This is a genomic window from Streptomyces sp. NPDC025784 (assembly GCF_055558435.1).
In genome coordinates this window covers 53547-168889 of the sequence record NZ_JBVHMN010000020.1, presented here as the reverse complement: position 1 = coordinate 168889, position 115343 = coordinate 53547, and the positions used below count along the sequence as shown (strand labels likewise).

The window sequence follows — 115343 nt, the reverse complement described above, 5'->3', positions numbered from 1 at the left end:
TGGACGTGTCGGCGCGAGGCTAGGTGGAGGCTCCCGGACCGTCAAGGGAGCCTGATGAACGGGCCGGTGACCCCCTCCGGCCGGTAATCTCCGTGCCCCACGATGAGAAGCTGTGCCCGAACCGGCGTACTGAAGGTCGAGGGGCAGCGAGCCACCGAGCCCTTCCCTACCGGAGGTACCTCACCCGTGACCATCACGAAGGCAGCCCCGCCCCCGGTCGACCGCGGCGACGCGGACGACCGACAGGGCCCGCGTGGCTGGCAGTTCAACTCCCCCCTCGTCCTGACGATGGTCCTGCTCCTCGTGGTGGCTGCGCAGGGACCGGTGCGGCAGGCGTTGTCCGCGCCGGTGATGCAGAGCTGGATGACCGTGTTCGTCGCGGTGGTGGTCCAGGCGCTGCCCTTCCTCGTGCTCGGCGTACTGCTCTCGGCGGTGATCGCGGTGTTCGTGCCGCCGACGTTCTTCGCCCGCGCGCTGCCGAAGCGACCCGCCCTCGCGGTGCCCGTCGCGGGGATGGCCGGTGCCGTGCTGCCCGGCTGCGAGTGCGCCTCCGTGCCGGTGGCCGGGGCGCTGGTGCGACGCGGTGTCACTCCGGCGGCGGCGCTGGCGTTCCTGCTGTCCGCTCCCGCGATCAACCCGATCGTGCTGACCGCGACCGCGGTGGCCTTTCCCGACGACCCGCGGATGGTGCTCGCCCGGTTCGTGGCGAGTCTGCTCGTGGCGTGCGCGATGGGCTGGCTGTGGCAGCGGCTCGGCCGCACCGACTGGCTGCGCCCGCCGTCCCGTCCCGCGCACGAAGGCCTCGGCAAAGGGGCAGCGTTCTGGGGTTCGGTGCGGCACGACGTCATGCACGCCGGAGGCTTCCTGGTGGTCGGCGCGATGGCGGCGGCCACGCTCAAGGCCGTCGTCCCGGCGAGCTGGCTGCACGCGGCGGCCGGCAACCCCGTGGTGTCCGTCCTCGCCCTCGCGGTCCTCGCCGTGCTGCTGTCGATCTGTTCCGAGGCCGACGCGTTCGTGGTCGCGTCGCTGTCGCAGTTCTCGCTCACCGCGCGGCTGGCGTTCCTGGTCGTCGGGCCGATGATCGACCTCAAGCTGTTCGCCATGCAGGTCGGCACGTTCGGCCGCGGATTCGCCCTGCGGTTCGCCCCGGCCACGTTCGCCCTGGCGATCACCGTGTCGGTCCTGGTCGGGGCGGTGCTGCTGTGAACCGTCAGGCACAGGCGGCGGTCCTCTTCCTCGTCGGCGCGGCGGTCCTCCACGCGGGCGCGACCGACCTCTATCTCCGGTACGTGAAGGCCGGGTTGCGCCCCATGCTGCTGGGGGCCGGCGTCGTGCTCATCGCGGCTGCCGTCGCCACCGTCTGGTACGAGATGCGCGGTCGGGGCGCCCCGTGGCGGAGGGGCGCGCGGGCCGCCCACGAGGCGGGGCACGCCGACGGGAACCGGCACGAGCGCACCGCCACCGCCGACGCGGACGGGAGTCGGCACGAGCGCACCGCCGCCGATGCCGACGGGCACCGGCACGGGCAGGCAGTCGAGGACGCGAACGACGCGGACGGCCACGGCCATTCCCACCGCGAGCCGCTCGTCTCCTGGCTCCTCGTCCTCCCCCTGCTCGCCCTGATCCTGGTCGCCCCGCCCGCCCTGGGCTCCTACAGCGCCCTGCGCACCGGTACGGCACTGCAGAAGCCGCTCGCCTATCCGCCGCTGGGCGATCGCGACCCGCTCCCGATGAGCCTGGTCGACTACGCGGGCCGCGCCGCCTACGACCACGGCCATACGCTCGTCGGCCGGCACATCAGGATCACGGGCTTCGTCGCCCTGGACCACGCCGGAACGCCGTACCTGGTGCGCATGGCTCTCAACTGCTGCGCCGCAGACGCCCAGCCGGTCAAGGTCGGTCTGAGCGGCCGGATCCCGCCGGTGCTGCGGCCGGACGGCTGGCTCGAAGTGACCGGCACGTACACCGACAGGCGGAGCAAGGACCCCGTCAACGGCGGCGTCATCCCGTTCCTGGACGTCAGCAGTGCGAAGCCGGTCCAGTCGCCGCGGGACCCGTACGACGAGAGCTGGAACAACTGAGCCCGGCTCACTACAGCCCCGGGTGTGTCGACCTCACTCCCGACCAGGCACAAGGGGCCCGGTACCCGAACCATCGCGCGGGCATATGCTGCCGCAGATCATGTGCGGTGAGCCTGAGGGGGCGTGTCATGGGTGCGGAAAGAGCGACGAGCGGTCGAGCCGTTTCGGACGGGGTGGACGAGGCCTGGTACCTGGACGACGTGGACGATACGGAGCACGGCGGCTCCGTATGGCGGCGGCGGCTGTCCTGCCTGGTGGTCGCGGTGGCGGTCCTGGCCCTGATGGCGGGCGGCCTGGTCTGGCTGTTCCGGGGCGAGTTGTTCCATCCGTTCGGGGACGACCGCGCCTGTGCGGGCAGCGACATGCAGCTGCCCGGTGTGATCCGGGCCGGGGGTGCACCGATTCCCACCGGTGCCTCCGACGTCCACTACTTCACCAGGAACGGCAGCGCTGCGGTCACCTTCGAGAGCAACCAGATACCGGACTACCTCCGCCGCGCGGGCATCCTCCCGGAAGGCAAGCCCCTGTTCGACGAGAAGTACGGCGCCAAGGGGGTCGCCGATGACGAGATCGAGCTCCCCGAGGGTCTGTGCGGGTCTCCCCTGCGGGGCCCGGTCTGGATCTACGACTCCACGAGCGCCACCGGTTCGCGCGTCAGCGTCACGGTCGAGGTCTCTCCCACGCTCCGCGACGACTTCCGCTTCCCGGCCCGTGCTGTGATCACCTACACCCTCGCGTGACGCGCAATCGGAGCGATCTCCTCGTACGCGTCTGTGGATCGAGTCATCGCGAGCTCACTCGCGCGCCCTGTTGCCGCCTCACCTTCGCCGAGCCCGCCGTCGCGCGCCGCTGACGGCGCAGAAGCAGCACCATCACCGTGCAGACCACCACCGGCACGGTCACGAGCACGGTCCACCACGGGATGCCGAGCCACACCGATGCGGCCCCCACGCCCACGCCGACGCAGATGTCGCTGAAGGCCAGCCACCTGCCGTACGGCTCCCAGACGAAGGGCGCGTAGGCGGTCGGTCTGGCCAGGCGGACCGTGCCGAACACCAGCGCCTGGGCCGCGAGGAGGACGAGGAGGACGGCCAGGGCGGCGTTCCCCTGACGCTCGTCGCGGGGTGCGTCGGAGGTGTTCTGGCGGACGCCGTCCTTGCTGAGCACGACGATGTCGCGGCGCCATCCGGTCGCGGTGACCTCGTCGCCCCGGTGCAGCTTGTCGAAGAGCGGTCCGGAGTCGCTGAATCGCACGACCCTCTGCCAGGAGTCGTCGCCCTTGTCCTCGAGGGTCGCCTTGTAGGCCGTGACCTTTCCTGTGAACGTGGACTCAGCCTTCGTGACGGTGAAGTGCCAGGTGGTGAGGCAGTCCTTCGCAGCCACCTCCTGCGGGGTCGCCCGCGTCGGGCACGGCTCGGCTGCCCGGTAGTGCTCGTAGCGGTCCTGTTGGCCCGGCACCCACACCGCGAACGCCAGGTAGCTCAGCACCGCCCCCATCAGAGACAGCACGATCAGTGCCATGCCCGTGAGCCGCGCCCGGCCCGCCGCCTTCGGGTCGGGATTGTCCCTCTTGCCCGTCGTGGCCCACGCCCGCTGTCCCATTGCCGCCCCCTCCACCCGTTCTTCATAAGCTGAAGCAGGCATAGCACGGGGTGGACGGCAGTCGGTGGGTGGGGCACGCATTCCACCTCGTGACGGGATGCAACCCCTCGCACGCGCGCCGCACTCGTCGGCCACTCGCGAACGGCGCCCCGGCCGGAGCGCCCCTGCCGGGTCGACTCGACAACGCCTTCACCCGTATGAGGTCTCGTGCCGTCACACGCATCCCGCTACATTCGAACGCATGACCGAATGGCGTGATGTGGAAGAGGCTGCCCTCCCAGTGCCGGACCAGGTGCCGGACTGGAGGGACACCGAATTCGCCCGAACGGGACTCACGCTCACGCTCCAGAGGGCCGGCCGACGACAGAAGACGCAGGTACTGGCCTACCGCGACCAGCCCGACGGCCGTCGCGCCCTGCTCGTCATTCTCGACTGGCCCCGGCCCACCATCCGCATGACCTGGGTTCTCTGGGACCCCCACCGCATGAGCCTGCTGTACGCCGAACACCATGTCCCCGCGGCGGCCGAGGCCGCCCAGCAGAACGGCGACGCGGCGATCGCGGGCGACGACATGCTCGACTGCTTCGACGACAGACCCGTCTCCTACTGGCCGCACCGCGCGGTCGAGGTGCGCGTGGGCGGCCGCTGGCACGAGGGCGGACTACGGGCTCACTTCCACGGTCCGGGCCATCGGTCCGTCGCCTGGGTACAACCACGGTTCTACGAACCCGAGTGGCAAGGCCTCATCTCCTTCAGTCGGTACTACGTCTGGGATCCGGCGACCATCAGATTCCGCGACGCTGCCGATTCCTGAAGGCATGACGCTTCGGCCGCCGCCCCCACGCGTCCCGTTGATCACTGAACTGGGGCACCGCGGAGGGGCCCTGCCGGTGAGCACACGGGCTCCCCGACGTGGGTGCGATTTCGGGGAACGAACAGTGACGGGCCGTCAGTGACGAGGCGGATTGCCGCGGGGCGAGAGGACGCCGTTCGGCAGGGCGGGAGCGGGCAGTCGGAACCCGCCGTGTCCTTCGACGGCGCCGAAGCGGTCCGAGGCCGCCTCCCACTCCTCGCGCGCCCGGACGATGTCGTCGTGGCTGCGGCCGATGAAGTTCCACCACATGACGATCTCCTCCTCGAACGGCGTTCCGCCGAGCAGGACTGCGCGGGCCGTGCCGTCCGACCCGTTCGTCAGCGTGAGGGTGTCCGCTCCGGTGCGGACGTAGCCCAGTTCCGCGGGTCGCAGCAGGGTGTCGGCCATACGGACGTCCCCCTGGTCGACGAGCAGGCCGTGCTCGAAGCCGGGGTCCACGGCGAGCGTGACCGTCGCCCGGGGTTCGAGGAGGATCTCGGCGCCGAGCAGCGGCGTGAAGGTCCGCACCGGGGAGTCGTCCCCGGCGAGGGAACCGAGGAAGACCCTGATCTCCGCTCCGGCGATGCGTACGGGGGCGGGCGCATGGTGCTGGAAGTCCCGCTCGGCGTCGCGGTGCTCGGCGGGCAGCGCCACCCAGAGCTGGACACCGTGCAGGACGGCGGTCCGCGCGGTGGAGACCTCGGAGTGGCTGATCCCGTGTCCGCCGGTCATCAGGTTCAGTTCGCCGGGGCGCACGAAGGCGTGGCTGCCGAGGCTGTCACGGTGCTCGATCTCGCCGCTGAACAGCCAGCTCACCGTCTGCAGCCCGGTGTGCGGGTGAGGCGGCACGTCCATGCCGCCGGTCGCGGACACGTCGTCGGGGCCGTAATGGTCGGCGAAGCACCATGCTCCGATCAGCGTCCTGGCGCGCTGCGGCAGCGTCCTGCGCACGGTCATCGCCCGCGGGCCGCCCAGTGGCACGTCGCGCGGTGCCAGTACGTCGACCCGCGGCGAATCCGCCGGCCGGGCGCCGTCCGCCGACGTCCCACAGCGCACTTCCACCGGTCTGGCCTCGACGTTGCTCATCGTGGACCGCCTTTCACCCACATGATGATTTCATGTTCAACAATTATGCCTGGATCATAGAACCACGACACCTTCGCCCACACGACCGACAAGGGAGCCGGGGAGCGGCCCCGAAGGAGCGCCACCTTGACCAGCCCCACGACGGACTCCGCGACCCGGCGGATCTTCATCGACAAGCAGAGCCCCAAGGCGTACCACGCCATGGTCCAGACGTCCGAGGCGGTGCGCGCGGTCGCCGCCGACGCGGGACTCGACCGCACGCTCGTGGAGCTGGTCAACCTCCGCGTGTCGCAGATCAACGGCTGCGCCTACTGCCTCGACACGCACACCAAGGCAGCCCTGCGCCTGGGCGAGTCGACTCAGCGGCTGGGCGTGCTGGCGGCCTGGCGGGACACCGAACTCTTCACGCCCGAGGAGCGCGCCGCTCTCGCCGTCGCCGAAGCCACCACCGATCCCACGGACGCGGCCGCGCAGGAATCCGCCCTCGACGAAGCCCACCGGGCGCTCACCGACGACCAGGTCTCCGCGGTGATCTGGGTGGCGATCACCATCAACGCCTTCAACCGCGTCTCGATCATGAGCAAGCATCCCGTGCGCAGGATCGAGGGCCCTCGGACGCACAGCTGACGGGCAGGACCCGGGAGCTCAGGCGGTCGGCCGCCGGGACAACCCCCGCGTGAAGGGCGTCGACGGCCGCGCGAGGCGTTCACCGTCCACGACGATGTCGACCACCTCGTTGTAGAACGCCAGGAGTCCCCTGACGGCACCCACCGCGGGCAGCGGCTCCGGGTAGCTCCAGACGACGTCCGGCGGCACGTCGGCCGCGCCGCGCCACGACCAGTACTCGGCGGTCCCCTTGTAGGGGCAGCCGCTGCTGTGGTCCGTGGGCGTGAGCAGTTCGAGACGGACGTCCTCGCGGGGGATGTAGTAGCGGGTCGGCAGACCGGTCTCGAAGAGCAGGACCGGGCGCCGGGTGTCGGCGACGAGGGTGCCGTCGATCTCGACCTGGACGTGGCGGCTACTGGGCAGGGCGTCCACCCGTTTGTGCGGGTCACGGGGATGGATGAAGATCTCTTCGTCCTCCTCGTACCAGTGGTCCAGCCCGCGGCCCGTGCGCCGGGACCACTCGAAGGCGATGTGACCGGCCAGGTCGTCGGCGGGGAAGGTCCAGGCGGCGTTCTCCAGCAGGGCGCCGTCGGTCTGAAGGTCGTAGAAGATCCGCGATCCGGTGTGGGTGCCGGTCCGCGGGTTCCGGGCCGGGCGGAGCAGGTCCTCGCGGACCTCCGCGCGCGGGAAGGCGTACAGCGGTACGGGCACTCCTGGTTCCCAGACGAGGACGGGGTGGCGGCTGTCGACGACGGTGACGTCGCCCGTGCGGCCGCGCACCCAGCGTTCGCTGGGCTCCCAGAGCAGGCCCTGCGGGGTGGTGCGGACGGACTCGGCGGTGCGCGGTGCGGTCATGGCTCCTTCTCCTGGAGACATCGCGCCGGAAGGACGGTGCCGCGACCTGCGGGACGGGGGTGTCCGGGCCGGCCCGCGGGCCGGCCCGGACACCCGGTGCCGTCAGACCAGGTCGAACCGGTCGAGGTCCATGACCTTCGCCCACGCGGCGACGAAGTCGTTCACGAACTTCTCCTTCGCGTCGTCACTCGCGTAGACCTCGGCGAGCGCGCGCAGCTCGGAGTTCGAGCCGAACACGAGGTCGGCACGGGTGCCGGTCCACTTGACCGCGCCGGAGGCGTCACGGCCCTCGAACGTGGTCTGGTCCTCGGAGGTCGACTTCCACGTCGTACCCAGGTCGAGCAGGTTGACGAAGAAGTCGTTGGTCAGCACGCCCGGCGTCTCGGTGAGGACACCGTGCTTCGACTGCTGGTGGTTGGCACCCAGCACACGCAGGCCACCGACCAGGACCGTCAGCTCCGGGGCGCTGAGGGTGAGCAGGTTCGCGCGGTCCAGCAGCAGGTACTCGGCGGGCAGGCGGTTGCCCTTGCCGAGGTAGTTGCGGAACCCGTCGGAGGTCGGCTCCAGCGCGGCGAAGGACTCCGCGTCGGTGTGCTCATCGGTCGCGTCGACACGGCCCGCCGCGAACGGGACCTCGACGACGATGCCGGCGTCCTTGGCGGCCTTCTCCACGGCGGCGGAGCCGCCGAGCACGATCAGGTCGGCCAGGGAGACCTTCTTGGCGCCGGAGTTGAACTCGCGCTGGATGCCCTCCAGGGTGCGCAGCACCGAGGCGAGCTGGTCGGGGTCGTTGGCCTCCCAGCCGCGCTGCGGCTCCAGGCGGATGCGCGCGCCGTTGGCGCCGCCGCGCTTGTCGCTGCCGCGGAAGGTGGAGGCCGACGCCCACGCGGTCGAGACCAGCTGCGAGACGGTCAGGCCCGAGTCGAGGAGCTTGGCCTTCAGGGCCGCGATGTCGGCGGCGTCGATGGCCTCGCCCTCGGCCTGCGGCAGCGGGTCCTGCCACAGCAGGGTCTCCTCCGGGACCTCCGGGCCGAGGTACAGCGACTTCGGGCCCATGTCACGGTGGGTCAGCTTGTACCAGGCGCGGGCGAAGGCGTCCGCGAACTCCTCCGGGTTCTCGTAGAACCGGCGCGAGATCGGCTCGTAGATCGGGTCGAAGCGCAGCGACAGGTCGGTGGTGAGCATCGTCGGGAGGTGCTTCTTCGACGAGTCGTGCGCGTCGGGGATGATCTCCGCGGCGTCCTTCGCCACCCACTGGTGGGCACCGGCCGGGCTCTGGCTGAGCTCGTACTCGTACTCGAACAGGTTCTTGAAGAACCCGTTGCTCCACTGGGTCGGCGTGGTGGTCCAGGTGACCTCCAGGCCGGACGTGATCGCGTCGCCGCCCTTGCCGGTGCCGTAGGTGCTGGCCCAGCCGAGGCCCTGCGCCTCGATCGGGGCGGCCTCGGGGTCGGCGCCGACGTTGTCCGCCGGGCCGGCGCCGTGGGTCTTGCCGAAGGTGTGACCGCCGGCGATGAGGGCGACGGTCTCCTCGTCGTTCATCGCCATCCGGCGGAACGTCTCACGGATGTCGCGCGCCGCGGCGATCGGGTCCGGGTTGCCGTTCGGGCCCTCCGGATTGACGTAGATCAGGCCCATCTGGACCGCGCCGAGCGGGTTCTCCAGCTCGCGGTCGCCGGTGTAGCGCCGGTCGTCGAGCCAGGTGGTCTCGGGACCCCAGTAGACGTCCTCCTCGGCCTCCCACACGTCGGCACGGCCGCCGCCGAAGCCGAAGGTCTCGAAGCCCATCGTCTCCAGCGCGACATTGCCGGTGAGGACCATCAGGTCGGCCCACGACAGGCTCTTGCCGTACTTCTTCTTCACCGGCCACAGCAGGCGGCGGGCCTTGTCCAGGTTGCCGTTGTCCGGCCAGCTGTTGAGCGGGGCGAAGCGCTGCTGGCCGGCGCCGGCGCCGCCGCGGCCGTCGCTGATGCGGTAGGTGCCCGCGCTGTGCCAGGCCATACGGATCATCAGCGGGCCGTAGTTGCCGAAGTCGGCGGGCCACCAGTCCTGGGAATCGGTGAGGACCTCGGCGATGTCCCGCTTCACGGCGGCGAGGTCGAGACCGTTGAACGCCTCGGCGTAGTCGAACTCCTCGCCGAGCGGGTTGGCCACGGCGGGGTTCTTGGCAAGAATCTTCAGGTTGAGGCGATCCGGCCACCACTGGCGGTTCCCGCCGCCCTGGGTCGGGTGCGCGGCACGGCCGTGCGCGACCGGGCAGCCGCCCTCGCCCTCCGATTTCGCGTCAGTGACGATTGCGTCATGGTTCTCAGACATGGGAATCCTTCCGGGCTGGGCGGATCACGTTGTTCAGGAACTAAGCGTTACTAGGCAGCGGCAGAGCAGGCGGAGCACAGGCCCCAGTAGATGACCTCGGCCTCGTCGATCGCGAAGCCGTGGTCCTCGGACGCGGTGAGGCACGGAGCCTCACGGACCGCGCAGTCGACGTCGGCGACCGCACCGCACGAGCGGCACACGACGTGGTGGTGGTTGTCCCCGACACGCCCCTCGAAGCGGGCCGGGCTCCCGGCCGGCTCGATGCGGCGTATGAGTCCCGCCGCGGTGAGTGCGTGGAGGGCGTCGTACACGGCTTGAAGTGATATGTGGCCCACGCGGTCGCGCACGCCGGAGGCGATCGCCTCGACACCGAGGTGGTCACCGTCGCGGACGGTCTCCAGCAGTGCCACACGGGCCGCCGTCACCCGCAGGCCGGCACCGCGCAGCTCCTGGGCGGTGGACGGATTCCGGGATGCGGTCATGGCACCGAACCTACCCCCTTAAACACGAACGATTCAAGAAAACGAACCGTGCCAGTCTGGTGTCGTGCACCTGCCCGGCCGAGTCCTGGCCGTCGCGGCGACCGGGAGGTGCCGGGGTCCCTCCCGGGAGCCTGCCGGAGCCGCCCTCCACTCCGGTCACGGACGGGACACCACTGAGCGAAGCTGCCTTCGAGAGCTGACCCCGAGCTTCGCGAAAACGTTGCCGAGGTGCCATTCCACCGTGCGCGGGCTGATGAACAGCTGGGCGGCGATCTCCTGGTTGGTGTGTCCGTCCCTGGCCAGCCTGGCGATCTGGGCTTCCTGGCCGGTGAGCTCGGCGTCCGTGCCGTTCGTCCGCTTGCGTGCGGTCTCCCCGGTCGCCAAGAGCTCCTTGCGGGCACGCTCGGCGAAGCCGTCGGCCCCGAACCGATTGAACGCCTCGTAGGCGGAACGCAGCTGAACACGGCTCTCCTGGCGGCGGTTACGACGACGCAGCCACTCGCCGTACAGCAGTCGGGCACGGGCCAGATGAATGGCGATGCGGCAGCCTCCGAGATGCTCGATCGCCTCCTGGTAGAACGCCTCGGCAGCCTGGTCGTCGGCCACCAGGGCACGCGCGCAGGCCCCTACCCCCAGGGCCCACCGGGTTCCGCTCGCGCGGGTGCGCTCGGTGAGGTCGTCCAGTGCCGCCACCGCGATGTCCGGCTGCCCGTTGCGGACGGCCGCCTCGACGAGTTCGGACAGTGCCCACCCGAAGAAGGCCAGGTCCTCGTACTGGCACGCGCGCGTCGCCGCTGCCAGCGCGGCGTCGTAGCGGCCGAGGCCGTTGTACAGAACCGCGGTTGCGTACTCGGCGAGGCCCAGACTGCGCCCCTCACCCCTGGCCCGCACTTCTTCGACGGTGGCCTCGATGAGATGCCTCGCCCGGTCCTCCTGGCCCCGCAAGGCGCCGAGGACGAGTGACGTGTACATCATGGGTACGCCGCCCACGGCGTCCGAGATCGTCGTGGCCTCGTCGATCAGAGCCGCCGCGGTGTCGAATTCGCCGGCGTGGACGTGGGTGAACGCCTGGTAGGTCAGTGCCATCGGGAGCACGGTGAGCGCCCCCTCTTCGCGGGCGATGCGGACGGCGCCGATCGCCAGTCGGTACCACGCGTCGTCGTCCCACAGTTCGGACGCGAGAGGCTCGGGTATCAGACGGAAGGCGAGCCACAGCCAGCGCCGGTCCGTATCCGTCGCGCCGGACGCCTGCTCCTGCTGGACGACGTGCAGTGCGTGTCGGAGAGGGGCGACGCCGGCGGCGTAGCCGTCGATGATCCGGCCGACCACGCTGTCCAGAAGAATGTCGACCGTCCGCGGTGGCGTCGGCGGCGACGGTCCGGCGCGGGCCGCCTCGGCCACCTCCCGCAGTCCGGGGCCCTCGCTCAGGCGGCCGGCGAAGATCGCCGCGCCGACCGCTTCCAGGAGGGTGTCCCGGGCGTGGGCGGCATGCAGAGGCGCCAGCCGGTGTGCCGCGTCGAGCAGGAGCCGGGGCGCGTCGCCCCCTCGCACTTGGGAGAACACCAGTCGGGCTCGCAGCCGCTCGATTCGAGCGCGTCCCAGGTCGTCCAGAGGGCCGGCCTCCGCTGCCGCCAGCATCGTGCAGGCCTGGTCGGCCGCGCCGGCGTCGATCGCGGCCTGGGCGGCGGCCAGTGCACGGGTGACACGGCGTACGGGATCGGGCGTCAGTTCCGCCGCCCGTCGCAGGAACGAGGCTGCCGCGGCGTTCCCTCCCCTGCCTCGCGCCCGGCCGGCCGAGCGCTCCAGGTCGAAGGCGACGCTCTCCTCCGGCTGGGTGGCGGCGTGAGCGTGGTGCCACGCCCTGCGATCGGGATCAAGGTGGGGATCGGTGGCCTCCGCCAGTGCCCGGTGTGCCGCACGGCGATCCGGCGCAGGCGCCCGCCGATAGATGGCCGAGCGCACCAGGGGGTGGTGGAACCGCACCACGGTGTCGTATTCGACGAGCCCCGCGGCCTCGGCCGGCGCTGCGGCGTCCTGCGGTATCTCCTGCAGGCGGGCCGCGCGCCACAGCAGGCGCGCGTCGCCGGTCGGTTCCGCCGCGGCGGTCAGCAGGAGTCGCCGGCCGTCCTGCGGAAGTGATCGGAACTCCTGGTAGAAGGCGTCCTCGATGCGGCCCGCCAAGGGGCGCCCGCCGGGAAGCCGGAATCCGCCCGCCAGCTCCGCGGGGGCTTGCGGCAGCTGCAGCAGCAGGGCCATCGGGTTGCCGTGGGCCTCGGCGACGATCCGGTCCCGCACCAGCGGGTCGAGGGGCACCGGGAGAGCCGAAGCCAGCAGGCTCCGTGCGTCGCGCTCGCTCAGGCCGTCGAGGATCAGTTCCGGCAGGCCGGTCAGCTCACGATGGTCGTCGGACTCTCGCAGGGCGAAGACCAACGCTATCGGTTCGGCCATCAACCGCCTGGCGACGAACACCAGCGTTTCCATCGACTCCCCGTCCAGCCATTGCGCATCGTCGATGAGGCAGGCCAGTGGCTGGGCCTCGGCGACGCCGGCGAGCAGATCGAGCGCGGCCAGGCCCACCAGGTACCGATTCGGCGGCTCGCCCTCCCGCAGTCCGAACGCCACGGACAACGCATCGTGCTGCGGCCCCGGCAGCTCGTGAAGCCGGCCCAGCGCGCGGGTGAACGTGCACAACTGCTGAAGGCCCGCGAAGGGAAGTCTCATCTCCGACTCGACGCCCGCGATGGCGGCGGTACGGAACCCGACGGCCCGGCCGGCCGCGTAGTCCAGCAAGGCGGTCTTGCCGATCCCCGCCTCGCCGCGAAGGACCAGGACCGCGCTGCTGCCCGCCCGCGCCGTGGCCAGTACCCGCTCGAGCGCGCCCAGCTCCCGGTCCCGCCCCAGCAGTCCGGCCTGAGCATCGATGCCGGGCACGCCCATAGTCGATCTCCTGACCCCGCTGCCTGGTGTGTCTGCCCGCGGCCGGCCGAAGCGACCGGTCAGCTCGGCATGACCCCTTCGGACATCACCATTGTCACCGTAGTACATTGCGGACATTTTCAGCCGATATGAGACTGACGCCCATATGAGACTGCGGCTCCCTGATCAGCAGGCAGCGACTGTCGGTACCCCTGCGTGATCCACGGGTGCGTCGCCTCCGCCGCGAGTGCTGCCCCCGGGTTCAGCCACGGGACCAACCCCGGGGGTTTCCCGGGGGCGATGCAGGCCCGACCTCGGAAATGGTGGACGAGCCGGCGGCACGGGGTCGCCGGCGACAGCAAGGAGATTCACATGTCCGCCACTCCCGGCATTCCCGAGATCCGGCCGTTCACGTTCGAGTTCCCCCAGGCGGAACTCGATGATCTGCGTGCGCGCATCGAGGCGGCGCGGTGGCCCGAGAAGGAGACCGTCGCGGACCAGTCGCAGGGCACGCAGCTGGAGACGATGAAGGAGCTCGCGCGCTACTGGGCGTCGGAGTACGACTGGCGCAAGGTCGAGGCGAAGCTGAAGGCCCTGCCGCACTTCATCACCGAGATCGACGGCCTGGACATCCACTTCATCCACGTCCGTTCCAAGCACGAGGACGCCCTGCCGCTGATCGTCACACACGGCTGGCCGGGCTCGATCGTCGAGCAGCTGAAGATCATCGAGCCGCTGGTCGACCCCACCGCCCATGGCGGGAGCGCGTCGGACGCCTTCCACGTGATCATCCCGTCGATGCCCGGCTACGGCTTCTCGGGCAAGCCCACCTCGACCGGCTGGGGTCCCGAGCGCATCGCACGCGCCTGGGGCGAGCTGATGAAGCGCCTGGGCTACACGAAGTACGCGGCCCAGGGCGGCGACTGGGGTGCGATCATCGCCGACCACATGGGGGTCCAGGCACCCGAGGGCCTGATCGGCATCCACACCAACATGGCCGGCGTCGTACCGCCCGCCATCGATGCCGCGCTCATCGCGGGCAATCCGCTGCCCGCGGGCCTGTCGCTCTCCGACGAGGAGAAGGCGGCGGTGGAGCAGCTGGACTTCGTGTACCGCCACGTGTACTTCGCCTACCTGATGGCGTCGCGCCCGCAGACGCTGACCGGGCTGGTGGACTCCCCCGTCGGCCTGGCGGCCTTCCTGCTCGACCACGACGCGGCCAGCCTGGCCATGATCTCCCGGTCCTTCGCCGGCGTGAAGGAGGGCCTGACCCGGGACGACGTCCTCGACAACATCACGCTCTTCTGGCTGACCAACACGGCGGTCTCCGCGGCTCGCCTCTACGCGGAGAACAAGACCTCCTTCTTCGGGGTCAAGGGCGTCTCTCTCCCGGTCGCCGTGAGCGTCTTCCCCGACGAGATGTACCTGGCCCCCAAGAGCTGGGCGGAGCAGGCCTACCCGAACCTCGTCCACTACAACAGGCTCCCCAAGGGCGGCCACTTCGCCGCCTGGGAGCAGCCGGAGCTCCTCGTGAACGAGATCCGCACGGGCCTGCGAAGCCTGCGGTGACCGATCACGCCTGACGCCTGCGCAGGCACCGGCCCCGCGAGGCGGCCGAGCGACCCGACTCCGGGTCCGTCCGGCCGCCCCGCGGGGCGTTCGTGGAGGTCGACAGGGCCACCACGGGCTCCGAACGCCCTGCCTGTCGGCACCCGGTGCACCGGCACGCTGTTCGTTCCAGGTCATGTAACGCCTCGCAGACGGCAGTTGGGGTACCGAACGCGAGCCCCTCACTAACTATTAATTTAGGAATTATTATTGACGTGCGCCGGTGACCGCTGCAAGATCCTGGCAACCAACCCGTAGGCGAGCGGGCGTTGACTGGTCCTAGGAACGACCGCCGCACCTTCCGCCGGGCAGCGGTGCCTCAGACTCACGACCGGGACGGTTCGGCACGCCTGATCGGACAGCGAAGGATCCGATGTGAAACGACATCTCACCGTCCTCCTGGCTCTCCTGACCGGCTTGCTGGTCGTGCAGGCACCCGCCCACGCCGTCCCCCGGGCCGGCAGTGACGCCGTCACGGCGCCGGCGTCTCAGCAGGTGCTGAGCCCGACGCCCTACATGGGCTGGAACACCTACTACGCACTGGGTGGCGACCCGACCGAGGCGGAAGTCAAGTCGATTGCCGACTTCCTGGTCAGCAGCGGACTGCGCGACGCCGGCTACCAGTACGTCTGGATCGACGGCAACTGGGCGGCACCGACCCCGCGCAACTCGGCCGGCGACCTGGTGGCCAACCCCGACCAGTTCCCGAACGGGCTGAAGCCGCTGGTCGACTACATCCACGCCAAGGGCCTGAAGGCGGGCATCTACACCGACGCCGGCCCCTACATTCCAGGCAAGTGCGGACTCGGCAGCCACGGCCACTACCAGCACGACGCGGACCAGTTCGCCGCCTGGGAGTTCGACGCGGTCAAGGCCGACTACCTCTGCGGGATCGCCGCGGACCTCGACCCGAAGACCGTCTACACCGAGTTCGCGCAGGCGCTGCGGAACAACGCCGGCAAGCGCCCCATGATCTTCAACCTCTGCAACCCGGTGACCTCCCCGGACTGGGGCAACTACCCCGAAGAGCAGCAGTCGACGTACTCCTGGTCCTACGCGCCGGCGATCGCGCAGTCCTGGCGGACGTACACGGATGTCGGTTTCGTCGGCGAGATCAAGTACAAGGACGTGCTGCGGAACTACGACGCGAACGCGCGGCACCCCGAGGCCGCCGGGCCGGGGCACTTCAACGACCCGGACTACCTCGGACCCGAACTGGGGATGACCGACGAGGAGTTCCGTACCCAGATGACGCTCTGGTCGGCGGCGGCCGCGCCGCTGATGATCGGCAGCGACGTCCGCAAGCTCAGCAAGACCTCGCTCGGGATTCTATCGGACCGCGACGTCATCGCGATCGACCAGGACCCCGCCGGTGTCCAGGCCGTCCGCGTGGGCCCGGCGGGCACGACGGAGACCTGGGTGAAGCGGCTGGCGAACGGTGACCGCGCCGTGGTGCTGCTGAACCGGGGCGACAGCCCCGCGACCCTGACCACGAAGGCGTCGTCGGTCGGGCTGACCGGGGATCGGTTCACCCTGAAGAACGCCTGGACCGACCAGGTCACCGAGAGCGCCGGCACCATCAGTGCCGCCGTCCCGGCCCATGGTGCGGCCCTGTTCCGGGTCGCCCGGGCAACGGGCAAGCCCGGCGTTCCGCACGTCGTCGCCGGCCTGCCGCAGGTGACGGAGGTCGATGGCGACGCGGTGCCGGCCGGGGTCGCCCCGGTGGTCGCCGGCGGCGACCAGGCCCGGGTCGAGGTCACCGTCCGCAACGACGGTGCGCGACCGGTCTTCACGCCGCGGGTCGAGCTGGCGGCGCCCGCCGGGTGGACCGCCCGCCCGCTCGGCAGAGCGCCGAAGCTGCTGCCGTCCGACCGCTCCGTGACGCTGGCCTTCACGGTGACCCTGCCGGCCACCGCCGCGCCCGGCAGCGCCGCGCTGACCGCCACCACCTCCTACGAGGTGACCGGCAAGGGGCGGTTGCGGCAGGAGACGGCCACGTCGCTGGTCGTGGCACCGGCGGCGCCGGACGGCGACGTCGCCCTGTCGCACCACGACTGGATCAGCGCCACCAGCGGATGGATGAGCCCGACGGTCGACCGGAGCGTCGGCGGCTGGACGCCGATCAGCATGCTCGGACAGGTACATCCGACCGGTATCGGGGTCGCCTCACCTTCCACGGTCCGCTACTACCTCGGCGACCGGTGCACCCGGCTGACCACGACCGTCGGCATCGACGACGCGGTGCGCAACGTCGGCCCGGAGGGCGGCACGTCGACCTTCCAGGTCATCGGTGACGGCCGGGTGCTGTTCGACAGCGGGGTGCTGAGCCGCGACGACGTCCGCCAGGCCGACATCGACCTGACCGGTGTCCGGGTGCTCGACCTGGTGGTCGGCGACGCCGGAGACGGCGGCTACAACGACCGTGCCGACTGGGCCGGTTTGAATGCCACCTGCTGATTCGGCTCTCACGGGGCTGCGCGCCCTCGGCTCTCCGGCCACGGCCGTACCGACGCCCTTGACGTGAACCGTCCCGAGAACGGCCCCCGAACGGGTTACCTGGTCGGGGGCCGTTCATCTGCGGTGGGTGTGGGACTTGAACTCACGGTGACCTCGCTGCCACGACGGTTCTCAAGTCCATCCCGGGCCGACGCTGCCTGACGGCGACGCCAACATGCTTCCGTGTGAGCAGGGATGTGTCACTGGGCGGCGACATCAGCCGTACTCGGGCCTGGGTCGGCACCGGCGCGGTCGATCGTGCCCCGAGCGGGCACCGGAGGCTGGTCCGGCCAGGCGAACGCGTACCGGGGATCGCCCCCGCGGTTCAGCCGTACGAAGCGCAGGAGTTCGCGGACGACGCCCGCGTTGCCCATGGCCCAGCCCGTGCACGGTTCGAGGTCGCTCGGGGTGCCCCGGTGGTCGAAGTTGGACCAGCGGGCGCCGTCGGCGTCCCGGATCGCGCGGGCGGCCAGGTCCGCGACGAGGACGTCGGCGAAGTCGTACGGGTCCTGCTGTTCTACGATCCGGTCGCAGGCCAGGGCGAGAACGCCCGCGGTGCCGCAGCAGCGGCCGTTGTTGTCCCAGAAGCCGGGACGCAGCCGCTGGGGCAGGCCGGACCGGGTGACCGTGTGCCAGCAGCGGTCGGCCAGGGCGGGCCAGACGGGGTCCGCCGTGACGTCCCGCAACAGCCGGAAGACCTGGGCGTCGCCGGCCGGGCCGTGGCACCAGCCGTAGCTGACGGGCTCGATCACATCGGGGCGGTACTGCGGAGTGGAGTGCAGCACCAGAAAGCCCTCCGGCCCCGCTTCGTCACGCGCCACGACATCCGCGGCACCGGCCAGGGCCAGCTCGACCAGGTCCGTACGGCCGGTGGCCCGGCCGACCCGGGCAAGTGCCAGGACGATGCCGAGCGTGCCGTGCGAGATGTGGTGCAGACGGGAGTCGATGCCCGTGCGATGAGCCCACTGAACGCCCGCCGCGGTCTGCTCCGCCGTCCGCAGATACGGCTCCACGGCGAGGACGGCCAGGTCGGCGTCGCCGGCCACGAGCGCGCCGAGGCCGATCCCCGCGTTGCCGCCCATCAGCTCGAACAGCTCGCCCCAGCGCGTCCCGTCGAAGCGTGACCGCACGAGTTCCAGCGCGCGGTCCGCGGCGGCGCCGGCGGCCGTGTCGCCGAGTTCGTCGTGAACGGCCCGCAGGGCGAGGGCCATTCCGGTGCGACCGAAGTAGAGGGAGTCGTCGTCGATGCCGTCGACGGAGTCCGCGAGGCTGCGGGCCGCGCGCAGGGCGGTGGCAGCGTAGGAGTCGTCGCCGAAGTGTCGCCACGCCTCCAGGAGCACGGGGACGATCCCGGCCGTACCGGAGTAGAGCGTCGGGTTGCGCTCGTCGTCCGAGGGCCTGGTCGTCCAGGCGAGGCCTCCGCCGGCGGTTTCCCGTGCCTCCTCGGTCAGCCACCGCAGGCCCTCCACCGCGAGTCCCTCGACCTCGTCGACCGCCACAACCGTGGACTCTGGTGCTGTCATGCGCCCACTCTCGCATGGTCTTCCGGACCCGCCCGGCGGGAGGTGGCACTCCGCAAGGTGACACGAAACAGCGGCGCTGTCCCGAGCGCAGCCCATCCACGAAGCAGCGCTCTTGCTACTCTCTGGAGCCGTGAGCCAGAGCGGAGCCCAAGCAGCCGCCTTCTTCCGGGACGTCGCGCTGGAGCGGACGGTTTGGTTCGTACGCGACGATGCCGGCAGCCCTGCCCCGATGGACTCCAGCGGACGGCGATCAGCTCCGTTCTGGTCCACGGCCGCACGCGCGAGACGAGCAGTCGAGCTCTGGGGCGGAAACCTTCGAGTCGAGTCTCGGACGTTGGACCACTGGCGCAATGCCGAGCTACCCGACCTGGCCGAAGGACAGTTTCTCGTCGGGATCAATTGGTCGGGCCCGCGGTTGGTCGGATGGAGCTTCACCGTCCCCGAGGTGATCAATCGCCTTACCCACGCGCTCGGCGAGTCTTCCCTCGGGCCGGCACAGGTCTCCGATTGAGCGAGCGATCCGCGTGTGCCCCATCCGTGCCCGATCGACGTGACGCAGCACGTACCCCAGGTCGTGCCACTCTCGTGCCAGAACGGACGGGGACTCACGGGGAACCCGGGTGCGCAGGACGACTTCGGCCTCTGCCCATGACAGAGAAGCAGCGGGGCGCCCGGCCTCACTCCTGAGCCGGTGATGGCTGGACCCACCGCTGCAGGCGGGCGCAGGCCACCAGTGCGCTGCCGTCTTCGGTGAAGTAGCACAGGAAGGTCCAATTCTGATCGACGGAATCGATCATCCCTCCGCTCACCGGCCGGGCATGCTCGCGGAGGAGCTCCACCATTCGTTCCAGCCCAAGAGGTTCGACTCCGCGCAGCCGCATGCGCCGAAGTCGGCGTGCGAAGACCCCGGCATGCCGCTCTGCGGGATGCGTCGTATCCCACACGCTGTAGGTGGCGCCGCCGCGGAGGGCGGCCAGAGCAGCCGCGGACACCTCGTCGTCACCGGCCAACAGCTCTTCCAGCACATGCCGTTCCATGGTCACCCCCACCGGGATCCTGCGGTACGGCGACCTTGCTGCCCATGGTTCGTATACAAGGGCCCAGGGCGGTCGGCGACCTGACTCGGTCATTGAGACCCCACCGACGTTACTGCCTGGCTGCCGGAGATGGTGCAGGGCCGGAGCTCTACGATGCCGCCGTGAGCTACGACATCCACTTCCTCGACCGGAGCCCGGGCCAGTCTTGGGATGAGGCTCTCGAAGCGCTGGAGGCCCATGACGACGTCGAGGGACTGGTACTGCCCGGGCTCATCGAAGCGTGGGAACGCATCGTGCCCCAGGCCCGCAACCTGCTCGGCGAGATCGATCTCTTCGAGAACGGCGAGACGTGCGAGCTGACGCACCACGCCACCGGGATCCAGGCGTCGGTCTTCATCGACGAGGTAGCGATCACGGTGCCGTACTGGCACACAGGCGAGGAGGCGGAACGCATCCTGGACCTCGTGTACGCACTGGCGGCGATCATCGAACGCGAGACCGGCTTGGAGGGCTACGACCCACAGGGCGAACGCCCGGTCTCCGAGCTGTCTCCGGACCAGGGGGCACCGTGATGTCTGCGATCACAAGCGACCTCCGGAAGCGCGGCTGCTGAAACCCTCTGGGCCGGCCCCGCCACCAGCAGGACTTGCCTGGGCCATTGAGACTCCGCCGACCTCACGTTGCAGGACGCCCCGCACGGAGGAAGTCGAGGTACTCGTCTCCGGCCATGCCTGCATTCACCCAGCGATGACGGACCGCTCCGGTTCGACGCTCAGCCTCAGCCATCGCGCCTGCCGCATCATCGGTAACAGCCGGCGTCCGACCGAACTCGTCATCGGGGTCCAGCGGCGGGAACCCCAGGAGATCGCAGAAGGTCTCCCTGCCCACGTCCTCTACGACGTGCAGCGTCACCTCATACCCGCGCTTGGTGGACTCTTCTTCCGGGAGCACCTGGCCGCCGAGAGCGACCGGAGCCGACCGAAGCTCCCCGAGGCGTCGGCCCGCGCCTGGCGGCACCCTGATCCTGCGGTCACCGACCGGACGGCTCCCCCGGCACCCCGGGTCACTCCGTCGGTACCGCCTCGGGCAGGCCGAGCGCGGTGGACACATGGCGCCAGACGGCGGCGAGCACCATGTCCAGCGTGAGGGTCGGGTCGCGCAGCATGAGGCGGATGCCGTAACCGTCGCACAGGGACAGGACGAGCGTGCTGAGGCCGTCCACGTCGGTGGGCGTGAACTCGCCGGTCGCGATGCCGCGCCGTACCGCGTCGGACACCCAGGCGTGCAGCTGGGCGTACAGGTCGACGGCGAAGACCCGCGTGGTCTCGTCGCGCAGCGCCCTCACCCACAGTTCCTGCCACAGCTTCCAGTCCTGGTGCAGCTGGGGATCGCTGGGCAGCAGATTGCGCACGATGCGGGCCAGGATGACCGCCGCCGGGGCCGACTCGGCGTCGCGTTCGACGTCGACGGCGGTGTTGGCGAAGGAGTGCGTCATCGCCTCGGTGAACAGCTTCTCGCGCGTGTCGAAGTGGTAGTGCAGCAGCGCCGTCGACACTCCGGCCCGCTCGGCGACCATGCGCATGCGGATCTTCTCGAAGCCGATGTCGGCGATGACCTCGCACGCCGCGGTCAGGATGCGCTCGCGCGTGTCTGCCGTGCGCACCTTCGTGGACACCCTGCGGCTCCCCTCGTTCGGTGGTCGTACGCCAAGACCATTTTCCCTCAACTCGGCCCCGCCGCGGTCGCCCCCTCCCGATGCCGTTCGTCGTAGGTGTGGAAACCCCTCCCCGACTTCCGCCCCAGCAGGCCGGCCTCCACCATCCGGGACAGCAGTGGGGGCGGCGAGTACTGGGGTTCGCGGAACTCGGCGTACAGAGACTCGGCGATGGCTCGCGTGGTGTCCAGACCGATGAGGTCGGTCAGGGCCAGCGGGCCGAGCGGGTGGGCGCAGCCGAGGACCATGCCCCGGTCGACGTCCTCGACGGTCGCGCTGCCCGACTCCACCATGCGGACGGCGGCGAGGAGATACGGCACCAGCAGCGCGTTCACGACGAATCCGGCCTTGTCCCGGGTGCGTACGACCTCCTTGCCGAGGGTCGTGGTCACGAAGGCCTCGGCCCGTGCCGCGGTGGTGGGCGAGGTGAGCAGTGACGGGACGAGTTCGACGAGCCGCAGCACCGGTACGGGGTTGAAGAAGTGCACGCCGACGACTCGGTCGGGGCGGCCGGTCGCGGCGGCGAGCCGGATGACCGGGATGGAGGAGGTGTTCGTGGCGAGGATGGTGCGGTCGCCGGTGATCACGGAGTCGAGGCGGGCGAAGACGTCGAGCTTGAGGGCCTCGTCCTCCGCGACCGCCTCGACGACCAGGTCGTGGTCGGTCAGGGCCTCGATCTCGTCGGTCACGGTGATCAGGCCCGTGGCGGCGTCACGCTCCTGCGTGGTGAGCCTGCCGTGCGCGGTGGCCCGGTCGAGCGAGCGGGTGATGCGCAGCAGCCCCGCACGGGCCGCCTCCGCGTCGCGTTCCACGACCGTGACCGGCACGCCGGCGCGTGCGCAGACCTCGGCGATGCCGGCGCCCATCAGGCCGCCGCCGACGACCCCCACGCGCTCGATGTCGGTCATCCGTCTTCCTCTCCGAAGTGTGGCGAACTGTGCCGGTGCCGTCCGGCCGGGTGGGGCCGCCGGCGGCCCGGGACGCGGCAGCCCCCGGACAGGGGCTGCCCGGGGCCGGGGCACGACGCGGCCCCGGCCCCGGGCGCGTCATGCGACGGGCAGGTCCAGGACGTCGGTGCCGCGCTTGACGAGTTCGTTGGCGATGATGAGGCGCTGGATCTCGGAGGTGCCCTCCCAGATCCGGTCGACGCGCAGCTCTCGGTAGAGCCGCTCGACGGCGTACGTACGGTCGTAGCCGCGGCCGCCGTGGATCTGGAGGCAGCGGTCGATCACACGGCCCGAGGCCTCGCTGGCGGAGAGTTTGGCGATGGCCGCCTTGGCGTGCAGTGTCTTGCGGTCCTCGGCCGAGGCCTGGTCGATCTCCCAGGCGACCTGGTGGGTGTAGGCCCGGTTGACGGCGATGTCGACGGCGCAGTCGGCGAGCATGCCCTGGATCAGCTGGTACGAGGCGATCGGGGCGCCGAACTGCTCGCGCTCCACCGCCCAGTCCCGGGACAGCTCCAGTGCCCGCTCGGCCGCGCCGGTGGTGCGGGCCGCGATCATCAGACGCTCCTCGGTGAACCAGGAGCGGGTGATGTCGTACCCCTCGCCGATGCCGCCGAGCACGGCGTCCTCGCCGACCTGCACGTCGGTGAAGGTGAACTCGGGGTGTTCGTAGACGAAGGTGTGCATGAAGCGCGGCACGCGGGTCATCTCGATGCCGGGGGTGTCCTTGTCGACGAGGAACAGCGTGGGGGCGCGCTCCGGGCCCGCCGCGGCGAGGACGATCATGAAGTCGGCGTGGTCGCCGACGGTCACGAACCACTTCTCGCCGTTCAGCACCCAGCCGTGGTCGTTCCTGGTGGCGGTGGTGGCGAGGTTCTGCGGGTCCGAGCCCGCGCCGGGCTCGGTGACGGCGTAGCAGTCGCGCCGCTCGCCCTTGATCACCGGGACGAGGAAGCGCTCACGCTGCTCCGGGGTGCAGAAGCGGAGCGCGTTGGCGGGCCGCCACACCATGTCCCACAGGGCGCCGGTGAGCCGGCCGAGCTCCTCCTGCACGGTGACCTGCTCGGCGATGGTGAGTCCGGCGCCGCCCCACTCGGCCGGCATGTTGACGGCCTGGAGGCCGGCGTCGAGGACCGCGTCGCGGATCTTGGCGTGGGCACTCGCGGGCAGGCCGTTGTCCTCCTCGCACTGGATCTCGTAGTCGGCGATGAAGTCGGTGAGGGCGCGCGCGTCGGCCTTGAGCTGCGCCTGGCGCGGGGTGAGGCGGAAGTCCATGGATGTCCTCGCTGTGTGGTGACGGGTGTACGGGGGCGCGGGGCGAGCGGTTTCAGTGCGTGGGCAGGGCCAGGGCGCGGGTGCCGCGCTTGATCAGCTCGTTGGCGATGATGAGGCGCTGGATCTCGGAGGTGCCCTCCCAGATCCGGTCGACGCGCAGCTCGCGGTACATGCGCTCGACGGGGTAGGTGCGGTCGTAGCCGCGGCCGCCGAAGATCTGCAGGCAGCGGTCGGCGACCCGGCCGGCGGCCTCGCTGGCGGCGAGCTTGGCGGTGGAGGCCTTGGCGTGCAGCGTCTTGCGGTCGGTGTGCGGCTGGTCGGCCTCCCAGGCGACCTGGTGGGTGTAGGCGCGGTTGACGGCGATGTCGACGGCGCAGTCGGCGAGCATGCCCTGGATCAGCTGGTACGAGGCGATCGGGGCGCCGAACTGCTGGCGCTCCACGGCCCAGTCCCGGGCGAGTTGCAGGGCGCGTTCGGCCGCGCCGACGGTGCGGGCCGCGATCATCAGGCGTTCGTCGGTGAACCATTCCTTGGTCAGTGCGTAGCCGTTGCCGACACCGCCGAGCACGTCCTCGTCGGCCACGAAGACGTCGGTGAAGGTGAATTCGGGGTGCCCGTTGACCGCGGAGTGCATGAAGTGCGGGACGCGGGTCATCTCCACGCCCGGCGCGGCCCGGTCCACGAAGAAGAGCGTGGGCAGCCGATCGGGACCCGCGTCGGCCTGCACCAGCAGGAAGTCGGCGATGTCGCCGCAGGTGACGAACCACTTCTCCCCGTTGAGCAGCCAGCCGCCGTCGGTGCGGGTGGCCGTGGAGGTGCCCGAGGACGGGTCCGAGCCCGCGCCCGGCTCGGTGACGGCGAACGCGTCGAACTTCTCCGCGCGGATCACCGGCAGCAGGTACTTCTCGCGCTGTCGCTCGTCGCCGTACGCCAGGACGTTGGCGGGCCGCCAGGGGATGTCCCACAGGCAGTTGGTGACCTTGCCGAACTCCTCCTCCACCACGACCTGGTCGAGGAGGCTGAGTCCTGCGCCGCCCCACTCGGCCGGCATGTTGATGGCGTAGACGCCCGCGTCCATGGCGGCGCGGGTCAGTTCGGTGACGAGTGCCTGCGGCAGCGGGCCGCCGGCCTGTTCGGACTGGTCCTCGTACCGCATGAGCAGCCGTGCGTAGTCGGCGGCGCGGCGCTTCAGGTCGGCCTGTTCGGGGGTGTAGCGCATGTCCATGGGGGCCTCTTGGGTCGGGGGACGGCGGGCGGGGCTCGGGGCAGGGCTTCGGCGGTGGTCAGCCGAGGACGGCCCGGGAGTCGAGGGCGAGGGCACCGTGCGGGCTCACGAGGAGCGGGTTGACCTCGATCTCGGCGATCTCGGGGTGGGCGGCGGCGAACGCGGTGATCGCCTCGACGGCCGCCGCCACCGCGGCGACGTCGACGGGCGGGCGGCCGCGTACGCCGTCGAGCAGGGCGGCGGTGCGCAGTCCGCGCAGCAGACTCAGGGCACGGCCGGCGGAGACGGGGGCCAGCGTGAAGGCGACGTCGTGCAGTGCCTCGGCCAGCACTCCGCCGAGGCCCACCATGGCGACCGGGCCGAAACGCGGGTCCCGGTTGACGCCGACGATCAGTTCGATGCCGTCGGTGAGGTCCGCCATGGCCTCCACGGAGTAGGCGGGGGCGCCGAGCCGGGCGTGCATCTCCCGGAAGGCGGCGAGCAGTTCGTCGGGGCCGGCGAGCCCCAGTGCCACTCCGCCCGCGTCGGACTTGTGGAGCAGATGGAGGGCTTTGAGGACGTAGGGTCCGGGGAAGTCCGCGGCCGCGGCGAGCAGTTCGGTCTCGTCGTGGATCTCGCGCGCGGCCGGGAAGGCGAGTCCGGCTTCCTCGAGTGCTCTTCGGGTGCCCATGTAGCCGCTGTCGCGCAAGGGGGCCGCGGCCGGGGGGAGCGGCGTGACGCCGGTACGCGGGGGGCCGGGCGCCGTGGCGGCGAGGGCGCGCGCGGCGTCCTCGGTGGCGGCGAAGACCGGGATGCCGGCCGTGGCGAGGGTGCGGCAGCTGGGCGAGTCCGGGTACATCGACTGCACCACCAGCGGTTTCGCGGTGGCGCTGTGATGGTCGGCGATGAGACGGGCGGCCTCCCGCTCCCCCTCCGCGAGCACGAGGCCGCCTCCGCCGAGTCCGCCGTCGGCGGCCGCGTACCCGCCGAAGTAGCCGGTCATCAGGACGGCGTCGACCTCCTCGGCGGCCAGCAGCGCGGCGACGGTCCGCGCGTACGAGCCCGGGTCCTGCTCGCCCATCCCGGCGAGGTCGACCGGGTTGGCGACGGCCGACTGTTCCCACAGGGCCTCGCGCAGGTGTCGCCGTGTCGGCCCGGTGAGTTCGGGCACGGTGAGGCCGGCCGCCTCGACGGCGTCGGCGGCGACGACACCGTGGCCGCCGCCGTCGGTGAGCACGGCGACCCGGCGGCCGGCCGGCCGGCGGACGCCGGTCAGTGCGGCCAGGGCGACGGTGAGTTCACGAGGAGTGGCGACCAGTTCGACACCGGCGTCGCGGCATGCGGCGGTCACCACGTCGGCGGAGGTGGTGAGTGCCCCGGTGTGCGACTGGGCGCTGCGGGCGGAGGCGTCCCCGCGTCCCGCGGTGAGCAGCACCACGGGTTTTCCCGCGGCTGCGGCGGCCTCGGCGAAGGCGCGTCCGTCGGCGAAGTCCTCGGCGTAGACGGCGATGGCGCGGGTGCCCTCGTGCCGGGAGCAGTCGGCGAGCAGGTCGACGAGGGTGACGTCGGCCTGGTTGCCCAGCGAGACGAACCGGGAGAAGCCGAGGCCGTGCGGGCGGAAGCGGAGCTGGAGTTCGAGGGCGAGGTTGCCGCTCTGGCTGAGGAGGGCGACGCCGCCGGGCGTGAAGGTGTCGGAGGCGAGGAACAGGTCGGTGGTGTTGTCGGCGATTCCCAGGCAGTTGGGGCCGACCATCACGGCTCCCGCGGCGCGGACCCGCTCGGCGACGGCGAGCTGCCTGGTCCGCCCGGCCTCTCCGGTCTCGGCGAAGCCTGCGGTGATCGCGACGATCGCCCGGGCCCCGCAACGCAGGGCCTCGTCGACGGCGTCCTCGAAGCCGGCGGCGGGCACCGAGACCACCGCCAGGTCGACGGGTTCGCCGATCGCGCTCAGGCTGGGTGCGGCGCTGCGGCCGAGCACGGTGCCGCCGCGGCGGTTCACCAGGTGGACGGGGCGGCGGCCGTTCGCGCGGATGGCCTGGGCGGCGATGGCATGACCGTACTTGGCCGGGTCGTCGCTGGCTCCGACGACGGCGACGGAGACGGGGTCGAAGAGGGCCGACAGGTCACGTCCCATGTCACTTCACCAGCCGCAGCGCGGAGTTGGGGCAGGCGGCGACCGCGGCCACGGCGGCTTCCTCGTCGCCGGGCGGGACCTCGCCGACGCGGAGCTGCGCATAGCCCCACTCGTCGAGGTCGATCAGCTCGGGCGCGGGTTCCTGACAGAGGCCGTAGCCCTGGCAGCGGGTGGAGTCCAGCAGGAGTTTCATGGTGCGGTCCTTTCGGTGCGCCGGGTTCGGGCGGATGGCGGGGTGGGGTGTGGTGGCCGGGGCAGGTCAGGGCACCGGGACCGTGAACCGGTGTCCCCCGCCGTTCGGCGTCGCCCGGCACGGCGGGCAGACCGTCCCCCGGTGGGCGTCGACGCGGTCGGGGAAGTGGGTGAGGAGGGTGCCGGCGATGCGTGCGGCGGCGTCGAGCAGACCGCAGGCGCCACGCCCGGGCAGTTGCTCCGACCAGCGGCGCAGCCTGGCGGTGGTGTCGTCGTCCGCCTCGCCCCGGGCGACGGTCGCGAGGGCGCCGGCCAGCGCACCGGTGCCGGAGACGCAGACCCCGCACTGGCGGGCGCTCTGGGCCGCGAGGTGGGCGGCGGCCTCGCTGGCGGCGGCGACCGGGCAGTCCTCGGGGTGCAGGAAGTGCAGGGCTCCGCAGCCGAGCGCTCCCCCGGCGGCCCGGAGCCGGTCGTGGTCGAGCGGAAGGTCCGTCCAGCCCGCGCCGTGCAGCCCTCCGAACAGACCGCCCAGCAGCACCGCTTCGGCCCTGCCGTGGCCGCACAGGTCGGCGAGGACCTTCAGGTGCGTACCGGCGGGCACCTCGACGAGTGCGGCCGCGTCGTCGGCGCCCGTACGGCTTCGGGTGCCGGAGAGGGTCACCAGATAGGTCCCGGCGACGGTGTCCGCGGACTCGGGGCGTGCGTGCATCAGCGCGACGCGGGCCAGCGTCTCGACGTTGGCGACGAGGGTGGGCGCCCCGCCGACACCGCTCTCGAACGGGCGCGGGGGTTTGGCCGTGGGCAGGGCCGGGCCGCCGTCGATGCGCCGGACGACCGCGGTCTCCTCGCCCGCGACGTAGGTGTGCTCGGCGCGTACGACGTCGACGGGCGGGTCGAAGGGGCGCTCGGCCAGTGCGCGGCGCACGGCCTGCTCGGCGCCGGCGTCGGAGAGGTACACGCAGCCGCGTCCGGCACCGGTCATGGCGGCGGCCAGTCCGAGGCCGTCCAGGACCAGGTGCGGGCGGTGTCGCAGCAGCCAGCGGTCCTTGACCGACCCCGGCTCGCCCTCCTCGCCGTTGGCGACGACGACGGGACGGCCCGGTCCGTCGCGTACGGCACGGAGCTTGACGGCTGCGGGGAACCCGGCTCCGCCCCGGCCGCGGAGTCCCGCGGCGGCGATCCGGTCGAGGAGCAGGCCGGGCACCGGCAGCGGCGCGTATCCGCCCTCGGCGAGATACCGGGCGAGGTCCTCACCGCCGGAGGGGGCGAGGGCCTCGGACGGCTCCCCGACACCGGGGCGCCCGGCACCGGGCAGCGGCGCGCCGAGGAGGCCGTGCCGTCCTTCGGGGAGGAGGGAGAGGACGCCGGTCATGCGGTGCTCCTGGGCTCGGGGTGTTCGAGGGCCTCGTCCAGCCGACGGGAAAGGCCTGCGGGACCCGTGAGGTCCGGCGGACCGAAGTGCTCGTCCAGGTGCCCTGAGGGGCTTGGGCCCGCGGAGGGGTCCGTGCCGTGTCGGGACCTGAGCCGCGCCAGCGCCTCTTCCAGGTCCCGCCGTTGCGGGGCGGTTCGGGCATAGCCGGCGCCGGGCAGGCCGATCAGCATGCGGTGGTGGTCGAGGACGACCTCGCCGGCCACCAGCGCCGGCCGTGGGTCGGCGCCTGCGTGTTCCGTCGCCGCCTCGACGACCAGGTCGGTGACCTCTCCGAGGTAGCGCAGCCAGCCGCGCTGTGTGCCGCGCAGCACCAGCCGCTCGACGCGCCGCCGCTCGGCGGCGACCAGGGCCGACCGCGGGCGACCGTCCGCCGGGGCGCGCAGGGCGGCCACCGCGGCGGGCAGCTCCTGCTCGGGTTCCGGCGTGAGGCCGAGCCAGACGAGACTTCGGCGAGCGCTCATGGGGGCCTCCGGGGTCGCGCCGTTTCCGGGTGGTCCGGAGACGGGTGGCGCGGCGATGGCGTGTACGGGGGTGCTCCGGCGCCGTGACGAAAGGGGCGGGGAGCGGTGCGGGGTGCCTGGCCGGGGCCGGGCACGGCGTGGACCGGGGGTGTCGGGACCGGTGCGAGCCGCACGGCCGGACCGGGGCGGCGCGCGGCCCGAGCCGTGCGTCGTGCGGGGACCGGGGTGTCCGATGCGGACGCCCGGTGTGGTGCGGACGGTGGTCCGCGGGCTGGCGGAATGTGCCCGGGGAGCCGTCTGCGGGCCTGGGGCATCCGCCTGCCACGACACTAACTAACTAATTAGTCAGCCCACAAGTCTTGACTTCGCTCCGCGGCGGTCCCACTCTGACTAACCAATTAGTCAGCCGGATCGCGGCAGGTCCGGAGGCTTCCAGGACGAGCGCGTCCGGATCTTCACCTGCCGCCTCTTCCGGGCACGGCCTCACCGCCCATCGCCGCCGTCGCGGCGCGGAGGAGGACTTCATGCACCCCTCGACCACACGGGCAGTCACCCTCTCCCCTGCCCCCGCGGAGCCGCCCCCCGAGCATCCCGGGGAAGCGCTGTCCGCGCGTTATTACACCGACCCGGCCGTCGCCGAGGCCGAGACCGAGCACATCTTCGCCAGGTCCTGGCAGCTCGTCTGCCACGAGTCCGACCTCCCCGGCCCCGGCGCACGTCTGGCCGCCACGGCCGCGGGCCGGGAGGTACTGGTCGTACGCACCGAGGACGGCGGCCTCGCCGCCCACCTGAACGTGTGCCGGCATCGCGGAACCCGCCTGGTCACCGCTCCCGAGCCGTCGGGCAAGGCGATTCGCTGCCCGTACCACGGCTGGACCTACAAACTGGACGGCCGGCTCGTCGGCGCCCCCGAAGCGCGCCGGATCCCCTGCCTGGACAAGCCCCGGCTCGGGCTGCACCCGGTGAATGTGGAGTCCTTCCTCGGCTTCGTCTTCGTCAACCTCGACCTCGAAGCGGTGCCGCTCTCCCAGAGCTGCGCCGGGCTCGCCGAGGCCGTCGGCCGCTACGCCGGGCCCGGCCTCGTGCCCGTCGGCAAGCACCGCATCCACGACGTGGCACACGGCGAGGAGCAGAACGCCAACTGGAAGGTGATCGTCGACAACTATCTGGAGGGCTATCACGTCCCCGTGGCCCACCCCGCGCTGATGCGTCTGCTCGACTACCAGGCGTACACGGTGGACGTCCAGGAGAACTACGTGCTGTTCGAGTCGCCGCTGCGCGACAAGCCGTCCTCGAACTGGACCGAGCGGCTCTACCAGCGCCTCGCGACCCCCATGCCGGGACTCACCGACGACGACCGACGCGTCTGGCGCTACGCCGTGATCTACCCCAACACGCTCATCGACTTCTACCCTGACCACGTGCTCGCGTGGACCGCCCTGCCCACCGCCCAGGACCGGGCGGCGATCCCCGGCGCCTTCTACACCCGGCACGGGGAGAGCGTCCGCACCAGGCTGGCCCGGCGGCTGAACATCCACATCGGCTGGGTCACCAACGACGAGGACGCCGAGCTGGTCGAGCGGGTGCAGGCCGGACTGCGCACGCCCGGGTTCGAGCCAGGTCCGCTGTCGCAGCGCGAGGCCGCCGTCGGATGGTTCGCCCGTCGGGTCAGGGACGACCTGGAGGGCCGCATCGCGACCCCGGGCGGACCCGACCGCAACGGCCGGGCCCCGGTCCGCGACCGGCGCGACGGGCACGCCCCGGACGGAGACGGCCGGTGACGCCCCGCCGTACGGCCGCCGCGCCGCGCCGCCGGTACGCCGTACTCCCCCCGTCGGGCTTACCGCGCGTGAGTTGACACCCTCACACCCTCGCACCCTCCCCAGACCGGTCTTCAGTACGGAGTCAGGGCCTCCGTGAGCCGACCAGCCGGTCCCGCCCTGGAGTTGTGCCGTTCCTCGACGGAGAGGACGTTCCATGTCCCCCGAGGTACCCCCACCGACCCGGCGCGCCCTCCTGCGGGCAGGCGCCTGCGGTCTGCTGGGCGCCGCGGTCGGCGGCTGCGGGTTCATGCCCGCGAAGAAGCCCGACGCAAAGGAGCTCGCGCCGGTCCAGGCGCGCGTCGACGGCGATCTCGTCTACTTCAACTGGGCCGACTTCGTCGACCCGTCCGTGTTCAAGGGCTTCGAGAAGGAGTACCGCGTCAGGGTCGTCCAGTCGAACTTCGACTCGATGGAAGGCATGGTCGCCAAGCTCAACGCCGGCAACCGCTACGACATCGTCTTCCCGACGGCCAAGTGGGCCCAGCGTCTGGTCCGCGGCGGCCGGCTGCGCCGCATCGACCACTCCCAGCTCACCAACGCGCACGCCGTGTTCGGCGCACACGCGTACTTCACCGACCCCTGGTACGACCCCGGCTCCGCGCACACCGTCCCCTTCACCGCGTACAAGACCGGCATCGGCTGGCGCCGCGACCGGATCGGCGAGCTGAGCGGATCCTGGAAGGACCTGTGGAACGACCGCGCCAGGGGCAAGGTCTTCCTGCTGGACGACCGCGACGAGGTCCTCGGCATGGGCGCCCTCGCCCTCGGCCTGGACGTGAGCACCGGAGACACCGGCGACCTCGACCGCATCACCTCGCTGCTCGGCACCCTGCGCCCCCGGCTGCGCGGCTTCTCCAGCGACAGCTACAACAACCTCCTCAACGGCAACGCCGTCATGACACAGGCGTGGAGCGGCGACATGGCCGCCATGCTCAACCAGGCCAAGGACCCCTCCGTGTTCGGCTTCGAGGCCCCCAAGGAGGGCACGCCGATCAACTCCGACTGCTACGCCATCCCCTGGAACGCCCCCCACCCGGGCACCGCGATGCTCTTCATCGACTACATGCTCCGGCCCGAGAACGTGAAGAAGAACATCGAGTACATCGGCTATCCGATGCCGGTGGCCGGCTCCGAGAAGGTCTACGCCGACCTGGTCGGACCCTTCCCCGAGTGCCTCGTCACCGAGGAGGACCTGAAGGCGGACCTGTTCTTCCGCAACGGCGGCCGCGCGGCGGAGGACGCCCGTGACACCGCATGGACCCATGTGAAGGCGGGCTGACATGGCACTGCTGCGCCCCTCCTCGCGATCCCGCCGCCGCGGCCCGGACGCCACCGGCACCCGCATGTGGACCTGGTTCATGCTGCCCGGCACCCTGTGGATGACCGGCTTCCTGATCGCCTCGCTGGCGCTCGTCGCCGTCCTCGCGGTCGGCACCACCGACGACCTCGGCAACCCGCGCTTCGGCTTCGACCTGGCCGGCGTACGCGCCCTCGCCGACCCCGCCTACACCGAGGTCCTGGCACGCTCCCTCGGCTACGCCCTGCTGACCTGCGCGATCTGCCTGCTGATCGCCTACCCGGTGGCGTACACCATCGCCCTGCACGGCGGTCGCTACAAGCACGCGCTGATCGCCGCGATCGTGGTGCCCTTCTTCGCCAACTATCTGGTCCGGATGTACGGCTGGTCGGTCGTCCTGTCCGACGACGGCCCTCTCTTGCGGGCGCTGCGCGCGGTGGGACTGGCCGACGGCGACACCAAGATCCTCAACACCGGCGTCGGTGTGGTCGCGGGACTCGTCTACGGCTTCGTCGTCTTCATGATCATCCCCTTGTACGCGGCGCTGGAACGGCTGGACGTCTCCCTCATCGAGGCCGGCCGCGACCTCTACGGCGGCCCGGTCCGGACGTTCTTCTTCGTCACCCTGCCCGCGACCCGCCAGGGCGCGGCGGCCGGACTCGTGCTGGTCTTCCTGCCCGCCATGGGCGACTTCGTCAGCGCACAGCTCATGGGAGGACCGGACCAGATCATGATCGGCAACCTCATCCAGGACAAGTTCTTCCAGGGCCAGAACTGGCCCCTCGGATCCGCGCTCACCATGCTGCTGATGCTGGTCCTGCTGATCGGGATGCTCGGCTACCTGCGGCGCACCCGCAAGGACGAGGCGGAGGCGCTCCGATGACCCTGCTCAAGCCGACCTCCGCCACCGCGCCGGCCCGCCCGGCCGCCCGGACCCGCGCCCGGCGCGGACGTGCCGACCGCCGGCCCCGCGTCCTCATCACGGTCACCTCCCTCTTCTTCCTCCTGCTCTACCTGCCCATCGCCGTGGTGGCCCTGTTCTCCTTCAACTCCAAGAAGTCCCTCACCGTGTTCGGCGGTTTCAGCCTGCGCTGGTACCGCACCTTCGCCCACGACGACGTCCTCATCGCGTCCTTGGGCACCAGTCTGCGGATCTCCCTGGTGGCGATGGCCGGTTCGGTCCTCCTCGGAGTGGCGCTCGCGCTCGGACTCGTCCGCTGCCGCACCCGGCTCGGCTCGCTGGCCGGGCTGATCATGCTGGTCCCGTTGATCACCCCGGAGATCGTCACGGGTGTCGCGTCGATGCTGCTGTTCAAGGGCCTGGGTGTGGCCCTGTCCACCGGCACGGTGATGCTCGCCGAGATCACCTTCTCGATCTCCTACGTCACCGTCATCCTGCGCTCCCGGGTCGCCGCACTGAACCCGGAGGTGGAGGAGGCCGCGATGGACCTCGGCGCCACCCGCTGGCAGGCGGTCCGCCTGGTCACCCTGCCGGCGCTGCTGCCCGCGGTGCTCGCCTCCGCCGTGCTGATCTTCGCGCTCGTCTTCGACGACTTCGTCCTCGCCTACTTCACCACCGGCGTCGACCCCCAGCCGCTGTCGGTGCGGATCTACTCGGCCATCCGCTTCGGGGTGCAGCCCACGATCAACGCGGTCGGCACGCTGATGCTCGCCGGATCCATCTGCCTGATCGCCCTGGCCCTGTTCATCCCGCGCCTCTTCGGCCGCCGCGGCGGCCTCGACATCCTCTCCGGAGCGTGACCCCATGGACGCGACCCCCGCCGTCCGGCTCGAAGGCGTCTCCAAGCAGTTCGCCGACTCGTACGCCGTCCACCACCTGGACCTCGACATCGAGGCCGGCCACTTCTTCTCCCTGCTCGGGCCCTCCGGCTGCGGCAAGACCACCTCGCTGCGCATGATCGGCGGGTTCAGCGACCCCACAGAGGGCTCGGTGCTGCTCGCCGGCGAGGACGTCACCGCCCTGCCGCCGAACAAGCGCAACGTCAACACCGTCTTCCAGAGCTACGCGCTGTTCGACCACCTGAGCATCGCCGACAACGTCGCCTTCGGCCTCAAGCGCAAGGGCGTGGCCAAGACGGAGATCCGCCGGCGCGTCGGCGAGATGCTGGAGCTGGTCCAGCTCGACGGTCTGGCCGACCGCAAGCCCCGTACGCTGTCCGGCGGCCAGCGCCAGCGCGTCGCCCTCGCCCGCGCGCTCGTCAATCGTCCGGCCGTCCTCCTCCTCGACGAGCCGCTCGCCGCCCTCGACCTGAAACTTCGCCGGCAGATGCAGGTGGAGCTGAAGCAGATCCAGCGAGAGGTCGGCATCACCTTCGTCTTCGTCACCCACGACCAGGACGAGGCACTGACCATGTCCGACCGGATCGCGGTGATGAACAAGGGCCGCATCGAGCAGTGCGGCACCCCCGAGGACATCTACGAACACCCCGCCACCCGCTTCGTCGCCTCCTTCATGGGCACCTCCAACCTGATGGCCGGCACCTACCGCGACGGTGAGGTCTCCCTGGACCAGGGGCCCGCCCTCGCGGTCGGTCCCCGCAGCGGTATCGCCGACGGCTCCGCGGTCAGCGTGTCCGTGCGCCCCGAGAAGATTTGGTTGTCCGACTTCGAGCCGGGCATGTCGAAGCTGCGCGGGGTGCTCCGCGACACCGTCTACAGCGGCCCGACCACCACCTATCTGATCGAACTCGCCCCGGGCGTCACGCTGTCGGTGCTGGAGCAGAACACGGCCCGCGCGCGCATGGAGGACCGCTGGAGCGGCGGCGAGTCGGTGGAGTTCGGCTGGCGGCCCGAGCACTGTCTCGTGCTGGCCTGAACCCGCCGCACCCCGAATCCGCCGCACCGAGGAAAGCGAAGCTGATGCATCACGACGTGATCGTGCTCGGCGCCGGTCTCGCCGGGCTCGCCGCCGCCCGGGACCTGGCCGCCGCCGGCACCGACGTACTCGTCCTGGAGGCGCGGGACCGCGTCGGCGGGCGGGTCGAGCAGACCCGTACGCCCGACGGCCGCACCGTCCAGCTGGGCGGCGAAGTGGTCGGCCACGGGCACACCGCCTACCTTCGACTGGCCAAGGAACTGGGCCTCGAACCGGTCCCCAGCTATGTCGCCGAACCCGGCCGTATCACCCGGGCCACGCCGGAGGGCCGCTCGGCCGGTGATCCGCCGCACTGGTTCGGTCCCGGCGACGCGGCACTGCACGAGCGGCTCGGCTCGGAGTTCACCGCGCTGGCCGCCACGGTGGATCCCGACGACCCCTGGTCGCATCCGGACGCCGCCGCCCTGGACCGGCTGTCCGTGGCCGGCTGGCTGCGTTCCCGGCAGGCCACCTCCGCGGTCGTCCGCCTGTGGGACATCGGCCAACTCGCCCTGGCCGGTGGCTCCTACGAGCGGATCTCGCTGCTGGCCGCGCTGCGCAAGAGCGCGGCGGTACCCGGCTCCGGCACGGGCGACTACGACTACGGCGACTGGGAGGGACTGCGCCTCGCGGAGGGATCGGCGACGCTCGCCGAGGTCATGGCCCGCGAACTGGGGCCGCGCATCCGGCTCGGCTCCCCCGCCGCCGCCCTGGACATCCGCCCCGGCAGCTGCTCCGTGCGCCTCGTCACCGGCGAGGTCCTCACCGCGGCGGCCGTGGTGAGCGCCCTGCCCGTGGGACCACTGCGGGACGTGGCCGTCAGCGGGGTGAGCGAGGCCCGCCTCGCCTCCCTGCACCGTCAACGCCACGCGACGGCCGCCAAGTTCGCGGCCGTCTACGACCGTCCCTTCTGGCGCGCCGCCGGTCTGAACGGCCTCTCCGAGTCGGAGGGCGTACTGGGCAGCACCTGGCCGCAGAACGACGGCGTCCTGTCGGCCCTGATCCCGCCCGAGCGCTACGGCGTCCTGCTCGGCACCCCGCCGCAGCTGCGCACTCCCGAGCTGCTCGCCGAGATGGCCGTCATGTTCGGTGACGAGGCACTCCGGCCGGCCTCCTGCCATCTGCGGCTGTGGGGCACCGACCCCTGGACCCAGGGCTATGTCACCCAGTGGCCGCCGGGCGAGGTCATGGCGGTCGGTCCGCTGCACGGAACGCACGAACCGCCGTTCTACGTCTGCGGCTCCGACCAGTGGGTCGCCGGATACATGGAGGGCGCCGTCCGCACCGGCCGCGCCGCCGCCGAGGAGGCGCTGCGCCGTGGCTGACACCGACCGCCTCAATCACGTGGGCGGCAAAGACGTACCGGCCGCCTCCGGCGCGACGCTCCGCCTGGTCGATCCGGCCACCGGACTCCCCCACGGCACCGCCCCGCTGTCCGGCCCCGAGGACGTGGACGCCGCATGCCGGGCGGCCCGGGACGCGCTGCCCGGCTGGTCGGCCACGACTCCGGGACAGCGCCAGACCGCGCTGCTGCGCGTCGCCGACGCCCTGGAGCGGCAGGCCGACATGGTGGCGCACGCCGAGGTGACCGACACGGGCAAGCCGCGCGCCCTGTTCCTGGCGGACGAACTGCCGGCGATCGTGGACGTGTTGCGGTACTTCGCCGGAGCGGCACGGAACCTGCCGGGCGCCGCGGCAGCCGAGTACACACCCTTCCGTACGTCGGTGCTGCGGCGCGAGCCGATCGGCGTGTGCGCCCAGATCACGCCGTGGAACTACCCGCTGATGATGGCCGTGTGGAAGATCGCGCCGGCACTCGCCGCCGGCAACACCGTCGTCCTGAAGCCGTCCGACACCACGCCGTCATCCGCCACGCTCCTCGCCGGGCTGGCCGCCGAGCACCTGCCGCCGGGGGTGCTCAACGTGGTGTGCGGCGACCGCGACACCGGACGGTCCCTCGTCGCCCACCCCGAGGTCCGGCTGGTGGCGGTCACCGGCAGTGTGCGCGCCGGCCGGGAGATCGCCGCGGCCGCGGCCGCCGACCTCAAGCGGCTCCACCTGGAACTGGGCGGCAACGCGCCGGTGCTGATCCACGAGGACGCCGATCTCGACGACGCGGTCGAGCAGTTGTCCTCGCTCGCCTTCTACAACGCGGGGCAGGACTGCACGGCGGCGACCAGGATCCTGGTGCACCGCGGGGTCCACGACGCCTTCCTGGAGGCGTTCGCCGCCCGGGCCGCACGGCTGCGGCCCGGAGCCCCGGACGAGGACGGCGCCGATTTCGGGCCGCTCGCCAACGCAGCTCAACTCGCTTCCGTGCAAGGGCTCCTGGCCAGGCTGCCGGACCACGCGCGGATCGTCCACGGCGGCGCCGCCGTGGACCGGCCCGGCTACTTCCACCAGGCCACGGTGATCGCCGGGGCGCGTCAGCGGGACGAGATCGTGCAGAGCGAGGTGTTCGGCCCGGTCGTCACCGTCCAGCCCTTCGCCGACGAGGCGGAAGCATTCCGGATGGCGAACGACGTGCCCCAGGGCCTCGCCGCGAGCGTCTGGACGCGCGACCACGACCGGGCCATGCGCGCGAGCCGGGCGCTCCACACCGGCATCGTCTGGGTCAACACCCATGGCACGACGGTGTCGGAGATGCCGCACGGCGGCGTACGCCACTCCGGCCACGGCAGCGACCTCTCCCTCACCGGACTGCTCGACTACACGCAGGTCAAGCACGTCATGCTGTGACGGCGCCGCCCCCGCGGCGCCCGTCCCCGCGGCGCCCGCCCCGTCAGAGCTTGGCGCCGAAGTCCTGCGTCCACCACGGGCCGCCGGACCCCCTGTGGACACCCACGCCGATGTTCTTGAACGAACAGTTGAGGATGTTGGCGCGGTGGCCGGGGCTGTTCATCCAGGACTCCATCACCGCCTCGGGGGTCTGCTGCCCCTGGGCGATGTTCTCGCCGTACGTGGACCAGCGGTAACCGGCGGCGGTGATGCGCTGGCCGGGGTCGGCACCGTCGGGGTTGGTGTGCTCGAAGAAGTTGCGGGCCGCCATGTCGTCGGAGTGGGCCTGCGCGGCGTCCTCCAGTTGCGGGTCCTCCGTGAGAGGCCCGCAGCCGGCGGCCGCCCGCTCCTTGTTCACCAGCGCGACCACCTGCGTGATCGTGTTCGTCGGCGCCGACTGCGCCTCGATCGTCCTGGAGGGGGTCGGAGTCGGCCGTGCGGTCTGCCGGGAGGTCGACACGCTCTCCTTGGCGTGGGTCGGGGTCTTGGAAGGGCTCGGCTTCTTGGTCGCGGACGCGGATACGGACGGCGACGGGGAAGCCGACGCCGAACTCTCGGCGGGACCGGACGCGGAGAGGTCCACCACGTGCTGGTCGTCGGGCTGCACGGCGGTCGCCTCGTCGGATCCGCCGCCGTTGCCCGGGTCCGTGCCGAAGTACCAGAGACCCCCGCCCGCGACGCAGACCGCCACCACCGCTCCGCCGACGGCCCGGCGCCGGACACGCCGCTGCCGACGGGCCTCGCTGCGGGAGGTCCCCCGGCCGCGTCCGGCACGGTGGCGCGCCCCGCCACCCGGCCCCGCGTCGCCGCCGGAGGCGCCGAGCGAGGAGGCCGCGCCGACGGGTTCCATCTCCCGGCAGGCGACGCGCACTCCCTCCAGAAGCGCGGGCGAGGCCGCCACCAGCGCCAGGCCGGCGAGCAGCCCCTCGGCGGGCATCAGCCCGCTCCACAGTCCGGAGCAGTACACGCAGCCGCGCGCGTGCCGGGCTATTCGCTTGCGCCACAGGGCCGAGGGCCGGCCGTCCCAGGAGGCCAGCTCGCCCCGCAGTTCCTCGCACGGCGGCTGGGCGTCGAGGGCGCGCACCACCACGCGCGCGGCCTCCAGTTGCGCCTTCATCCGCTGAACTCGGACCGCCGCGTGCTGGGGTGACAGCTCCAGTGCCGCGGCCACCTCGTTGCGGGTCAGTTCGCCGGCGCACTCCAGCCACCACAGTGACAGGAGTCCGCGGTCGTCGGGCTCCAGCCAGCGTGTGGCGCGCGCCGTCTCCTGCCGCTGGCCGGACAGTTGGAGCCGCACCATCGTCAGGTCCACGAAGTCGGCGCCCGGGTCGGCGAAGTCCTTGGTGTCCTCCACGGCGTCCGGCGCGACCTGCCGGTCCTGCCAGTGCGCCCGGACCTGATTCATCGCGATCGCCACGAGCCAGGAGCGGAAGCTCTCGGGGGTACGCAGGTCCTCGAGCGCGTCGAGGGCGCGGAGCATGGTCTCCTGCACCACGTCGTCGACGTCGACCGAGCCGTTCAGCGCCCGCCCCACGATGTTGTAGACCAGCGGGAGGTACGCGCTGACCAAGGCGTCCTGGGCTTCCGGATCGCCTTCCCGCGCGGCGGCCACCAGTGCCGTCGACGCCGCCGTGCGCTGTGTGCTCATCAAAACTTCCCCGTCCTCGACTCCGAACGATGCTGTCCGACACATCGGAGACCGCTCGGCGAGCCCCGGATAACAGTTATTCGGTCACTCGTTTCCCGAGAGGTTGTCCGCAGGGACGGGCGACCGCAATGGAGGACGTCACATCGGCGCGCTCCGCGGACGAGATTGCAGATCCCGGTCCGGGCCTCACATATGGACGAATCCCGATGACTTGGCGGATATGCATCGCGGTCTCGGGTTCGCGCGCCGGGCAACGGCACGGCGGACGCGACGAGTTCGCCCTCTCGCCGAGCCGTCGCGAGCATCGGCGCCGTCGGCGAGAGGTGCCGGATCGCCATCGAGCGCTTCGCCGAGGCGGACGGCGCCTGGCAACTCACTCTCTCGACATCCGGCCCGAGATCCTCGCCCCGCTGGTCGAACGGCTGCCGGCCGGGCGTGCCACGGTCCGGCGGCTGGACCTGTACGACCACGCCGACCTGCTCGACGCGATCAGGGGTGCCGCTTCGGTCGTGCTCGGCGCCGGGCCCTACATCCGCACCTCCGAGCCGGTCATCTCGGCCTGCCTGGAGGCCAACGTGCCGTACCTCGACGTCGACGACGACGTCGAGAGCACCCAGCACGCCCTCTCCCTGCACGAGAAGGCAGCGGCCGCGGGCGTCCCGGTCTACGTCGGCTGCGGTGCCTCACCGGGGATGGGCAACGCGCCGGCGGCCGACGCCGCGAGCGAGCTCGACACCGTCGAGGACATCACCTTGGGCCGGCTGGTCGGCGACGAGCAGCCGGAAGTGGGCCGGGCGGTGCTCCAGCATCTGCTGCACATCGCCGCCGGCGACTGTCTGACGTGGGAGAACGGCGGACCGGTCATCCACGAGTCGTACGTCGGCACGACGACCCTGTCGCTGGGCGGTGGTGCCGACGAGGTCCTCCGGTACGAGACCGCACACCCGGAACCGGTCACACTGCCCCGCCGCTACCCGGGGGCGAGCCGCATCCGCTGTGTCGGCGGACTGGACCCGGCACCGTTCAACGGCATCGCTGCCTGGAGGGCGCGGTCGGGCGTGCGGCCGAAGAGGTCGGTGCGGTGCTCCGAGTGTCCCCCGCGGGCGGCCGACACCACCCACCGCCCGTGGACGGACGCCGTGTCAGCCGCGTCGCTCCGGCTCGTGCGGGGCGTAGGTGTCGAGGTAGGCGGTGACGAGGCGGCGCGCCTCGTCGATGGTGGTGTCGTCGCCGGTCGGGTTGCGCCGGAAGGCGACGTCGAAGAGCCGGTTTCCGGCCTCGAAGGCGAGCTGCAGGACGAGTTGGGGTGTGCCGGACGCGATGAGACCCTGCTCGACGAGGAAGTGCCAGAGGCGTTCCGCCTGCGCCTCGTCGAAGGCGCGGACCAGTTCGACGAGTACGTCGTGGCGTCCCGCGTACCACAGCTCGACGCAGCTCGGGTGGCTGCGGAAGTAGCCGAGCATGGGGTCGATGACGGCGTCGGCGGCGGCACGCAGCGTGCGCGGTTCGGGGTTCTGCAGCGCCGCGCCGAGGAGCGGTTCCATCTGACCCACATGCCGCTGCAACAGCTCGGCATCGACCTGATGCCGGTCGGAGAAGTAGTGGTAGACGGAGGCGGTCGGGATGCCCGCCCGCTCGCCGATCGCCTTGAGGGTGGCGGCCTCGTAGCCCTGCTCGGCGAGCAGGGCCTCGGCGGCGTCGAGGATGGCCCGCCTGCGCTCGATCCCGCGGCGCTGCACCACGGCCGGGCGAGCGGGTGCCTGGCTCGGCGAAGTCTTTTCGAACACGATTCGGGATCGTATCAGTCACGCTCCCCATTCTCCCGCCGGACGAGGTCGACAGCCTCTCCGCCTCGCCAGAACTCGCATTCGATTCGATTTCAGGTTCATCGAGTGCCGATACGAGCCGTGCGCGCCGAACTCGGCCGAAGGACCACCGCCACCGGGCGAGCGGCCGACACCAGCCCGGCGCAGCCCGTCATCCACGCGGCCAGGAGGCACCCGTGCCCCCCCCACCAGCACCACCGGCCGGCCCCAGGCCGCCCACAGCCGGCACCCGCGACAGCGGGCTGCCGGCCTACGCGGGGGCGTTCGCCGACGCCGGCATCGACGCGTTCACCTTCGACCACCGGGGCTTCGGCGACTCCGAGGGCCTGCCCCGCCAGGACGTCTCGGTGCGCCGTCAGCGGCAGGAGTACCACACGGCCCTCGCGGCCGCCCGGCGTCTGCCCGGCGTCGATCCGGACCGGATCGTGCTGTGGGGCACGTCGTACGCCGGCGGACACGTGATCGCGGTCGCCGCACAGGACGCGGGGATCGCGGCGGTGATCTCGCTGACACCGGCGACGGACGGCCTCACCACGCTGGCACATGTGGTGCGCCGTGCCGGGTTCGGCCGGCTGTGCCGTCTGGCGGGGCACGGGTGCGCGACGCGGCTCGCGTCCTCCGCGGACGAGCGCCGCACCATGCACCGGTCGTCGGGGAGCCCGGGTCGACAGCGATGATGAGCCTCCCCGACGCCCTGGAGATCTGCGCGTCGTTCGCCGGCCCGACCCTCCGCAACGAGGTCCCCGCACGCGTGGCACCGAAGGTTGGCCTGAACCGGCCCACCGTCTTCGCGGGACGCCCGGCGTGTCCGATCCTGGTGCAGGTCGGCACCAACGACCGCGTCGCGCCTGCCGGCGCGGCGCGCCGGACGGCTCGGAAGGCAGGTCCGTGGGCCCAGCTGCGCGAGTACCCCGTCGACCCTCTCGACGTCTACGCGGGGCCGTGGCAGCAGCGGGCGCTTGCCGATCAGGTCGACTTCGCGCCGAGCGTCCTCACTTGCCCGCGTTCCCCCCGACACCACCGGGGTCGGACGGCACCGGGCTCCGCGCCCGAGGCGGGGCCGACCGCACCTCTTCACCCGTGAAACCACCCTTTACGTTGAGGAGATGGGCATGAACACGTACGACTACGTCATCATCGGCGCCGGATCCGCGGGCTGCGTCCTGGCCGCACGTCTGTCCGAGGACCCCGACGTCCGGGTGGCGGTGATCGAGGCGGGCGGCCCCGACACCGCGCAGGAGATCCATGTACCCGCCGCCTTCCCCCAGTTGTTCAAGTCCGGCCTCGACTGGGACCTCGACTCCGACCCGGAGCCCGGGATCGGCGGCAGGCGGGCCTACCTGCCCCGGGGCAGGATGTTCGGCGGCTCCAGCTCGATGAACGCCATGATCTACATACGCGGAAATCGCGCCGACTACGACGGCTGGGCCGCGGCCGGGGCCACGGGCTGGGATTACGCCGACGTGCTGCCGTACTTCCGGCGCTCCGAGGACAACGAGCGCGGCGAGGACGAGTTCCACGGCGTGGGCGGGCCGCTGACGGTGAGCGACGGCAGGTCCGGGCACCCGCTCTCCTCGGCCTTCGTCCGGGCCGCCGAGCAGGCGGGGCACAAGGCGAACGACGACTTCAACGGCGAGTCGCAGTTCGGCGTCGGGCGCTACCAGCTGACGCAGCGCGGCGGCCTGCGCTGCAGCACGGCCGTGGCCTATCTCCACCCGGCCCTCGAACGGCCGAACCTCACCGTGCTCTCCTCGGCCCGGGCCCACCGCGTCGTGTTCGAAGGCGGCCGGGCGACCGGCGTGGAGGTGGAGCGGGGCGACACCGCCGAGGTCGTCCGCGCCGAGCGTGAGGTGGTCCTGTCCGCCGGCGCCTACGAGTCGCCGAAGCTGCTGATGCTGTCCGGGATCGGGCCGGCGGCCACCCTGTCCGCCTTCGGCATCGACGTCGTACACGATCTGCCGGTCGGCCAGGGCCTGCAGGACCACTACATGACACTGCTGAACTTCCGTACCGACGTCGAGTCGCTGATCGGCGCGGCGAGCGATGCGAACACCGCATTGCTGCAGAGCGAGGGCCGCGGCCCGCTGACCTCCAACATCGGCGAGGCCGGCGGCTTCTTCCGCAGCCGGGACGGCCTTGCCGCTCCCGACGTGCAGTTCCACGCCGCGCCGGTGCTCTTCCACCAGGAGGGGCTCGGCGCGGCCACCGAGCACGGTTTCGCCTTCGGCCCCTGCGTGGTCGCCCCGACCAGCCGCGGCGCGGTGACCCTGCGCTCCCCCCGCCCGGACGCCGCGCCCCGGATCGTGCACAACTACCTGACAACGGCCGCGGACCGGGACTGCATCGTCGCCGGGGTCCGGATCGCCCTGGAGATCGCGGCGCAGCGGGCGGTGGCCGACATCGCCACCGGACCGTACGGGGACAGGCCGGACTCCGATTCCGACGCGGACGTCCTCGCCTGGGCGCAGCGGTCCGGGCAGACGCTCTACCACCCCACGTCGACCTGTGCCATCGGCTCGGTGGTCGACCCCGAGCTGCGCGTGTTCGGCGTGGCCGGACTGCGGGTCGTCGACGCCTCGGTGTTCCCGACGGTGCCACGGGGGAACACCAACGCCCCGACCGTCATGGCCGCGGAGAAGGCGGCCGACCTCATCAAGGCGGGCAACGGCGCAGTGGGAGCCGGACGATGACGACATCCCCGCCGACGACCGACCAGGCAGGGGCGATCGACCGGGCCGTCGACGACCTGGCCCGCGGCGAGGCCTCCTGGGCGGCCCGCGGCCTGGCCCGGCGTCGCGAACCGCTGGAAGAAGTGCAGGCGGCCACCGGTGAGCAGGCGGAGGCACGGGTGCGTGCGGCCGTCGCCTACAAGCGGCTGCCGGAGAACAGTCCGCTGGTCGGCGAGGAGTGGATCAGCGGCCCGTATCCGGTGCTGACTTCCGCGGGCGCGCTCGCCGCGAGCATCAAGGCCCTGGAGGACGGCCGCAGTCCCGTCGGCGGGCTCTCCGCCGGCCGGGCTCCCGGCGCCGGCGGGCTTGCCGGTGGCGGTGGCGGGCTCCGCGGGCACCCCGGGAGCGTTCGACACGGGGGCGGTGGCGACCCCGGTGTCCGCCCTGGGTGGTGTTGACTTCGAGGGTGACGTTTCGGCAGCGGCCCCGGCGGGGACTGCTCCGGCACGTCGAGCCGGTCGTGGCAGACCGCGCTTCGTCTTCCTTCAGGGCCTCGGCCTCGCTCGCACGCGCGAGTCGGAACGGGATCGGCACCACGTCGGGAGGACGACATGGGCAGGACACGGGTGACGGGCCCGGGCGGCCGGCCGGCCGGGCGGCTGCTCGCCCGGTGCGCCCTCCTGGCGGCCGTCGCCGCCGCGGTGGTCCTGCTGGTCGCGCTGGGAGCGGGCGGGCTGATCGTCGTCGGGGCAGGGCTTCTCGGGCTGATCGTCTGCGCGGCCGGCGGCTGGTGGTTCCTGGCGCACCGCGGCGCGGTGCGGCTGTTCGGGGCCCTCGTCGCGGTCGCCGCGCCCGTCGGCGTCCTGGTGCTGTTCGCGCACGGCGGCCTGTGGCTGACGGCACTGGCCTCGACCCTGTGCTGGACCACGGCCCTGGCCTGCGGCCGGTCGGCGCTGCGCAGGGCGCGTCCGCCACGGTCGCAGCGCCCCGTCCCCGCGCCCCGCCCGAGGCGGGCGGTCATCGTCATGAACCCGAAGTCCGGTGACGGAAAGGTCGGCCGATTCGGTCTCGTCGAGCGCGCGGAGGAGCTCGGGGCGCGGGTGATCCTGCTCGACCCCTCCGCCCCGGCCGACGTCGCCGCGCTGGCCCGTCAGGCCGTGGCCGAGGGCGCCGATCTGCTCGGCGTCGCGGGCGGCGACGGCACCCAGGCGCTGGTCGCGGCGGTCGCCGCCGAGCACGACCTGCCCTTCCTCGTCGTCTCCGCCGGTACCCGCAACCACTTCGCGATGGACCTCGGCCTCGACCGGTCCGACCCGGCCCGCTGCCTCGACGCGCTCACGGACGGCGAGGAGATCCGGGTCGACCTGGGCGACGTCGCGGGCCGCGCCTTCGTCAACACGGTGTCGTTCGGCGTGTACGCGGACATCGTGCAGAGCCCCGAGTACCGCGACGCCAAGGCGGCCACCGCGCTGAACCTCATGCCGGATCTGCTGGCGGGCGACCAGGCACGGAGGCTCGACGCGCGGGTCGACGACACCGTGCTCTCCTCCCAGCAGGCGCTGCTCGTCAGCAACAACCCGTACGTCTCCCCCGAGGAACTGGGCGGCGCCGGACGCAGGGCACGGCTCGACGGCGGTGAACTGGGCGTACTGGGAATGCGGGTGGAGGGCGCGGTGCAGGCGGCGGACGTGGCCGTGCGGGGCTCGCAGGCGGAGGGGCTGAGCGTCGCGACCGCGCGGCGGGTCGAGGTGACGTCCGACGAGGACACGATCCCGGTGGCGGTGGACGGTGAGGCCCTGCGGATGCCGACGCCGGTCGTGTGCTCGCTGCGCGCCGGCGCCCTGCGGGTCCTGGTGCCCCACGACCGCCCGGGCGTCGCGGTTCCCGCACCGCCCGTGAACTGGCGGCGGCTCGTCGACCTCGCGTTCGCGCCCACGGAGCGGAAGCCCCCGGGAGCGACCCGTACCTGACCGGAGATCGGCCCCGGTCGCCGATCCCGCCGGGGCATGGCCGCGCACCGGTACCCGCGACCGGATCTCGACCCTCGGGGACTGATACGATCTCGAATCATGTTCGAGTTCGCTCGGGTGGGAGGCTCGGACGATCGCCGGATCGAAGGGTGGGACGGTCGCGAGCATGCACTCCGAGGGACACATGACGGTGGAATACGGTGAGGTCACCGTGCTCGTCGGCGCCCGGCGGGGCGCCTACCCGTACGGCAACTCGCTGCTCGTGCGGGGCACCACCGCATCACTGCTCATCGACCCCTCGCTGTCGCTCGTCGGGGACGCGCCGACCGTGGACGCGGTCCTCGTGAGTCATGCGCACGAGGACCACATCGCCGGTCTCGCGGGCTACGACGTGCCGGTCCACACCCATGTGCGCGACCTCGCCGCGGTGCGATCCCGCGAGGTCATGGTCGCCGGGTTCGGCATCCCGCCCGACGCGGTCGTGACCTTCGACAAGAGGCTGCGCGACGAGTTCCACGTGGAGGGACGTCCGGACGCGGCGGGGTTCGAGGACGGCGCCACGTTCGACCTCGGCGGGCGCACGGTGACCGTCGTGCACCTGCCCGGGCACACCGCGGGCCACAGCGGCTTCCTGGTCGAGCCGGACGGCTTCTTCTTCACCGCCGACATCGACCTGACGTCCTTCGGCCCGTTCTACGGCGACCTCGGCAGCGACGTCGATGCCTTCGAGGCGTCGATCCGCCGATGCCGGGAGATCGACGCGCGCTGGTACGGCACCTCGCACCAGAAGGGCGTGATCGAGGGCGCCGCGGAGTTCCGGCGGCGCCTGGACGCATTCGCCGGCGTCATCGAGCGGCGGGAGGCGGCACTGCTCGCGTTCCTCGGCGAGCCGCGGACCGTCGACGAGATCGCGGAGCACAGGCTCGTCTATCGCCCGCATGTCGAGGGACCGCACGTGGGGCCGGTGGAACGACGGACGGCGGTCCAGCACCTGGACCGGCTGATCGGACGAGAGCTGGTCGAGAAGGTGGAGCCGGAGCGCTTCCGGGCGGCCTGACCCATCGCGCCGCAGCACATGCGGGCCGCACCGAGCCCTGACCGCAGCGGTCATCGCGCGACACGACGCCTCTCTCGGCATCACTGTCCACCGCCGGGTTCACCGCCCTGCCGGCACTGCTCTCCAACCGGATTCAAGGGCCTGCCGGTGCCGCGGCACCCCCGAGCCGGCGGACGAATCCCCGACCGTGACACAGCGTGAGCCGGCACCACATACGGTTGATCGAACATAGACGCTTCACCTGAGCGGATGAAATCGCCTAAGTTGTTCTAATTAGGTTGGATGCGATGAATGTAGACCGCTGTGGGTCCATGTCCGATCGCATACGGCTCAGCGGGTCCCCAAACGGTGAGCGGAGGCGACAGTCGACAGTGGTGAACACCAGAGGCGGCGACGCGGAGAACACCGACTCGTCCATACCCCAGGTCCCCCGTCCGCTGCGCCGGACGCACGGCGTGCGGACCCTACAGGCCGTACTGCCCATGGACCGGCACCGCATGCGCATGCAGCTGCTCGACGCCGTCGACGAGGACCGGCGCGATGTCGACGTGCTGCTGACCGCTCTCCAGCAGGCGGTGGCCGAGGTGCACGGCCTGGGCGGCATGGTGCATCTCCCGGGCGGCGGCATGAGCGGCATCCTCTACCTCGTCGCCGACAGTGGCCTGCCGGAGTCGCTGACCCGGCCCTGGGTCATCATCCCGGTACGGGGCACTGCGCCGCCCAGCAAGGCCGCCCGCAACGACACCGTCGCCTGGCAGCCCGACCTGGCCCCGCCCGACCCGGTGCCGGGCCGGGACCCCGCGGCCCTGTGGCCTGCCCGACTCACCGCCGGCATCGGTCACCTGGCCGTCCCCATCGCGAGCGGTGGCTCGCGCCGCGGCGCGCTCTCCGTCCTCTTCGCGCCGGGCGCCACGGTCGGCGCCGCGGAGCGCGCGTTTCTGAGCGAGGTGGCGGCCTGGATGTCCGGAAGGCTCAGGTCCTCCGGGATCCTCAATCCGTCCCCCACCCTGCTGCGCGCCCTGGAGAACGAGCCAGGACCGCGGGAGGCCGCCTCCCCCCGGGACGACGGGGCGCCGACCCTCACCTACACCTGGGACCTGCGCACCGGCGAGCTGACCTCCGACCTGCCCGTCGAGGAGGTGCTGCCCGGAATCGATCCGGAGGTGATGGGCGGCGGCATCGAGGCGTGGGCGGAACTGATCCACCCGGACGACCTGCCGGGCGCGGTGGCCGGCTTCGACACGGGCATCCAACTGCGCGGCGGCTTCCAGAACGAGTACCGGATCCGTCGCCAGGACGGCACATATCTCTGGATCGAAGCCGCTGCCAGGACGATCACGGACGCGGAGGGGACGCCGGTGAAAGTGATCGGCACCCTTCGGGACAGCAGTGAAACGCATGCCGCCGCCGAGTCGGTGGGGCGGGCACTGCAGCACATGAGCGACGGCTTCGTCTCCCTGGACCCGGACTGGCGCATCGGATTCCTCAATCAGGCCGCCGAACGGCTCCTGGGCGCCGCGGGAGATGTGGCCGGAGCCCTGCTCTGGGACATTCCCGCGGTACGTGCCGTGCGAGGGCTGGAGCAGCGGTGCCGGGCCACGGCGGCCGAGGGCCGGCCGGCCGGATTCGACGTACCCGGTTCGGACGGGGCGTCCTGGTACCACCTGCGGCTGGTGCCGGTGCCGGAAGGCCTGACGCTCTACATCACCGACACCACCGAGCGGCATCTGCGGGAGGCCGATCGCGTCGCCGCGGAGCGGGCTGCCGCGGAGCGCGCTTCCCTGGTGCAGCGGATCACGCGGGAGCTGGCCGAAGCCGTCACGGCGCAGGACGTGATCGCGGCCGTGGCCGACGGCGTGATGACGCCGCTCGGGGCCACCGGACTCATCATGCTCGACGCGGTCGGCGACCGGCTGAACGTGATCGGCTCCCACGGGTACTCGGAGCACTTCACCCGACTGCTGGACGGCCAGTGGACGATGCGGGACACCACGAGCCCGGTGACGGACGCGCTGCGCACCCGCACCCCGATCTGCATCTCCTCCCCCGAGGAGTTCCTGAAGCGATACCCGGAGACCGAGGTCCTGATCCGAGCGAGCGGCAAGCAGGCGTGGGCCTTTCTGCCGCTGGCCGTCTCGGGGCGCGGGATCGGCGCCGCGGTGATCGGCTTCCACCGGCCGCGCGTGCTGGACGACGACGAGCGAACGCTGCTGACGGCGCTCAGCGGACTGATCGCACAGGCCCTGGAGCGCGCCGGGCTCTACGACGAGGCAAGGACCCGGGCCCGTACGCTCCAGCGCAGCCTGCTTCCGCAGGTGCTCCCCGATCTGCCCGAGGTGACGACGGCGGCGCGCTACCAGTCGGCCAAGCAGGGAGCCGACGTCGGTGGCGACTGGTACGACGTGATCCCGCTCTCCGCGGCCCGGGTGGCGCTCGTGATCGGCGACGTGATGGGCCACGGCATGGCCGAGGCCGCCACCATGGGCAGGCTCCGCACCGCCGTCCGCACCCTCTCGGAGCTGGAGCTGCCGCCCGACGAGATCCTCGGCCACCTCAACGACATCGTCGGCGAACTGGGCACCGACGCCTTCGTGACCTGTCTTTACGGCATCTACGACCCCGTGACCCGGTGTCTGTCGTACGCCAGCGCCGGTCAGCCGCCCCCGGCGGTGGCCCACCCCGACGGCACCGTCACCTTCCTGTCCATGACCCCCGACCCGCCGCTGGGCGTGGCCGCCCCGCCGTTCGAGACCCGCGAGACCCTTCTGCCCGCCGACAGTCTGCTCGCCCTCTACAGCGACGGCCTGGTCGAGAGCAAGGACAGGGACGTCACCACCGGTATGAACCGGCTCGCCGAGCTCCTCAGTGATTCGGTGCAGGCCATGCCGGACTCGACGGCGGACGCGTCCGACCTGGACGCCCTGTGTGCCGCCCTCACCTCCGCGCTCCTCCCCGCCCACGGCGCGCTGATAGACGACGCCGCCCTGCTGCTGGTCCGCACCCATTCGCTGGACGCGGAGAACGTCGCCGAATGGCCGTTGCCCGAGGATCCGGTGGCCGCGGGCCAGGCCCGCAGTCTGGTCCGCGCCCAGCTCACCGACTGGGACCTCGCCGACGAGGACCTGATCATGACCACCGAACTCCTGGTCAGCGAGCTGGTCGGGAACGTCGTACGGCACGCCTACGGCCCCATCCGGCTGCGCATGCTCCGCAGCCGCGCACTGATCTGCGAGGTCTCCGACGCCAGCCTGACCACACCGCACATCCGCCACAGTTCCGCCACCGACGAGGGCGGCCGCGGCCTGCAGCTCATCTCCGCGCTCTGCCAGCGCTGGGGCACCCGCCACACCCGCACCGGCAAGTCCATCTGGACCGAACAGCCCCTCCCCACCGCCCCGGTCTGATCCCCGCGCCCCAGGCGGCGCTCCTTTCGTCGACCTTCGAGGCCCTGAACCGCCCTTCCACGAGACGGCATGGGGGTTGCACGCACAGACCGTCCCCGAAGTATGTTGTCCCACCACATGTGCGCCCGACCTGCGTCTTCCTACCGTGTGCCGACACGTACCCGTCCCCACCGCACACGAGGAAGTGGCGCACATGGCCTCCGCAGCAACCGCTCCCCCATCCCCGGGCACCCCCGCCAATCTCAAGCGCATCGTCGCCGCGAGCCTCATCGGCACGACCATCGAGTGGTACGACTTCTTCCTCTACGGCTCCGCCGCCGCCCTGGTGTTCAACAAGCTCTTCTTCCCTGATTCCGACCCGCTCGTCGGCACGCTGCTCTCGTTCCTGACGTACGCGGTGGGGTTCGCGGCCCGGCCCATCGGCGCGCTCGTCTTCGGGCACTACGGAGACCGGCTCGGGCGCAAGAAGCTGCTGGTGCTCAGCCTGTTGATGATGGGCGGGGCGACGTTCGCGATCGGACTGCTGCCCACACACGCCACGGTCGGCTCGGCCGCGCCGGTGCTGCTGACCACGCTGCGCCTGGTGCAGGGATTCGCGCTGGGCGGCGAATGGGGCGGCGCGGTCCTGCTGGTGTCCGAGCACGGGGACGCCAAGCGCCGTGGATTCTGGGCCTCGTGGCCGCAGACCGGCGCGCCGGCGGGGCAGCTCCTGGCCACCGGTGTGCTGTCGCTGCTCACCGCCACCCTGTCGGACGACGCGTTCGGCTCCTGGGGCTGGCGCATCCCGTTCCTGCTCTCCGGCGTCCTGGTGATGGTCGGTTTGTGGATACGTCTTTCTGTCGATGAATCCCCGGTGTTCAAGCGTGCGTTGGCGCAGGCCGAGGCCCGCAAGGCGGCCCGTGCCTCGGACGACTCGGAGGCGGAGAAGCTGCCGCTGGTCGCGGTACTGCGGCACCACTGGCGGGACGTGCTCATCGCGATGGGCGCCCGCATGGCGGAGAACATCAGCTACTACGTGATCACCGCCTTCGTCCTCGTGTACGCGACGACCGCCGCCGACATCTCCAAGCAGACGGCACTGAACGCCGTACTCATCGCCTCCGCCGTGCACTTCGCGGTGATTCCGGCCTGGGGCGCGCTCTCGGACCGGATCGGCCGCAGGCCCGTGTATCTGCTGGGCGCCGCCGGCGTCGGTCTGTGGGCCTTCCCCTTCTTCTCGCTCGTGGACACCGGGAGCTTCGGGAACCTGATCCTCGCCGTCACCGTCGGCCTGGTGCTGCACGGCGCGATGTACGCGCCGCAGGCGGCCTTCTTCTCGGAGATGTTCGCGACGCGGATGCGCTACTCCGGTGCGTCCATCGGCGCGCAGTTCGCCTCGGTCGCCGCGGGTGCGCCCGCGCCCCTCATCGCCACCGCGCTGCTGGACTCCACCGGCGGCTCCACCATGATCTCCCTGTACGTGATCGCGGCGGCCGTCCTGACGCTGGTCGCGGTGGGCTGCGCCAAGGAGACCAGGCACCGCGATCTGGCCGACGTGGACGCACCGGTCGAGGACCGCCCCGCCGCGGCGGAGAAGGCCGACGCCCGCACCGCCTGATCCCCCGGCCTTCGGCCCGGTCCTCGCGCCGGGCCGAAGAGAAACCCCTCACTGACCCCCGTGCACGCGACGCGCACGGGGGTCAGTGCCGTGCGGTGGTCGACAACCGGTGCAGCCGCAGGGCGAGTTGGATCTCCAGGGCGCGCGCGGGGCTCTGCCAGTCGTCCCCCAGCAGCCGTCCGACCCTCTCCAGCCGCTGCGCCACCGTGTTCACATGCACATGCAGGTCGTCCTTCGTGCGGGCCGGGCTCATGCCGCACGCGAAATAGGCGTCCATGGTGCGCAGCAGATCGGTCCCGCGGCGTTCGTCGTAGTCCACGACGCCGCCGATGGTGCGCTCGACGAATCCCGAGATGTCCCGGTCCCCGGCGAGCAGCAGTCCCAGGAACCCGAAGTCCTCGGCGGCCGCGCCGTCCCCGGTGCGGCCGAGCAGCCTCAGGGCCTCCAGACAGCGCTGCCCCTCCGCGTACGCCGACGCCACCGCGTCGGGGTGTGCGGCGAGCCGCTCGACGGGGGCGGATGCGCCCACGGTGACTGCTTCGCTCACCGCGCCGCCGAGGTGCCGCGCCGTCCGCCGGGCCAGGTCCGTCGCGGTGTCGGCGGGCTCCAGGGGCAGCAGCAGCACGGTGCCGCCGTCCCGGGCGGCGGCCAGTCCGTGCCGGGTGGTGGCGAGGTGGGAGGCGGCGGCCCACAGGCGTCTGCGCCCGGCCGCCTCGCGTTCGGCGTCCAGAGCGGCGGTGTCCAGCCGGGCGGCCAGCACGACATGAGGCCGGTCGAGGTCGGCCTGGAGCCGCGCGGCCCGCTCTCGCAGCAGACGCGGATCACGGTCACGGGCGTCCAGCAGGTCGTCCAGCAGCTCGCCCCGGACGCGCTGTTCGGCGTCGGACGCGGAGCGCCGGGCGAGCAGGAGGAGCGAGGTGACCATCGCCGCGCGCTCCAGGGTGCGCTGGTCGACCGGGTCCAGACCCGGATGCCCGTGCAGCACCAGCGCGCCGAGCAGCTCGCCACCGGCGGCGACCGCGGCGACCCAGTCGTCCTTGTGCCGCACGGCGTGGCCGTCGGCCCGGGACGCCTCCACCGCGGCGGCCGGTGCCTCGTCCGCCTCGGTGAACTCGACGGCTCCGTCGAGGACCTCCGACACGGCGGCGGCGACGTCGTGCACTCCGCCGCCGCGCAGCACGAGCTCGGCGAGCCGGTCGTGGATGTCCGACGCTCGCTCGATCACTCCGCTGCGGTCCCTGATGATCTCGTGGGCGCGGCCGAGGCGGTCCAGTGCGGAACGGGTCTCCGCGAGCCGGTTCGCCGTGTCGATCGCGGCGGCGGCCAGGGCCGCGAACGAGCCGAGCAGGGCGATCTGCTCGCGCTCGAACACCCGCGCACGACGGTCGGCGGCGAACAGGACGCCGATGACCTGGGATCCGATCATCAGCGGCACACCGAGGATCGCGACGAGTCCTTCGTCCCGCACGCCCGCGTCGATGGTGTGGGTGTGCTGGAAGCGCGCGTCCTTGAAGTAGTCGTCGGTGACATAGGGGCGGGCGGTCTGCGCGACGAGCCCGCCGAGGCCCTCGCCCATGCCGAGACGCAGCTGCTGGAAACGCGCGGCGACCGAGCCCTCGGTGACTCTCATGTAGGTGTCGCCGCGGTCCGAGTCGTTCAGGCTGAGGTAGGCGACGTCGGTGCTCAGCAGTGAGCGGGCCCGCTGGACGATCGCCTGCAGCACGGCATCGAGGTCGCGCAGGCCCGCCAGGTCGTGCGCCGTCTCGAACAGCGCCGAGAGCTCCGCCTCACGCCGGCGTCGGCCCTCCATGTCCGAGCGCACGCGCAGGGCGAGCAGCCGGGCCCGGTCGAGCGCGGCGACGCGCTCGGCGGACCCGCCCTCGGCGCGGGCGAGCAGCACCGGCTGCTCGTATGCGTCGGCGGACGCGCCGCGGGCCAGGAGCTCGAGGAACGGCGCCTCGGCGCTGTCGGCGGAGGACTCGACGGAGGGGACGTGATCGCGGGACATGGTCACAGGATTGCGCATCTCAGAGCCGGTGCCACCGGCCTGTGGACAACTCCCGGCCCGCACCGGAAACCGGCCGGTCGCGACCGGCACGCCTCGGCTCGGTTCGCCGCCTGCGACCGACGGCCGCCTGCGCGCGGGGCGCTCCGGCCGGCGGCGGACAGCACGGGTGGCGGTGCGGTCGGCGTGCGGGAGAGGGGATCACGGTTCAGTGGGCGGTCCAGCCGCCGTCCAGCACCAGGGACGTACCGGTGATGAAGGCCGCCTGCGGGCTGCACAGATAAGCCACCGCCTCGGCGACCTCCTCCGGCTCGATCAGCCGCTTCACCGCGCTGTCCTGGAGCAGCACCTCGCTGAGAACCTGCTCGCGCGGGATCCCGTGCGCCCGCGCCTGATCGGCGAGCTGCTGCTCCACCAGGGGGGTCCGCACGTACGCGGGGTTCACACAGTTCGAGGTGACCCCGCGGGACGCGCCTTCCAGCGCGGTGGTCTTGGAGAGCCCTTCGAGACCGTGCTTCGCGGCCACATAGGCCGACTTGAAGGCCGAAGCGCGCAGCCCGTGCACCGAGGAGACGTTGACGACGCGGCCCCAGCCCTGCCCGTACATGTGGGGCAGGGCGCCGCGGATGAGCCGGAACGGCGCCTCCAGCATCACGGTGAGCACGGTGTGGAAGACGTCGGGCGGAAACTCCTCGATCGGGCGCACCAGTTGCAGTCCGGCGTTGTTGACCAGGACGTCGGTGCCCGCCGCGGCCTGTTCCGCCGCGTCGAGGTCGGTGAGGTCGAGGACGTGCGGCTCGACGGTTCCGGCGAGGCCGTGTGCGTGCTCGGCGAGCACGTCCAGGCCCGCGGAGTCCCGGTCCACCGCTCTGACCTTGGCTCCGGCGGCGGCCAGCCGCAGCGCGCAGGCGCGGCCGATGCCGCCCGCGGCGCCGGTGACGAGCGCGGTGCGGCCGCCGAGATCGAGTGCGGGGGCGTGGGGGCCCTGGTGGGCGCTGGGCGCGGTCATGACTTGACCCTAAGCAGCGCCTACGCGCCGACCGATGTGGTCACCACACACAGTTCGGTGTCAGGTCGTAGGGTCGAACCATGTGGGTCCGTCGGACACGGCCTGCTTGATCCGGAAGAGCGCGGTGTCCCGCATCTCCGGCAGGGCGTCCACGTCGAACCAGCCGACCTCCAGCGACTCGTCGTCGTTGACCCGGGCCTCGCCACCGACCGCACGGCACCGGAACGTGGTGTCCATGAACTGGCAGATGTCGCCGTTGTCGAAGGTGACCTGCTTCCCCGCCTGGACAAGGACGACGCGCTCGACCACGCAGCGTACGGCGGTCTCCTCGTACACCTCGCGCACGGCGCACGCCGCCGGCTGCTCCCCCGGGTCCGGGATGCCGGAGATCAGCGCCCACTCGTGGTTGTCCGAACGCTGCCCGAGCAGCACTCTGCCGTCGTCGTCGAAGACCACGGCGCTGACGCCGGGGAGCCAGAGCAACTGGTGACCCGCGGAGGCCCGGATCGTGCGGATGAAGTCGGGAGTAGCCATGCCCCGACCCTAACGGCCCGGCTCAGCCGCCCCCGTCGGCCCTTGCCCGACGATTCCCGCCCGCCCGGCGACACCGCGAACCGTCGGACAGGACCTAGACGTCGGAGCCGCGCCGCCCGCGGAGCGCCGTGGCCGCGCCCCAGCCGAGCCCGCCCGCGGCGAGCACCACCAGGACCCTCTCGGGAAGGATGCCGAGCTTCGTCGCCGGGGTCTCGGAGGTGCGCAGGGGCACCTTCTGCACCAGCGAGTCGGCCACGAACATCCCGGTCCTCTGGGTGATCCTGCCGTCCGGCATGATCACGGCGCTGACGCCGCTCGTCACCGGCACCGTGACCGTGCGGCTGTGCTCGACGGCGCGGATGCGGGACATGGCGAGCTGCTGATAGGTCATCTCGCTGCGGTCGAAGGTCGCGTTGTTGCTGGGGACCGAGATCATCTGCGCGCCGTCCGTGACGGTGTCGCGCACGGCCCAGTCGAAGGCCGCCTCGTAACAGGTCGCGAGGCCGACCTTCGCGCCGTCCATGGTGAACACGCCCGGCTCGGTGCCCCGGCTGAAGTCCTGGCGCACCATGGTCGTCCAGTTCTTGTTGATGGCACCGAGGAGCGAGCGCAGCGGGAGATACTCGCCGAAGGGCTGCACCTGCCGCTTGTCGTACGTGTCGACGGCGCCCTTCTCGGGGTCCCACAGGATCTGCTCGTTGTAGAGCTTGCCGTCCCGTTCGACGACGCCGCCCACCGAGATGGGGGCACCGATCGCCCGGGCTGCACCGTCGATCACGGCGCGCGCGTCGGCGTTGGTGAACGGGTCGATGTCTGAGGAGTTCTCCGGCCACAGCACGATGTCGGGTCGGGCGACCTTGCCGGCCCTGACCTCGGCGGCGAGTCGTTCCGTCTCGCGCGCGTGGTGGTCGAGAACGGCACGCCGCTGGGAGTTGAAGTCCAGTCCCGCGCGCGGCACGTTGCCCTGGACGACCGCGACGGTCGTCGTGCCCTTCTCCGCCTTGTCGCTGACGAGCGTCCGCGCGGCGAGCGCACCGACGACGGGCACGGCCACGCCGAGCAGCGCCACCGCCGCGGCACCCTTGCGGACCGCTCCGGTGCGCCGGCCCTCGACGGCCAGGCGCACGATCTCGTAGAGCCCGAATCCGCAGAGGACGACCGCGAAACTCAGCACCGGAGTACCGCCCACCGCAGCGAGCGGCAGAAAGACTCCGTCGGCCTGGCCGAAGGCGATCTTCCCCCAGGGGAAGCCCCCGAAGGGGGCACGCGCGCGTGCCGCCTCTCCCGCGATCCACGCGGCGGCCGCCCACAGCGGCCAGGCGGGCAGCCGGGACACGAGCGTGATGCCCGCGCCGACCAGTGCGACGTACACGGCTTCCACGGCGACGAGCGCCAGCCACGGACCGGGGCCGACCTCGACACCGGTCCAGACGAGCAGCGGCAGCAGGAATCCGAGGCCGAACAGATAGCCGAGGCCCAGTCCCGCCTTCCAGGTGCGACCGCGCAGGATCCAGGCGAAGAGCGCGAAGGCCGGAAGGGCCAGCCACCACAGCGTGCGGGGCGGAAAGCTGACGTACAGCAGCACTCCGGAGAGCGCCGCTACGGCGGCCGGGACGAGGCGTCGCACCCATGCGGCCCCGCGCGAGGCGGGCGCGACCTGGGGTTCGAGCTGGTCCGGCTCGTCTACGGTGGTTGCGGTGGCGGTCACTCGGGGAGTGTACGGCGCGTGACCAGGGCGCCGACAGCACGGTCTCGTCCGCTCCGCGGGAGTCCGGTCGGCCGCCGGAGCTCTTCTCACACGCGCGCTGCAACGTTTCTGCGCAACATGTCCACAAACCGGCGCATCACCCGTTACGGTGTGCCCGAGCCTCTGACGTGCGGCCGGATGTGGTCACGACGGCCGGGGCCCGGCAGAGTCGGGGGGTCGACGGAGTGGGGTCCACCGGGATGGCGTCCGCGGCCGATCCCGCCGCCGCGGGCGAAAGACGCAGCGCCTCGGACGGCCTGGGCGTCGTCGTGCTCGCGGCCTGCGCCGCCTGGTCGCTCGTCACGGCGACCGCGCACGGCGGCCGGCCCGAGGGCGTCCTGCTGGCGGTGCTCGCCGTGGCCGCCGGTTACGCGGCGGGGCGGATCTTCGGGGTGCTGCTTCCGGTCGCCGCCCCGTGCGCCGGCGCGCTCGCCGGACTCGGGCTCGCGATCGCCACTCCCGGCCCGCAGATCACCCTCCAGCTCGGGCACTCGGGCGCCACTGCGGCTCTGCTGACACTCGCCACGGGGGCGGCCTGCTGCGCGGCCTGGGCGGCACAGACCCCGGGACCTCGCCTCGCCCTGCGTCTGCTCGCCGCCGGGATCACCGGGGCCGCGGCGGTCCTGGGGTCGACCACCGGTTTCGTCACCTGTGCCGGGGTCCTGCTCTGCTCGCTCGCCGCCGCCCGGATGCACCACCGGGCTCTCGGACTCGCGGGTCTCGCCGGCGCGGCGGCGCTGGTGACGGGACTGACCTGGGCGATCGCCGAGGACGCCTTGCCCGACGGCCCGACAGCCTCTCTTGAGGGCCAGCTGACCCGGCACCGGGTCCTGCTCTGGCACGACGCGCTCCGGCTGGCCCACCAGGAACTGGTCCTGGGCGTGGGACCCGGACGTTACGGAGAGCTCAGCCCGACGGTCACGCAGTCGCTGCTCCCCGACGGCAAGCCGCATTCCGCTCCCCTGCAGCAGGCCGCCGAGCAGGGCGTGATCGGCGTGGCGCTGCTCGCGGCGGCGTTCTGCTGGATGCTGTACGCGCTGTGGCGCACCCCGCGCTCCACTCCGGTCGCGCTGACCGCCGGCGCGTCACTGACCGCGCTGGCGGCCATCGCCTCGATCGGCAACGCGCTGAGCTTCACCACGGTGACGGCGGGTGCCGGTCTGCTGGCGGGCCTGGCCACGGCACGGCCGCTGGCCGCCGAGGGGCCGGACGATCTCCCTGACACCATCCGCTGATCCGGCGGCCTTCGGATCGGTGAGGACCGCCCCGACCAGCGGGACCGTCAGTGCACGGTGCCGGGCGTGCCGGGCCGCAGGCGGTCCCGGATGATGCGTACCGCGGCTTCGGCGTTGTCCACCGTGATCGTGAAGGTGTGTCCGTCGCCGAGGCGCAGCACCACGCCCTCGCCGCGCCGGACGATCACCGCGGTCCCCTTCTCCGGCCGCCAGCGGTAGCCGAAGCCGCCCCACTGGCGTGGGGTGACCTTGGGCGCGAATTCGGCCCCGACGACGCTGGAGAGCGGAATGCGGCGGCGCGGCAGTCCGATGTGACCGCAGCGCACCTCGAGGCAGTCCTTGTCCACCTTCACGGCGACGTGCAGGAAGGCGAGCGTGCCGAAGATGATCAGCAGTCCGGCGGCGATGCAGCCGACCACGGACATGATGAGCGGGGCCGATCCCGACGTCCACGCCGAGTCGACGGCCAGCTCGATACCGAGCGCCAGACAGGCGGCTCCGCCGAGGGCGGGCAGCCACTGGATGCGGTTCGTCGCACGCCCGGTCCAGATCTCCGGATGCGGGGTGCCTTCGCCGTGGGGATGGTCCCTCATGTCTACGAGAGTACTCAGGTTCCGCTGCGCGGGCACGGGCTTGCGGAGCGTCACCGGCCCCGGCGGGCGGTCCTCGTACGGAGGGGGTTCACACCGTGACCGGCAGTGCTCGGGCGTCGCACGGAGCGCGTCCGGTCCGTGACCGGACGTGGTCGCGGGAGCGGCGCCACTCAGCGTGTCGGGCGGTGACCTTCGGTCAGCGCGGGACCGACGGCCGAGAGCACGCGGCCTTCCTCGTAGCTGAGCGCGGTCGCGAGCAGCGACCCTTCTTCGCCGCCGAGGAGCACCGTCACGACGGAGTCGGCGGGGGCCTCCGGCCTCGGCGCCTCACCGATCCTGCGCAGGGCCTGCGCCGCGACCGCGCCGGCCGAGCCGTGCAGGACGAGCGGCGGGCGTCCGGGCCGCTGCACGGCGGCGCGGATGCGCTCGGCGACCAGTTCGTAATGGGTGCAGCCCAGGACGACGGCCCTTACGTCCTCGGGAGTGTGCGCGGCGGCCGCCGCGATCGCGGTGTCGATGGCGTCCTGGTCCGCGTGCTCCACCGCGTCGGCGAGCCCCGGGCAGGCCACCTCGGTGACGCTCACCCCGTCCGCGAACTCGGCGATGAGTCCGCGCTGGTAGGGGCTTCCGGTCGTGGCGGGCGTGGCCCAGATCGCGACGGGGCCGCCGCCGGCGGCGGCCGGCTTGATCGCGGGAACGGTGCCGATGACGGGCACTTCCGGCTCCAGGCTGGCCCGCAGCGCGGGCAGGGCGCGTACGGAGGCCGTGTTGCAGGCCACGATCAGGGCGTCGGGACGGTGTCGCGCGGCGGCCTCGGCGACGGCGAGGGCGCGCGCGGTGACGTCCTCCGGTGTGCGGGGTCCCCAGGGCATGGAGCCGGGGTCCGAGGAGAGCACGAGATCGGCGTCGGGCCGCAGTCGACGTACCGCGGCGGCAGCAGCGAGCAGTCCGATTCCGGAGTCCATCAGCGCGATCTTCACCCGGTCACCATAGACGATCCGCCTCGTCACCCGTCGTGGGGCAGACTGCGGTGGGTGAGCGCCGTGGTGTTTGTCGCTGTCATATCGCTGATCGCGTGGCTCTGGCTGCTGCTCGGCCAGGGCTATTTCTGGCGTACGGATGTACGACTGCCGTCACGCCGGGACCCGGACGAATGGCCGAGCGTCTGTGTCGTCGTGCCCGCGCGCGACGAGGCCACCGTCCTGCCCCAGAGCCTGCCGTCCCTCCTCGCCCAGGACTATCCGGGACGCGCCGAGGTCTTCCTCGTCGACGACGGCAGTTCGGACGGCACCGGGAAGCTGGCCCGGGAGCTGGCGGAGCGCCACGGCGGGCTGCCGCTCACCGTGGACTCCCCAGGGGAGCCGCCCGCGGGCTGGACGGGCAAGCTCTGGGCCGTGCGGCACGGGATCGCCCTGGCACGCGCGCGTGAACCCGAGTACCTGCTGCTGACGGATGCGGACATCGCGCACGCTCCCGACAGCCTGCGGGAGCTGGTGGCGGCGGCCCGCACCGGGGGGTACGACCTCGTCTCGCAGATGGCGCGCCTGCGCGTGGAGAGCACCTGGGAGCGGCTCGTCGTGCCCGCGTTCGTCTACTTCTTCGCCCAGCTCTACCCCTTCCGCTGGATCTCGGTATGGAGGGCGCGCACGGCGGCCGCGGCGGGCGGCTGCGTCCTGCTGCGCGCCGACGCCGCCGAGCGGGCACAGGTCCCGGACGCCATCCGGCACGCCGTGATCGACGACGTAGCGCTCGCGCAGGCGGTCAAGCGCAGCGGGGGTCACATCTGGCTGGGGCTCGCCGAGCGGGTGGACAGTGTGCGCCCCTATCCGCGACTGCACGACCTGTGGCGCATGGTCTCGCGCAGCGCCTACGCGCAACTGCGGCACAGCCCCCTGCTGCTGGCCGGGACGGTCCTGGGCCTCGCCGTCGTGTACCTGATGCCGCCGGCCGCCTTCGTCGCCGGCCTCGCCGCCGGGAGCGTGTGGGCGACGGTGGCCGGCGGGCTCGCCTGGATCGTGATGGGCGCGACGTACGTGCCGATGCTCCGTTACTACCGGCAGCCCGCGTGGCAGGCCCCGCTGCTGCCGGTCACCGCTTTCCTGTACCTCCTCATGACGGTCGATTCGGCGGTGCAGCACTACAGGGGGCGCGGTGCCGCCTGGAAGGGCCGCACCTACGCCCGCCCCGACACCGCGCTCGACGAGAGCTGAGTGCCTACTTCCGGCCGGGAGTCCAGTTCATGCCCCACCCGTAGGCGTAGTCGACGGTGCGCTGGGGGCTCACTCCGCGCTCCGGGACCAGGTAGCGGGCCTCGCGCTGGACGATGAGGTCGTTGCCGGTGTTGGTGATGAGGGCGAGGGCGCACACGGTCGAGGGCACGGTGCACTCGTCGAGGGAGAAATCGACCGGAGCGCCGCTGAACGGCTGGAGGGTCACCGTGGCGTGCAGATCGGCGAAGGAGCGCGCCCCTTCATAGATGGTGACGAAGATGAGGATGCGCCGGAAGCTCTGCTTGTGGTCGAGGTTGATCGTGAGGTTCTCCCCACTGGCCACGGCCCCCGTGCGGTCGTCCCCGTCGAGATGGATGTACGGCGGCTGGTGCAGCGCCCCGAAGGCGTTGCCCAGGGCCTGCACGACGCCCTTGCGCCCGTCGGACAGCTCGTACAGCGCGCACAGGTCGAGGTCGAGGTCCGAGTGCATCGCGACGGCGCGGCCCCGCTTGCTGCCCCATCCCGAGAACTGCTTGCGCACCTGCCAGTTGAGGTTGACACGCATCGCGCCGGAGGTGCCGCCCTGCTTGGTGAGCGAGACCGAGGGGGCCTCCTTGGTCAGCGTCACCTTGGAGAGGCTGACCGGCGCCGTGGGAGGCGGGGGCGTGCTCCCGTACGGGGCGGGCGGCGGGCTGCCGTAGGGGGCCGGCGGCGGAGTGCTGCCGTAGGGAGCGGGCGGGGGCGTGCTCCCGTACGGCGCGGGAGGCGGGGTACTGCCGTACGGGGCGGGCGGCGGGGCACTCCCGTACGGCGCGGGCGGCGGAGTGGTCGCGTAGGGCGAGGGGGCGACGGGCGGTACCGGCGGCGGCATGGTCACGGGCGGGGCCACCGGCGGAGCCGGCGGCGCTGCCTGTTGCGGCTCGTCCACCGTGATCCCGTAGTCGGTGGCCAGTCCTTCGAGCCCGCTGCCGTAGCCCTGCCCCACGGCGCGGAACTTCCAGGCGCCCTGGCGCCGGTAGAACTCGCCGAGGACGAAGGCGGTCTCGACGGTGGCGTCGGTGCTGTCGAAGCGCGCGATCTCCGTGCCCTGCTGCGCGTCGAGCACACGGATGCTCAGGCCCTGCACCTGCCCGAAGGTGCCTCCGTCGGAGGAGGCGGCCAGCACCACCGTCTCGATGGCCGACTCCACCCGCGGGAGGTCGACGAGCAGCGCGTCCGTGACCTGCCCGCCCGCGTCCCGCTTGCCTTCGTGCCGCACGGCGCCGGACGCGTGCGCGGGCTGGTTGTAGAAGACGAAGTCGCCGTCCGAACGGACCTTGCCCGAGACCAGCAGCAGCGCCGAGGCATCCGCGTCCGGCACACCGGGTCCTGAACGCCATCCCAATTCGACGCGCAGCGCGGTCGTCGGCACGGGAACATTCGCTCCCTTTGACATTGACATGTACGCCCCCATCACGTGTCTCCGTACCGGGCCGCCGCGCGGCCGGTCCGCCGGCTCCGTTTCCCGCACAACCTAATCCCCCACCCCGGAGAACTCCCATGACCCGTACAGGAAGATCCGTGGTCAACCGCCGGTAACCCGTCACGAACTCGGCCTTTACACGATCCGAGAGCCGTTCGACGTCCTTTTTTGCCGAGTTCGCTCGGATTGGGGATCCCGCGTCACTGCGGACACGGAAAACAACCCTCTTATCGGTCTCCCCAACCAGCACATCGTGGGCTTAACTTATGTGCCATGACCTCCCCCCGCTCCACATACGGCGGCGGTTACTACTCCGCGCCGTCCTTCTTCCCGGACACCCCGATCTACGACTCTCTCGTCGCCGAGCGGGGCACTCCCCAGATCGCACCGATCCGGGTCCCCTCCGCCTACGAGACGGGCAGCCATCTCCCTGCCCTGCCGTCGGCACTCCCCGCTCTGCCCGCCGGCCCGTCCCAGCAGGCACCCGCCTACGGGTACCCGCAGGCCCAGCAGCCCGCTCCGCTGCAACAGGCCCCCGCTCCCTACATCCCGCAGCAGGCGGCCGGGCCGCGTGGCTACCCCGGCCCCCAGCCGCAGCAGCAGCGCCCGATGGCGACCGGCACGGGCTACGAGGCGATGCGCCCCGCGGCCCCGCGCCCCGCACCGGCTCCCTACCAGGACCCGTACAACGGGCAGCAGTACCGCGGCTACTGAGGTAACCCCGACGGTTCACCGGTGCCTGCTGGCACCATTGCGGTCATGGGGAACGCGCAACTGCACTCGATCCATGTCCATCCGGTCAAGGCGTTCCGGGGCGAGTCGCCCCGGGAGGCCGTCGTGGAGCCCTGGGGGCTGGCCGGAGACCGCCGCTGGGCACTGATCGACGACGGGGGAAAGGTCGTCACGCAACGCCAGCAGCCACGTCTCGCACTGGCCGCCGCCGAGCTCCTGCCCGGCGGCGGCCTGCGGCTGTCCGGGCCCGGCCGCGAGCCGATCGACGTCGCGGTGCCCGCGCCGGCCGGCGCGACCGTGCTCGACATCTTCGGGGACAAGGTGGAGGGCGTCCTCGCCGATGACGCCGCGCATGCATGGTGCCGCGCCTACCTCGGTACCGACGTGCGTCTCGTCCACATGGACGACCCGGCCACCTGCCGCCCCGTCGACCCGGACTTCGCGCGCCCGGGTGAGACCGTCAGCTTCGCCGACGGCTATCCACTGCTCGTCACCACGCTCGCCTCGCTGGACGCCCTCAACTCACTCATCGCGCAGGGCGACCACGCCCACGAGGGCCCCCTCCCCATGAACCGCTTCCGGCCGAACGTGGTCGTGTCCGGAACCGACCCCTGGGCCGAGGACGACTGGTCGAGGATCGCCATCGGCGAGGTCACCTTCCGGGTGGCCAAGATGTGCGGCCGATGCGTCGTCACCACCACGGACCAGAGCTCCGCGGAGCGCGGCAAGGAGCCCCTGCGGACACTCGGGCGCCACCGCCGCGTGGGGAACCAGCTGATCTTCGGTCAGAACCTGGTGCCCGCGTCCCGCGGCACGCTGCGCGTCGGGGATCCGGTCACCGTCCTCGAATAGTCTCGCGGCCGAGTTCCGTGAGTGGGGGCGTCGAGGGGGAACCCCTGCCCGGGGCACGCGCGTTGAGAGTATGAGAAGTCCATGAGAGGGCCACGGGGAGGGTGATTTCGCTCTCTCTTCCCCGGGCCGCCGCGTGGGCGGACCGGCTGCGGGTTATCACGGACGCGGGAAGGGGGGTGCGGGACGGTGCGAGCAATCAATGGACTCTGGCGCTGGCGGCACAATCCGCTGCGCCGCACGACCGATCTCGTGGAGGCCTGGCTGGGCCTGGCGGCCGTGCTGTTGGTCCTCGCCGTCGCGCCCCTGGTCGGGGCCGCGGTCGGCGCCCTTGCCCAGGACGCCCTCCAGCAGTCCGTTCGGGACCAGCACAGGACGCACCACCTGGTGGCGGCCACCGTCGTCAAGGAGTTGTCCCGCAGTCCGCTGGAGCCCGATCCGGAGACGTCGTCCTCGCGAGACGCCCACAGCCGCGTCCTGGCCGACTGGACGGCACCGGACGGCACGGCCCAGCACGGCGTGGTGATAGCCGACCTCAAGTCCCCCCGTCACGGCGACCACTTCAGGCTCTGGACCGACACCCACGGCAACATGGTCGGCCGCCCGCTGGACAGCGCCACCGCGACGACACACGCCGTGCTGGCCGGATTCGGAGCGGGACTGCTGTGCGCGGGACTTGTCGAAGGGACCAGGCGCATGATCGTCTGGCGCATGGTCCGCAGACGGTACGCCCGTTGGGACCAGGCATGGGACAAGGCGGGTCCCGACTGGGGCAGGGCCGGCACCGGCAGCTGACGGCCTTCCCGCTACGGTCATCCCGGTGTCCCCGCGCACGCTACGGTGGACCGGCCGAGCGGTTCGGCACCGTCGTGAGAGGCTGTCCGGCAAGGACCTGGGCGACGGGCTGTCAGCAGGGCCTCGCAGGACCCGCGTACGACGAGGTGGGGGCACAACAGCGCCATGGCACAGGGCACGGTCCAGGTGACGCACACCGGCACCTCGCGGTGGCGGCGCCGCACGGGTGAGTACGCATCGCTGGCCGCCGCCCTGGAGGCCGCGGCCGACGGAGACGTCCTCACCGTCGCTCCCGGCACCTACCGGGAGAACCTGGTGGTGCAGCGCGCGGTGACACTGCGTGGCCCCGAGGGGTCGCCCGGCTCCGTGCGCATCGCCCCGGCGGACGGGGTGCCGCTGACCGTGCGCGCCTCCGCCGTGGTCCAGGACCTGCACGTGGAGGGTCAGGACTCGGCCGCACCCGCGCTGCTCGTCGAGGAGGGCACCCCCGAGCTGCTGGACGTCCGGATCGTCACGCGGTCCGCGGTGGGGATCGAGGTGCGGTCCGGTGCCCGGCCCACCGCGCGCCGTTGCACGGTCGACAACCCCGCCGGCATCGGCATCGCCGTACTGGACGGCGGCGGTGGGGTGTTCGAGGAGTGTGAGGTCGTCGCGGCCGGCCAGTCGGGGGTCGCGGTCCGCGGCGGCGCCCGTCCGCGCCTGGACCGCTGCCGGGTGCACCACTCCTCCGGTGCCGGCCTGTCCGCCACCGGCGAGGGCTCCTCGCTCGAAGCGGTGGGCTGCGAGGTCTACGAGGTGAAGGGCTCCGGGGTGCAGATCACGGGGCGGGCCACGGCCCATCTCACCGACTGCGACGTGCACCGCACGACGGCGGACGGCGTCACGCTCGACACGGACGCGGTCCTCACGCTCGCCGACTGCCGCATCCACGACATCCCTGAGAACGCGGTGGACCTGCGCTCGCGTTCCGTGCTCACACTGACGCGCACCACCGTGCGGCAGTTCGGCCGCAACGGCCTGTCGGTGTGGGACCCCGGCACCCGCGTCGACGCCAACCAGTGCGAGATCTTCGACAGCACCGGCGACTATCCGGCGGTGTGGGTCAGCGACGGCGCGACCGCGGTCCTCGACTCCTGCCGTGTGCACGACGTGCCCGACGCCCTGTTCGTCCTCGACCGCGGCTCCCGCGCGGACGTCGTCGACAGCGACATCTCCCAAGTACGCAACACGGCGGTCTCGGTGAGCGACGGCGCCACCGCCCAACTCGACGACTGCCGGATCCGGGACGCCGCGACGGGTGCGTGGTTCCGTGACCACGGCAGCGGTGGCACCCTCTCCGGCTGCACCGTCGACGGCACACAGACCGGTGTGATCGTCACCAAGGGCGCCGATCCCACCATCGAGCGCTGCACGGTCACCTCGACCGCCGAGGCGGGTTTCTACGTGTCGGCCGACGGCCGGGGCAGCTTCCTCAACTGCCGGGTCATCGACAGCGGGGGCTACGGCTTCCATGTGATCGACGGCTGCCGCTCGACGCTCAGGAAGTGCCGTACCGAGCGGTGCGCGCGCGGGGGTTACGAGTTCGCGGACGGCGGCGCACCCGGTGGTGGACCGGTCGTCGAGGACTGCACGAGCGACGAGAGCGCCGGGCTGCGTCCGCCGGTGCCCGAGACGGCCGTTCAGACGTCGAGTCCGTCGTCGGGTCTGCTGGGTGCCATCCCGGGCCAGCGGACCACCGAGCACGAGCCCCTGGTCACCGCGGAGGTGCCGGCACAGCCCGCACGCACGTCCAAGGCGGTCCTCGGCGAACTCGACGCGCTGGTGGGCCTGGAGAGCGTCAAGCGGGAGGTGCGGGCGCTCACCGACATGATCGAGGTGGGCCGGCGCCGGCAGGAGGCGGGCCTCAAGGCAGCCTCGGTCCGCCGCCATCTGGTCTTCACCGGCTCCCCCGGTACCGGCAAGACGACGGTGGCCCGGCTGTACGGCGAGATCCTCGCCTCGCTGGGCGTCCTGGAACAGGGCCATCTCGTCGAGGTGTCCCGGGTGGACCTGGTCGGCGAGCACATCGGCTCCACCGCGATCCGCACCCAGGAGGCGTTCGACCGGGCGCGCGGCGGTGTCCTGTTCATCGACGAGGCGTACGCGCTGTCGCCGGAGGACTCGGGGCGGGACTTCGGTCGCGAGGCCATCGACACCCTGGTGAAGCTGATGGAGGACCACCGGGACGCGGTCGTGGTGATCGTCGCCGGCTACACGGAGGAGATGGAGCGGTTCCTCTCGGTCAACCCCGGTGTGGCGTCCCGTTTCTCACGCACCATCACCTTCGGCGACTACGGGCCCGACGAGCTGCTGCGGATCGTGGAGCAGCAGGCCGAGGAGCACGAGTACCGGCTCGCCCCGGGCACGGCCGAGGCATTGCGGAAGTACTTCACCGCGATTCCGAAGGGCCCCGCGTTCGGCAACGGCCGCACCGCGCGACAGACCTTCGAGGCGATGGTGGAGCGACACGCGGGACGGGTCGCCCAGCTGGCGGAGCCGGACACCGACGACCTCACGCTGCTCTACCCGGAGGACCTGCCGGAGCTGCCCTGAGGGCCGCCGTCCTGCGGGCGGGGAGCGGGCACTTCGGGTCTCAGCCGGCTCAGCAGCCGCGCCCGCTCGACGTCGAAGGCCGGGTCCGCCTGGTAGTCGGAGTGGCCGAGGATCGGTGCGGGCAGCGGGTGTTGTTCGGTCCGTCCGTAGGCGAGCGGGTCCTTCAGGGGTTCGTGGTCGACCTGGGGGCCGCAGTCGCCCGGCAGCAGGACCGGGCCGCCGATGGGGTCGGTCGGACGGTAGAGATTGCGCCAGCAGGCGACCTCGTGGTGCAGAGCGGTCAGGGCGGCCGGGCCGAAGTGGGCCGGGAACCAACGGCCGTACAGGCGCTCCAGCGGCGAGCCGTAGGTGAGCAGGGCGATCCGCTTGCGGACCGCCGGTTTCAGCTGCCAGGCCGCCGCGGCCGCCAGCACACTGCCCTGGGAGTGCCCGGACAGTACGAGCCGTCCGCCGGTGGTGCGGATCCACGTGGCCATGCGCCAGGTCAGGTCGGGCACGGCGCGCTCGGCGTAGCAGGGCGGTGCGAAGGGATGGGCGGCGCGCGGCCAGAACGTGCCGACGTCCCAGAGGATGCCGATGGTGCGGCGGGCCGCGGGGTCCTTGTAGGCGCGGCGGCCCCAGGTGACGAACAGTATGAAGCCGAGGCCGATCAGCCAGGAGCCGAGCGCCTGTGCGGTCTGCGCTCCGCCCCGCACGAAGCCGTACGCACCTCGCGCGGCGTCGCCCGGGGCGTCGCCGGTGGCGAAGGCCCCGACGAGCGCGGCGGCACCGAGGAGCAGCGTCACGGACGACAGGACGCCGGTCATGACGGGGGCCAGGTCGGTGAGCGTGGCCATCGCGCGGGCGCCGGCGATGCGGCGGGTGCGGGCGATGTCCCGGGGCTGTCCCTCGTGGTCGAGTGCGACGGCGGCCATCTCGCGGTCGCGCAGCCGCCAGGTGTGCCGGGCGAGCCGGGCGCCGAGCACGAGGAGGACGAGGAGCAGCGGCGGGATCGCCGAGGCCTGCCAGGTCAGCAGGACGGGCGGGCCGGGGAGCGAGTCCCGGGTGCCGTCCAGCCAGTCGGCCACACGCTGGGAGACGCCTCCGGACATGACGCCGCCGAGCGCGCAGGCGAGCATCGCGACGGCGGGTCCGGCGATGCCGCGCATCGCGGTGCGCGGGTCGGGACGTGTGCGGTACAGGGTGTGGGCCACCCCGCACAGGGCGATGACGATCAGGCCCTGCAGGAAGGCGATGCCGCCGAACGTCAAGTCGCCGGGCAGGCGTCCCGTGGAACGCCAGCCCGGCCGGGACCAGCCGGCGTACACCGAGGTCAGGACGAGGAGGACGAGCGATCCGACGGGCAGCCGGCGCACGAGCACGTGATCCAGCTCCTTGTCGAGCCGGTTCTCGCTGCGTCCGCGCCGGCAGACCACCCAGAGCACGAAGAAGGCGCCCACCACGAGCGTCGCCTCCAGGAGCGTGCCCAGCGCGTCGAGCACGGCGGGACCGCCGGGCCTGCGGTCGTGGCGGGCGGCGGAGCTGCCGACCGCCGCGGCGACGGTCAGGAAGCCCGCCGCCGTGTGGGCGGCACGCAGTCGGGCCACCAGCCGGCGCCCGTACCAGAAGCCGGGACGGCCGAGTCCGGTACGGCCGGTCTCCTCGGCGGGCTCCGCGGCGCGGGGCATCGGCCGGTGCGACTCGTAGGCGCTCCAGGTGCGGTGCGACAGGTACCAGAGCAGACCGGTCAGCGCGGCGGGCACGAGGCCGGCGAGGGCGAGCCGGCGGCCCGGCTGGCTCCACCATCCGCCGCCGGACACGGTCGGTGAGAGGAACCCGAGCCAGGTGTGCTCGCGGGCGCACGCGCGCGTGCCCGCGCACTGCCAGGCGGTGAGGTCGAGGGCGACCTCGCAGACGGCGGCCACCAGGAGCACGGTCAGGCTGAGCGCGGCGAGGCGCACGAGGAGGCCGTAGAGGCGGACGGTGCGCGTGCGTCCGCGTGTGGCGGGCCGCATCCAGTGAGCGAGGTTGACGACCATGAACGGCAGCAGCAGCAGCCACAGGGCGCGGGTCCCGTTGCCGGACGTGAGATTGCACCACACGTAGGCCTCGCGCACCGGCCCGTCCCGGTGCTCGTCGGGACGCCGTTCCGCCTCCGCGTCGTCGACGCGGCGGTAGACGGCGGCCGTCTCGTCCCCGGTGACCCGGACCGTCCGTGGATCGTTCAGCATCACCTCGGGTGTCGTGCCGCCCACCCCGTGGACCAGGAGTTCCAGGGAGGCGCCGCCTGCCGTGGGCCGCTGCTCCGGGGTGCCCGGCTCCCCAGTCGAGGCATGTTCCCTTGCACGTTCCACTGTTTCGCACTTCCCCCGTGCCGCGTGTGTCGCATGCGTCGTGTGCCGGCACCAGGATCTCCACTCCGCGGGGTGTGCACACGCGTAGTCACCGAATCTCCCCGATACGTGTGACAGTCGCGCCGCGGGGTGCGCTCCCGATGTCCGTGCGGGCAGTGGAGCGACTGTCGGTGACCCGTGCGAGGATGGGACGTCCTCCAGACCTCGGACAAGGAGAATGTCCACGTGGGAGTGGGTTCGGACGGAGTGTCGGACAGCGTGCGACGAAAGGACCGGAGCGGACGTGAGTGAGAATCAGAACCTCCTCGCGGAGCAGCGCCGCGCCCTGATCCTGGACGAGGTGCGCCGCCGCGGTGGCGTCCGTGTGAACGAGCTGACGCGCAGGCTCGGCGTCTCCGACATGACGGTCCGCCGTGACCTCGACGCCCTCGCCCGCCAGGGGGTCGTGGAGAAGGTGCACGGGGGTGCCGTGCCGGTGGTCGAGGCGAGCACGCACGAGCCGGGCTTCGAGGCCAAGTCCGGGCTCGAACTGACCGCCAAGGAGGACATCGCGCGCGCCGCCGCCGAGTTGGTCGCGCCGGGCTCGGCGATCGCGCTCTCGGGCGGTACGACGACGTACGCGCTGGCCCATCAGCTCCTCGACGTCCCGGACCTGACGGTGGTCACCAACTCGGTGCGGGTGGCGGACGTGTTCCACACGGCGCAGCGCACGTCGGGGCAGCGGCAGGGGGCCGCGACGGTGGTCCTGACCGGTGGTGTGCGCACACCGTCCGACTCCCTGGTCGGGCCCGTGGCCGATCAGGCCATCGGGGCTCTCCACTTCGACGTGCTGTTCCTCGGTGTGCACGGCATATCGATCGAGGCGGGTCTGTCGACTCCGAACCTCGCGGAGGCCGAGACGAACCGGCGGCTCGTGCAGTCCGCACGGCGCGTCGTCGTGGTCGCGGACCACACGAAGTGGGGCACGGTGGGCCTGAGTTCGTTCGCCGCGCTCGATCAGGTCGACACGCTGGTCACCGACGCCGGGATGCCCGCGGCGGCGCGTGTGGAGATCGCGGAACACCTGAGGCGGCTGGTGGTGGCCGGTGAGCCCGGAGACGGTACAGACATCTGACGGTCCGACAGCTATGGTGACGTGGCCCGCGCCGCCGCCGCTGTGCCGATCGCACGGCGGACGCCGTCGCCCGTGCGGCCGGTGGGGCGGGTGCGCACTGGTCATCGCCCGCTGACTGCCACCCGGGACTCCGTTCCCGCTAGGGGGTTTCGTTCATGGCACGCCGTCTGCGTCCCGTGGGACCCGACTTCGTCGAGACCGCACCGCTGCGTCTGGTGTTCGCGCGGGTGGTGAAGGCCCCTCCCGAAGCCGTCTTCCACGCGCTCGCGGAGGACGTGCCCGGCTGGAGCGAGTGGTTCTCGGCCGTGACGCTGGCCCGGCCCATCGCGGACGGCGCCGGCCGCGAGGTCCGGCTCAGGGGCGGCACGCGCTTCACGGAGTCGGTCCTGACGTCCCGGGCGCCGGAGGTGTACGCGTACCGGGTGGACGGCACGAACGCGCCGGGTCTGCGTGCCCTCATCGAGGAGTGGCGGCTCTCCCCCGACCCGTCGGGCACCCGGGTGCAGTGGACCTTCGCGGCGGACGGCACGGCTCTGTTCAGAGCGGCTCTCACGCTCGGCCGCGCGGGTCTCGGCCGCGCCTTCCGCGACGCGGTGACGGCCCTGGACCGCCGGTTGGCGTCCGCGCCCGCCTGACGTCGACGGACCACTCGTACCGCCGGGCTCACCCCCCGGCGCCTCCGGCGTGACCCCTGCGCCGTCGCTCTCGCCACCGATGCCGTCGGCCTGGCCCTCGTACCGTCAGTCCGGCCAGACGCCCGTCTCCAGCAGGGACGTGATCGCCGCCGTGTACGGCTCGATGTCCAGTCCCTGTTCGGCCAGCCACTCGTCGGAATAGTACTTGTCGAGATAGCGGTCCCCGGGATCGCACAAGAGCGTCACCACGCTCCCCTTGCGTCCCTCGGCCACCATCTCGGCGACGATCTTCAGTGCGCTCCACAGGCCGGTGCCGGTCGAGCCGCCGGCCTTGCGTCCGATGGCCTGTTCCAGGGCGCGTACCGCGGCGACGCTCGCCGCGTCCGGCACCTTCATCATCCGGTCGATGGCACCGGGAACGAAGCTCGGCTCCATGCGCGGTCGGCCGATGCCCTCGATCCGCGAGCCACAGTCGCAGGTGACCTCGGGATCACCGGTGGTCCACCCCTCGAAGAAGCAGGAGTTGTCCGGGTCGGCGACGCAGATGCGGGTGTCGTACTGCATGTAGTGGACATAGCGCGCGAGGGTGGCCGAGGTGCCGCCGGTGCCGGCCGTGGCGACGATCCACGCGGGCTCCGGGAAGCGTTCCAACTCCAGCTGACGGAAGATGGATTCGGCGATGTTGTTGTTGCCGCGCCAGTCCGTGGCGCGTTCCGCGTAGGTGAACTGGTCCATGTAGTGACCACCGGTCTCGACCGCGAGCGCGGCCGACTCCTCGTACATCTTGCGGGAGTCGTCCACGAAGTGGCATTGCCCGCCGTGGAATTCGATCAGGCGGCACTTCTCCGCGCTCGTGGTGCGCGGCATGACCGCGATGAACGGGACCCCGATGAGCTTGGCGAAATAGGCTTCGGAGACGGCGGTCGAACCGCTGGAGGCCTCGATGACGGGGCGACCGGGACGGATCCAGCCGTTGCACAGTCCGTACAGGAACAGCGAGCGGGCGAGCCGGTGCTTGAGGCTGCCGGTGGGGTGGGTCGACTCGTCCTTGAGGTAGAGGTCGATGCCCCACTTCTCGGGCAGCGGGAAGCGCAGCAGGTGTGTGTCGGCCGAGCGGTTCGCGTCCGCCTGGACCTTGCGGACGGCTTCTTTCAGCCAGGCCCGGTAGTCCGCGTCGCTGCGGTCGACGTCGAGGGTTGCGCCGGTCCGGATCTGCTGGGGAGGGGTGCTCACGGCGAGGCTCCTTAGGCATCGTGCCGACGCCGCTCAACTGTGTCGGACACCTCGATCATAATCAGCTTCCACACGCTTCTCACCTGCATAAACACACCTTTGAGCATCTCAAAGACGCGCCTGGGGAACGGGCCGTGCGGCCATGGGGGCGCACACCGGCGCGCGCTCCCGTCGCGACCACCGGACCGTCATGCGCACTGGTGCTCGCCGCAACCTGCGGGCAGACTGCACCGCACGGAAGCGTCCCGCGTGCCGCCCGCGGCGCGGGACCACGGTCCGGTGCGGTGCACACTGGATCACGGATCGACGCGGGACCGCGACAGGGCAGAGCCGAAGCGCACAAGGGGGCGGGGCATCATGGCGGAGCCGGAGTTCACGGCCACGGGCGTGCGGATCGGGAAGAGGCTGCGCTCGCTCACCCGGGCGGGACAGGTCCGGATCAGCGACGGCAGGCTGCAACTGCTCACCAGCTACGGCAGCGAGATCGACAGCGCTCCCGTGCAGGCGGTGCGCGCGTCCAAGCCGTGGTTCGCGCACGAGGACCGCGCGTTGGCGGATGTCAACGGCACCCGCTACTCGCTCACCCTCGGCGAGCACGACCCCGCGCCCGGCGCGCCGGGGCCGCCCTCGGCGCGCCGGTTCATCGAGGCGGTGCGCAAGGCGGCAGGGCGCAGCGGCTGAAGCGGCTCCCGGCGGCGGCACACCCGGGCCACGCCCCGGAGCGCACAGCGGTCGGACGGCAGCAGTCCGGCCACGGCGGACCGAACGGCCGCAGGGCACGGCTCCCGCGCTCGTCCCGCCGCGCGGCCGCGGGGCTCACCAGCCTCGGGGCAGAGGGAGGAAAGGACGCCCGGAACGGACCGGCGGCACCGCGGGACCCGAGCCGGTCGGCACCTCAGGACACAGCATCCGAAGCAGCACACGAGGGCGGTCGGCCCAGGTGGACGTACACGGCGTAGGCGACTGACAGCGCCGCGAGTTGCGGGACCGCACCCCCTGAGTCACGCTGTTCTCACATCACTCTGGGTTTACCGGCGATAACGCTGCGAACCAGCCCGCCGGCCACCACAGCAGGCGGCCGTTCCACTCAGCCACTCTGCTGGATCCGATCTCCGCCTTCTTCCGGACCTCAATTCGGGGAGTCGCAGCCGTGATCAGCGAGCCAAGCAGGCATTGCACGGTGGAGCTCCAAGCCCTGCCGTCGCGGATCGGCCAGGTCCGCAGAATCGTATCTGCGCAGTTGCGCTACTGGCATATGGACGCCCTGATAGACCGGGCCGCGCTCGGCGTGACCGAGCTGCTGTCCAACGTCCATCAGCACGCCCAGCCCGACAAGCTGTGCACCGTGAGCATCGAGCTGCTGCTCGACCGGCTCACGGTCTCGGTGTACGACCACGACCCCCGCCTGCCCGAGGTGCGGGACGTGGACCCCACCTCCACCTGTGGCCGTGGCCTCGCCATGGTCGCCGCGATGAGCGAGAGCTGGGGTGTACGGCCCGAGGGCGAGTCGGGGAAGGTCGTGTGGTTCACGCTCCCGGCGCCCGCGGCGCCGGCACCGACGCCCGTGATCGCGGCGCCCGCGGTGGCCGCGCCCGCCCGCGCCCCGTACGACGCCGCCCGCGCGACCGCGCTCCGCCAGACCGTCGACGGACTCCGGCCGGAACACGCTCCCGCCCGGTCAGCCGTTCCCGGCTGACCGGGCGGTGAACAACCTCTCGCACATCGCGGGAGCTCGTGCGCCGTTCGGCCTCCTGCGGCACACCCCGCCGCCGGGGTCGCACGTCGCTCAGCGGCTCACTCGGTGGCGATGGCGCGCAGCACGTCCAGGCGTGCGGCCCTGCGCGCCGGGCGCAGGCCCGCGAGGCCTCCGGCGGCGAGGCCCACCAGCGCCACCACGACCAGCTGCACGGGCGGTATCGCGAAGGCGAAGCTGCTGTCCGACGCGCCGTCGGACGCCTTGACGAGCACCCAGCCGAGGAAGGCACCGAGACAGAGCCCGCCCGCCGTGCCGAAGGCGGCCACGAGGACCGACTCCCAGCGGACCATGGCGCGCAGCTGGGCCCGGGTCTGTCCGACCGCCCGCAGCAGGCCCAGTTCACGGGTGCGTTCGTGGACCGCGAGCGTGAGTGTGTTGGCGATGCCGAGCAGGGCGATGAGCACGGCGAGCGCGAGCAGTGCGTAGACGAGGGTCAGCATCATGTCGATGCCGCCGGCCGAGGACTGCGCGTACTCGTCACGGGTCTGCACCTCGGGGTTGCCGAACCTCTGGGCCACCTTTTCCACCGCCGCCCTGCCGTCGGCCGTGCTCACCCCGTCCTTGAACGAGACCGCGACGAGGGTGTCGGAGTCCTGGATGCGGTGCGGGGCCCAGGCCGCGCGGGTGATGACGTAGTCGCCCGCCAGTTCGGACCGGCCGTAGACGGCGCGGACGGTGAAGTCCCGCTGCTCGCCGTCGGTGAAGGTGAGCCGGGCCGTGCCGCCGGTCCTGAGGTGCTGCCGGTCGGCCTCCTGCTCGGTGACCGCAATGCCGTCGGTGCCCAGGCCGGCCAGGGAGCCGCGGACCTCGCCGAGGTCGAAGACCTTGCCGAGTGCGATCGGATCGGTGACGGTGAGGGCGCGCCCGCTGCCGTTGACCTCGGCGACACCGCGGCCCAGGCCGACGGCGTTCTCGACGGTGGGCTGCCGGGCGATCGCGGGAGCCAGTCTCGGGCTCAGCCCACTGCCTCCGGCGCCGAACGACGGGGTGCTCACCGCCACGTCCCCCGCGAAGGACCGGGAGACGGTCTGGTCCATGGTGGCCTTGAGCGAGGCGCCGAAGACCGTGAAGAGCGAGACGACGGCGACGCCGATCATCAGCGCGCTCGCGGTGGCGGCGGTCCGTCCGGGGCTGCGCAGGGCGTTGCGGCGGGCGAGTCCCCCGGTGACTCCGCGCAGTGCGGCGAGGGGACTGCCGAGGATCCGTACGGCGGTCGTGGACGCGACCGGGCCGAGCACCACGAAGGCGGCGAGGGCCAGCACCGCGCCGAGCCCGGCGAGCCACAGGGACGGATCCGCCAGTACGCCGGTGAGGGTGCCGGCCAGCGCCAGCGCGGCCAGACCGCCACCGGCCACGGCACGCGTGCGCGAGGTCCCGGACCGGTCGACCGACGTGTCCCGCAGGGCGGCGAGCGGCGCGGTGTGCCCGGCGCGGACGGCGGGGAGCAGCGCGGAGCCGAGGCAGACCACGACGCCGACCGCGAGCGGCAGCAGCATGGACAGGGCGCCGATCACCAAATCCCCTTCGGGGAAGGGGAATCCGATGGCCGGGAACAGCGCCTGGAGCCCGGCGGCGATACCGACGCCGCCCGCGAGTCCCACGGCCGACGCGATCACGGCGACGACGCTCGCCTCGGCCAGGGTCGAGACGGTCACCTGACGGCGGGAGGCCCCGAGGGCGCGCAACAGGGCGTTCTCACGGACGCGTTGGGCGACGACGATCGCGAAGGTGTTGTGGATGGAGAAGGTCGCGACGAGGAGCGCGATGCCGGAGAAGACGAGCAGAAAGGTGGTGAAGAGGGTCAGGAACTGACTGGAGATCATGTCGGTGTTCTCCTGCGCCGACTCCTGGCCGGTGATCGCCTCGACTCCCTCGGGCAGGACGGGTTCGAGGTCCCTGACGAGGGTGCGCTGATCGACACCCGGGCCCGCCCGCACGCGGATGTTCGCCGCCTCGCCGGGCTTCGCGGTGAGGTACTTCTCGGCGTCGGCCTGCGTCATCCCCGTGAAGGTCACCTGCGCCATGCCGTCCTCGCCGCCGAAGGTGGCGAGTCCCACGATCGTGACCGGGACGGGGTCGGGTGTGCGCAGGGTCGTCGTGTCACCGATCTTCAGGTGGCCCTTCTCGGCGGCACCCCGGTTGACGACGACCTCGCCGGACTTCGTGGGGGCGCGGCCCTCGGCGAGCCGGTAGGCGTTGAGCCGCGGGTCGTCGATCCAGTTGCCCGCGAGGGTGGGCGGGCCCTGGCCGCCGACGGGTTCGCCGTCGGAGCCGACGAGTTGGCCCGCGCCCTGGATGTCGGGCGCCGCGGCGGCGACCCCCGGGGTCCGTGCGATGGTCTTCACCAGGGCGGTGTCGACGGGCCGGCGTACGCCCTGGCTCTCGCCGGGCGTGGTGATGGTGTCGGCGCTGCGGACGACGGCGTCGGTGCCCTCGGCCGCGTTGCCGAACATCGAGTCGAAGCCGGCACGCAGCGTGTCACCCATGACGAGGGTTCCGGCCAGGAAGGCGACGCCGAGGAAGACGGCGAAGAACGTGCCGGCGAAGCGGCGCTTGTGTGCCCTCAGTGAGGACACGCTGATGCGGAGCGCGGTGTTCATGACGGTGCTCCCTTGGCGTCGAAGGCCTTCATCCGGTCGAGGACCCTGTCGGCCGTCGGCGACTCCATCCGGTCCACGAGGCGTCCGTCGGCGAGGAAGACGACCTCGTCGGCGTGTGCGGCGGCGACCGGGTCGTGCGTGACCATGACGACGGTGCGGTCCATCCGGCGCACCGCGCGGCCGAGGAGGTTCAGGACCTCCTCGCCGGAGCGCGAGTCGAGGTTGCCAGTGGGCTCGTCCGCGAAGACGACGTCAGGTTGTCCGGCGAACGCCCTTGCCACGGCGACGCGTTGCTGCTGCCCGCCGGAGAGCTCGGCGGGGCGGTGGTGGAGCCGGTCGCGCAGCCCGACGACGTCGACGAGGGCGTCGATCCAGTCGCGCGAGCCCTTGGTCCCGGCGAGGTCCATGGGCAGGGTGATGTTCTCCGCGACGGTCAGTGTCGGGACCAGGTTGAAGGCCTGGAAGACGAAGCCGATGCGGTCGCGGCGCAGCAGGGTCAGACGGCGGTCGTCGAGGGAGCCCAGGTCGGTGCCGCCGATGCGGGCGGTGCCCGAGGTCAGGGTGTCCAGGCCGGCCGCGCAGTGCATGAGGGTGGACTTGCCGGAGCCCGAGGGCCCCATGATCGCGGTGAAGCGGCCGGCCTGGAAGCCGACGCTCACCCCGTCCAGGGCCCTCACGGCGGTGTCCCCGCTGCCGTACACCTTGACGGCGTCGGTGACGCGGGCCGCGTCCCGGGTGGCGGTCGTGGTGGTCACGCCGCACCGCCCTTGCCCGTGCGGCCGAACTGCTCGTCGAGGACGGACAGGCGGCGCCAGTACTCGTCCTCGTCGATCTCGCCGGAGGCGAAGCGGCGGCCGAGCACGGCGATCGGCTCGTCGCCGGCCGGACGGCCGTCGGCGGGGCCGAAGGCGCCCGTCGCCCGCCACGGGCCACGCCGGCCGCGCCAGGCGGTGCGGCGCAGGACGGTCACGACGCCGATCACGACGGCCGCCCAGATCAGCGGGAAGAAGAGGATCCACGGGCCGGGCCCGCCGTCCCAGTTCGCCAGGGTCTGCATCTCGGGTCATCTCCTCGGTGGGATGCGATGGGTTCGTTGCGATGCATCGAGACTGGCTCCGGGAGGGGGTCCGAGTCGTCGTACGGCCAGCGGCCGTGCGCGTACCTCCCCGGGAGTACGCGGGACGCCGTCGGCTGCTTCCTGCACGACCTCGACTCTGTACCTATCGGTATGTACAGTGAGCTCATGAGCACCCAGGAGCGACTGATCGAGTCCACTCGCGAGCTGCTGTGGGAGCGCGGTTATGTGGGCACGAGCCCCAAGGCCATCCTGGAGCGCGCGGGTGCCGGCCAGGGAAGCATGTACCACCACTTCAAGGGCAAGCCCGATCTGGCCCTCGCCGCGATCCGGCGCACCGCCGAGGAGATGCGGGCGGGCGCGGAGGCCGTGCTGAGCGCGCCGGGGTCACCGTACGAGCGCATCGAGGCGTATCTGCGCCGCGAGCGCGACGTGCTGCGCGGCTGCCCCGTCGGGCGGCTGACGATGGATCCGGAGGTGATCGCGAGCGACGAACTGCGGGCGCCCGTCGACGAGACCCTCGACCGGCTGCGCGAGCGCCTGGCCGGGATCGTCGAAGAGGGCAAGGAGCAGGGCCAGTTCGCGCCGACGCTCGACGCGGAGGAGATCGCCGCGACGATCCTCGCGACCGTCCAGGGCGGCTATGTGCTGGCGCGCGCGTCCGGATCGCCCGCCGCTTTCGACACGGCGGTGAGAGGACTGCTCGCCCTGCTCACCCCGCTGCGCTGACACCGCGCGGGGACGCTCTCCCCCGGACCCGACACCTCTCCCCGAAGGGGCATCGCATGCACGCCATGCAGTACGAGCTGACCTTCCCCGCCGACTACGACATGGGCATCATCCGCGACCGTGTCGCCAGGGTCGGGCACCTGCTGGACGACTGGGACGGACTCGGCTTCAAGACGTATCTGATCCGCGAGCGCGGGGTGGACGGCTCGCCGGTGAACCAGTACGCGCCCTTCTACCTGTGGAACACCGACGAAGGCATGAACCGGTTCCTCTGGGGCGGCGCGTTCCAGGGGCTCGTCGACGACTTCGGCCGGCCCGCGGTCCAGCACTGGACCGGTCTGGCGTACGAGGAGGGCGGCGCCGCCGGCTCGCCCGCCCGGGTCGCGGTGCGCCGGAGGGAGCACCTGGAGCCGGGAGCGGAGCTGTCCGAGACCATGGAGGAGGCGGTGCGCGAGGCCGGGCGGACCGCCGCGCTGGACGGGGCGGTCTGCGCCGCCGCGGCCGTCGACCCGCGGCACTGGCAACTCGTCCACTTCTCGTTGTGGGACCACGACTCCCCCAAGGTCACGGGCGACGTCTTCCAGGTGCTGCACATGTCGGCGCCGGGGCGTGACCGGCTGCCGCGCGGACGACAGTGGTGAGCCTGCCTCCCGCCACGGCCGCCGCGACGGTGCGCACGGTCCTCGGTGACGTGCGTCCCGAGGACCTCGGGGTGTGCGACGCCCACGACCACCTCTTCTTCGCCAGCCCGCAGCTCCCCGGCCAGGAGTTGAACGACGCGTCGGCCGCCCGCGCCGAGCTGGCCGCGTTCCGCGACCGGGGTGGCGCCGCCGTGGTGCAGTGGACGCCGTACGGTCTCGGGCGGCGCGCCGCGGACCTGCCGCTGGTCGCCCGCGACACCGGTGTCCATGTGGTGGCGGCGACCGGGCTCCACCAAGCGGTGCACTACGGGCCGGAGTTGCTCGCCGGGCTGCGCGGGAGGCTGGCCGAGGTGTTCGTCGCCGAACTCACCTCGGGCATCGGCACATCCGGGGTGCGGGCCGGTCTGATCAAGGTCGCGGGCGGTTTCCACGCCGTGGACGCGCACGCCCGCTGGACGATGAGCGCGGCGGCCGAGGCCCACCACGCGACGGGTGCGCCGATCGCCGTCCACCTGGAGCTGGGCACCGGGGCCCTCGACGTACTCGACCTGCTGTGCGGCGAGTTGGGGGTGCCGCCGGACCGGGTGGTGCTGGGCCACCTCAATCGTTCACCGGACTTCGTGGTGCAGCGCGAGGCCGCCGGGTCGGGAGCCTTCCTCGCCTTCGACGGCCCCTCCCGTACCCATCACGCCACCGACTGGCGCATGCCGGACGCCGTGCGGGCCCTCGCCGACGCCGGCTTCGGCCACCGGCTGCTGCTCGGCGGGGACACGACGACCGCCGCGGCACGCTCGGTCGACGGGGGTCCGGGCATGCCGTATCTGCTGCGGCGGGTGCGTCCGCGGCTCGAACTCGCCGTCGGCAGGGACCTGGTGGACCGTATCCTCACCGAGAACCCCGCGCGGGCGTTCGCGACCGCGTGGTGAGGTGCCCTCTCTCGGGGGAGGGCACCGTCACACCCGCGGCCGCCGCGCGGGTCACTTCACCTGGATGAATGATGCGAAGGTGTGAGTGGTCGAGACAGATGTCACCTGGTCGCGCAGGCTGACACCAGCCGCGTGCACCCACCGCGATCTGCCGCCCGAGCCGGGCCGCGACGGGTGGAGCCCGGCCGGGCGGGTGGGAGCTACTGGAGACGTGTCGCAGTCCGGATGAAGTCGGCGACGGCTCTGGACCGGCTGTGCGGTGGCCAGGCGATCACGGTGGTGACTGTCGGCGCGTCCAGCACGGGCACGGCGGCGAGGTCACCGTGCAGTTGGGCTCGGCACGACTCCGGTGAGACCGCACAGGCACGGCCGAGCGCGACGAGCTGCAACAACTGCGCATGGTCGCGGACCTGTGGGCCGGGGCCGGGCGGGTAGGTGCCGTCGGGGTCGGGCCAGCGTGGGAGGGGCAGGCCCGGCAGCCCGGTGATGTCGGCCATGTACACATGGGCCCGGGCGGTGAGCGGATGCCCGGACGGCAGGACCACAACCTGACTCTCCGTGCTGAGCTCTTCGGTGTGGAATCCGGCCGTCGAGTCGAACGGCCGGTGCAGCAGCGCCACGTCGGCCCGGCCCTCGCGCAGGAGTCGTTCCTGCTCGGCCGGACCGCACAGGATGACGTCGACGGGGACCGCGCCGGGTTCGGCGGCGTACGCGTCGAGCAGTCTCGCCAGCAGTTCCCTGGACGCGCTGGCCTTCGTGACCAGGACCAGGCCGGGGCTGCCGGTCACGGAAAGGGCGGCGCGGCGCGTCCGACGCTCGGCGGCCTCGACCGCGTCGAGAGCCGCCCGGCCCTCGACCAACAGCACCGAGCCGGCCGCGGTCAGCGTGACAGTGCGACTGGTCCGATCCAACAGCACGGCCCCGAGCCGGCGTTCGAGCCGCTGGATCGCCCGTGACAGAGGCGGCTGCGCGATCCCGAGCCGCTGCGCGGCACGCCCGAAGTGCAGCTCTTCAGCGACAGCGACGAAATACCGCAGTTCCCGGGTCTCCATTCGGCCACGCTATCCCGGATCGATACCCTGACGGTATCGTCGCGCACCCGATCGGTCTTGGACCCCGGCCGAGGCCCGAAGGCAGCATCGTCCCCATGACTGAACGGACGATCGCGCTGGTCACCGGCGCGAACAAGGGAATCGGCTACGAGATCGCCGCAGGCCTGGGCACCCTCGGCTGGAGCGTCGGCGTCGGCGCCCGCGACGAGCAGCGCCGAAGCGTCGCGGTGGAGAAACTGCGCGCCGCCGGCATCGACGCGTTCGCCGTACCGCTGGACGTGACCGACGAGGCGAGCGCGACCGCCGCCGCACGGCTGATCGACGAACGGGTCGGACGCCTCGACGTGCTCGTCAACAACGCCGCCATCGCAGGCGACATGCCACAGGAGCCCACCCGGATCGACCCCGCCACCATCCGAACGGTCGTGGACACCAACGTGATCGGCGTCATCCGCGTCACCAACGCGATGCTGCCGCTGCTGCGCCGCTCCGCCGCACCACGGATCGTCAACATGTCCAGCAGCGTCGGCTCCCTCACCCGGCAGTCAGGACCCGCCGCCGAACAGACGGCAGGTCCGGTGTCCGCGGCGTACGCGCCGTCGAAGACGTTCCTGAACGCCGTCACCCTCCAATACGCCCGGGAGCTGAGCGGCACGAACATCCTGATCAACACCGGCTGCCCCGGCTACGTCGCCACCGACCTCAACGGCTTCCGCGGCATGCGCACCCCCGAACAGGGCGCGGCGATCGCCATCAGACTTGCCACCCTGCCCGACGACGGCCCCACCGGACAGTTCTTCGACGACGCCGGCGTAGTGCCCTGGTGATGGGCACGGCGGCCATCACCCGCCAGGCTGGTACCGCCGCGCCTGCGCACGAACAGAGCCGTGGTGGCCGTCCCTGCCAGGTCGGTTGTGACGCCGGACCTGGACTCCCTCGCGACCGCGCTCTACGTGAAGACCGGCGACCTGCTGAAGGAATCGCCGTACCTGGCGGCGGGGCGCCCCGTCGTCGGGATCCCGCCCCGGCTCACGGATGCCGAGCCGGTCACCCTCGCGGAGATGCAGGCCCTGCTCGGCTTCACCTCCGAACGCCGCTGGATACCACTGACCCTTCGCATCATTCATCTAGACCCCCGCCAGGGCGGCGGGCGGGTCGTCGAGCACCGGCTGCCAGGCCAACTCGGCCGCGCCCACCAGGCTGTTGTGGTCGAGGGTGCAGGCGAGGATGGGTACGCCTCCGCTCTGGCCCCACAGACTGCGGTCGGCGACGACGGCGCGCAGCCGGTCCGGGTCGGCGTCGAGCAGGGTCCGGTGCAGTCCGCCGAGGATGATGCGGTCCGGGTTCAGGATGTTGACGAGACCGGCGAGTCCGAGACCCAGCCGGTCGATCAGCGCCTCGACGGCCGTACGGACGCCGGGATCGGCGGACTCGTCGCGGATCAGGTCGTTCGCCTGCTGGAGCAGTGACACCTCGGGGCCGGGTTCGCGGCCCGCCGCCGTGAGGAAGGCCAACGGGTCCGCCTCGACGTCGAGGCAGCCGCGGCTGCCGCAGTGGCAGGGGCGTCCCTCGGGGTTCACCGTGAGGTGGCCGACCTCCAGGGCGAGGCCCGAACTGCCGGTGTGCAGCCGCCCGTCGAGCACCAGGGCGCCGCCGACACCCCGGTGGCCGGTGGCCACGCACAGCAGGTCGCGGGAGCCTCGGCCCGCGCCGTGCCGGTGCTCGGCGAGGGCGGCGAGGTTCACGTCGTTGGCGGCGAACGCGGGCCCCTGGATGCCCGCGGCGCGCACCTGTTCCGCGAAGATCCGGCGCACCGGGGAGCCGGCGGGCCAGGCGAGGTGCAGGGGGTTGAGGGCGAGCCCGTCAGGTTCGGCGACGGCGGACGGCACGGCGAGTCCGGCACCCACGCAGCGCCGCCCCGTCCGGCGCAGCAGCTCCGCGCCCGCCTCGACGACCGAGCCGAGGACCTTCGCCGGGTCGGCGTCGACGGCCTCGCAGCCGGGCGCTGTCGCCACGATCCGGCCGCCCAGGCCGACGAGCGCGGCACGGAAGCCGTCGGCGTGCACCTGCGCCGCCAGCGCGACGGGTCCGTCCTCGGCGACCGCCAGTCGGTGCGAGGGCCGCCCCTGCGAACCCGCGGCCGCCCCGGGGCGCGCGTCGACCCGGATCAGCCCGAGTGCCTCCAGCTCCGCGGCGACCGCACCCGCGGTCGCCCGGGTGACGCCCAGCTCGGCGGTGAGCACGGCTCGCGTCGGCGCACGCCCGGTGTGCACGAGCTCCAGCGCCGGCCCGAGCGCCCCGCGCCCCCGGTCCAGCCGCGTCCGCGTGTTCCCTTCCCCCGTCGCCCGGGGGCCCGCCTTGCCGTTCATGAGGGCGAGTCTGTCATGATCCGCTCGTTCGGTCGCCCGTGCGGTCGCCGGGCGGTCGCGGGCGGTCCGGCGACCGGAATCCACTGACCCTGAGGGTGACGTTGAGGCGTCCGGTCAGCCCCAACTCCGGCGGCGCGGTGCCCGCGTGCACCCGCGGCACTCCGTGGTACGCGAGCCGCGACGCCCCGCCGAACACGAAGAGGTCGCCGCTGCGCAGGTCCACGTCGCGGTACGGGCGGGCCCTCGACGTGGTGTTCCCGAAGCGGAAGACGCAGGTGTCGCCGAGGCTCAGGGACACCACGGGGGCGTCCGACTTCTCGTCGCTGTCGCGGTGCATGCCCATGCGGGCGTCGGCGTCGTAGAAGTTGATCAGGGCGATGTCGTAGGGCGCTGTCGTGGCGGCTTCCGGCCCCAGAGCCGCGTGGACGGCGTCACGGCCGAGTGCGGCCAGCCACTGCGGGAGGGGCTTGACCGGAGATCCGTCACCGTCGACGACGGTACGGGCGTACCCGTACGGGTACCAGTGCCAGCCGAGGCAGACCTGCCGGGCGGTCATGGCGCCGCCGCCGGGGGTGCGGACGGTGCGCAGCCCTGCCGGTGGGCGGGCCCATGCGCGACAGGCCTCCAGGAGCTGCCGCTGGCGGTCCGCGTCGAGCCAGTCCGGGACGTGCACCGCGCCCGGCGCGATCTCCGTGCGGGCGCGCGGAAACAGCTCGCTGTCCATGAACCCCATCATCACGCACCCGGCGGACGGGTACGGAGCTGCGGCTCCGTTAGCCTTGACGCACCATGAACGACCGTATGACCACTCCGTGGGGCGAGTACGCGCTGGCCCGCTTCCCCGAGGACCCCCGCGACCGGCTGCGTGCCTGGGACGCCGCCGACACGTATCTGCTGCGACACCTCGCCGAGAGCGGGACCCCGCTGACGGGGTCGGTCGTGGTCGTCGGCGACCGGTGGGGCGCGCTCACCACCGCGCTTTCGGCGCACCGGCCGACGCAGATCACCGACTCGTTCCTCGGGCAGGAGGCGACACGGGCGAATCTGGCGCGTGCCGGTGCCGAGGAGGCCGGTGTACGGCTCCTCACCACGCAGGACGCCCCGCCCGGGCGGATCGACGTACTGCTGGTCCGGGTGCCGAAGAGCCTCGCCCTCCTGGAGGACCAGCTGCACCGGCTGGCACCCGGCGTGCACGAGGGCACGGTCGTCGTCGGCACCGGGATGGTCAAGGAGATCCACACCTCGACGCTGCACCTGTTCGAGCGGATCATCGGTCCGACCCGCACGTCGCTCGCGGAGAAGAAGGCCCGGCTGATCTTCTGCACCCCGTATCCGGGCATCGCGCGGGAAGCCAACCCGTGGCCGTACAGCTACCGGCTCCCCGACGGCGTCGGACCGGTCTCGGGCCGCACCGTCGTCAATCACGCGGGTGTCTTCTGCGCCGACCGGCTCGACGTGGGCACCCGGTTCTTCCTCCAGCACCTGCCGCGCAGCCGCGGGCCCGAGCGGGTCGCGGATCTGGGCTGTGGAAACGGCGTGCTCGGCACGGCGGTCGCTCTGGCCAACCCCGAGGCCGAGGTGCTGTTCGTGGACGAGTCGTACCAGGCGGTGGCGTCCGCGGAGGCGACCTACCGGGCGAACGCCGACGGGAGGGCCGAGTTCCTGGTGGGTGACGGTCTGGCGGACGTCCCCGCCGGAAGCGTCGACCTCGTCCTGAACAACCCGCCGTTCCACTCGCACATGGCGACGACGGACACCACCGCGTGGCGGATGTTCACGGGGGCCCGGCGGGCACTGCGGCCGGGTGGTGAGCTGTGGGTGATCGGCAACCGCCACCTCGGCTACCACCTGAAGCTGCGCCGGCTGTTCGGCAACAGTGAACTCGTGGCCGGTGACGCGAAGTTCGTGATCCTGAGGGCCGTCAGGAAGTAGTCCCGCGCAGCGCGCGCGGGGAGGCGCCCAGTTCGCGGCGGCACGCCTTGTTGAAGGCCTGCAGGTCGGGGATGCCGACGGAGGCGGCCACGGCCGGGACGGACAGGGTCGAGGCGCGCAGCAGGTGATGGGCGCGTTCCAGCCGGCGGCGACGGATGTACGCCACGACCGTGGTGCCCGTCTCGGCGCGGAAGAGCCGGGTGAGGTGGTTGTGGGACACCCCGGCGGCCCGGGCGATCCGGGGGATGGTGAGCGGGGCGGCGAGGTGGGCCTCGATGTGGGCGATCGCCGTGCCCACCGCGGGGTGCGGGCCTGCCTCGGCGGCGGCGCGCGGGGTGAGGTCGGCGATGCGCCACAGCGCGGTCCAGATCTCGGCCCGGGTGCGCTCGGGCGCGCCGGGGGCCGCCGCGATCGCGTGCCGCATCAGCTGGGAGAGCGCGGGGAGTTCGGCCCCGGTGTCCTGCACGACGGGGAGCGTGCGCGAAGGGCCGCGGGGTGCGATGCGCAGATGGGCGTAGAGGTGTTCGGAGCGGCCCTGGTAGCGGTAGCGGACGGTGGCGCCGGGCGGTACGAGGCTCACCCGGCCGGGGCGGACGAGGTGTGCGGTGCCGTCGACGGTCAGTTCGGCGTCGTACTGGTACAGGTGCAGCTGCCACAGCTCGGGCAGCCGGAAGACGTCCGTGGGACTCGCGACCCCGTGCACGCCGACACCCGCGTTGACGACGGCGGGCGGCTCCCCGAGGTACAGCTGCGTCTCCCGCATGGTGAGAAATTACCAGCAGTGGTGAATGGGGCCAACGCGCCGAGGACAGCCGCGGTCCTACGTTGGCGCTCATGACCACCACGTGGGAGCAATCGACAGGCAGCACCCTTCTCAGTTCGGTCGCGATGGCGCACTTCGTGGCCCACGGCTCCTTGCGACTGGACGCCGTGGTCCCGGCCGAGATGAACACCGAAGGGACGGAGGTGCTGCGCCGGGGACTTCCCGACGTGCCGTACGGCACACCCGTCGCGGACGCCTACCCGGAGGGGTCGTTCGTCCGCCGACTCGTGGAACTACCGGTCGTCGCCGGTGCGTTGCGGAGTCTCGTCGGCCCGGGCCCGTCCGTCGACCATCATGCCGTGCACATCCGCGAGCCGCGCGAGGGGCAGGCGCAGCCGTTGCACGGTGACGCGATCATCGACGTACGCACCGGCGCGTTCGACGTCCAGTTGATGTACTACCCCCAGGACGTCACACTCGACATGGGCGGCACCCTCAGCGTCCCGGGCAGTCATCTGCGCCGCACGAACGAGTCGGACACCGGGCGCTACCAGAATCTGCGCGGGCAGAGCCGGCTCGTCTGCCCGGCGGGCACCGTGGTGTTTCTGCACCATGGGCTGTGGCACGGCGGGCGGCGCAACGACAGCGACACGGCGCGCTACATGTTCAAGATCCGCTTCAATCCGTCCGTACGTCAGCGGCGGCTGTGGGACACCTCGGACCTCGGGGACCCCCGGGTGGCGGAGGAACTCGCCACGACGTTCCCCTGGTACGAGCCGGCGACCGGCCGGCTGGAGGTCTACAACCGCGTCCTGCTGTGGCGCTCGCTGACCGGGGACGACTCCTACGACCTGGACCACTGGGTGACCCGGGTCTCCAACCGCCCTCAGGAGGAAGCCGTATGAGTATCCGTCAGCAAGTTCTGGTGCTGTACCTCGCCACCTCGGCGCTCGATTCCGAGGTGGTGGGCTGGTCGGCCTACGACGGGACGGGCCGTACCTCGCCCACGACCGGGGACGGCGACGAACCGCCCTACAAGTCGGGTGTGCACGCCCTGGAGGACGGCTGGCGGCTGTTCCAGGCGGCGCAGCTGCTCCCGCCGTATCCAGGGCACGAGTACGACGTGTCGTTCCTCAAGCACGAGTTCTTCTTCGAGAAGCTCGTCGAGGCCGGCGCCGGTTCGGGCGGCGGCCCCGTGTGACGTCAGGCCCGTAGGACGCCGATGAGCCGCGCGACCGTCCGGGCCATCGCCTCCCGCCCCACGCTGAGGTACTTCCGCGAGTCCACGGCCTCGGGGTGGGCGGCGAGGAACTCGCGGACGGCGCCCGTCATCGCGAGGTTCAGGGCGGTCCCGACGTTGACCTTGGTGATGCCGCCCGCGACGGCGGCGCGGAGCTCGTCGTCCGGCACGCCGGACGAGCCGTGCAGGACGAGCGGCACACCGAGCGTCGCGGCCAGCCGTTTGAGCAGGTCGTGGTCGAGGGCCGCGGTGCGCGTGGTCATGGCGTGCGAACTGCCGATCGCGACGGCCAGTGCGTCCACACCGGAATCGGCCACGAAGGCACGGGCCTCGGCGGGATCGGTCCGGGCGCCCGGGGCGTGCGCGTCCAGCGCGGGTTCGCCGTTCTTGCCGCCGACCTCGCCCAGCTCCGCCTCGATCCACAGGCCTCGGGCGTGGGCCCAGTCGGCGGCGGCCCGGGTCGCGGTGAGGTTCTCGTCGTAGGGCAGGCGCGCGGCGTCGTACATCACGGAGCTGAATCCGGCTCCGGGTGCCTGCCGCAGCAGGTCGTCGCTCTGGACGTGGTCGAGGTGCAACGCGACGGGCACCGAGGCCCGTTCGGCCGCCGCTGACGCGGCCCGGGCCAGTGGGAGCAGCCTTCCGTAACGGAACTTGACCGCGTTCTCGCTGACCTGGAGGACGACGGGCGAGCCGGCGGACTCGGCGCCCGCGACGACGGCCTCGACGTGCTCCAGGGTGATGACGTTGAACGCGGCGACGGCGGTCCGTGCCGCGGCGGCCTCGGCGACCAGTTCACCGGTTGCGGCTAGTGGCACAACTCCTCCTTTGCTGCCGGCGGTCGGGCCGGTTCAGTGACTCGCCGGGCTGAGGATCACGGAGCGGGTGAGGTGGCGCGGCCGGTCGGGGTCGAGGCCGCGGGCGGAGGCGACGGCGACGGCGAGCCGCTGCGCGCGGACGAGTTCGGCGAGCGGGTCGAGGCCTCCGTCCACCCACAGGCCGCCGGTCTCGCGCACCTGGTCGGCGAGCCCGTCCGGCGCGTCGCCGAGCATCCAGGTGGCGGTGCCGCGGGTGGTGATGCTGATGGGGCCGTGCCGGTACTCCATCGCGGGATAGGCCTCGGTCCACGCGAGGGAGGCCTCGCGCATCTTGAGGCCGGCCTCGTTGGCGAGGCCGACGGTCCAGCCGCGGCCGAGGAAGGTGAACTGCGTGCAGTCGACGAGCCCCGCTGGCAGCGGGGTCCGAAGCGCGGTGCGTGCGTCGGCGACGACGGCGTCGGTGTGCAGGCCGAGGTGGGCCCGCAGCAGGGTGAGCGCGGTGGTCGCGAACCGGGTCTGGACGACGGAGCGTTCGTCGGCGAAGTCGAGGACGACGACGTCGTCCGCCGACTCCATCACGGGCGTGCGCGGGTCGGCGGTGATGGCGGTGGTGCGCGTGCTCCCGCGCAGCCGCGCGAGGAGTTCCAGCACCTCGGTCGTGGTCCCCGACCGAGTGAGGGCGACGACTCGGTCGTAGGCGCGGGCCCCGGGGAACTCCGAGGCGGCGAAGGCGTCGGTCTCGCCCTGGCCGGACTGTTCGCGCAGTGCGGCCACGGCCTGGGCCATGAAGAAGGAGGTGCCGCACCCCACGATCGCGACGCGCTCCCCCGCCGCCGGCAGTGCCGCGCCGTGTGCGGTGGCCTGTTCCGCGGCGCGGATCCAGCACTCGGGCTGGCTGGTCAGCTCGTGCTCGACATGGGTCATGTCGTACCCCTCCCACTGATGCTTGTTCATGCAAGATATAGCGATGTTTCGAGCACAATCAAGCATCCATGGTGGGAGTGGGGTGCGCTAGGGTCACGGAGGAACGAGGAACGGAGAGTGCGGATGTCGCGCGACGCCCGCTGGAAGGCGCTGCTGGAACTGCTCGTGGAGCGGGGCCGGTTGGATGTCGAGGAGGCCGCGGCCCAGCTGGAGGTGTCGGCCGCGACGATCCGGCGCGACTTCGACCAGCTCGCCGAGCAGCAGATGCTCGTGCGCACCCGGGGCGGAGCGGTGGTTCACGGCGTCTCGTACGAACTGCCGCTGCGCTACAAGACCGCCCGCCACGCCTCGGAGAAGCAGCGCATCGCCACGGCCGTGGCCGGACTCGTCTCCCCCGGTGAGGCGGTGGGCCTGACCGGCGGGACCACGACCACCGAGGTGGCCCGCGCCCTGGCCGTGCGCCCGGATCTGGCCTCGGGGTCCCCCGCGCTCACCGTCGTCACCAACGCCCTGAACATCGCCAACGAACTGGCCGTGCGCCCCCAGTTCAAGATCGTGGTGACCGGCGGGGTCGCCCGTCCGCAGTCCTACGAGCTCATCGGCCCCCTCGCCGACGGCGTGCTGGGCCAGATCACCCTCGACGTCGCCGTCCTCGGCGTGGTCGCCTTCGACGCCACGCACGGCGCCGCCGCCCACGACGAGGCGGAGGCCGCCATCAACCGCCTCCTGTGCGAGCGCGCCGAGCGCGTGATCGTCGCCGCCGACTCCAGCAAACTCGGCCAGCGGGCGTTCGCGCGGATCTGCGCGGCGGGCTCGGTGGACACGCTGGTCACGGACTCCGCGGTGCGGCAGGAGACGGTGCGGCTGTTCGAGGATGCCGGGGTGGCGGTCTTCGCCGTGTGACGGTGCCCGCCCGGCGGGCAGGCACCGTCACCCTTCGCTCAGCGGGACTCGGCCGACGCGCCCTGCGGGATCCCGGCGGCGGCGAGCACGGCTCCTCCGAGGCACAGCACGCCGGTGAGGACCGAGGCCGAGTGCACGCCGTTGCGGAACGCCCTGCCGCTGCCCTCGGCCACGGCCGCCGCGAGACGCGCGGACATCCCGTCGCCGACCGGAGCCACGCCCATCGACACCGCGTCCGTGGCCCCGTCGAGCTGCCCGGCCAGGGCCGGCGGCACGCCCGCCCCGGTCAGTTCCGTGCCGAGGGTGGCGCCGACCCTCGCGCTGATCACCGAGACCAGTACGGACGTGCCGAGCGCACCGCCGATCTGGAGCGACGTTGCCTGCAGTCCGCCCGCGACACCGCCGTCCCGCACCGGGGCGTTGCCGACGATGGCGTCGGAGGACGCGGCCAGCACCATGCCGACGCCCAGCCCCAGGGCGACGAACGGCGGCCACATCGTGGCGTACGGGGAATCGGTCCGCCAGGTCAGCATCCCGAAGCAGGCGGCGGACTGGAGCAGCATGCCGAGCGGCATGGTGAGGCGGGCTCCGAAGCGGTCGGTGAGCGCGGCTCCCAGCGGGGAGGCGATCAGGGAGGCCAGGCTGAGCGGCAAGGTGCGGACGCCGGATTCGACGGGTGTGCAGCCGCGTACGTTCTGCAGGTAGAGCATCACGAAGAAGATCACGCCGAACAGCACGAAGAAGTTCAGGGCGGTGACGACGGTGCCCGTCGTCAGGGCCCGGCTGCGGAAGAGGCGCATCGGGAGCAGCGAGTGCTCGATGCAGGTCTGATACCGGCCGAAGAGGACGAGGATCGCCACGCCGGCGCCGATGGCGCCCCAGGTGCCGGCCGACGACCAGCCCCAGGTCTCCCCCTTGACCACACCGAACACGGACTGAGCAGACCGAGGGCGAGCAGGGCGACCCCGACGACGTCGAAGGCGTGCCGGCCGGTGCCGTTCCTGCTCTGCGGGAGCACCAGGGCGCTGAACACCAGGGCGACGACGCCGATCGGCGCGTTGATGCAGAAGACGGACTCCCAGCCGACGTTCTCGACGAGCAGGCCCCCGACGATGGGGCCGTGTGCCGTGGACACCGCGGAGACCATCGCCCAGATGCCCACCGCCATGCCGAATCGCCGCGGCGGGAACACCGCGCGGAGCAGGCCGAGGGTGTTGGGCATCAGCAGGCCGCCGCACACACCTTGCAGGGCGCGGAAGGCGATGACGCCCCCGATCGAGCCGACGAGTCCGATCGCCACCGAGGCGAGGGCGAATCCGGCGAGGGCGAAGCCGGCGACGCCGACGAGGTAGTAGGTGCGCCGTCCGAACCGGTCGCCGAGCTTGCCGCCGAGGATCAGGCTGGCGGCCAGGGCGAGCAGATACGCGTTGGTCACCCCCTGCAGGTCGGCGCTGGACGCGTCGAGTCGGCGGCCGATCTCGGGGTTCGCGATGACCACGACGGACGCGTCGAGCTGGACCATGAACAGGCCGAAGGCGACCGCGCACAGGGTGAGCCAGGGGTTGGCCCGGCGGCCGGTCGCCGGTGGCGGTGCGGGGGTTCGCGTGACGGGAGCGGGGTGATCCACGGAGGCGGACGGCATGACGGAACCTTGTCTGCGTCGAGGGGATGAACGGGAGTACGCCCCGTGGAAGCGCTCCGCGGACGCGCCGGTGCCGCCGGCGGGCTTGCGCCCCGCCGCGCGGTGGACGGCGTACGTGTCCCGGTGCGGGACACGGAGTCGGACCTCACGTGACACGTGGGAACCGCCCCTGGGCAGGGACGCGACGGAACCGCCCACGGGTACGGGATGGGCGGCCCCACGGCCGGGCCGGCTCGTCCGCCGGGGACGGCGGTGATGTCAGCGGGCCGCGGGGTGCAGGCGTCGCGCCAGCGCCGAGAGCGCGCCCACGGCGGAGCCGAGCGCGTCCAACTCGCCCTCGGTGAGGGACAGCAGGGCCTCGCGGAGGTGGGCGGCCTCCAGGTGCCGCACCTCGGCGAGCCGTTGCCGGGAGGTGGGCGTGAGGTGGAGGTGCGCGACTCTCCTGTCGGCACTGCCCTGCCGGCGCTCCAGCAGGCCCTGCTCGGTGAGCTGGGTGACCAGGGCGCTCACGTTGTTCGGCTTCATCAACAGCGCCTCGGCTGCCTCGCGCACGGTGGCGCCCTCCTGCTCGGAGACGAACCGCAGCAGGGCGAGCTGACCCTCGGGGGGCTTGGGGTGCGGGTATTCGGCGGCGATCCGCCGGTCCAGGGCCCGGTGCAGCGCGGGGAGACTCGCCGCGAGGCCGGTGGCCGTGCGGTCGATGTCCCGTGCGGGCGCGCTGGAGGGGGTCACGCGTTCAAGATAGGTATCGACTCATAGGTATGTCAACATACGGATTCGGCCGCCGGGAGTCGTCGCGGGGATACGGAGGTCACGGGAACCCGGGACCGGCGCGGCCTGCAGGGCCCGGCACGGAAAGCCCGGGCCGCCGCGGGACATGCGCGGCGGCCCGCCGCCTCACGCCCGGCCTGTCACGAATCCGTCGACCGCCGCCGTCAGCTCCTCCGGCTTCTCGACCGGCAGTTCGTGGCCCGCGTCCAGGATCCGCACCACGGCGTCCGGGTAGGCCTTCGCCATCCGCAGCATCTGCGACACCGGCAGCTGGATGTCGTGGTACCCGTGCACCATCAGGGTCGGGGTGCGGATCTCACCGACCCGGTCGAGGACGTCGAAGGCCCGCATGGCGCCGTAGAGCGTCATGACCACCTCGCGGGGAGTGTCGCCGGAGGCCCGGACGTACTCCTGGATCTCCTCGCGCGGATAGCCCGGTGCGAAGGCACGCTGGATGTTGGCCGCGATGAACAGCTTGAAGGGGGCGAGGGTGGACGCCGCCATGAGCAGCCCCCTCCCCCGGCTGTAGGTCATCCGGCTGATCGAGTTCACCAGCACCATGCGCTCCACCCGCTCGGGATGGGACAGGGCGATGTTCTGCGAGATCATCCCGCCCATGGAGTGACCGACCAGCACGAAACGCTCGACCTTCAGATGGTCGAGGAGCGCGAGCACGTCCTTGGCCAGCTCCGCGATCGTCCGCACCCCCGCCCCACTGCTCTCCCCGTGCCCGCGCAGGTCGAGGCGGATCACCCGGCGGCTGTCGGAGAAGTGCGCCACCTGGTGGTCCCAGCGGTGCCGGTTCGCCGTCCAGCCGTGGACGAAGACCAGGGGCACGCCGTCACCGTCGCGCGGGCCCTCGTCGTCGTACGTCAGGACTGCGCCGTCGACTTCGAGCTGCGGCATGGGGCTCCTCCTGGAGTGAGGTCCGGTTACTGGCGAGTACGGTAGCTGTCGGCCGGGCCCGGCGTCATCGGCGTTCGCCGAGGAAGTCGAGGATGTGACCGAACACGTCGAGCGCGGCGCCCCGGCCGAGGAACGTGTCCAGGTGGCCGTAGCCGGGGATCTCGGTGTAGGACACGTCCAGTTGGGGCTGCCGCCGGGCGAGGACGTCGTGGCAGAGCTCCTGGGAGTCCAGCCACAGACCGTTCTCGCTGCCCGCGAGGAGCAGGACGGGGGTGTCGATGCGGGCCGCCGCGTCCAGCGCGTTCGCCGGCAGGGCCCGGTAGCGGTGGTCGGTGTCGTGCCAGCGGACCACGGTACGGGCCAGTTCGATCCGGCGCAGATGCGGCAGGATCCACAGCGGGGCGGGACCCAGCAGCTCAGCGAGCCGGTGGTGGGTGGTCTCGCAGAGGTGCTCGTGCACGAAGAGCGAGGCGCCCGTGCCCCAGGCGGAGTTGTGCAGGATCTGGCAGGTGGGGTCCGGGCAGCTCGCCTTCCGGCCGGCCAGCGCGAACAGCGGCGTGTACTTCGATCTCAGACCGACCGTGCGGAAGTCGACCGGGATGTGGTCGATGCGCCCCTTCAGCAGTTCCCCGGCCACGGACATGCGCAGCGAGGTGCGCCCCGCGAGCTTCGGCGTCAGGAACACGCCTTGCGACACCACGCCCGCGAGTCCCGGCACGAGCCCCGCCGTCATGCTCAGCGACAGCGCGAGGGAGCCGATGCAGTGGGCGACCACGAACAGCGGCCGGCGCCCGATGCGTTGTCTGATGTACGCGACGGCCTCGGGGATGTCGTACAGGGCCACGTCGTCGTACGTGTACCTCCGGCCGGTCTCGTTGTACGGGAGCCGGCAGCTGCCCCGCCAGTCGAGCAGCCAGGGCTCGTAGCCGTCGTCGAGCAGGACGTCGACCAGATTGCGGGTCTCGGGCAGCAGGAACATGTCGGCGGACGCGGTGTGTCCGTGCAGCAGCAGCACCGCGGGGCCCTCGCCCGGCCCTTCGCCGACGCGGGTCAGGCCGAGCCGGACGCCGTCGCCCGCGTGGAACGGGATCTCCTCGACGGCCGCCGGATCGAGGCGGTGGCGCAGGGGACGCGGGACCGTGGCGGTCCTCGCCCCGCGCCGGGCGGTCCGGGCCGGTGAGCCGGTCGTCCTGAAGATCATCGCTTGTGCTCCGTGAGGGTGGGGGTGCGGCGCAGGTCGAGGAGGTCCGCGGCTGCGCGGGCGAAGGGGCCGAGCAGTCCGCGGCCCACTTCGGCGCCGAACCAGGCGAGCCAGGTGAGTTTGGCGGCGCGCTTCTCCGGGCCGGTCAGGCGCGGGTCGACCTTGATGCCGTCGATCTGGTCGCGCACGTAACGGTCGGCGGGTACGACCATCTCGCCCGCCAGAATGGCCGGTTCGCCCTCGCGGCCGATCTCGACGGTCAGCGCGCGGGCCTGCCGCCAGACGTCACGGCGGGCCCGCGCGTACTTGTGGCCCTCCAGCCACCAGCTCCCGCCGTCCGCGTCCCGCAACGACAGCCTGTAGCGGAGGAGTTGGTGGCGCATCCCGTGTTCCTGCGGAATGCCCTCCTCGGGGCGTACCCAGAGGTCTCCGTGGTCGACCGTGAGCGGCTCGGGGTGCAGGGCGGTGCATGTCAGCGTTCCGGCGACGTCCACCCGGCGCTCCTTCACGAGCTGGTACATGCTCGCGATGGACAGGGTGAGCGCCATGGAGCAGGGAACCTCGGGCTGCGCGCCGACCGGACCCACGCTTCCGTCCGTCGTCTCGGCGAACCAGAGGTACGGCCGGTCGTCCTTGCCGGGCAGCCGGGCGAGACCGTCCTCGGCGAGCCGCTCGAACGTGCTGAGCTGGGCCCGCGCGTCGTAGCGAGCCGCCCCCGGCAGTGCGAGTGTCTCGACGAGCGCCGTCGTCCGGTCGTCGGTGGCCGCCGGTCCGGTGAGGGTCGCCTCGCACAGCTTGAGGGCGGTGGGACTGCGCAGCACGCGTCCGAGGAAGGCGAGTTCGGGCACCGGTTCGGCGTCCAGGCGGGCCAGCGTGTCGGCGCGCCACTCGTCCCAGCCCTGCACGCGCACATGCATGCCGCCGAGGGCCATGTCGCGTACGACGTCGTCCAGGGTGTTGGGCACACCGGTCAGGTTGTAGTCGTGACCCCAGGCGTCGGGGTCGCACACGGCGGCGACCGCGACACGGCTGACCCAGTCGACCGGGGCCGCGTTCAGGTGCCGGAAGGCGGGCACGGTGCGGAAGCGGCCGAAGGCGGAGATGAGGCCGCTGCTGAGGTCCTGAGGGTTGTAGGCACCGGTCCTGGTGTGACCGCCGATGCCGCCCGGGCGCAGTGCGGTGACCACGAGGCCGTGGTCACGGGCCCGGCGCAGCGCGACCTCGGCCGCCCACTTGCTCTGGTCGTATCCGGAGACCAGACGGTCGATGCGGGCGAGGGGATCGTCCTCGCCCATCGAGGCGATGCCGACCTCGTTGAAGACGGCGATCGAGGAGATGTGGTGCAGCGGTTTGGGCCGTCCGGTCGCGGCGAGTTCGGCGAGGGTCAGGGCGCCGAGGACGTTGCTGCGCCGCAGCGACTGGTAGCCGCGCAGGAAGTCGACGGCCGCCGCCACACCGACGACGCTGTCCAGCTCATGGGCGAGGGTGTCCCACAGCTCGTCGGACAGGCCGAGCCGTGGGCTCCGGATGTCGCCGGGCAGCACCGTCACCCGGCGGCGGACCTCCGACGACCAGGGAAGCCGGTAGCTCCTGAGCTGCTCACCGAGCCGTGCGGTGGCCGACTCCTCGTCCGCGGCGCGCACCAGGCAGTGGACGTGGGCGTCGGTGTGCCGCAACAGGTCCAGCAGCATGTGCCCGCCGAGGAAGCCGGTGGCGCCGGTCAGCAGGACCCGCCGGGGCGGCAGCGGTTCGGGGGCGCCGGTCCAGGGGAGCCGGTCCGCGAGAGCGAGGTCGGCGAGGATCTGGTCCAGATCCTCCGAGCGCGCCGTCGCGAACGCGGCGGCGCGGCCGTCGGGTTCGCGGGCGGCCGCCGTGAACGGCGGGGTGCGCGGGGACGGGACGGGGAGAGGGCATGGGGCTACGGCGGGGAGCGCACGTGCGGGGGGCTCGGTGCGCGGGCCGGCGGAGGTCGCCGGGCGGATGCACTCGGAGGTCTCCGGGCTGGTGCCCTCGAAGGTCGCCGGGCTGGTGCCCTCAGAGGTGGTGAGGGTGGCGGTGACGCCCCCGGGGGCCGCGGGGGCGGTGGTCGTGGCAGCCGTACGCCCGTCCGCGGAGGCCGCTGGGCGGGTGGTCACGGGGACGGCCCGACCGTCGGCGGACGTCACGGGTCGAGTGGACGCGGCAGCCGCCCCGGCGTTCGCGGGCGGCGCGGGGCGAGCCCGCGCGGGACCCGCGGAACGGGTGGCCCCGGCAGCCGCCCGGCCGTCCACCGGGGCGGACTGCGCGGCCGGTGTCGTCTCGGTCACGGGGGCTTCCGGCGCGGCAGAGGGCGCGAGGGCGGTTCCGTAACCCGTGGCCGAGAGCCACCGTCGTGCCAGGCTGCGCGGACGGGCGTCGGCGAACACGTCGTCCAGAGCGACCTCCGTCCCGAGCAGCCGCTCCAGCTCCGCGACGAGTTCCACGGCACCCACCGAACTGCCCCCGGCGTCGAAGAAGTCGACGTCGAGCGGCAGATGCCCGTCGGGCACGTACGGAACCGCGGCGGAGGCGATGGCGGCGGCCAGGGCGTCCACGTCCCGCAGGGCGTCGGCGCGGCCCGCTCGGCGCAGCAACGGGCCCGATGCCCCGCCGCTGCCGGGCGACTCCGTATCGGTACCGCCGGAGGCCGTACCGGTGCTCCTGCGGGAGGCTGTGCCGGCGCTGCCACCGGAGGCCGTGCCGGCGCTGCCACCGGAGGCCGTGCCGACGCTGCCGCCCGAAGCCGTGCCGACGCTGCCGCCCGAAGCCGTGCCGACGCTGCCGCCGGAGGCCGTGCCGGGTGAACTCCCCTCGCTCCGGACGCCGGAAGCCGTACCGCTGCCGAGCGCACCGGCACCCGCGCCGGAGCCGGAGTGCGCCCCCTGCCCCGGCGGTGCCGCGGTCGCCGCCGCCCCGACGGTGTCGCCGTCGCCGCGGCTCTCGGGGGCGGGTGCGCCCACGGTCACCGCGGCTTCGGTCGGAGCGTGCCGGCCGGTCCCCGGCGGTGTGGTGGCCGATCGGACCCTGGCCAGCAGGGCGTCCACGTCGAGCCCTCCGCCGCCCCGCTCGATCGACTCGGCGGTCGCGCGCTGCCCGGTCTGCGCCGGGGCGTCGTCGTTCACGTCAGGCATGAGAACCCTTCACGGTGTACACGGTCGTGTTCTTCACTGCTGCCGCCGGGACTTCACCGCTGCCGCCAGGAGCGGAAGGCCCGCAGCTGTTCCGGTGTGACCACGCTCTCCAGGCGCTCGTCGTCCGGATCGCCGCCGCCGAGCGCGGCGAGGAGCCGGCGGGCGGGCGCATTGCGCGGGGTGCGCTCCGCGGTCAGCCGGACCTTGGCGCAGCCGAGCCGCTCGGCGTGGTCGGCCAGTCGGCGCAGCAGGTGTTCCTCGACGCCCCGGCCGAGCGCCCGGCAGCTCAGCATCCAGGCCAGTACGTCCAGTTGGTCGCCCTCGGCGCGAACGGCGAGCAGCCCGATCTGGCCGTAGTCGCCGAAGCGGTCCCGGGCCGCGGCCGTCCACACCTCGCCGCACTCCCGCCAGCGGGCGAGATCACCGCCGTCGGCGGACCGTGCGCGGAGGGTGAACTGATTGGTGCGGCGTACGAGTTGCTCGGCCCGGGGCACGTCCGTCCCGCTCAGCTCGCGGATGTCGACCTCCAGGCCCAGCTGGTCGAGGAACTCCTCGAATCCGGCCTGGTCGCGTGCGGCGTCGCGTTCCCGTTCCTGTTCGTAGAAGCGGGCCCGGAGTGCGTCCTCGGCGGTGGCGGCGACCGGGACCAGCGGCCACAACCGGCCGAGGAACTCCTCCAGTTCGGCGGCCGGTGGGCAGGTCACCGACAGCACCTCGGGCATCGCCGACCGCATCCCCGCGATCTCCACCGGATTGTCGTCGAGGAACAGGAAGCTGTCCGGTCCCAAGGCGAGCGTGCGCGCCGCCTGGGCGATACGGCCGGACTTCGGACCCCAGGTGGCGGACAGCACGCTGAAGTGCTCCGCCTTCAGGAGGCTTTCGGGCCTGTCGAAAACGGCCCGGACGGTTTCCTCGTCGTTGTTGCTGACCAGCACCAGCAGCGCGCCCGCGGCACGCCAGTCGAGCAGCCGCCGGGCCAGCAGGGCGCGCGGACCGGTCAGGTCAACCGCCGACGGACCGATCTCGCCCGCCACCCCGCCCCACAGGGTCTCGTCACCGTCCACCGCGATCACCTTCGGCGCGGGACGGCGTACGGCCCGGACGACGTCGGCCAGGCTCAGGGCCACCGCCGCCTGGAAGCGTGGGGTGAAGGGCAGGTGGGCCAGGCGCTCGGTGCGCTCGTCGAAGCGGTCCTCGACGGCGTGCCGACGGGTCCAGTCGTCGGGCCGGAGCACCGCGACGCCGGACAACTCGGCCAGTTCGGCGGCAAGTTCGCGCTCCCAGCGGGCGAAGCGCTCGTCCTCCTCGCGGGCGGACGGCAGGAAGCCGACGATCAGCGGCCTCCGGGTCCGCTCGATCAGGTCCCGCACCGCGGCGGGGTACGCGACGCGCAGCTCGGCGAGCAGTCCGTCGTCCACCGGCCCGAACCGTGTCAGGTCCGCGGCGCGCAGCAGCACCGCCCCGATCTCCGCGGCGGGGTCGGCGAAGCCGCCCGACGGGTCCCGCAGCGCGGCGAGGACCTGGTGGTACGGGGCTTCCGTGACCGTGAGACCGCCGTCCGGGGTGTCGTCCCGCACCGCCGCTTCGCACAGGCGGGGCAGGTCACCGAGGGCGAAGGTGGCCGCGAGGGCGAACGCACGCGGCACGGTGACCTCCGCGGTCGCATCGCTGCCCCTGCCGCTCGCTGCGTCCGCCGCAGCCGTGTCTCCCGCGGCGTCCGCCGCCGTGCCCGTCGCGGCACCGGTCGTCGCCGTGCGCAACGCGGCACCGGTCGTCGCCGTGTCTCCCGCACCGTCCGTCGTCACCGTGCTCCGTGCGGCCTCGACCGTCGTCGCCATGCTCCGCGCCGCATCGACCGTCGTCGTCGGATCCTGCGCCGCCGCGGCGAGCAGGCGCAGGAACTCCTCCCCGAGTGCGGTGGAGGTGGCCGCGTCGAGGATGTCGAGGTTGTGGTCGAGCCGGACGCGGTGCGCGTCGGGCGTCATGGTGACCATCAGGTCGAGGTCCGTGTAGCCGGTCCCGGCCGGGAGCACCTCCAAGTGGGTGAGGCCGGCCGCCGACGAGCGGACGTAGTTGAAGTACACCTCCACCAGCGGGGCTTCGGGGCGGTGCAGCCCCTGCGAGGCCAGGGCCGACAGGACGTCGGAGAACATGGCGCCCCGGGCGAGGATGCGGTCGAGGCCGCTGTCGGTGCGGCGCACCACGTCCTCGACATGTTCGTCCGCCCCGGCCCGGGCCGGGAACGGCACCGGCACGCCGAAGAAGCCCACGGCGTCGTGCGCGTCGGCGTGGATGCGGGTGTCCACGGGCACGGCGAGGACGAAGCGCTCGCGCTGCCGCGTCCTCGCGAGCAGCACGGTGAGGACTCCGAGACAGAAGGCGGCTGGGGTGACGGCGAGCCGGCCCGCCGCCTCCGCCACGTCTTCGGTGAGCCCGGCGGGGATCTCCAGGGTGACGCTTCCGGCACGGTACGCGCGGGCCCTCGGGCGGGGCCGGGCGAGGGTGAGGTCGAGTCGCTCGCTCCCGTGGAAGGCCTCTCGCCACTCGGAGACCGCGGCGCCGCCGCCCGGCTGCTGGGCCGCGATCAGCAGGTCGATGTCGCGGTTGGTGACGTCGTTCCCGAGCGGGGTGCCGGACAGCTCGGCGTCGATCTCCCCGGCCACGAGCAGCAGCGACTGGAGGTCGCTGACCGCGTGGTGGGCGCCGAACACCAGGATCTGGCCGTGCGCGCCGCCGTCGAGCAGTTCGAACCGCCACAGCGGCGGCTCGGCCAGGTCGAAGGGCGGCTCCAGCAGCTCCTTCAGACGAGCCGCGGCGTCGAGTCCGGCCGGGTCGTCCACGGTGGTCCAGCGCAGCAGCGGTGCGGCGAGCTCCCGGTCGACGCGCAACTGCCTCCCGGCCTCGCTGTCGCTGACGATCGCCGTGCGCAGGGCGGCGTGCCGTCCGGCGAGGCGGGTGACGATGCCGGTCAGCGTCTCCCGGTCGGTGGGTGCGGTGAGCCGGACCGCGAGCCCCACGGCGTGTGCGGCGTCCGGCATGCCCGGCCGGGCGCTGCGCAGGAGGCGGACGACGTCACGGGTGACGGGTCGCAGTTCGGTCTCCGGCACAACCGTCGGCGGGTGGCCCGCCGCCCCGCCCCGGTTCTGCGGCGCCGAGGTCGGGCGTTCCGGCAGCGCCTCGCCCAGGGAGCCTGCGAGAGAGCGGATGTCGCTCGCCGAGAACATCTCGGCCGTCGGGAGTTCGACGCCCAGTTCCCGGGCGAAGGCGTTGCGCAGCCGCACCAGCATCAGGGAGTCGAGGCCGAGTTCCTTCAGGGCCGTGGTGGCGGACACGTCCACGACGCCTCCGGCGACCTCCTCGACCCGGGCGCGTACGTACGCTTCCAGCCAGGTGGCGCGGTCGTGGCCCGGCGTCGCCTCGAACACCTTCCTGACGAGGCCGTCCAGGTCCGCCGTGCGCGTCGGCACGGTCACGAGGTCGGCGAGCAGCGGGCGGGTGCGCGCCACGTCCGGGGCGAGCGCGAGCATCTCCCAGTCCACGGCCATGGGCGCGAGCTGACGGCGTGCGGTGCCGAGCACGCGCTCGAACATGTCGCCGCCGTCCTGCGGTGAGAAGGCGAGCAGGCCCGAGCGGCCGGTCTCCGCTGCCCGGGTGCCGGACTCGGCGACCATGCCGACCCCTGTCCAGGCACCCCAGTCGAGGCTCAGCGCGCGGCGGTCGGTGCGGGAGAGGTGATGGGCCCAGGCGTCGAGGAAGGCGTTGGCCGCCGAGTACGGGCTCTGTCCGGCCGAGCCGAGGAGTCCGGCCGCGGACCCGAAGAGGACCAGGTTCCCTGCCTCCGGGACGAGTTCGGTGAGCAGGGCGGTGCCCAGCACCTTGGGGGCGAGGACGCCCAGGACGCGTTCGTCGGTCAGCCGGGCCACGGTGGCGTCGTCGAGCACACCGGCGGCGTGGACGACCCCGACGACGGGGCCGGCTTCGCGTCGCAGGGCGTCCAGGGCGGCCGAGAGGCTGTCGCGGTCGGCGACATCGGCGCGTGCGAGGTGCACGGTGACGCCCCGCTCCTCGATGCCGCGGATCCAGTCCCGGGTGTCCGCGTCGGGGGTGCCCCGGCTCATCAGGGCGAGTCGGCGGGCGCCCCGCCGGGTCAGCCGTTCGGCGACGACGCGGCCGAGACCGCCCAGGCCGCCGGTGACGAGGTACACGCCGTCCTCGGTGACGGCCCCGTGCCCGCGTTCGTCGGCGCGGGTGCGGGCCAGGCGGGGCACGAGGCGGCCCGACTCCCGCAGCGCGACCAGGCGTTCGTCGTCGGCGTGCCTCAGCTGTGTCCACAGGGCGTCGGTGCCGCCTTCGGACGGCAGGTCGACGAGGGTGGTGGACAGCTCGGGGTACTCCTGCGCGACGGCGAGCCCGAACCCCCAGGCGAGCGCCTGCTCGGGGTGCGTCACCTGTTCGCTGCCTCCCGCGGCCTGGCTGCCCCGTGCGATCACGAACAGCCGGGGCGCCGGGCTCCGGGTGCGGCCGGTGAGGGCGCGTACCAGATGCAGCGTGCTCAGGCAGCACAGCCGGGCCGCCTCCTCGGCCGTGCGGGTGTCCGTGACGGGCGGGGCGTCGAGGGCGGAGAGCTGGACCACCCGCTCGGGTGGTGCGTCGGCGAACGCCTCGTCCAGCAGCCGGGCCAGCTGGCTCGGGTCGGACGGATCGAGGACGTACCGGCCCGGTCCCTGCCTGCGGAACGTGTCGCCGCGACGGGCGATCACATGGGGCACCGAGGTGCCGAGCCGTTCGGCGAGTTCGTCGGCCGTGCCGGACTCGTCGGCCAGGAACAGCCAACTGCCCTGCGGGGGCGGCTCCTGTGCGGCCGGCCGGGGTTGCCAGTTGGTCTCGAACAGCGCGCCGTCCAGCGGTGACAGGGCGGTGAGCTCGAAATCCACTGCTTCCAGGACGAGTTGTTCGTCCTGGTCCCAGAGCCGCAGGTCCAGGGTCGCGGTGTCGCCGTCCAGGGACCGCAGGACGCAGGTGACCCACACGGGGGTGGTGCGCAGCCCGGTGAAGCGGAGCCGTCCGACGCCCGCGGGCACGAAGGCCCGTTCCTGCGGGGCACCTGCCGGCAGGGCGGCGCTGTGGAAGGCGGCGTCGAGGACGGCGGGGTGCAGCAGGTGGCCGGCGGCGGCCCGGTCGGCGAGGCGGCCGAGCGCCGCGGTGTCCGTGCGATGACCCTCCTCCAGGCCGCGGAAGGCGGGGCCGTACTCGATGCCCAGGGCGGCGAGGCGTGCGTAGACGGCGGGCAGGTCCGCTTCCCGCGTGCATCGTTCGCGGAGCGCGCGGGGCGTCTCGTACGCCTCGCCGGTGGCTCCGACGGCGGGCTCCGCGGCGGGTTCGGCGTTGGGCTCCGCGCCGGCCTCGGCGGTCGATCCCCCCGTGGCTTCCGCGGCGGGTTCGGCGGTGGACTGCACCGTGAGCTCGCCGGTGTCGACGACGAGGCGTCCGGCGACGTGCCGCTGCCATCGCGCGGGCCGTTCCCCCGCGGTCGCCGAGGCGACGGTGAAACTCCGGGAACCGTCGGCGGCGGGCCGCAGGACCAGTTGCAGCCGCACCGGCCGGTCCTCGTCGAGGCGCAGCGGGTGGAGGAACCGCACGCCGGCGAGGCTCACTTCGGCCCGCCGCTTGTCGAGGCCGTCCCGCACGGCGGACGCGGCGGCCAGGGCCATGTCGAGGAACGCGGCACCGGGCAGCCACACCTCGCCGCCGACGCGGTGATCGGTCAGATAGGCGAACCTGCTGTCGCGCAGGTCGATCTCGCTCTGGAAGAGGTGCCGGCCGGGTTCGTCGCTGGACTCGACGTGCGTGCCCAGCAGCGGTGACCCGCCGCCGCTCGCGGGCGCCGGGGCCAGCCAGTGCCGTTCACGCGCGAAGGCGTACGTCGGCAGATCGGTCCGCTGCCCCTCGGGGAACAACGTCTGCCAGTCGGGGCTGTACCCGCTCTCGTACAACTCCCCCAGCCTGCGCAGCAGGACGTCGCGTCCGTCCTGCCTGCGGTGCAGTGACGCGACACCGACCGCGTCGATGCCCGCTTCGGCGGCCACCGCCTCGACGGACGGGAGGAGCGACGGGTGCGGGCTCAGCTCGACGAACCAGCGGTAGCCGTCGTCGAGCATGCCGCGGACGGTGTCGGCGAACCGGACGGGTTCGCGGAGATTGGCGTACCAGTACGCGGCGTCGAGCAGGTCACCCGGTACGGGCTCCGCGCGCACCGTCGAGTACAGCGTGGTCGGTGCCACGGCGCCCCGGATGCCGGAGAACCGGTCGAGCAGGTCCCCACGGAGCGGTTCCATCAACGGCGTGTGCGAGGCGAACGGCGTCGACAGGGGCCGGGCCGGAACGCCCCGCTCGTCCAAGTGCCGGCGCAGCTCGGCCAGGTCGTCCGCCCGGCCCGAGACGGCCGTGGAACGGCCGCTGTTGACCGCCGCGACGAAGAGCCGGCCGGCGTACGGCGCGAGCAGTTCCCCGACCTCGGCCCGCGGCAGTGCGACGGACAGCATGCCCCCCTCGCCGACCAGTGGTGCGACCGCTCCGGCGCGCCCGGTCACCACCTTCACGGCGTCGTCCAGGGTGAGGGCACCCGCGACGTGGGCGGCGGCGATCTCGCCCAGGCTGTGTCCGACCACGGCGTCCGGGGTGACGCCGAGCGCGCGCCAGCCGGCGGCCAGGGCCGCGTTCACCGCGAAGAGCACCGGCTGGAGGTACTCGGTCCGGTCGAGCGGGGAGAACTCCTCGGGAGCGCGCAGCACATTGAGGACGGACCAGCCGGTGTGCCGGTGCACGGCGGCGTCGATGCGGGCGAGCTCCTCACGGAAGGCGGGCGACCCGGACGTCAACTCGAGGCCCATGCCGGGCCATTGGCCGCCGTGCCCGGCGAAGACGAACGCCACCTTGCCGGTGGCCTCCTCGCGTGGCGGTGCCAGCGGCGCCCGTCCCGCGGCCAGCGCGTCGAGCCGGGCGTGCAGCTCGTCCCGGTCGTGCGCGACGATCGCGGCCCGCCGCTCGAAGTGACTGCGGTGCCTGGCCAGCGTGTGCGCGGCAGCGGACAGCTCGGTGCCGCCGCCGATGTGCCGGGCCAGTCGTGCGGCCTGCCCCCTCAGGGCGGTCTCGCCGCGTGCGGACAGCACGAACAGCGGTTGTGTCGGGGCGGGTTGTTCTTGCGGTACGGCTTCCTCGGCGCGAGGTGCCTCCTCCACGATCACGTGCGCGTTGGTGCCGCTGATGCCGAAGGCACTCACGCCGGCGCGCCGGACCCGTTCGGCGGAGGCGGGCCAGGGCACCTCGTCGTGCAGCAGCCGCAGCCCGCTGCCCTCCCAGTCGACGTGACGGCTCGGAGTGTCGGCGTGCAGGGTGCGCGGCAGCACCTGGTGGCGCAGCGACTGCACGACCTTCATCAGTCCGATGACGCCCGAAGCGGCCTGTGCGTGACCGATGTTGGACTTGAGCGAGCCCACGTGGAGGGGCCGTCCGCCGGGACGGGAGCGGCCGAAGACTTCCGACAGGGCGTTCGCCTCGATCGGGTCGCCCAGCGTCGTGCCCGTTGCGTGCGCCTCGACGTGGTCGATGTCGGCGGGCTCCAGCCCCGAGGCCTCCAGCGCCCGGCGGATCACCTGTTCCTGCGCGGGGCCGTTCGGCGCGGACAGCCCCTGGCTGCGGCCGTCCTGGTTGACGGCCGTGCCGCGCAGCACGGCCAGCACCTCGTCGCCGTCGCGCCGTGCGTCGCTCAGCCGCTTCAGTACGATCATGCCCGCGCCCTCGGCCCAGACGGCGCCGTCGGCGTCGTCGGAGAAGGATCGGCACCGCCCGGTCGGGGAGAGTCCGCGCAGCCGACTGAACTCCACGAACGTCTGCGGTGTCACCATGAGGGTCACGCCCCCGGCGAGCGCCAGGTCGCACTCTCCCGACCTGAGCGCCTGCGCCGCCAGATGCAGCGCCACCAGCGAAGACGAACACGCGGTGTCCACCGTCAAGGCGGGGCCGTGCAGGCCCAGGGCGTAGGCGAGCCGCCCGGAGGCCACGCTGAGCGCGGATCCCGTGCCGACGTAGCCGTCGAGCTGATCGAGCCGGGAGCCCGCGAGATAGTCGCTGCCGAACATGCCGACGTACACACCGGTGCTGCTCCCCGCCAGTTCGCCCGGCACGATCCCGGCACGCTCCAGCGCCTCCCACGCCGTCTCCAGCAGGACACGCTGCTGCGGGTCCATGGCCGCCGCCTCCCTCGGCGTGATCCCGAAGAAGGCCGCGTCGAAGGTCCTGAGGACGTCGTCGTCCAGGAACCCGCCTTCGCGGGCGTACGTCTTGCCCAGGGCATCCGGGTCGGGGTCGTACAGCGACTCCACGTCCCAGCGGCCGTCCGGGAAGGCGCCGACCGCGTCGCGGCCCTCGGCCAGCAGGCGCCACAGGGCGTCCGGGTCGTCGACGCCGCCCGGTGCGCGGCAGGCCATCGCGACCACGGCCACCGGCTCGTCGGAGGCGGGGGCCGGCCCGCCGGCGTGCCGCGTGCCGGACGCGGTCGCCCGGGCCGCGGGCCCGCTCGTCGCGAGTGCGGTGGCCAGCAGGTGTTCGGCGAGCCGGGCCGCGGTGGGGTGGTCGAACACCAGGGTCGCGGGGAGCCTGGCGCCGATGCGGGCGCTGATCCGGTTGCGGAGTTCCACCGCCGTCACCGAGTCCATGCCGAGGTCACGCAGTGGCCGATCGGGGCGGACCGACTCGGCCGAACGCAGGCCGAGGGCGCGGGAGGCCTCCTCACGGACCAGGGCCAGGACGCGGGCGGCACGTTCGGGCTCCGGCAGCCGGGCCAGACGGTCGGCGAGCTCGCCGCCGCGGCCGGTCCGGGCCGCGGGCAGCAGCGAGCGCCACAGGGCCGTCGTCGCGCCGCCCGCGGCGGCCATGGTCTCCCGCAGCCGGGGGAGGTCCAGGGACCAGGCGACGAGGTGGGGCGCGCCCTGGGACAGGGCGAGTTCGACGAGTTCCCGGCCCGCGTCGGCGGTGAGGGCGCGGTGGCCGGTCCGGGCCATCCGTGCGAGGTCGGCGTGCTCGGCGGCGAGGCCTTCACCTGCCCAGGCCCCGAAGGAGACGGAGGTGGCGGGCAGTCCCAGGGCCCGCCGGTGGTGGGCGAGTTGGTCGAGGAAGACATTGGCCGCCGCGTAGTTGGCCTGTCCCGCGTTGCCGACGACTCCCGCGGCGGAGGAGATCAGCAGGAAGAGGGCGAGCGGAGCGTCGGCGGTGAGCCGGTGCAGATGGCCGGCGCCGTCGGCCTTGGGGCGCAGCACGTTCGCGAGGCGGTCGGAAGTGAGGTCGGCGACCACCCCGTCGTCGAGGACGCCCGCGCAGTGCACGACGCCGCGCAGCGGCGATGCGGCGCCGACACGGCCAAGGACGTCGGCCACGGCCGCCGCGTCCGCGACGTCGCACGCGGCGACCTCGGCCTCGGCGCCGACCGCGCGCAGTTCGGCGACGACGTCGGCCGCCCGCGGATCGTCCGGACCGCGTCGTGAGGTCAACAGCAGCCGGGGGACGCCGCGTTCGGCGAGAAGACGGGCGATGTGCCGGCCGACGGCGCCCAGGCCTCCGGTGATCAGCACCGTGCCGTCGGTGGGCACGGCCCCGGCCGCCCCGCTCGCCTCGCGGCGGGCGGCACGGATCAGCCGGGGAGCGAGCAACGCGCCGTCGCGTACGGCGAGTTCGGGCTCGCCGATCTGTGCCAAGGCGGCCGGCAGAGCCCCGGCGGGATCGGCGTCGTCGAAGTCGACCAAGGTCAGCCCGAGGTCGGGGTGCTCGGCGCGGGCGCCGCGCGCCAGGCCCCACAGCACCGACTGGGCCAGGCCGGGCACCTCGTCCCCGTCCCCGGCGGCGACCGCGCCCCGGGTCACCCACACGGTCCGGGCGGGTGTCCCGCTCCGCGGGAGGGCGATCAGGGCACGCAGCTCGGCCAGCGCCGCCGCCGCCAACTCATGTGCGGCGGCGGCCGGTTCCGTGCCGGCCGCCGGACGCGGCCAGAATCGTACGACGGCGTCGGCGGCCTCCTCGCGCCCGCCGGCCCGCGCGGCCGCGAGCACGCGCCGGACCGCCTCCACCTCAGGGTCCGACCGGTCGCCGACGACCGCCCACTCGTGCGCGGCTTCCATGGCCGGCTCGTCGGGCACGGGCGTCCACGCCACTTCGTAGAGGTGGCGGGCGTTCCCGGAGCCCCGGGAGAGATCCGCCGGATCCGCGAGCCGCAGCCGTACGCCGTCCAACCGGCCCGCCGGGAGGCCGTCGGCGTCCCACAGCGTCACGTCCAGAGTGAGGTCCTCGCCGGGCTCCCCCGCCCCGGACCGTGTCCCGGAGACCTCCGACCGGCGCACGAGCGCCGTGAGGTCGTGCCCGCCCCCGGGCGGCAGTGCGCAGCGGCCCACCGCGACCGGCAGCCGTACCCGGCCGTCCGCCGCGTCGAGCGCGGCGGCCACATGCAGCGCGGCATCGAGCAGGGCCGGGTGCACCGGGTACGGGTCGGCCGTGTCCCGGGCCGTGGCCGGCAACGAGAGCCGGGCCAGCAGCTCGCCGTCACCCGTGGCGGCCGCCGCCCGAACTCCTTGGAAGGCAGGACCGTAGACGAGACCCAGGCCGGCGAGCCGTTCGTAGGTCTGTGCGCTCCAGGACGGTTCCGCCGTCCGCGGCCACTGCGGCGCCGGGCCTGCCGTGTCCGGGGCGGGGGCCGCCGCGGAGGCGGTGGCGTGCAGGGTCCAGCTCGGATCAGCCTGCCCCCGCGGGCGGCTGTGCACGGTGATCTCCGGTGCGGGACCGGAGACGTCGACCTCGACGGACACCTCGACCGTGCCCGAGTCCGGCAGGACGAGGGGCGCGAGCAGCACCAGGTCGGTGACATCGGCGGTGTCGTCCGGGCGGGCCGCGTCGAGCGCGGCACGACACAGCTCCATCTGGGTGGTGCCGGACACCACGGTCCGGCCGAACACCGTGTGGTCGGGCAGCCAGTCGGCGGTGGCGCGGGACCACTCGTTGCGGAAGGTCCAGCGGGTCTCGTCGGCGGACCGCAGCAGGACGCCGAGCAGCGGATGCCCGGCACTGTCGAGGAGCCCCGGCACCGCCCCGGCCGGCTCGGGCTCGATCCAGTGGCGCTGCGGGTCCCAGGCGTACGTCGGCAGGTCGGCCGGCTCCGTCGCGGCGATCAGCCGGCCCCAGTCGATCCGTCGTCCGTGGACGTGGAGTTCGGCCGCCGCCCGGTCGAGGCAGGCGGGTCCGTCCTCGTCGCGCCGCAGCGATCCGACGGCGAGCAGGTCGGCGTCGAGCGCGTCGCCGACGGTGCGCACGGCCGTCAGCAGGGAGGGGTGGGGGCTGAGCTCGACGAAGTGACGGAAGCCGTCGGCGGCCATGCGCTCCACGGTGGGTGCGAACCGGACGGGTTCACGGAGGTTGGTGTACCAGTAGTCGGCCGCGAGCTCCCCGGTGACCGGCTCGGCGGTCACCGTCGAGTACCAGGCGACGGAGGACGGGAAGGTGGTGACGCCGTCGAGTTCTTCGAGAATCGTGCCGCGGACGGACTCCACCTGGGCGCTGTGGGACGCGTAGTCGACGTCGAGACGGCGTACGAACACCTGCCGGCGGTCGAGGTCGGCGAGCAGCGCCCGCAGCGGCTCCACGTCTCCCGCGACGACCGTCGAACGCCCGCTGTTCACCGCGGCGATGGACACCCGGCCGCCGAGCTCGGCGAGGTAGGACTCGACCTCGGTGTGCGGGAGCGCCACGACGGCCATCGCACCGGTGCCGGACAGCGCGGTCAGGGCCTGGCTGCGCAGGGCGACCACCGCCGCCGCGTCGTTGAGACCGAGCGCTCCGGCGACGCAGGCCGCGGCGACCTCGCCCTGGCTGTGCCCGATCACGGCGTCGGGACGCACGCCCCGGGCCCGCCACACGGCGGCCAGGGACACCATCACGGCGAACAGGAGCGGCTGGACGACGTCCACGCGGTCCGGCGACGGGGCGCCCTCGTCACCGCGCAGCACGGCCGTCACCGACCAGGAGGTGAACGGACGCAGCGCGGCGTCGCAACGGTCGAGTTCGTCGGCGAACACGGGGGACGCGTCGAGGAGATCGCGGGCCATGCCGGCCCACTGGGCGCCCTGGCCGGGGAAGACGAAGGCCACCTTTCCCGACGGGGCCGCCTGCTGGGGTCCCACGGTCAGCGCCGTGTCCGGCCGCCCGTCGGCCAGCCCCCGCAACGCGGCCGTCAGTTCGTCGCGGTCGCCGGCCCGGACCACGGCCCGGTGCTCGAAGTGCGTGCGGTGGTGAGCGAGCGTCCCCGCGACGGCGGGCAGCGGCAGTCCCGGATCCGCGCCGAGCGCACCGAGCAGCCGACGCGCCTGTCCCTGGAGGGAGGGAAGGGTACGGGCGGAGAGCGGGAAGAGGATGCCGCGCGGCGCGCCGGGGCCGCCGTCCGACGGATCGCCGGGGACGGGTGCGGACTGCGACTGCGGCTCCGCCTCCGGGTCCAACTCCCCCTCCCGCTCCGGCTCTCCGGTGGACTCGGCGGACTCGGCGGACTCCTGCGGCACGGGCGCCGACGCCTCGCCCGGCCCGACTTCGGACTGCGGCTGCGGCTGCGGCTGCGGCTGCGGCTGCGGCTGCGGCTGCTCAGTGGACTCGGCGGACGCCTGCGGCCCAGGTGCCGCCGCCTCTCCCGGCCCGGGTTCCGCTTGAGACTGCGGCTTTGGCCCCGGCTGTCCGGCGGACACCGCAGACAGGTGCGGTACCGGCGCCGACGCCTCGCCCGGCCGGACTTCGGACCGCGACTGCGCCCGCGCCCGCTCGGTCGACTCGGCCGACGACCGCGACCCGCGGGGCGTCGAGGGTGCGCCGTCGGAGACGGACTCCTGCCCCGTGTCCCGCCGAACGGCACACCGCGGCCCGGTGAGCGGGCGGGCGAGTTCCGCCGGCGCTTCCTCCAGCACCACGTGGGCGTTCGTACCGCTGATCCCGAACGCGCTCACCCCGGCCCGCCGTACGCGGTCGCCGCGTCGTGGCCAGGGCTGGGCGCTGCTGTGCACGCGCAGGCCACCGCCCGCCCAGTCGACGTGCTCCGTCGGCCGATCCGCGTGCAGGGATGCCGGGATCAGTTCGTGGCCGAGCGCCAGTACCGTCTTGAGGACGCCACCGATGCCCGCCGCGGCCTGCGTGTGACCGATGTTGGACTTCAGGGAACCGACGCCGAGCGGTCGGTCGGCGGGGCGCCCGGGGCCGAATACGGCGGCCAGGGCCCGGCCTTCGATCGGGTCGCCGAGCCGCGTTCCGGTCCCGTGCGCCTCGACGTGGTCGAGGTCGTCGGGTCCGAGACCGGCGGCGTCGAGCGCCGCGCGGAGCACTCGTTCCTGGGCGGGTCCGCTCGGAGCGCTCAGCCCCTGGCTGCGGCCGTCCTGGTTGATGGCCGAGCCCCTGACGACCGCGAGCACCCGGTCGCCGTCCCGGCGTGCGTCCGCGAGTCGCTTGAGCAGCACCAGACCGCAGCCCTCGGCCCACACCACTCCGTCCGCGTCGGCGGAGAAGGGGCTGCACCGCCCGGACGGCGACAGCGCGCGCAGTTTGCTGAACTCGACATGGCCGCGCGGGGTGACGAGCAGGGTGGCGCCGCCGGCCAGCGCCATGTCGCACTCCCCCGCGGCCAGCGCCCGCGCGGCCAGGTGCAGGGCGACGAGGGAGGAGGAGCAGGCGGTGTCCAGGGTCACCGCCGGTCCCTGGAGGCCGAGGGTGTAGGCGATCCGTCCGGAGGCGACGCTGGACGCCGATCCCGTGCCGACGTGCCCGTCGAGCAGGCCCAGTTGGGCGGATGCCATGTACCCGCTGCCGTACAGGCCCACGTAGACACCGGTGGAGCTGCCGTTCAGCGTCCCGGGCACGATCCCGGCGCGCTCGACGGCCTCCCAGGCGGTCCGCAGCAGCAGCCGCTGTTGCGGGTCCATGGCCGCCGCCTCCCGCGGTGAGATCCCGAAGAAGGAGGCGTCGAAGCGGTCGATGTCCGCGAGGAAGCCACCACGCAGGGTGTAGGTCGTGCCGACGGCCTCGGGGTCGGGGTCGTAGAGGTCCCGGGTGTCCCAACGGCCCTCCGGTACTTCGGTGATGGCGTCCTCGCCCGCGGCCAGCAGCCGCCACAGCGCCTCGGGGTCGTCGGCACCGCCCGGGAAGCGGCAGGCCATGGAGATGATCGCGACGTCGTCGCAGCCCCGCGTCCGCAGCCGGTCCGGTGCCGTGCCCTGCGAGACAACCGTGGCGCCGTGGGCCCCGTCGGCGAGGACCGCTTCGGCGAGTGCGGCGATGGTGGGGTGGTCGAAGGCGAGGGACGGCTCGGGGGTCCGGCCGGTCCGTGCGGAGAGCTCCGTCACCAGGGTCACCAACTGGCGTGACCCCAGTCCGAGTTCGGCGATCGGCCGGTCGGGGTCCACGGCCAGCGGGTCGAGCCCGGCCGCCTGGGCGACGGCCGAGGTGAGCCAGGCCCGTGCTTCCTCAGGGGTCGTGACGGGGGTCTCGGGTGACGGCTTCTCGGATTCGTGCGAAGGCATCTGAAGAGGTGTCCTCGGGAACTCGGGCTCAGCGTGGTTCCGTACGACCCGTCCGGGTTCCGTACGACAAGGGGCTGGGTGCCTGACGATCAGGATGGGTTCCGTACGGTCGGGCTGGTTCCGGACGAACGGCACGGCGGGACGACCGCGGGGTCAACGCCCCCACGGCAGGGCTTTTACGACCGAGGGCGCCACGCGCCGCGTCGGGGCCGCCGCGTCATCCGAAGGCGGCGGCGTCGAGCACGGAGAGGGTTCCGGCGAGATACGCCTCCCGGGAGGCGTGGCGCTGGATCTTGCCGCTGGACGTCTTGGGGATGGTGCCGGGGTGCACCAGCACGATGTCGCGGACCGGCAGCCCGTGGGCCCGGCCTATCGCGCTGCGGATCAGGTCGGTGATCTTCTCGGACTCGCCTGCCGCCTCGGGCGACAACTCGGCCACGACGACGGGCTGTTCACCCGCCGTCCCACCGTCCACGGAGAACGCCGCGGTGCACCCGGGACGCAGCGCCCAGTGGGACATCTCGGCGGAGAGCTCCAGGTCCTGCGGGTAGTGGTTGCGTCCGTCGATGACCATCAGGTCCTTCAGCCGACCGGTGACGAACAGTTCGCCGTCCCGCAGGAAGCCGAGGTCGCCGGTGCGCAGAAAACGGTCCGGGCGGTCCTCCAGTGTGCCGCGGAAGGTCTCGCGGGTGGCGAGGGCGTTGCGCCAGTAACCCTTGGTGACGCTCGCGCCCGCGACCCAGATCTCGCCGACCTCGCCCTCGGGCAGTTCCTCCTGCCGCTCGGGGTCGGCGATCACCACGGTGGTGCCGGGGCCTGGTCGCCCGCAGCCCACCGCCGCCGCGTCCGCCTCTCCCGCGTGCGGTCCGCCGGCTGCCGCGTCGACCAGGACCGGAGGGGCCGCCACGGTTCCGCCGGTCACCATCAAGGTCGTTTCGGCCAGTCCGTAGCACGGGTAGGTCGCCTCGCGGCGGAAGCCGACCGGGCCGAAGGTGTCGGCGAACCGGCGCAGTGTGGCGGCCCGCACCGGTTCGGCGCCGTTGAACGCCACCTTCCACGCACTGAGTTCGAGGCCGTCGAGGAGTTCGGGCGTGGCGTGCTTGAGGCACAGCTCGTACGCGAAGTTGGGGCCGCCGCTGGTGTGCGGGCGGTACCGGGTCACGGCGTCGAGCCAGCGTCCGGGCTGTTGCAGGAAGTGCAGCGGGGAGAAGAGCGTCGCGGTGACGCCGAGGTAGACCGTGTTGAGGACCGGGCCGATCAGGCCCATGTCGTGGTACACGGGCAGCCAGCTGACGAACATCTCACCGCGGTGCTCGGCGATCGCGTCGGGGGTGTGTCCCATCCGCTCCGTGATGATCCGCTCATTGTCCAGCAGGTTCCCGTGGGTGACCATCACTCCGCGCGGGACGGACGTGGACCCGGAGGTGTACTGGAGGAAGGCGACCTGGTCGGCGGCGAGGTCGGGTTCGTGCCAGGCGTCGGCCGCCTCGTCGGGGATGTCCTCGGTGGCCACGCAGGTGATGCCGGCCAGTTCGGGCAGGTGCTCGGCCATGGCGTTCAGGGCCGCGAGCACCTCCCGTCCACCGAGGACGACCGTGGCGTCAGCGTCGGCGATCAGGCGCTTCGTCCGGATCAGCGCGCGGTGGTTCTGGGACCGCCCCTGCGGGGGCACGCCGGGCACGGCGACGACTCCGGCCGAAAGGCAGCCCAGGTAGCCGCAGATGAACTCGATGCCGGGCGGATAGAGGAGCACGGCGCGCGCACCGGCGAGGCCGCGGTCCTGGAGCCAGGCGGCGACGGCACGGGAACGGCGGGCCAGCCTCGCGTACGTGATGTCCTGGACCTCCCCGTCACCGTCGCCCGTGACGAGGTAGCGGTAGGCGGTCGTTTCGGGCTGTTGCGAGGCGTGCGCGGTCAGTAAGTCGACCAGGGAAGGGGCCATTTGACGAGTCTCACCTGTTCGGATCATGGGGCACGGAGAACGAGGTCCGGGAGATGCGGACCGGGTGACGAGGTCCGCAGAGAAGAAGTGCGTTGAGCTGGAGCATGAGAGAACTGGAGTTCGAAGGCATGCCGGAGGGACGCTTCGATGCGTCCGCGTGGTGACCGTGGCCGCCTGGCCCCCTTGCCAGAACGTCCGTCTCGGCCAACCCGCCCGAGGAGCAGCCGCGTTACGCGCGCAGGTGCCTCGCGACCCCCGTGCAGCTTGCTACCGACGAGTAGGACGATAGCAAGACTCGCCGCCCCGGCAGATGTAACCCTGGGTATTTAACGAGGAATTGGGCGATCTGACACACAGTCAACGCATGGATGAGGCCAATTCTGGCGCATCCTGGTGCCCGCACGGAGGGGCTCGGCGAACCGATCGGACCAGGTCTCCCCCGCACACGACGACGGGCGGGGGGGGGGGGGGGGGCCCCCCCCCCGGCCCCCCGCGCCCCCCCCCCCCCCGCCCCCCCCCCGCGCCCCCCCCCCCGGGGGCCCCCCCGGGGGGGCGCGTGTGGCCAAACAAGGAGGGG

The 115343-nt window shown here is 72.5% G+C and carries 83 protein-coding genes and 3 pseudogenes; 43 read left to right on the top strand and 43 right to left on the bottom strand.

What is annotated here, in order from left to right; all coding sequences use genetic code 11:
- Nucleotides 1-186: 186 nt before the first annotated feature.
- From ACZ4IF_RS35345 to ACZ4IF_RS35335, 3 genes are all read left to right on the top strand, one after another.
- Nucleotides 187-1206 carry a permease gene (locus ACZ4IF_RS35345; protein WP_467570461.1) on the top strand — a complete coding sequence of 340 codons (1020 nt, stop codon included), beginning with the start codon at nt 187-189 and terminating at the stop codon, nt 1204-1206.
- The gene (locus ACZ4IF_RS35340; protein WP_467570459.1) at nt 1203-2081 is read left to right on the top strand and encodes a TIGR03943 family putative permease subunit; all 879 of its coding nucleotides are present in this window, start codon (nt 1203-1205) and stop codon (nt 2079-2081) included. Before ACZ4IF_RS35345 ends, ACZ4IF_RS35340 begins: the two co-directional genes overlap by 4 nt.
- Nucleotides 2082-2209: 128 nt before the next feature.
- Nucleotides 2210-2821 carry a hypothetical protein gene (locus tag ACZ4IF_RS35335; RefSeq protein ID WP_467570456.1) on the top strand — a complete coding sequence of 204 codons (612 nt, stop codon included), beginning with the start codon at nt 2210-2212 and terminating at the stop codon, nt 2819-2821.
- Nucleotides 2822-2864: 43 nt separating this feature from the next.
- Here ACZ4IF_RS35335 and ACZ4IF_RS35330 read toward each other — a convergent pair whose 3' ends face one another.
- Entirely contained in the window at nt 2865-3683 is an 819-nt protein-coding gene (locus ACZ4IF_RS35330; protein ID WP_467570452.1) for a hypothetical protein, read from the bottom strand.
- A gap of 241 nt (nt 3684-3924) precedes the next feature.
- On the opposite strand from ACZ4IF_RS35330, the gene ACZ4IF_RS35325 reads away from it, so the two are divergent.
- Nucleotides 3925-4497, top strand: coding sequence for a hypothetical protein (locus ACZ4IF_RS35325; protein WP_467570450.1), 573 nt, complete (start codon nt 3925-3927; stop codon nt 4495-4497).
- A 135-nt stretch (nt 4498-4632) separates the two neighbouring features.
- Here the strand turns inward: ACZ4IF_RS35325 and ACZ4IF_RS35320 are convergent, their stop codons facing one another.
- Nucleotides 4633-5622: a pirin family protein gene (locus tag ACZ4IF_RS35320; RefSeq protein WP_467570447.1), complete on the bottom strand. Its 990-nt coding sequence runs from the start codon at nt 5620-5622 to the stop codon at nt 4633-4635.
- A gap of 126 nt (nt 5623-5748) precedes the next feature.
- Between ACZ4IF_RS35320 and ACZ4IF_RS35315 the strand changes: the two genes are divergently transcribed.
- Complete coding sequence (locus ACZ4IF_RS35315; RefSeq protein ID WP_467570444.1) at nt 5749-6249, top strand: carboxymuconolactone decarboxylase family protein; 501 nt, start codon at nt 5749-5751, stop codon at nt 6247-6249.
- Nucleotides 6250-6267: 18 nt separating this feature from the next.
- On the opposite strand, the gene ACZ4IF_RS35310 is transcribed toward ACZ4IF_RS35315, so the two are convergent.
- From ACZ4IF_RS35310 to ACZ4IF_RS35295, 4 genes are all read right to left on the bottom strand, one after another.
- Entirely contained in the window at nt 6268-7083 is an 816-nt protein-coding gene (locus ACZ4IF_RS35310; RefSeq protein WP_467570441.1) for a DUF427 domain-containing protein, read from the bottom strand.
- Nucleotides 7084-7185: 102 nt separating this feature from the next.
- Nucleotides 7186-9399, bottom strand: a complete 2214-nt coding sequence (katG, locus tag ACZ4IF_RS35305; protein WP_467570438.1) for a catalase/peroxidase HPI — start codon at nt 9397-9399, stop codon at nt 7186-7188.
- Between the two features lie 50 nt (nt 9400-9449).
- Nucleotides 9450-9881, bottom strand: a complete 432-nt coding sequence (locus ACZ4IF_RS35300; protein ID WP_095932502.1) for a Fur family transcriptional regulator — start codon at nt 9879-9881, stop codon at nt 9450-9452.
- 156 nt (nt 9882-10037) lie between these two features.
- Nucleotides 10038-12818 (bottom strand): helix-turn-helix transcriptional regulator, encoded by a 2781-nt coding sequence (locus ACZ4IF_RS35295; RefSeq protein ID WP_467570435.1) that lies wholly within the window; start codon nt 12816-12818, stop codon nt 10038-10040.
- 351 nt (nt 12819-13169) lie between these two features.
- Here ACZ4IF_RS35295 and ACZ4IF_RS35290 point away from each other — a divergent pair, with 351 nt between their 5' ends.
- Together ACZ4IF_RS35290 and ACZ4IF_RS35285 are read left to right on the top strand one after the other, a co-directional pair.
- Nucleotides 13170-14366 carry an epoxide hydrolase family protein gene (locus ACZ4IF_RS35290; RefSeq protein WP_467570431.1) on the top strand — a complete coding sequence of 399 codons (1197 nt, stop codon included), beginning with the start codon at nt 13170-13172 and terminating at the stop codon, nt 14364-14366.
- A 414-nt stretch (nt 14367-14780) separates the two neighbouring features.
- The gene (locus ACZ4IF_RS35285) at nt 14781-16862 is read left to right on the top strand and encodes an NPCBM/NEW2 domain-containing protein (protein ID WP_467570428.1); all 2082 of its coding nucleotides are present in this window, start codon (nt 14781-14783) and stop codon (nt 16860-16862) included.
- Between the two features lie 239 nt (nt 16863-17101).
- Here the strand turns inward: ACZ4IF_RS35285 and ACZ4IF_RS35280 are convergent, their stop codons facing one another.
- Complete coding sequence (locus tag ACZ4IF_RS35280) at nt 17102-18424, bottom strand: lanthionine synthetase LanC family protein (protein ID WP_467570425.1); 1323 nt, start codon at nt 18422-18424, stop codon at nt 17102-17104.
- Nucleotides 18425-18554: 130 nt separating this feature from the next.
- Here ACZ4IF_RS35280 and ACZ4IF_RS35275 point away from each other — a divergent pair, with 130 nt between their 5' ends.
- Nucleotides 18555-18935 carry a DUF2750 domain-containing protein gene (locus ACZ4IF_RS35275; protein ID WP_467570423.1) on the top strand — a complete coding sequence of 127 codons (381 nt, stop codon included), beginning with the start codon at nt 18555-18557 and terminating at the stop codon, nt 18933-18935.
- 166 nt (nt 18936-19101) lie between these two features.
- Here the strand turns inward: ACZ4IF_RS35275 and ACZ4IF_RS35270 are convergent, their stop codons facing one another.
- Entirely contained in the window at nt 19102-19461 is a 360-nt protein-coding gene (locus tag ACZ4IF_RS35270; protein ID WP_467570565.1) for a hypothetical protein, read from the bottom strand.
- 161 nt (nt 19462-19622) lie between these two features.
- Here ACZ4IF_RS35270 and ACZ4IF_RS35265 point away from each other — a divergent pair, with 161 nt between their 5' ends.
- Nucleotides 19623-20033 (top strand): hypothetical protein, encoded by a 411-nt coding sequence (locus ACZ4IF_RS35265; RefSeq protein ID WP_467570420.1) that lies wholly within the window; start codon nt 19623-19625, stop codon nt 20031-20033.
- Nucleotides 20034-20524: 491 nt separating this feature from the next.
- Here the strand turns inward: ACZ4IF_RS35265 and ACZ4IF_RS35260 are convergent, their stop codons facing one another.
- From ACZ4IF_RS35260 to ACZ4IF_RS35225, 8 genes are all read right to left on the bottom strand, one after another.
- On the bottom strand, nt 20525-21136 hold the full coding sequence (locus ACZ4IF_RS35260) for a TetR/AcrR family transcriptional regulator (protein ID WP_467570417.1): 612 nt from the start codon (nt 21134-21136) through the stop codon (nt 20525-20527).
- 47 nt (nt 21137-21183) lie between these two features.
- The gene (locus ACZ4IF_RS35255; RefSeq protein WP_467570415.1) at nt 21184-22083 is read right to left on the bottom strand and encodes a 3-hydroxybutyryl-CoA dehydrogenase; all 900 of its coding nucleotides are present in this window, start codon (nt 22081-22083) and stop codon (nt 21184-21186) included.
- 138 nt (nt 22084-22221) lie between these two features.
- Nucleotides 22222-23394, bottom strand: a complete 1173-nt coding sequence (locus ACZ4IF_RS35250) for an acyl-CoA dehydrogenase family protein (RefSeq protein WP_467570412.1) — start codon at nt 23392-23394, stop codon at nt 22222-22224.
- Nucleotides 23395-23446: 52 nt separating this feature from the next.
- A complete protein-coding gene (locus ACZ4IF_RS35245) occupies nt 23447-24619 on the bottom strand; it encodes an acyl-CoA dehydrogenase family protein (protein WP_467570409.1) in 1173 nt (390 codons plus the stop codon).
- A 58-nt stretch (nt 24620-24677) separates the two neighbouring features.
- Entirely contained in the window at nt 24678-26732 is a 2055-nt protein-coding gene (locus ACZ4IF_RS35240) for an acetate--CoA ligase family protein (RefSeq protein ID WP_467570407.1), read from the bottom strand.
- Nucleotide 26733: 1 nt separating this feature from the next.
- Complete coding sequence (locus ACZ4IF_RS35235) at nt 26734-26925, bottom strand: ferredoxin (protein ID WP_359496147.1); 192 nt, start codon at nt 26923-26925, stop codon at nt 26734-26736.
- Between the two features lie 66 nt (nt 26926-26991).
- Nucleotides 26992-28296, bottom strand: coding sequence for an NADH-ubiquinone oxidoreductase-F iron-sulfur binding region domain-containing protein (locus tag ACZ4IF_RS35230; RefSeq protein ID WP_467570405.1), 1305 nt, complete (start codon nt 28294-28296; stop codon nt 26992-26994).
- Nucleotides 28293-28817, bottom strand: a complete 525-nt coding sequence (locus ACZ4IF_RS35225; RefSeq protein ID WP_467570403.1) for a hypothetical protein — start codon at nt 28815-28817, stop codon at nt 28293-28295. Before ACZ4IF_RS35225 ends, ACZ4IF_RS35230 begins: the two co-directional genes overlap by 4 nt.
- A 524-nt stretch (nt 28818-29341) precedes the next feature.
- Between ACZ4IF_RS35225 and ACZ4IF_RS35220 the strand changes: the two genes are divergently transcribed.
- From ACZ4IF_RS35220 to ACZ4IF_RS35190, 7 genes are all read left to right on the top strand, one after another.
- Nucleotides 29342-30598, top strand: a complete 1257-nt coding sequence (locus ACZ4IF_RS35220; protein ID WP_467570400.1) for an aromatic ring-hydroxylating oxygenase subunit alpha — start codon at nt 29342-29344, stop codon at nt 30596-30598.
- A 196-nt stretch (nt 30599-30794) separates the two neighbouring features.
- Nucleotides 30795-31919: a polyamine ABC transporter substrate-binding protein gene (locus tag ACZ4IF_RS35215; protein ID WP_467570397.1), complete on the top strand. Its 1125-nt coding sequence runs from the start codon at nt 30795-30797 to the stop codon at nt 31917-31919.
- A gap of 1 nt (nt 31920) precedes the next feature.
- Nucleotides 31921-32820 (top strand): ABC transporter permease, encoded by a 900-nt coding sequence (locus ACZ4IF_RS35210; protein WP_467570394.1) that lies wholly within the window; start codon nt 31921-31923, stop codon nt 32818-32820.
- The gene (locus ACZ4IF_RS35205; RefSeq protein ID WP_467570391.1) at nt 32817-33698 is read left to right on the top strand and encodes an ABC transporter permease; all 882 of its coding nucleotides are present in this window, start codon (nt 32817-32819) and stop codon (nt 33696-33698) included. The genes ACZ4IF_RS35210 and ACZ4IF_RS35205 overlap by 4 nt, the downstream gene beginning before the upstream one ends.
- A 4-nt stretch (nt 33699-33702) precedes the next feature.
- Nucleotides 33703-34773, top strand: coding sequence for an ABC transporter ATP-binding protein (locus tag ACZ4IF_RS35200; protein ID WP_467570389.1), 1071 nt, complete (start codon nt 33703-33705; stop codon nt 34771-34773).
- Between the two features lie 44 nt (nt 34774-34817).
- Nucleotides 34818-36137 carry a flavin monoamine oxidase family protein gene (locus tag ACZ4IF_RS35195; RefSeq protein WP_467570386.1) on the top strand — a complete coding sequence of 440 codons (1320 nt, stop codon included), beginning with the start codon at nt 34818-34820 and terminating at the stop codon, nt 36135-36137.
- Nucleotides 36130-37551, top strand: a complete 1422-nt coding sequence (locus ACZ4IF_RS35190; RefSeq protein WP_467570384.1) for an aminobutyraldehyde dehydrogenase — start codon at nt 36130-36132, stop codon at nt 37549-37551. Before ACZ4IF_RS35195 ends, ACZ4IF_RS35190 begins: the two co-directional genes overlap by 8 nt.
- Nucleotides 37552-37594: 43 nt before the next feature.
- On the opposite strand, the gene ACZ4IF_RS35185 is transcribed toward ACZ4IF_RS35190, so the two are convergent.
- Nucleotides 37595-39238, bottom strand: coding sequence for a sigma-70 family RNA polymerase sigma factor (locus tag ACZ4IF_RS35185; RefSeq protein WP_467570381.1), 1644 nt, complete (start codon nt 39236-39238; stop codon nt 37595-37597).
- Between the two features lie 29 nt (nt 39239-39267).
- Here ACZ4IF_RS35185 and ACZ4IF_RS35180 point away from each other — a divergent pair.
- A pseudogene (locus tag ACZ4IF_RS35180) lies at nt 39268-39837 on the top strand (hypothetical protein); the annotation flags it as partial.
- A 543-nt stretch (nt 39838-40380) separates the two neighbouring features.
- Here ACZ4IF_RS35180 and ACZ4IF_RS35175 read toward each other — a convergent pair.
- Nucleotides 40381-41025 (bottom strand): TetR/AcrR family transcriptional regulator, encoded by a 645-nt coding sequence (locus ACZ4IF_RS35175; protein WP_467570378.1) that lies wholly within the window; start codon nt 41023-41025, stop codon nt 40381-40383.
- A 215-nt stretch (nt 41026-41240) separates the two neighbouring features.
- Here ACZ4IF_RS35175 and ACZ4IF_RS35170 point away from each other — a divergent pair, with 215 nt between their 5' ends.
- The 7 genes from ACZ4IF_RS35170 to ACZ4IF_RS35140 all read left to right on the top strand — a co-directional run bounded on the left by ACZ4IF_RS35170 (nt 41241) and on the right by ACZ4IF_RS35140 (nt 51761).
- Entirely contained in the window at nt 41241-41741 is a 501-nt protein-coding gene (locus ACZ4IF_RS35170) for an alpha/beta hydrolase (protein ID WP_467570375.1), read from the top strand.
- 435 nt (nt 41742-42176) lie between these two features.
- The gene (locus ACZ4IF_RS35165; RefSeq protein ID WP_467570372.1) at nt 42177-43754 is read left to right on the top strand and encodes a GMC family oxidoreductase; all 1578 of its coding nucleotides are present in this window, start codon (nt 42177-42179) and stop codon (nt 43752-43754) included.
- Nucleotides 43751-44191: a hypothetical protein gene (locus ACZ4IF_RS35160; protein ID WP_467570369.1), complete on the top strand. Its 441-nt coding sequence runs from the start codon at nt 43751-43753 to the stop codon at nt 44189-44191. Before ACZ4IF_RS35165 ends, ACZ4IF_RS35160 begins: the two co-directional genes overlap by 4 nt.
- A 153-nt stretch (nt 44192-44344) precedes the next feature.
- Complete coding sequence (locus ACZ4IF_RS35155) at nt 44345-45703, top strand: diacylglycerol/lipid kinase family protein (protein ID WP_467570366.1); 1359 nt, start codon at nt 44345-44347, stop codon at nt 45701-45703.
- Between the two features lie 166 nt (nt 45704-45869).
- Nucleotides 45870-46760, top strand: a complete 891-nt coding sequence (locus tag ACZ4IF_RS35150; protein ID WP_467570363.1) for an MBL fold metallo-hydrolase — start codon at nt 45870-45872, stop codon at nt 46758-46760.
- A gap of 374 nt (nt 46761-47134) precedes the next feature.
- Nucleotides 47135-50164: a SpoIIE family protein phosphatase gene (locus ACZ4IF_RS35145; RefSeq protein WP_467570360.1), complete on the top strand. Its 3030-nt coding sequence runs from the start codon at nt 47135-47137 to the stop codon at nt 50162-50164.
- Nucleotides 50165-50357: 193 nt separating this feature from the next.
- Complete coding sequence (locus ACZ4IF_RS35140) at nt 50358-51761, top strand: MFS transporter (protein ID WP_467570357.1); 1404 nt, start codon at nt 50358-50360, stop codon at nt 51759-51761.
- 82 nt (nt 51762-51843) lie between these two features.
- Here the strand turns inward: ACZ4IF_RS35140 and ACZ4IF_RS35135 are convergent, their stop codons facing one another.
- The 4 genes from ACZ4IF_RS35135 to lnt all read right to left on the bottom strand — a co-directional run bounded on the left by ACZ4IF_RS35135 (nt 51844) and on the right by lnt (nt 57017).
- Nucleotides 51844-53769 carry a helix-turn-helix domain-containing protein gene (locus ACZ4IF_RS35135; protein ID WP_467570355.1) on the bottom strand — a complete coding sequence of 642 codons (1926 nt, stop codon included), beginning with the start codon at nt 53767-53769 and terminating at the stop codon, nt 51844-51846.
- A 205-nt stretch (nt 53770-53974) separates the two neighbouring features.
- On the bottom strand, nt 53975-54775 hold the full coding sequence (locus tag ACZ4IF_RS35130; RefSeq protein WP_467570352.1) for a 3-hydroxybutyrate dehydrogenase: 801 nt from the start codon (nt 54773-54775) through the stop codon (nt 53975-53977).
- A gap of 60 nt (nt 54776-54835) precedes the next feature.
- Nucleotides 54836-55309, bottom strand: coding sequence for an NUDIX hydrolase (locus ACZ4IF_RS35125; RefSeq protein WP_467570349.1), 474 nt, complete (start codon nt 55307-55309; stop codon nt 54836-54838).
- Between the two features lie 94 nt (nt 55310-55403).
- A complete protein-coding gene (gene lnt / locus ACZ4IF_RS35120) occupies nt 55404-57017 on the bottom strand; it encodes an apolipoprotein N-acyltransferase (protein WP_467570347.1) in 1614 nt (537 codons plus the stop codon).
- Between the two features lie 239 nt (nt 57018-57256).
- Between lnt and ACZ4IF_RS35115 the strand changes: the two genes are divergently transcribed.
- Complete coding sequence (locus tag ACZ4IF_RS35115; RefSeq protein WP_467570344.1) at nt 57257-58291, top strand: O-antigen ligase family protein; 1035 nt, start codon at nt 57257-57259, stop codon at nt 58289-58291.
- A 47-nt stretch (nt 58292-58338) separates the two neighbouring features.
- On the opposite strand, the gene ACZ4IF_RS35110 is transcribed toward ACZ4IF_RS35115, so the two are convergent.
- Both ACZ4IF_RS35110 and ACZ4IF_RS35105 read right to left on the bottom strand, forming a co-directional pair.
- Nucleotides 58339-58884, bottom strand: coding sequence for a hypothetical protein (locus tag ACZ4IF_RS35110; RefSeq protein WP_467570341.1), 546 nt, complete (start codon nt 58882-58884; stop codon nt 58339-58341).
- Between the two features lie 170 nt (nt 58885-59054).
- On the bottom strand, nt 59055-59864 hold the full coding sequence (locus ACZ4IF_RS35105; protein ID WP_467570338.1) for a glutamate racemase: 810 nt from the start codon (nt 59862-59864) through the stop codon (nt 59055-59057).
- Nucleotides 59865-59918: 54 nt separating this feature from the next.
- On the opposite strand from ACZ4IF_RS35105, the gene ACZ4IF_RS35100 reads away from it, so the two are divergent.
- Nucleotides 59919-61094, top strand: a complete 1176-nt coding sequence (locus tag ACZ4IF_RS35100) for a glycosyltransferase (protein ID WP_467570336.1) — start codon at nt 59919-59921, stop codon at nt 61092-61094.
- 4 nt (nt 61095-61098) lie between these two features.
- Here ACZ4IF_RS35100 and ACZ4IF_RS35095 read toward each other — a convergent pair whose 3' ends face one another.
- Nucleotides 61099-62535 carry a TerD family protein gene (locus ACZ4IF_RS35095; protein ID WP_467570333.1) on the bottom strand — a complete coding sequence of 479 codons (1437 nt, stop codon included), beginning with the start codon at nt 62533-62535 and terminating at the stop codon, nt 61099-61101.
- Between the two features lie 294 nt (nt 62536-62829).
- On the opposite strand from ACZ4IF_RS35095, the gene ACZ4IF_RS35090 reads away from it, so the two are divergent.
- The 4 genes from ACZ4IF_RS35090 (at nt 62830) to ACZ4IF_RS35075 (ending at nt 67524) form a co-directional block, all read left to right on the top strand.
- A complete protein-coding gene (locus tag ACZ4IF_RS35090) occupies nt 62830-63270 on the top strand; it encodes a DUF6643 family protein (protein WP_028799613.1) in 441 nt (146 codons plus the stop codon).
- A 45-nt stretch (nt 63271-63315) separates the two neighbouring features.
- Nucleotides 63316-64140, top strand: a complete 825-nt coding sequence (locus ACZ4IF_RS35085) for an MOSC domain-containing protein (protein WP_467570330.1) — start codon at nt 63316-63318, stop codon at nt 64138-64140.
- Between the two features lie 186 nt (nt 64141-64326).
- Nucleotides 64327-64932: an Rv1733c family protein gene (locus ACZ4IF_RS35080; protein WP_467570327.1), complete on the top strand. Its 606-nt coding sequence runs from the start codon at nt 64327-64329 to the stop codon at nt 64930-64932.
- A gap of 165 nt (nt 64933-65097) precedes the next feature.
- Nucleotides 65098-67524 carry a right-handed parallel beta-helix repeat-containing protein gene (locus tag ACZ4IF_RS35075; RefSeq protein WP_467570324.1) on the top strand — a complete coding sequence of 809 codons (2427 nt, stop codon included), beginning with the start codon at nt 65098-65100 and terminating at the stop codon, nt 67522-67524.
- On the opposite strand, the gene ACZ4IF_RS35070 is transcribed toward ACZ4IF_RS35075, so the two are convergent.
- Nucleotides 67494-69857: a hypothetical protein gene (locus tag ACZ4IF_RS35070; RefSeq protein WP_467570321.1), complete on the bottom strand. Its 2364-nt coding sequence runs from the start codon at nt 69855-69857 to the stop codon at nt 67494-67496. The two genes, ACZ4IF_RS35075 and ACZ4IF_RS35070, sit on opposite strands and share 31 nt — an antisense overlap.
- Before the next feature lie 283 nt (nt 69858-70140).
- On the opposite strand from ACZ4IF_RS35070, the gene ACZ4IF_RS35065 reads away from it, so the two are divergent.
- Complete coding sequence (locus ACZ4IF_RS35065) at nt 70141-70971, top strand: DeoR/GlpR family DNA-binding transcription regulator (RefSeq protein ID WP_345657550.1); 831 nt, start codon at nt 70141-70143, stop codon at nt 70969-70971.
- Nucleotides 70972-71126: 155 nt separating this feature from the next.
- Nucleotides 71127-71606, top strand: coding sequence for an SRPBCC family protein (locus ACZ4IF_RS35060; RefSeq protein ID WP_467570317.1), 480 nt, complete (start codon nt 71127-71129; stop codon nt 71604-71606).
- Between the two features lie 105 nt (nt 71607-71711).
- Here ACZ4IF_RS35060 and cds1 read toward each other — a convergent pair whose 3' ends face one another.
- The gene (cds1, locus tag ACZ4IF_RS35055) at nt 71712-72839 is read right to left on the bottom strand and encodes an L-cysteine desulfhydrase Cds1 (protein WP_095932545.1); all 1128 of its coding nucleotides are present in this window, start codon (nt 72837-72839) and stop codon (nt 71712-71714) included.
- Between the two features lie 357 nt (nt 72840-73196).
- Between cds1 and ACZ4IF_RS35050 the strand changes: the two genes are divergently transcribed.
- Both ACZ4IF_RS35050 and ACZ4IF_RS35045 read left to right on the top strand, forming a co-directional pair.
- Nucleotides 73197-73520, top strand: a complete 324-nt coding sequence (locus ACZ4IF_RS35050) for a hypothetical protein (RefSeq protein WP_028799621.1) — start codon at nt 73197-73199, stop codon at nt 73518-73520.
- A 469-nt stretch (nt 73521-73989) separates the two neighbouring features.
- Nucleotides 73990-74535, top strand: a complete 546-nt coding sequence (locus tag ACZ4IF_RS35045) for an ATP-binding protein (protein ID WP_467570314.1) — start codon at nt 73990-73992, stop codon at nt 74533-74535.
- 98 nt (nt 74536-74633) lie between these two features.
- On the opposite strand, the gene ACZ4IF_RS35040 is transcribed toward ACZ4IF_RS35045, so the two are convergent.
- From ACZ4IF_RS35040 to ACZ4IF_RS35030, 3 genes are read right to left on the bottom strand one after another with little or no spacing between them, the layout of a single operon-like run.
- On the bottom strand, nt 74634-77195 hold the full coding sequence (locus ACZ4IF_RS35040; protein ID WP_467570311.1) for an ABC transporter permease: 2562 nt from the start codon (nt 77193-77195) through the stop codon (nt 74634-74636).
- Nucleotides 77192-77950, bottom strand: coding sequence for an ABC transporter ATP-binding protein (locus tag ACZ4IF_RS35035; protein ID WP_467570309.1), 759 nt, complete (start codon nt 77948-77950; stop codon nt 77192-77194). Before ACZ4IF_RS35035 ends, ACZ4IF_RS35040 begins: the two co-directional genes overlap by 4 nt.
- On the bottom strand, nt 77947-78252 hold the full coding sequence (locus ACZ4IF_RS35030) for an SHOCT domain-containing protein (RefSeq protein WP_359496234.1): 306 nt from the start codon (nt 78250-78252) through the stop codon (nt 77947-77949). Before ACZ4IF_RS35030 ends, ACZ4IF_RS35035 begins: the two co-directional genes overlap by 4 nt.
- 171 nt (nt 78253-78423) lie before the next feature.
- On the opposite strand from ACZ4IF_RS35030, the gene ACZ4IF_RS35025 reads away from it, so the two are divergent.
- The 3 genes from ACZ4IF_RS35025 to ACZ4IF_RS35015 are packed head-to-tail and all read left to right on the top strand — an operon-like array spanning nt 78424 to nt 80566.
- Entirely contained in the window at nt 78424-78999 is a 576-nt protein-coding gene (locus tag ACZ4IF_RS35025) for a TetR/AcrR family transcriptional regulator (protein WP_467570306.1), read from the top strand.
- Nucleotides 79000-79055: 56 nt separating this feature from the next.
- Nucleotides 79056-79640 (top strand): DUF4865 family protein, encoded by a 585-nt coding sequence (locus ACZ4IF_RS35020; protein WP_467570303.1) that lies wholly within the window; start codon nt 79056-79058, stop codon nt 79638-79640.
- A complete protein-coding gene (locus ACZ4IF_RS35015; RefSeq protein WP_467570300.1) occupies nt 79637-80566 on the top strand; it encodes a phosphotriesterase family protein in 930 nt (309 codons plus the stop codon). Before ACZ4IF_RS35020 ends, ACZ4IF_RS35015 begins: the two co-directional genes overlap by 4 nt.
- Before the next feature lie 200 nt (nt 80567-80766).
- Here the strand turns inward: ACZ4IF_RS35015 and ACZ4IF_RS35010 are convergent, their stop codons facing one another.
- Complete coding sequence (locus ACZ4IF_RS35010; RefSeq protein ID WP_467570297.1) at nt 80767-81618, bottom strand: LysR family transcriptional regulator; 852 nt, start codon at nt 81616-81618, stop codon at nt 80767-80769.
- Between the two features lie 95 nt (nt 81619-81713).
- Here ACZ4IF_RS35010 and ACZ4IF_RS35005 point away from each other — a divergent pair, with 95 nt between their 5' ends.
- Together ACZ4IF_RS35005 and ACZ4IF_RS35000 are read left to right on the top strand one after the other, a co-directional pair.
- Nucleotides 81714-82445, top strand: coding sequence for an SDR family oxidoreductase (locus ACZ4IF_RS35005; protein WP_467570294.1), 732 nt, complete (start codon nt 81714-81716; stop codon nt 82443-82445).
- Between the two features lie 87 nt (nt 82446-82532).
- Nucleotides 82533-82721 (top strand): annotated as a pseudogene (locus tag ACZ4IF_RS35000) (IS982 family transposase); the annotation flags it as partial.
- 24 nt (nt 82722-82745) lie between these two features.
- Here ACZ4IF_RS35000 and ACZ4IF_RS34995 read toward each other — a convergent pair.
- Both ACZ4IF_RS34995 and ACZ4IF_RS34990 read right to left on the bottom strand, forming a co-directional pair.
- Complete coding sequence (locus tag ACZ4IF_RS34995) at nt 82746-83987, bottom strand: ROK family protein (protein WP_467570291.1); 1242 nt, start codon at nt 83985-83987, stop codon at nt 82746-82748.
- 13 nt (nt 83988-84000) lie between these two features.
- Nucleotides 84001-84711: an alpha-ketoglutarate-dependent dioxygenase AlkB family protein gene (locus ACZ4IF_RS34990; protein ID WP_467570288.1), complete on the bottom strand. Its 711-nt coding sequence runs from the start codon at nt 84709-84711 to the stop codon at nt 84001-84003.
- 65 nt (nt 84712-84776) lie between these two features.
- Here ACZ4IF_RS34990 and ACZ4IF_RS34985 point away from each other — a divergent pair, with 65 nt between their 5' ends.
- Nucleotides 84777-85919 carry a methyltransferase gene (locus tag ACZ4IF_RS34985; RefSeq protein ID WP_467570285.1) on the top strand — a complete coding sequence of 381 codons (1143 nt, stop codon included), beginning with the start codon at nt 84777-84779 and terminating at the stop codon, nt 85917-85919.
- Here the strand turns inward: ACZ4IF_RS34985 and ACZ4IF_RS34980 are convergent.
- Nucleotides 85909-86682 carry a helix-turn-helix domain-containing protein gene (locus tag ACZ4IF_RS34980; protein WP_467570283.1) on the bottom strand — a complete coding sequence of 258 codons (774 nt, stop codon included), beginning with the start codon at nt 86680-86682 and terminating at the stop codon, nt 85909-85911. The two genes, ACZ4IF_RS34985 and ACZ4IF_RS34980, sit on opposite strands and share 11 nt — an antisense overlap.
- Nucleotides 86683-86753: 71 nt before the next feature.
- Between ACZ4IF_RS34980 and ACZ4IF_RS34975 the strand changes: the two genes are divergently transcribed.
- Nucleotides 86754-87587: a phytanoyl-CoA dioxygenase family protein gene (locus ACZ4IF_RS34975; protein ID WP_467570280.1), complete on the top strand. Its 834-nt coding sequence runs from the start codon at nt 86754-86756 to the stop codon at nt 87585-87587.
- Nucleotides 87588-87589: 2 nt separating this feature from the next.
- Nucleotides 87590-87883 (top strand): hypothetical protein, encoded by a 294-nt coding sequence (locus ACZ4IF_RS34970; RefSeq protein ID WP_467570562.1) that lies wholly within the window; start codon nt 87590-87592, stop codon nt 87881-87883.
- 2 nt (nt 87884-87885) lie between these two features.
- Here the strand turns inward: ACZ4IF_RS34970 and ACZ4IF_RS34965 are convergent, their stop codons facing one another.
- Both ACZ4IF_RS34965 and ACZ4IF_RS34960 read right to left on the bottom strand, forming a co-directional pair.
- On the bottom strand, nt 87886-88737 hold the full coding sequence (locus ACZ4IF_RS34965; RefSeq protein ID WP_467570278.1) for a class II fructose-bisphosphate aldolase: 852 nt from the start codon (nt 88735-88737) through the stop codon (nt 87886-87888).
- 33 nt (nt 88738-88770) lie between these two features.
- Nucleotides 88771-89661 (bottom strand): SIS domain-containing protein, encoded by an 891-nt coding sequence (locus ACZ4IF_RS34960; RefSeq protein ID WP_345657606.1) that lies wholly within the window; start codon nt 89659-89661, stop codon nt 88771-88773.
- Between the two features lie 123 nt (nt 89662-89784).
- Between ACZ4IF_RS34960 and ACZ4IF_RS34955 the strand changes: the two genes are divergently transcribed.
- Complete coding sequence (locus ACZ4IF_RS34955) at nt 89785-90564, top strand: DeoR/GlpR family DNA-binding transcription regulator (protein WP_467570275.1); 780 nt, start codon at nt 89785-89787, stop codon at nt 90562-90564.
- A 38-nt stretch (nt 90565-90602) separates the two neighbouring features.
- On the opposite strand, the pseudogene ACZ4IF_RS34950 reads toward ACZ4IF_RS34955, so the two are convergent.
- From ACZ4IF_RS34950 to ACZ4IF_RS34920, 7 genes and pseudogenes are all read right to left on the bottom strand, one after another.
- Nucleotides 90603-92206 (bottom strand): annotated as a pseudogene (locus ACZ4IF_RS34950) (MFS transporter).
- 258 nt (nt 92207-92464) lie between these two features.
- Nucleotides 92465-92938, bottom strand: a complete 474-nt coding sequence (locus ACZ4IF_RS34945; protein WP_467570272.1) for a MarR family winged helix-turn-helix transcriptional regulator — start codon at nt 92936-92938, stop codon at nt 92465-92467.
- 165 nt (nt 92939-93103) lie between these two features.
- Entirely contained in the window at nt 93104-93883 is a 780-nt protein-coding gene (locus ACZ4IF_RS34940; RefSeq protein ID WP_467570269.1) for an alpha/beta fold hydrolase, read from the bottom strand.
- Nucleotides 93884-93947: 64 nt separating this feature from the next.
- Nucleotides 93948-95084 (bottom strand): alpha/beta hydrolase, encoded by a 1137-nt coding sequence (locus ACZ4IF_RS34935; RefSeq protein WP_467570267.1) that lies wholly within the window; start codon nt 95082-95084, stop codon nt 93948-93950.
- A complete protein-coding gene (locus ACZ4IF_RS34930) occupies nt 95081-98233 on the bottom strand; it encodes a thioester reductase domain-containing protein (RefSeq protein ID WP_467570264.1) in 3153 nt (1050 codons plus the stop codon). Before ACZ4IF_RS34930 ends, ACZ4IF_RS34935 begins: the two co-directional genes overlap by 4 nt.
- 53 nt (nt 98234-98286) lie before the next feature.
- Entirely contained in the window at nt 98287-112824 is a 14538-nt protein-coding gene (locus ACZ4IF_RS34925; protein WP_467570260.1) for an SDR family NAD(P)-dependent oxidoreductase, read from the bottom strand.
- A gap of 217 nt (nt 112825-113041) precedes the next feature.
- Complete coding sequence (locus ACZ4IF_RS34920) at nt 113042-114766, bottom strand: fatty acyl-AMP ligase (RefSeq protein ID WP_467570257.1); 1725 nt, start codon at nt 114764-114766, stop codon at nt 113042-113044.
- Nucleotides 114767-115343: the final 577 nt, after the last annotated feature.

What these genes read in the sequence shown, in the direction of transcription:
- ACZ4IF_RS35335 (WP_467570456.1), top strand. Translation starts at nt 2,210, where the DNA reads ATGGGTGCGGAAAGAGCGACGAGCGGTCGAGCCGTTTCGGACGGGGTG.
- ACZ4IF_RS35330 (WP_467570452.1), bottom strand. Translation starts at nt 3,683, where the DNA reads ATGGGACAGCGGGCGTGGGCCACGACGGGCAAGAGGGACAATCCCGAC.
- ACZ4IF_RS35325 (WP_467570450.1), top strand. Translation starts at nt 3,925, where the DNA reads ATGACCGAATGGCGTGATGTGGAAGAGGCTGCCCTCCCAGTGCCGGAC.
- ACZ4IF_RS35320 (WP_467570447.1), bottom strand. Translation starts at nt 5,622, where the DNA reads ATGAGCAACGTCGAGGCCAGACCGGTGGAAGTGCGCTGTGGGACGTCG.
- ACZ4IF_RS35310 (WP_467570441.1), bottom strand. Translation starts at nt 7,083, where the DNA reads ATGACCGCACCGCGCACCGCCGAGTCCGTCCGCACCACCCCGCAGGGC.
- katG (WP_467570438.1), bottom strand. Translation starts at nt 9,399, where the DNA reads ATGTCTGAGAACCATGACGCAATCGTCACTGACGCGAAATCGGAGGGC.
- ACZ4IF_RS35300 (WP_095932502.1), bottom strand. Translation starts at nt 9,881, where the DNA reads ATGACCGCATCCCGGAATCCGTCCACCGCCCAGGAGCTGCGCGGTGCC.
- ACZ4IF_RS35295 (WP_467570435.1), bottom strand. Translation starts at nt 12,818, where the DNA reads ATGGGCGTGCCCGGCATCGATGCTCAGGCCGGACTGCTGGGGCGGGAC.
- ACZ4IF_RS35290 (WP_467570431.1), top strand. Translation starts at nt 13,170, where the DNA reads ATGTCCGCCACTCCCGGCATTCCCGAGATCCGGCCGTTCACGTTCGAG.
- ACZ4IF_RS35280 (WP_467570425.1), bottom strand. Translation starts at nt 18,424, where the DNA reads ATGACAGCACCAGAGTCCACGGTTGTGGCGGTCGACGAGGTCGAGGGA.
- ACZ4IF_RS35270 (WP_467570565.1), bottom strand. Translation starts at nt 19,461, where the DNA reads ATGGAACGGCATGTGCTGGAAGAGCTGTTGGCCGGTGACGACGAGGTG.
- ACZ4IF_RS35255 (WP_467570415.1), bottom strand. Translation starts at nt 22,083, where the DNA reads ATGACCGACATCGAGCGCGTGGGGGTCGTCGGCGGCGGCCTGATGGGC.
- ACZ4IF_RS35250 (WP_467570412.1), bottom strand. Translation starts at nt 23,394, where the DNA reads ATGGACTTCCGCCTCACCCCGCGCCAGGCGCAGCTCAAGGCCGACGCG.
- ACZ4IF_RS35245 (WP_467570409.1), bottom strand. Translation starts at nt 24,619, where the DNA reads ATGGACATGCGCTACACCCCCGAACAGGCCGACCTGAAGCGCCGCGCC.
- ACZ4IF_RS35240 (WP_467570407.1), bottom strand. Translation starts at nt 26,732, where the DNA reads ATGGGACGTGACCTGTCGGCCCTCTTCGACCCCGTCTCCGTCGCCGTC.
- ACZ4IF_RS35235 (WP_359496147.1), bottom strand. Translation starts at nt 26,925, where the DNA reads ATGAAACTCCTGCTGGACTCCACCCGCTGCCAGGGCTACGGCCTCTGT.
- ACZ4IF_RS35230 (WP_467570405.1), bottom strand. Translation starts at nt 28,296, where the DNA reads ATGACCGGCGTCCTCTCCCTCCTCCCCGAAGGACGGCACGGCCTCCTC.
- ACZ4IF_RS35225 (WP_467570403.1), bottom strand. Translation starts at nt 28,817, where the DNA reads ATGAGCGCTCGCCGAAGTCTCGTCTGGCTCGGCCTCACGCCGGAACCC.
- ACZ4IF_RS35220 (WP_467570400.1), top strand. Translation starts at nt 29,342, where the DNA reads ATGCACCCCTCGACCACACGGGCAGTCACCCTCTCCCCTGCCCCCGCG.
- ACZ4IF_RS35215 (WP_467570397.1), top strand. Translation starts at nt 30,795, where the DNA reads ATGTCCCCCGAGGTACCCCCACCGACCCGGCGCGCCCTCCTGCGGGCA.
- ACZ4IF_RS35210 (WP_467570394.1), top strand. Translation starts at nt 31,921, where the DNA reads ATGGCACTGCTGCGCCCCTCCTCGCGATCCCGCCGCCGCGGCCCGGAC.
- ACZ4IF_RS35205 (WP_467570391.1), top strand. Translation starts at nt 32,817, where the DNA reads ATGACCCTGCTCAAGCCGACCTCCGCCACCGCGCCGGCCCGCCCGGCC.
- ACZ4IF_RS35200 (WP_467570389.1), top strand. Translation starts at nt 33,703, where the DNA reads ATGGACGCGACCCCCGCCGTCCGGCTCGAAGGCGTCTCCAAGCAGTTC.
- ACZ4IF_RS35195 (WP_467570386.1), top strand. Translation starts at nt 34,818, where the DNA reads ATGCATCACGACGTGATCGTGCTCGGCGCCGGTCTCGCCGGGCTCGCC.
- ACZ4IF_RS35185 (WP_467570381.1), bottom strand. Translation starts at nt 39,238, where the DNA reads ATGAGCACACAGCGCACGGCGGCGTCGACGGCACTGGTGGCCGCCGCG.
- ACZ4IF_RS35165 (WP_467570372.1), top strand. Translation starts at nt 42,177, where the DNA reads ATGAACACGTACGACTACGTCATCATCGGCGCCGGATCCGCGGGCTGC.
- ACZ4IF_RS35160 (WP_467570369.1), top strand. Translation starts at nt 43,751, where the DNA reads ATGACGACATCCCCGCCGACGACCGACCAGGCAGGGGCGATCGACCGG.
- ACZ4IF_RS35155 (WP_467570366.1), top strand. Translation starts at nt 44,345, where the DNA reads ATGGGCAGGACACGGGTGACGGGCCCGGGCGGCCGGCCGGCCGGGCGG.
- ACZ4IF_RS35150 (WP_467570363.1), top strand. Translation starts at nt 45,870, where the DNA reads ATGCACTCCGAGGGACACATGACGGTGGAATACGGTGAGGTCACCGTG.
- ACZ4IF_RS35140 (WP_467570357.1), top strand. Translation starts at nt 50,358, where the DNA reads ATGGCCTCCGCAGCAACCGCTCCCCCATCCCCGGGCACCCCCGCCAAT.
- ACZ4IF_RS35135 (WP_467570355.1), bottom strand. Translation starts at nt 53,769, where the DNA reads ATGTCCCGCGATCACGTCCCCTCCGTCGAGTCCTCCGCCGACAGCGCC.
- ACZ4IF_RS35130 (WP_467570352.1), bottom strand. Translation starts at nt 54,775, where the DNA reads ATGACCGCGCCCAGCGCCCACCAGGGCCCCCACGCCCCCGCACTCGAT.
- ACZ4IF_RS35125 (WP_467570349.1), bottom strand. Translation starts at nt 55,309, where the DNA reads ATGGCTACTCCCGACTTCATCCGCACGATCCGGGCCTCCGCGGGTCAC.
- ACZ4IF_RS35115 (WP_467570344.1), top strand. Translation starts at nt 57,257, where the DNA reads ATGGCGTCCGCGGCCGATCCCGCCGCCGCGGGCGAAAGACGCAGCGCC.
- ACZ4IF_RS35110 (WP_467570341.1), bottom strand. Translation starts at nt 58,884, where the DNA reads ATGAGGGACCATCCCCACGGCGAAGGCACCCCGCATCCGGAGATCTGG.
- ACZ4IF_RS35095 (WP_467570333.1), bottom strand. Translation starts at nt 62,535, where the DNA reads ATGTCAATGTCAAAGGGAGCGAATGTTCCCGTGCCGACGACCGCGCTG.
- ACZ4IF_RS35090 (WP_028799613.1), top strand. Translation starts at nt 62,830, where the DNA reads ATGACCTCCCCCCGCTCCACATACGGCGGCGGTTACTACTCCGCGCCG.
- ACZ4IF_RS35085 (WP_467570330.1), top strand. Translation starts at nt 63,316, where the DNA reads ATGGGGAACGCGCAACTGCACTCGATCCATGTCCATCCGGTCAAGGCG.
- ACZ4IF_RS35075 (WP_467570324.1), top strand. Translation starts at nt 65,098, where the DNA reads ATGGCACAGGGCACGGTCCAGGTGACGCACACCGGCACCTCGCGGTGG.
- ACZ4IF_RS35060 (WP_467570317.1), top strand. Translation starts at nt 71,127, where the DNA reads ATGGCACGCCGTCTGCGTCCCGTGGGACCCGACTTCGTCGAGACCGCA.
- ACZ4IF_RS35050 (WP_028799621.1), top strand. Translation starts at nt 73,197, where the DNA reads ATGGCGGAGCCGGAGTTCACGGCCACGGGCGTGCGGATCGGGAAGAGG.
- ACZ4IF_RS35040 (WP_467570311.1), bottom strand. Translation starts at nt 77,195, where the DNA reads ATGAACACCGCGCTCCGCATCAGCGTGTCCTCACTGAGGGCACACAAG.
- ACZ4IF_RS35030 (WP_359496234.1), bottom strand. Translation starts at nt 78,252, where the DNA reads ATGCAGACCCTGGCGAACTGGGACGGCGGGCCCGGCCCGTGGATCCTC.
- ACZ4IF_RS35025 (WP_467570306.1), top strand. Translation starts at nt 78,424, where the DNA reads ATGTACAGTGAGCTCATGAGCACCCAGGAGCGACTGATCGAGTCCACT.
- ACZ4IF_RS35020 (WP_467570303.1), top strand. Translation starts at nt 79,056, where the DNA reads ATGCACGCCATGCAGTACGAGCTGACCTTCCCCGCCGACTACGACATG.
- ACZ4IF_RS35010 (WP_467570297.1), bottom strand. Translation starts at nt 81,618, where the DNA reads ATGGAGACCCGGGAACTGCGGTATTTCGTCGCTGTCGCTGAAGAGCTG.
- ACZ4IF_RS35005 (WP_467570294.1), top strand. Translation starts at nt 81,714, where the DNA reads ATGACTGAACGGACGATCGCGCTGGTCACCGGCGCGAACAAGGGAATC.
- ACZ4IF_RS34995 (WP_467570291.1), bottom strand. Translation starts at nt 83,987, where the DNA reads ATGAACGGCAAGGCGGGCCCCCGGGCGACGGGGGAAGGGAACACGCGG.
- ACZ4IF_RS34990 (WP_467570288.1), bottom strand. Translation starts at nt 84,711, where the DNA reads ATGGACAGCGAGCTGTTTCCGCGCGCCCGCACGGAGATCGCGCCGGGC.
- ACZ4IF_RS34985 (WP_467570285.1), top strand. Translation starts at nt 84,777, where the DNA reads ATGAACGACCGTATGACCACTCCGTGGGGCGAGTACGCGCTGGCCCGC.
- ACZ4IF_RS34980 (WP_467570283.1), bottom strand. Translation starts at nt 86,682, where the DNA reads ATGCGGGAGACGCAGCTGTACCTCGGGGAGCCGCCCGCCGTCGTCAAC.
- ACZ4IF_RS34975 (WP_467570280.1), top strand. Translation starts at nt 86,754, where the DNA reads ATGACCACCACGTGGGAGCAATCGACAGGCAGCACCCTTCTCAGTTCG.
- ACZ4IF_RS34960 (WP_345657606.1), bottom strand. Translation starts at nt 89,661, where the DNA reads ATGACCCATGTCGAGCACGAGCTGACCAGCCAGCCCGAGTGCTGGATC.
- ACZ4IF_RS34955 (WP_467570275.1), top strand. Translation starts at nt 89,785, where the DNA reads ATGTCGCGCGACGCCCGCTGGAAGGCGCTGCTGGAACTGCTCGTGGAG.
- ACZ4IF_RS34940 (WP_467570269.1), bottom strand. Translation starts at nt 93,883, where the DNA reads ATGCCGCAGCTCGAAGTCGACGGCGCAGTCCTGACGTACGACGACGAG.
- ACZ4IF_RS34935 (WP_467570267.1), bottom strand. Translation starts at nt 95,084, where the DNA reads ATGATCTTCAGGACGACCGGCTCACCGGCCCGGACCGCCCGGCGCGGG.
- ACZ4IF_RS34930 (WP_467570264.1), bottom strand. Translation starts at nt 98,233, where the DNA reads ATGCCTGACGTGAACGACGACGCCCCGGCGCAGACCGGGCAGCGCGCG.
- ACZ4IF_RS34925 (WP_467570260.1), bottom strand. Translation starts at nt 112,824, where the DNA reads ATGCCTTCGCACGAATCCGAGAAGCCGTCACCCGAGACCCCCGTCACG.
- ACZ4IF_RS34920 (WP_467570257.1), bottom strand. Translation starts at nt 114,766, where the DNA reads ATGGCCCCTTCCCTGGTCGACTTACTGACCGCGCACGCCTCGCAACAG.